105 protein-coding genes, 1 tRNA gene and 1 pseudogene (1 of these 107 only partly in view) are annotated in these 113,532 nt (G+C 71.2%); 72 read left to right on the top strand and 35 right to left on the bottom strand.

Translation table 11 applies throughout. The features are described 5' to 3' along the window. Both ABH926_RS04135 and ABH926_RS04130 read left to right on the top strand, forming a co-directional pair. Positions 1–693, top strand: partial view of a trans-aconitate 2-methyltransferase gene (locus ABH926_RS04135; protein WP_370363949.1) — the 3' portion only. 171 nt of this gene lie to the left of the window's left edge; 693 of the gene's 864 nt are visible here — the last part of the coding sequence; its start codon lies beyond the left edge, outside the window; it ends in the stop codon at positions 691–693. An 84-nt stretch (positions 694–777) separates the two neighbouring features. Continuing rightward, entirely contained in the window at positions 778–1,575 is a 798-nt protein-coding gene (locus ABH926_RS04130; RefSeq protein ID WP_370363948.1) for a thymidylate synthase, read from the top strand. Positions 1,576–1,632: 57 nt separating this feature from the next. On the opposite strand, the gene ABH926_RS04125 is transcribed toward ABH926_RS04130, so the two are convergent. Then, on the bottom strand, positions 1,633–2,244 hold the full coding sequence (locus tag ABH926_RS04125) for a TetR/AcrR family transcriptional regulator (protein WP_370363947.1): 612 nt from the start codon (positions 2,242–2,244) through the stop codon (positions 1,633–1,635). A gap of 92 nt (positions 2,245–2,336) precedes the next feature. Between ABH926_RS04125 and ABH926_RS04120 the strand changes: the two genes are divergently transcribed. Further along, on the top strand, positions 2,337–3,326 hold the full coding sequence (locus ABH926_RS04120) for an NADP-dependent oxidoreductase (protein ID WP_370363945.1): 990 nt from the start codon (positions 2,337–2,339) through the stop codon (positions 3,324–3,326). A gap of 63 nt (positions 3,327–3,389) precedes the next feature. Here the strand turns inward: ABH926_RS04120 and ABH926_RS04115 are convergent, their stop codons facing one another. The 4 genes from ABH926_RS04115 to ABH926_RS04100 all read right to left on the bottom strand — a co-directional run bounded on the left by ABH926_RS04115 (position 3,390) and on the right by ABH926_RS04100 (position 8,421). Further along, entirely contained in the window at positions 3,390–5,288 is a 1,899-nt protein-coding gene (locus ABH926_RS04115) for an ABC transporter ATP-binding protein (RefSeq protein WP_370363944.1), read from the bottom strand. Continuing rightward, positions 5,285–7,165 (bottom strand): ABC transporter ATP-binding protein, encoded by a 1,881-nt coding sequence (locus ABH926_RS04110; protein WP_370363942.1) that lies wholly within the window; start codon positions 7,163–7,165, stop codon positions 5,285–5,287. Before ABH926_RS04110 ends, ABH926_RS04115 begins: the two co-directional genes overlap by 4 nt. A 68-nt stretch (positions 7,166–7,233) precedes the next feature. Further along, positions 7,234–7,530 (bottom strand): hypothetical protein, encoded by a 297-nt coding sequence (locus ABH926_RS04105; RefSeq protein ID WP_370363941.1) that lies wholly within the window; start codon positions 7,528–7,530, stop codon positions 7,234–7,236. 9 nt (positions 7,531–7,539) lie between these two features. Beyond that, on the bottom strand, positions 7,540–8,421 hold the full coding sequence (locus ABH926_RS04100; protein ID WP_370363939.1) for an alpha/beta fold hydrolase: 882 nt from the start codon (positions 8,419–8,421) through the stop codon (positions 7,540–7,542). A gap of 61 nt (positions 8,422–8,482) precedes the next feature. Here ABH926_RS04100 and ABH926_RS04095 point away from each other — a divergent pair, with 61 nt between their 5' ends. The 4 genes from ABH926_RS04095 to ABH926_RS04080 all read left to right on the top strand — a co-directional run bounded on the left by ABH926_RS04095 (position 8,483) and on the right by ABH926_RS04080 (position 13,344). After that, entirely contained in the window at positions 8,483–9,241 is a 759-nt protein-coding gene (locus tag ABH926_RS04095) for a helix-turn-helix domain-containing protein (protein WP_370363938.1), read from the top strand. A gap of 230 nt (positions 9,242–9,471) precedes the next feature. Continuing rightward, the gene (locus tag ABH926_RS04090) at positions 9,472–9,777 is read left to right on the top strand and encodes a hypothetical protein (RefSeq protein ID WP_370363936.1); all 306 of its coding nucleotides are present in this window, start codon (positions 9,472–9,474) and stop codon (positions 9,775–9,777) included. Positions 9,778–9,970: 193 nt separating this feature from the next. After that, positions 9,971–12,967: a cell wall-binding repeat-containing protein gene (locus ABH926_RS04085; protein ID WP_370363935.1), complete on the top strand. Its 2,997-nt coding sequence runs from the start codon at positions 9,971–9,973 to the stop codon at positions 12,965–12,967. Between the two features lie 113 nt (positions 12,968–13,080). Next, the gene (locus ABH926_RS04080) at positions 13,081–13,344 is read left to right on the top strand and encodes a hypothetical protein (protein WP_370363933.1); all 264 of its coding nucleotides are present in this window, start codon (positions 13,081–13,083) and stop codon (positions 13,342–13,344) included. A 31-nt stretch (positions 13,345–13,375) separates the two neighbouring features. Here the strand turns inward: ABH926_RS04080 and ABH926_RS04075 are convergent, their stop codons facing one another. Then, positions 13,376–14,296: a tellurite resistance/C4-dicarboxylate transporter family protein gene (locus ABH926_RS04075; RefSeq protein ID WP_370363932.1), complete on the bottom strand. Its 921-nt coding sequence runs from the start codon at positions 14,294–14,296 to the stop codon at positions 13,376–13,378. Between ABH926_RS04075 and ABH926_RS04070 the strand changes: the two genes are divergently transcribed. Beyond that, positions 14,295–14,945 carry a hypothetical protein gene (locus tag ABH926_RS04070; protein ID WP_370363930.1) on the top strand — a complete coding sequence of 217 codons (651 nt, stop codon included), beginning with the start codon at positions 14,295–14,297 and terminating at the stop codon, positions 14,943–14,945. The two genes, ABH926_RS04075 and ABH926_RS04070, sit on opposite strands and share 2 nt — an antisense overlap. 49 nt (positions 14,946–14,994) lie before the next feature. Here the strand turns inward: ABH926_RS04070 and ABH926_RS04065 are convergent, their stop codons facing one another. Next, positions 14,995–15,396, bottom strand: a complete 402-nt coding sequence (locus tag ABH926_RS04065) for a nuclear transport factor 2 family protein (protein WP_370363929.1) — start codon at positions 15,394–15,396, stop codon at positions 14,995–14,997. A 52-nt stretch (positions 15,397–15,448) separates the two neighbouring features. On the opposite strand from ABH926_RS04065, the gene ABH926_RS04060 reads away from it, so the two are divergent. Beyond that, entirely contained in the window at positions 15,449–16,036 is a 588-nt protein-coding gene (locus ABH926_RS04060) for a TetR/AcrR family transcriptional regulator (protein ID WP_370363928.1), read from the top strand. 143 nt (positions 16,037–16,179) lie between these two features. Here the strand turns inward: ABH926_RS04060 and ABH926_RS04055 are convergent, their stop codons facing one another. From ABH926_RS04055 to ABH926_RS04040, 4 genes are all read right to left on the bottom strand, one after another. Further along, positions 16,180–17,409, bottom strand: coding sequence for a thioester domain-containing protein (locus ABH926_RS04055; RefSeq protein WP_370363926.1), 1,230 nt, complete (start codon positions 17,407–17,409; stop codon positions 16,180–16,182). Positions 17,410–17,479: 70 nt separating this feature from the next. After that, the gene (locus tag ABH926_RS04050) at positions 17,480–18,124 is read right to left on the bottom strand and encodes a hypothetical protein (RefSeq protein WP_370363925.1); all 645 of its coding nucleotides are present in this window, start codon (positions 18,122–18,124) and stop codon (positions 17,480–17,482) included. Positions 18,125–18,228: 104 nt separating this feature from the next. Continuing rightward, positions 18,229–19,002 carry a class I SAM-dependent methyltransferase gene (locus tag ABH926_RS04045; protein WP_370363924.1) on the bottom strand — a complete coding sequence of 258 codons (774 nt, stop codon included), beginning with the start codon at positions 19,000–19,002 and terminating at the stop codon, positions 18,229–18,231. A gap of 20 nt (positions 19,003–19,022) precedes the next feature. Then, on the bottom strand, positions 19,023–19,799 hold the full coding sequence (locus ABH926_RS04040; protein ID WP_370363923.1) for an IclR family transcriptional regulator: 777 nt from the start codon (positions 19,797–19,799) through the stop codon (positions 19,023–19,025). Between the two features lie 68 nt (positions 19,800–19,867). On the opposite strand from ABH926_RS04040, the gene ABH926_RS04035 reads away from it, so the two are divergent. The 7 genes from ABH926_RS04035 (at position 19,868) to ABH926_RS04005 (ending at position 26,006) form a co-directional block, all read left to right on the top strand. Further along, positions 19,868–21,319, top strand: a complete 1,452-nt coding sequence (locus ABH926_RS04035) for an MmgE/PrpD family protein (RefSeq protein WP_370363922.1) — start codon at positions 19,868–19,870, stop codon at positions 21,317–21,319. Next, positions 21,319–21,459 (top strand): hypothetical protein, encoded by a 141-nt coding sequence (locus ABH926_RS04030; protein WP_370363921.1) that lies wholly within the window; start codon positions 21,319–21,321, stop codon positions 21,457–21,459. The genes ABH926_RS04035 and ABH926_RS04030 overlap by 1 nt, the downstream gene beginning before the upstream one ends. Next, entirely contained in the window at positions 21,456–22,340 is an 885-nt protein-coding gene (locus ABH926_RS04025) for an oxaloacetate decarboxylase (protein WP_370363920.1), read from the top strand. Before ABH926_RS04030 ends, ABH926_RS04025 begins: the two co-directional genes overlap by 4 nt. Before the next feature lies 1 nt (position 22,341). Beyond that, positions 22,342–23,589 carry an aconitase/3-isopropylmalate dehydratase large subunit family protein gene (locus tag ABH926_RS04020; RefSeq protein WP_370363918.1) on the top strand — a complete coding sequence of 416 codons (1,248 nt, stop codon included), beginning with the start codon at positions 22,342–22,344 and terminating at the stop codon, positions 23,587–23,589. 17 nt (positions 23,590–23,606) lie between these two features. Next, positions 23,607–24,155, top strand: coding sequence for a 3-isopropylmalate dehydratase (locus ABH926_RS04015; RefSeq protein WP_370364556.1), 549 nt, complete (start codon positions 23,607–23,609; stop codon positions 24,153–24,155). Continuing rightward, on the top strand, positions 24,152–24,826 hold the full coding sequence (locus ABH926_RS04010; protein WP_370363917.1) for an MBL fold metallo-hydrolase: 675 nt from the start codon (positions 24,152–24,154) through the stop codon (positions 24,824–24,826). The genes ABH926_RS04015 and ABH926_RS04010 overlap by 4 nt, the downstream gene beginning before the upstream one ends. A 73-nt stretch (positions 24,827–24,899) precedes the next feature. After that, positions 24,900–26,006, top strand: coding sequence for a lipid II:glycine glycyltransferase FemX (locus ABH926_RS04005; protein WP_370363916.1), 1,107 nt, complete (start codon positions 24,900–24,902; stop codon positions 26,004–26,006). 34 nt (positions 26,007–26,040) lie between these two features. Here the strand turns inward: ABH926_RS04005 and murF are convergent, their stop codons facing one another. Further along, positions 26,041–27,393, bottom strand: a complete 1,353-nt coding sequence (gene murF, locus ABH926_RS04000; protein ID WP_370363914.1) for a UDP-N-acetylmuramoyl-tripeptide--D-alanyl-D-alanine ligase — start codon at positions 27,391–27,393, stop codon at positions 26,041–26,043. Between the two features lie 111 nt (positions 27,394–27,504). On the opposite strand from murF, the gene ABH926_RS03995 reads away from it, so the two are divergent. The 3 genes from ABH926_RS03995 to vanX are packed head-to-tail and all read left to right on the top strand — an operon-like array spanning position 27,505 to position 30,102. Next, the gene (locus ABH926_RS03995; protein WP_370363913.1) at positions 27,505–28,464 is read left to right on the top strand and encodes a D-isomer specific 2-hydroxyacid dehydrogenase family protein; all 960 of its coding nucleotides are present in this window, start codon (positions 27,505–27,507) and stop codon (positions 28,462–28,464) included. Further along, entirely contained in the window at positions 28,457–29,497 is a 1,041-nt protein-coding gene (gene vanA, locus ABH926_RS03990; RefSeq protein ID WP_370363912.1) for a D-alanine--(R)-lactate ligase, read from the top strand. The genes ABH926_RS03995 and vanA overlap by 8 nt, the downstream gene beginning before the upstream one ends. After that, on the top strand, positions 29,494–30,102 hold the full coding sequence (gene vanX / locus ABH926_RS03985) for a D-Ala-D-Ala dipeptidase VanX (RefSeq protein WP_370363911.1): 609 nt from the start codon (positions 29,494–29,496) through the stop codon (positions 30,100–30,102). The genes vanA and vanX overlap by 4 nt, the downstream gene beginning before the upstream one ends. On the opposite strand, the gene ABH926_RS03980 is transcribed toward vanX, so the two are convergent. Together ABH926_RS03980 and ABH926_RS03975 are read right to left on the bottom strand one after the other, a co-directional pair. Continuing rightward, the gene (locus ABH926_RS03980) at positions 30,095–31,291 is read right to left on the bottom strand and encodes a sensor histidine kinase (RefSeq protein ID WP_370363910.1); all 1,197 of its coding nucleotides are present in this window, start codon (positions 31,289–31,291) and stop codon (positions 30,095–30,097) included. The two genes, vanX and ABH926_RS03980, sit on opposite strands and share 8 nt — an antisense overlap. Continuing rightward, on the bottom strand, positions 31,284–31,979 hold the full coding sequence (locus ABH926_RS03975) for a response regulator transcription factor (protein WP_370363908.1): 696 nt from the start codon (positions 31,977–31,979) through the stop codon (positions 31,284–31,286). The genes ABH926_RS03980 and ABH926_RS03975 overlap by 8 nt, the downstream gene beginning before the upstream one ends. Before the next feature lie 519 nt (positions 31,980–32,498). Here ABH926_RS03975 and ABH926_RS03970 point away from each other — a divergent pair. The 4 genes from ABH926_RS03970 to ABH926_RS03955 all read left to right on the top strand — a co-directional run bounded on the left by ABH926_RS03970 (position 32,499) and on the right by ABH926_RS03955 (position 38,313). Further along, positions 32,499–34,433: an alkaline phosphatase family protein gene (locus ABH926_RS03970; RefSeq protein WP_370363906.1), complete on the top strand. Its 1,935-nt coding sequence runs from the start codon at positions 32,499–32,501 to the stop codon at positions 34,431–34,433. Positions 34,434–34,483: 50 nt separating this feature from the next. Beyond that, complete coding sequence (locus tag ABH926_RS03965; RefSeq protein ID WP_370363905.1) at positions 34,484–37,369, top strand: hypothetical protein; 2,886 nt, start codon at positions 34,484–34,486, stop codon at positions 37,367–37,369. Between the two features lie 30 nt (positions 37,370–37,399). Further along, positions 37,400–38,002 (top strand): muconolactone Delta-isomerase family protein, encoded by a 603-nt coding sequence (locus ABH926_RS03960; RefSeq protein ID WP_370363904.1) that lies wholly within the window; start codon positions 37,400–37,402, stop codon positions 38,000–38,002. A 74-nt stretch (positions 38,003–38,076) separates the two neighbouring features. Then, positions 38,077–38,313, top strand: a complete 237-nt coding sequence (locus ABH926_RS03955; protein WP_370363903.1) for an EF-hand domain-containing protein — start codon at positions 38,077–38,079, stop codon at positions 38,311–38,313. 99 nt (positions 38,314–38,412) lie between these two features. Here the strand turns inward: ABH926_RS03955 and ABH926_RS03950 are convergent, their stop codons facing one another. The 7 genes and pseudogenes from ABH926_RS03950 to ABH926_RS03920 all read right to left on the bottom strand — a co-directional run bounded on the left by ABH926_RS03950 (position 38,413) and on the right by ABH926_RS03920 (position 45,910). After that, positions 38,413–39,834, bottom strand: a complete 1,422-nt coding sequence (locus ABH926_RS03950; RefSeq protein ID WP_370363902.1) for a DUF4082 domain-containing protein — start codon at positions 39,832–39,834, stop codon at positions 38,413–38,415. Positions 39,835–39,947: 113 nt separating this feature from the next. Next, positions 39,948–41,015, bottom strand: a complete 1,068-nt coding sequence (locus ABH926_RS03945; RefSeq protein WP_370363901.1) for a hemolysin family protein — start codon at positions 41,013–41,015, stop codon at positions 39,948–39,950. Between the two features lie 236 nt (positions 41,016–41,251). Next, a pseudogene (locus ABH926_RS03940) lies at positions 41,252–42,589 on the bottom strand (hemolysin family protein); the annotation flags it as partial. Further along, positions 42,583–42,720, bottom strand: a complete 138-nt coding sequence (locus tag ABH926_RS03935; RefSeq protein WP_370363900.1) for a hypothetical protein — start codon at positions 42,718–42,720, stop codon at positions 42,583–42,585. The gene ABH926_RS03935 and the pseudogene ABH926_RS03940, both read right to left, overlap by 7 nt. 73 nt (positions 42,721–42,793) lie before the next feature. Beyond that, the gene (locus ABH926_RS03930; RefSeq protein ID WP_370363899.1) at positions 42,794–43,852 is read right to left on the bottom strand and encodes a hypothetical protein; all 1,059 of its coding nucleotides are present in this window, start codon (positions 43,850–43,852) and stop codon (positions 42,794–42,796) included. An 83-nt stretch (positions 43,853–43,935) separates the two neighbouring features. Then, a complete protein-coding gene (locus tag ABH926_RS03925; protein ID WP_370363898.1) occupies positions 43,936–44,913 on the bottom strand; it encodes a purine nucleoside permease in 978 nt (325 codons plus the stop codon). 43 nt (positions 44,914–44,956) lie between these two features. Continuing rightward, positions 44,957–45,910 (bottom strand): DUF4349 domain-containing protein, encoded by a 954-nt coding sequence (locus tag ABH926_RS03920; protein ID WP_370363897.1) that lies wholly within the window; start codon positions 45,908–45,910, stop codon positions 44,957–44,959. A 341-nt stretch (positions 45,911–46,251) separates the two neighbouring features. Here ABH926_RS03920 and ABH926_RS03915 point away from each other — a divergent pair, with 341 nt between their 5' ends. Further along, the gene (locus tag ABH926_RS03915; protein WP_370363896.1) at positions 46,252–47,616 is read left to right on the top strand and encodes a TIM44-like domain-containing protein; all 1,365 of its coding nucleotides are present in this window, start codon (positions 46,252–46,254) and stop codon (positions 47,614–47,616) included. Here the strand turns inward: ABH926_RS03915 and ABH926_RS03910 are convergent. Further along, entirely contained in the window at positions 47,613–48,614 is a 1,002-nt protein-coding gene (locus ABH926_RS03910) for an Lrp/AsnC family transcriptional regulator (RefSeq protein WP_370363894.1), read from the bottom strand. The two genes, ABH926_RS03915 and ABH926_RS03910, sit on opposite strands and share 4 nt — an antisense overlap. Positions 48,615–48,698: 84 nt before the next feature. Here ABH926_RS03910 and ABH926_RS03905 point away from each other — a divergent pair, with 84 nt between their 5' ends. Next, entirely contained in the window at positions 48,699–50,246 is a 1,548-nt protein-coding gene (locus ABH926_RS03905; RefSeq protein WP_370363893.1) for an FAD-dependent monooxygenase, read from the top strand. Between the two features lie 3 nt (positions 50,247–50,249). Here ABH926_RS03905 and ABH926_RS03900 read toward each other — a convergent pair whose 3' ends face one another. Beyond that, on the bottom strand, positions 50,250–51,035 hold the full coding sequence (locus ABH926_RS03900) for a GPP34 family phosphoprotein (protein ID WP_370363892.1): 786 nt from the start codon (positions 51,033–51,035) through the stop codon (positions 50,250–50,252). A 14-nt stretch (positions 51,036–51,049) separates the two neighbouring features. Further along, complete coding sequence (locus ABH926_RS03895) at positions 51,050–51,910, bottom strand: exodeoxyribonuclease III (protein WP_370363891.1); 861 nt, start codon at positions 51,908–51,910, stop codon at positions 51,050–51,052. A gap of 113 nt (positions 51,911–52,023) precedes the next feature. On the opposite strand from ABH926_RS03895, the gene ABH926_RS03890 reads away from it, so the two are divergent. From ABH926_RS03890 to ABH926_RS03880, 3 genes are all read left to right on the top strand, one after another. Continuing rightward, positions 52,024–53,004 carry a phosphotransferase family protein gene (locus ABH926_RS03890; RefSeq protein WP_370363890.1) on the top strand — a complete coding sequence of 327 codons (981 nt, stop codon included), beginning with the start codon at positions 52,024–52,026 and terminating at the stop codon, positions 53,002–53,004. Between the two features lie 62 nt (positions 53,005–53,066). After that, entirely contained in the window at positions 53,067–53,675 is a 609-nt protein-coding gene (locus tag ABH926_RS03885; protein WP_370363889.1) for a TetR/AcrR family transcriptional regulator, read from the top strand. 7 nt (positions 53,676–53,682) lie between these two features. Beyond that, complete coding sequence (locus ABH926_RS03880; protein ID WP_370363888.1) at positions 53,683–54,606, top strand: TauD/TfdA dioxygenase family protein; 924 nt, start codon at positions 53,683–53,685, stop codon at positions 54,604–54,606. On the opposite strand, the gene ABH926_RS03875 is transcribed toward ABH926_RS03880, so the two are convergent. Continuing rightward, entirely contained in the window at positions 54,539–55,795 is a 1,257-nt protein-coding gene (locus ABH926_RS03875; RefSeq protein ID WP_370363887.1) for an NYN domain-containing protein, read from the bottom strand. The genes ABH926_RS03880 and ABH926_RS03875 overlap by 68 nt on opposite strands. A 199-nt stretch (positions 55,796–55,994) precedes the next feature. Then, positions 55,995–56,126: a hypothetical protein gene (locus ABH926_RS03870; RefSeq protein ID WP_370363886.1), complete on the bottom strand. Its 132-nt coding sequence runs from the start codon at positions 56,124–56,126 to the stop codon at positions 55,995–55,997. Between ABH926_RS03870 and ABH926_RS03865 the strand changes: the two genes are divergently transcribed. Continuing rightward, positions 56,119–56,676 (top strand): hypothetical protein, encoded by a 558-nt coding sequence (locus tag ABH926_RS03865; protein ID WP_370363885.1) that lies wholly within the window; start codon positions 56,119–56,121, stop codon positions 56,674–56,676. The genes ABH926_RS03870 and ABH926_RS03865 overlap by 8 nt on opposite strands. Here the strand turns inward: ABH926_RS03865 and ABH926_RS03860 are convergent. Together ABH926_RS03860 and ileS are read right to left on the bottom strand one after the other, a co-directional pair. Beyond that, positions 56,669–57,238, bottom strand: a complete 570-nt coding sequence (locus tag ABH926_RS03860) for a DUF402 domain-containing protein (RefSeq protein WP_370363884.1) — start codon at positions 57,236–57,238, stop codon at positions 56,669–56,671. The genes ABH926_RS03865 and ABH926_RS03860 overlap by 8 nt on opposite strands. Positions 57,239–57,339: 101 nt before the next feature. Beyond that, a complete protein-coding gene (gene ileS / locus ABH926_RS03855; RefSeq protein ID WP_370363883.1) occupies positions 57,340–60,546 on the bottom strand; it encodes an isoleucine--tRNA ligase in 3,207 nt (1,068 codons plus the stop codon). A gap of 322 nt (positions 60,547–60,868) precedes the next feature. Between ileS and ABH926_RS03850 the strand changes: the two genes are divergently transcribed. Then, positions 60,869–61,147 carry a DUF167 domain-containing protein gene (locus tag ABH926_RS03850; RefSeq protein WP_370363882.1) on the top strand — a complete coding sequence of 93 codons (279 nt, stop codon included), beginning with the start codon at positions 60,869–60,871 and terminating at the stop codon, positions 61,145–61,147. A gap of 232 nt (positions 61,148–61,379) precedes the next feature. Here ABH926_RS03850 and ABH926_RS03845 read toward each other — a convergent pair whose 3' ends face one another. Then, positions 61,380–61,754 carry a hypothetical protein gene (locus ABH926_RS03845; protein WP_370363881.1) on the bottom strand — a complete coding sequence of 125 codons (375 nt, stop codon included), beginning with the start codon at positions 61,752–61,754 and terminating at the stop codon, positions 61,380–61,382. Here ABH926_RS03845 and ABH926_RS03840 point away from each other — a divergent pair. The 4 genes from ABH926_RS03840 (at position 61,744) to ABH926_RS03825 (ending at position 65,016) form a co-directional block, all read left to right on the top strand. Continuing rightward, the gene (locus ABH926_RS03840) at positions 61,744–62,178 is read left to right on the top strand and encodes a TraR/DksA family transcriptional regulator (protein WP_370363880.1); all 435 of its coding nucleotides are present in this window, start codon (positions 61,744–61,746) and stop codon (positions 62,176–62,178) included. The genes ABH926_RS03845 and ABH926_RS03840 overlap by 11 nt on opposite strands. Before the next feature lie 142 nt (positions 62,179–62,320). Continuing rightward, positions 62,321–63,055 carry a signal peptidase II gene (lspA, locus tag ABH926_RS03835; RefSeq protein WP_370363879.1) on the top strand — a complete coding sequence of 245 codons (735 nt, stop codon included), beginning with the start codon at positions 62,321–62,323 and terminating at the stop codon, positions 63,053–63,055. Next, positions 63,055–63,993, top strand: a complete 939-nt coding sequence (locus ABH926_RS03830; RefSeq protein WP_370363878.1) for an RluA family pseudouridine synthase — start codon at positions 63,055–63,057, stop codon at positions 63,991–63,993. Before lspA ends, ABH926_RS03830 begins: the two co-directional genes overlap by 1 nt. A 138-nt stretch (positions 63,994–64,131) precedes the next feature. Next, positions 64,132–65,016, top strand: a complete 885-nt coding sequence (locus ABH926_RS03825) for a DUF4436 family protein (protein WP_370363877.1) — start codon at positions 64,132–64,134, stop codon at positions 65,014–65,016. Between the two features lie 72 nt (positions 65,017–65,088). On the opposite strand, the gene ybaK is transcribed toward ABH926_RS03825, so the two are convergent. Next, entirely contained in the window at positions 65,089–65,586 is a 498-nt protein-coding gene (gene ybaK / locus ABH926_RS03820; protein ID WP_370363876.1) for a Cys-tRNA(Pro) deacylase, read from the bottom strand. A gap of 111 nt (positions 65,587–65,697) precedes the next feature. Between ybaK and ABH926_RS03815 the strand changes: the two genes are divergently transcribed. Then, a complete protein-coding gene (locus tag ABH926_RS03815) occupies positions 65,698–66,717 on the top strand; it encodes a hypothetical protein (protein WP_370363875.1) in 1,020 nt (339 codons plus the stop codon). 78 nt (positions 66,718–66,795) lie between these two features. On the opposite strand, the gene ABH926_RS03810 is transcribed toward ABH926_RS03815, so the two are convergent. Further along, complete coding sequence (locus tag ABH926_RS03810; protein WP_370363874.1) at positions 66,796–67,461, bottom strand: LON peptidase substrate-binding domain-containing protein; 666 nt, start codon at positions 67,459–67,461, stop codon at positions 66,796–66,798. Between the two features lie 102 nt (positions 67,462–67,563). On the opposite strand from ABH926_RS03810, the gene hisD reads away from it, so the two are divergent. From hisD to ABH926_RS03740, 14 genes are all read left to right on the top strand, one after another. Beyond that, entirely contained in the window at positions 67,564–68,898 is a 1,335-nt protein-coding gene (hisD, locus tag ABH926_RS03805; protein ID WP_370363872.1) for a histidinol dehydrogenase, read from the top strand. A gap of 2 nt (positions 68,899–68,900) precedes the next feature. Further along, positions 68,901–70,004, top strand: coding sequence for a histidinol-phosphate transaminase (locus ABH926_RS03800; RefSeq protein WP_370363871.1), 1,104 nt, complete (start codon positions 68,901–68,903; stop codon positions 70,002–70,004). Then, positions 70,001–70,591, top strand: a complete 591-nt coding sequence (hisB, locus tag ABH926_RS03795) for an imidazoleglycerol-phosphate dehydratase HisB (RefSeq protein ID WP_370363870.1) — start codon at positions 70,001–70,003, stop codon at positions 70,589–70,591. Before ABH926_RS03800 ends, hisB begins: the two co-directional genes overlap by 4 nt. 2 nt (positions 70,592–70,593) lie before the next feature. Continuing rightward, positions 70,594–70,764: a hypothetical protein gene (locus ABH926_RS03790; protein ID WP_370363869.1), complete on the top strand. Its 171-nt coding sequence runs from the start codon at positions 70,594–70,596 to the stop codon at positions 70,762–70,764. Further along, a complete protein-coding gene (gene hisH / locus ABH926_RS03785) occupies positions 70,761–71,399 on the top strand; it encodes an imidazole glycerol phosphate synthase subunit HisH (RefSeq protein ID WP_370363868.1) in 639 nt (212 codons plus the stop codon). The genes ABH926_RS03790 and hisH overlap by 4 nt, the downstream gene beginning before the upstream one ends. A 111-nt stretch (positions 71,400–71,510) precedes the next feature. Beyond that, positions 71,511–72,242, top strand: coding sequence for a bifunctional 1-(5-phosphoribosyl)-5-((5-phosphoribosylamino)methylideneamino)imidazole-4-carboxamide isomerase/phosphoribosylanthranilate isomerase PriA (gene priA, locus ABH926_RS03780; protein ID WP_370363867.1), 732 nt, complete (start codon positions 71,511–71,513; stop codon positions 72,240–72,242). A gap of 3 nt (positions 72,243–72,245) precedes the next feature. After that, entirely contained in the window at positions 72,246–72,650 is a 405-nt protein-coding gene (locus tag ABH926_RS03775; protein WP_370363865.1) for a RidA family protein, read from the top strand. A gap of 43 nt (positions 72,651–72,693) precedes the next feature. Further along, the gene (gene hisF / locus ABH926_RS03770) at positions 72,694–73,482 is read left to right on the top strand and encodes an imidazole glycerol phosphate synthase subunit HisF (protein WP_370363864.1); all 789 of its coding nucleotides are present in this window, start codon (positions 72,694–72,696) and stop codon (positions 73,480–73,482) included. 164 nt (positions 73,483–73,646) lie between these two features. Continuing rightward, complete coding sequence (locus ABH926_RS03765) at positions 73,647–74,582, top strand: ABC transporter ATP-binding protein (RefSeq protein WP_370363863.1); 936 nt, start codon at positions 73,647–73,649, stop codon at positions 74,580–74,582. Continuing rightward, positions 74,579–75,403, top strand: a complete 825-nt coding sequence (locus ABH926_RS03760; RefSeq protein ID WP_370363862.1) for an ABC transporter permease subunit — start codon at positions 74,579–74,581, stop codon at positions 75,401–75,403. Before ABH926_RS03765 ends, ABH926_RS03760 begins: the two co-directional genes overlap by 4 nt. Continuing rightward, positions 75,400–76,716 carry a sensor histidine kinase gene (locus ABH926_RS03755; protein ID WP_370363861.1) on the top strand — a complete coding sequence of 439 codons (1,317 nt, stop codon included), beginning with the start codon at positions 75,400–75,402 and terminating at the stop codon, positions 76,714–76,716. The genes ABH926_RS03760 and ABH926_RS03755 overlap by 4 nt, the downstream gene beginning before the upstream one ends. Continuing rightward, positions 76,713–77,384 carry a response regulator gene (locus tag ABH926_RS03750; RefSeq protein ID WP_370363860.1) on the top strand — a complete coding sequence of 224 codons (672 nt, stop codon included), beginning with the start codon at positions 76,713–76,715 and terminating at the stop codon, positions 77,382–77,384. Before ABH926_RS03755 ends, ABH926_RS03750 begins: the two co-directional genes overlap by 4 nt. A 202-nt stretch (positions 77,385–77,586) precedes the next feature. After that, positions 77,587–79,416 carry an ABC transporter ATP-binding protein gene (locus ABH926_RS03745; RefSeq protein ID WP_370363859.1) on the top strand — a complete coding sequence of 610 codons (1,830 nt, stop codon included), beginning with the start codon at positions 77,587–77,589 and terminating at the stop codon, positions 79,414–79,416. After that, a complete protein-coding gene (locus ABH926_RS03740) occupies positions 79,413–81,245 on the top strand; it encodes an ABC transporter ATP-binding protein (RefSeq protein ID WP_370363858.1) in 1,833 nt (610 codons plus the stop codon). Before ABH926_RS03745 ends, ABH926_RS03740 begins: the two co-directional genes overlap by 4 nt. A 50-nt stretch (positions 81,246–81,295) precedes the next feature. Here ABH926_RS03740 and ABH926_RS03735 read toward each other — a convergent pair whose 3' ends face one another. After that, complete coding sequence (locus tag ABH926_RS03735; RefSeq protein WP_370363857.1) at positions 81,296–81,901, bottom strand: DUF1707 domain-containing protein; 606 nt, start codon at positions 81,899–81,901, stop codon at positions 81,296–81,298. Positions 81,902–82,017: 116 nt separating this feature from the next. Between ABH926_RS03735 and hisI the strand changes: the two genes are divergently transcribed. The 13 genes from hisI (at position 82,018) to ABH926_RS03670 (ending at position 95,262) form a co-directional block, all read left to right on the top strand. Then, on the top strand, positions 82,018–82,446 hold the full coding sequence (gene hisI, locus ABH926_RS03730; RefSeq protein ID WP_370363856.1) for a phosphoribosyl-AMP cyclohydrolase: 429 nt from the start codon (positions 82,018–82,020) through the stop codon (positions 82,444–82,446). Next, the gene (locus ABH926_RS03725) at positions 82,443–83,993 is read left to right on the top strand and encodes an anthranilate synthase component I (RefSeq protein ID WP_370363855.1); all 1,551 of its coding nucleotides are present in this window, start codon (positions 82,443–82,445) and stop codon (positions 83,991–83,993) included. The genes hisI and ABH926_RS03725 overlap by 4 nt, the downstream gene beginning before the upstream one ends. Before the next feature lie 14 nt (positions 83,994–84,007). Next, complete coding sequence (locus ABH926_RS03720; protein WP_370363854.1) at positions 84,008–84,742, top strand: Trp biosynthesis-associated membrane protein; 735 nt, start codon at positions 84,008–84,010, stop codon at positions 84,740–84,742. A 54-nt stretch (positions 84,743–84,796) separates the two neighbouring features. Beyond that, complete coding sequence (locus ABH926_RS03715) at positions 84,797–85,003, top strand: HGxxPAAW family protein (protein ID WP_370363853.1); 207 nt, start codon at positions 84,797–84,799, stop codon at positions 85,001–85,003. Positions 85,004–85,217: 214 nt separating this feature from the next. Then, positions 85,218–86,042: an indole-3-glycerol phosphate synthase TrpC gene (gene trpC / locus ABH926_RS03710; RefSeq protein ID WP_370363852.1), complete on the top strand. Its 825-nt coding sequence runs from the start codon at positions 85,218–85,220 to the stop codon at positions 86,040–86,042. Between the two features lie 165 nt (positions 86,043–86,207). Further along, complete coding sequence (gene trpB, locus ABH926_RS03705) at positions 86,208–87,524, top strand: tryptophan synthase subunit beta (protein ID WP_370363851.1); 1,317 nt, start codon at positions 86,208–86,210, stop codon at positions 87,522–87,524. Continuing rightward, the gene (gene trpA, locus ABH926_RS03700) at positions 87,521–88,330 is read left to right on the top strand and encodes a tryptophan synthase subunit alpha (RefSeq protein WP_370363850.1); all 810 of its coding nucleotides are present in this window, start codon (positions 87,521–87,523) and stop codon (positions 88,328–88,330) included. Before trpB ends, trpA begins: the two co-directional genes overlap by 4 nt. Before the next feature lie 156 nt (positions 88,331–88,486). Beyond that, positions 88,487–89,017, top strand: coding sequence for a MauE/DoxX family redox-associated membrane protein (locus ABH926_RS03695; RefSeq protein ID WP_370363849.1), 531 nt, complete (start codon positions 88,487–88,489; stop codon positions 89,015–89,017). Positions 89,018–89,097: 80 nt separating this feature from the next. Beyond that, positions 89,098–89,946 carry a DsbA family protein gene (locus tag ABH926_RS03690; protein WP_370363848.1) on the top strand — a complete coding sequence of 283 codons (849 nt, stop codon included), beginning with the start codon at positions 89,098–89,100 and terminating at the stop codon, positions 89,944–89,946. 230 nt (positions 89,947–90,176) lie between these two features. Further along, on the top strand, positions 90,177–91,148 hold the full coding sequence (locus ABH926_RS03685; protein ID WP_370363847.1) for a thioredoxin domain-containing protein: 972 nt from the start codon (positions 90,177–90,179) through the stop codon (positions 91,146–91,148). Positions 91,149–91,221: 73 nt separating this feature from the next. Then, a complete protein-coding gene (lgt, locus tag ABH926_RS03680) occupies positions 91,222–92,346 on the top strand; it encodes a prolipoprotein diacylglyceryl transferase (RefSeq protein ID WP_370363846.1) in 1,125 nt (374 codons plus the stop codon). A 25-nt stretch (positions 92,347–92,371) separates the two neighbouring features. Then, positions 92,372–93,208 (top strand): VIT1/CCC1 transporter family protein, encoded by an 837-nt coding sequence (locus tag ABH926_RS03675; protein ID WP_370363845.1) that lies wholly within the window; start codon positions 92,372–92,374, stop codon positions 93,206–93,208. A 218-nt stretch (positions 93,209–93,426) separates the two neighbouring features. Next, entirely contained in the window at positions 93,427–95,262 is a 1,836-nt protein-coding gene (locus ABH926_RS03670) for a phosphodiester glycosidase family protein (RefSeq protein WP_370363844.1), read from the top strand. Here the strand turns inward: ABH926_RS03670 and ABH926_RS03665 are convergent. Next, positions 95,240–96,619 (bottom strand): MATE family efflux transporter, encoded by a 1,380-nt coding sequence (locus ABH926_RS03665; RefSeq protein WP_370363843.1) that lies wholly within the window; start codon positions 96,617–96,619, stop codon positions 95,240–95,242. The genes ABH926_RS03670 and ABH926_RS03665 overlap by 23 nt on opposite strands. A 154-nt stretch (positions 96,620–96,773) precedes the next feature. Between ABH926_RS03665 and ABH926_RS03660 the strand changes: the two genes are divergently transcribed. From ABH926_RS03660 to ABH926_RS03650, 3 genes are all read left to right on the top strand, one after another. Then, entirely contained in the window at positions 96,774–97,316 is a 543-nt protein-coding gene (locus tag ABH926_RS03660; RefSeq protein WP_370363842.1) for a PadR family transcriptional regulator, read from the top strand. Positions 97,317–97,654: 338 nt separating this feature from the next. After that, the gene (gene gltB, locus ABH926_RS03655) at positions 97,655–102,328 is read left to right on the top strand and encodes a glutamate synthase large subunit (protein ID WP_370363841.1); all 4,674 of its coding nucleotides are present in this window, start codon (positions 97,655–97,657) and stop codon (positions 102,326–102,328) included. Further along, positions 102,321–103,781 (top strand): glutamate synthase subunit beta, encoded by a 1,461-nt coding sequence (locus ABH926_RS03650; protein ID WP_370363840.1) that lies wholly within the window; start codon positions 102,321–102,323, stop codon positions 103,779–103,781. The genes gltB and ABH926_RS03650 overlap by 8 nt, the downstream gene beginning before the upstream one ends. 112 nt (positions 103,782–103,893) lie before the next feature. Here the strand turns inward: ABH926_RS03650 and ABH926_RS03645 are convergent, their stop codons facing one another. After that, entirely contained in the window at positions 103,894–104,469 is a 576-nt protein-coding gene (locus ABH926_RS03645) for a DUF4190 domain-containing protein (protein ID WP_370363839.1), read from the bottom strand. A 138-nt stretch (positions 104,470–104,607) separates the two neighbouring features. Between ABH926_RS03645 and pyk the strand changes: the two genes are divergently transcribed. After that, positions 104,608–106,089, top strand: a complete 1,482-nt coding sequence (gene pyk, locus ABH926_RS03640) for a pyruvate kinase (RefSeq protein ID WP_370363838.1) — start codon at positions 104,608–104,610, stop codon at positions 106,087–106,089. Positions 106,090–106,320: 231 nt separating this feature from the next. Here the strand turns inward: pyk and ABH926_RS03635 are convergent. After that, positions 106,321–106,394, bottom strand: a tRNA-Leu gene (locus ABH926_RS03635). Between the two features lie 143 nt (positions 106,395–106,537). Between ABH926_RS03635 and ABH926_RS03630 the strand changes: the two genes are divergently transcribed. The 6 genes from ABH926_RS03630 (at position 106,538) to ABH926_RS03605 (ending at position 113,394) form a co-directional block, all read left to right on the top strand. Continuing rightward, the gene (locus tag ABH926_RS03630; RefSeq protein WP_370363837.1) at positions 106,538–107,152 is read left to right on the top strand and encodes an ANTAR domain-containing response regulator; all 615 of its coding nucleotides are present in this window, start codon (positions 106,538–106,540) and stop codon (positions 107,150–107,152) included. A gap of 398 nt (positions 107,153–107,550) precedes the next feature. Continuing rightward, on the top strand, positions 107,551–108,780 hold the full coding sequence (locus ABH926_RS03625; RefSeq protein ID WP_370363836.1) for a branched-chain amino acid ABC transporter substrate-binding protein: 1,230 nt from the start codon (positions 107,551–107,553) through the stop codon (positions 108,778–108,780). Positions 108,781–108,990: 210 nt separating this feature from the next. Continuing rightward, on the top strand, positions 108,991–109,941 hold the full coding sequence (locus tag ABH926_RS03620; protein ID WP_370363835.1) for a branched-chain amino acid ABC transporter permease: 951 nt from the start codon (positions 108,991–108,993) through the stop codon (positions 109,939–109,941). Continuing rightward, on the top strand, positions 109,938–111,371 hold the full coding sequence (locus ABH926_RS03615) for a branched-chain amino acid ABC transporter permease (RefSeq protein WP_370363833.1): 1,434 nt from the start codon (positions 109,938–109,940) through the stop codon (positions 111,369–111,371). The genes ABH926_RS03620 and ABH926_RS03615 overlap by 4 nt, the downstream gene beginning before the upstream one ends. Next, positions 111,368–112,618, top strand: a complete 1,251-nt coding sequence (locus ABH926_RS03610) for an ABC transporter ATP-binding protein (protein ID WP_370363832.1) — start codon at positions 111,368–111,370, stop codon at positions 112,616–112,618. Before ABH926_RS03615 ends, ABH926_RS03610 begins: the two co-directional genes overlap by 4 nt. After that, entirely contained in the window at positions 112,615–113,394 is a 780-nt protein-coding gene (locus tag ABH926_RS03605; RefSeq protein ID WP_370363831.1) for an ABC transporter ATP-binding protein, read from the top strand. Before ABH926_RS03610 ends, ABH926_RS03605 begins: the two co-directional genes overlap by 4 nt. Positions 113,395–113,532: the final 138 nt, after the last annotated feature.

The following is a 113,532-nucleotide window of genomic DNA, read 5'->3' as shown; positions in this document are numbered from 1 at the left end:
GTGGCGCCCCGCACCATCCTCGACGTCGGCGCGGGCACCGGAACCGGCACCTGGGCCCTGGCAAGCCGCTTCGAGGCGGCCGAGGTGATCGCGATCGACCAGTCGCCGGTCATGCTCGACCGCCTCCAGGCCGCGGCCGCCGCGCGCGGCCTGACCGGCCGCCTGCGCACCGTCCGGGCCGACCTGGACGCCGGCTGGCCCCCGATCGGCACCGCCGACCTGGCCTGGGCCTCCTCCTCGCTGCACCACCTCGCCGACCCCGACCGGGTCCTGGCCGACCTGCACACCGCCCTGAACCCCGGCGGCCTGCTGGTGGTCGTCGAGATGGACGCCATGCCGCGCTTCCTGCCCGAGGACGTCCACCCGGGTCTGGAAGAACGCTGCCGCGCGGCCGGGGCCCGCAACGGCTGGAACGCCTGGCCGGACTGGACCGGCCACCTGGAGCGCGCCGGGTTCACCGTCGCCGAGGAGCGCGTCTTCGCCATCGACGTGCGTCCGGCCCCGCCGGCCGCCGGCCGCTACGCACACCGCGTCATGAGCGGCATGCGCGACCGCCTGGCCGAGCACCTGTCGGCCGCCGACCTCGCCGCCCTGGACCGCCTGCTGGATCCCGCCGACGAGGAGTTCGTGCTGCGGCGCGGTGATCTGGTGGTGCGCGGTGCGCGCACGGCCTGGGCGGCTCGCCGCGCGTAGCCGCGCGCGGACCGTGTCGAACCGGAACCGGCCCGCGGCCCTGTCGTGTGAGGTCCGGGCCCACTGAGGCGATACCGTGCCATCATGCCCGACACCCAGTACGAAGATCTGTTGCACCGCGTCCTGACCTCGGGGACGGCCAAAGCCGACCGGACCGGCGTCGGGACGCGGTCGCTGTTCGGACATCAGCTCCGCTACCGCCTGCAGGACGGCTTCCCGCTCATCACCACGAAGAAGGTCCACTTCAAGTCGGTCGCCTACGAGCTGCTGTGGTTCCTGCGCGGCGAGGGCAACGTGCGCTGGCTTCAGGAGCACGGCGTCTCGATCTGGGACGAGTGGGCCGCCGAGGACGGGGACCTCGGCCCGGTGTACGGCGTGCAGTGGCGCTCCTGGCCCACGCCCGACGGCCGGCACATCGACCAGATCGCCGAGGTGCTGCGCCTCCTGCGCGCCAACCCGGACTCGCGCCGGATCATCGTGTCCGCCTGGAACGTCGCGGAACTGGAGAACATGGCGCTGCCGCCGTGCCACGCCTTCTTCCAGTTCTACGTGGCCGACGGCGAACTGTCCTGCCAGCTCTACCAGCGAAGCGCGGACATGTTCCTGGGTGTGCCGTTCAACATCGCCTCCTACGCGCTGCTGACGCACATGATCGCGGCGCAGACCGGCCTGAAGGTCGGCGACCTGGTGTGGACCGGCGGCGACATCCACGTCTACGACAACCACGTCGAGCAGGCCCGGCTGCTGCTCACCCGCGAGGCGCGGCCGTTCCCGACGCTGGAGCTGAAGCCGGCGGACTCGCTGTTCGACTACACCTACGAGGACTTCGCAGTGCTCGGATACGACCCGCACCCGGCGATCAAGGCCCCGGTGGCAGTATGAGCGGTGTGAGCAGTGTGAGCGGTATGAGCGGCATGAGGCCTGTCTCCGGCCTCTGATTCACAACGTGGGAGCGGGCTGCGGCAGCGCGTGGGCGCCCTCCGGCCGCAGCCCGTCGAAGATGATCGCCAAATAGCGCCGCCACAGATCCGGCGACGCGTCCGGGACATAGCCGCTGACGTAGTTCGGCGCGCACATCAGCAGGAACACGTCGGTGCCGGTGACGTCGGCCCGGACCGCACCGTGCTCCCGGGCCCGGGCGACCAGGTCCTCCATGGCTTGGAACAGCGCCGCCTGGGCTTGCTGCACCTCGGGTTTCAGCTCCCCGGCGCCCATCAGGAACGACAGGTCGCGCTGCTGCCGCTGATGGCCGGCCGCGATCAGGAACTCCAGCAGCGCCGCGCCCGGATCCTCGGCGGCCAGCAGGCGCTCGCCGATCGCGCGCAGGTTCTCGACCCGGTCCAGGACGATCGCGGCGATGAGGTCGTCCTTGGTCGGGAAGTGCCGGAACACCGTGCCCTTGCCGATGCCGGCGCGGCGCGCGATGTCCGCGACCGAGGCCTCCAGGCCGTGCTCGGCGAACTCGTCGGCGGCCGCGGCGAGCAGCAGCGCGCGGTTGCGGGCCGCGTCGGCGCGCAGCGGGCGGCTCGGGCTCGTCGCAGGGGTGTCCACGGCCGCAGCCTAACAAGTTGACCGCCCGGTCCGCTTATCGCTAGCCTCCTGCCGGGCGGAAGATGACCGCCCGGTCCGTTTTTGGAGGGGCAGTGGACAACCAGCAGGATTCGATGAAAGCCGTCGTCGCCGCCGACTACGGCCCGCCGGAGCAGTACGCGGTCGCCGAAGTGCCCGTACCGCGACCCGGGCCCGGACAGATGCGGGTGCGGATCGCCGCCGCCTCCGTCAACCCGGCCGACGTGCGCCTGCCCGGAGGGGACTTCCGCACCGTCATCCAGGCACAGTTCCCTTACATCCCCGGCGTCGACTTCGCCGGGACGGTGACCGAGATCGGGGAGGGAGTCAGCGCCTACGCGGTCGGAGACGAGGTGTTCGGAACAGCGGTACCCCGGGTGCTGCGCGCCATGGCCGGGACGCGTCCCTCGGTGGGGACCGGCGCGATGGCCGAGTACACCGTCGTCGAGGCGGACACCCCGCTGATCGCACACCGCCCCGCGGGCCTGGCCGCCCCGGACGCCGCGGCGCTCGCCACCGCCGGCCAGGCCGCGCTGGCCGCGGCCCGTGCCGCAGACGTCCAGCCGGGGGAGCGGGTGCTGGTGATCGGGGCCACCGGGGGAGTGGGGACCGCTCTGCTTCCGGTGCTCGCCGCTGCGCAGGCGCAGGTGATCGTGACCGCGACCGACGCGGATGCCGATGTGGTGCGCGGGCTCGGTGCGACGCAGGTCATCGGGTATGAGCAGGCCGGCTATCCGGTCGGTGACGTGGACGTCGCGATCAACGTGGCCCTGTCGGGCGACCGCTTGTCCGGGGTGGCCGCGGCGCTGCGTCCCGGTGGCAGGCTGGTGACGATCACGTTCCCGGTCAGCACCCCGGAGATGATCGGGCGCGACGACGTCGAGCTGCGCAACATCCTCGACATGGACGGTGAACTGGCCTCGATGCGCGACGTCGGACAGGCCGGGGCACGCGGTGAACTGCGGGCCACGATCGCCCGCCGGTACCGCCTGGACGAGGGGCCGCAGGCATGCGTCGACTTCCTGCGGGGGCACACGCTGGGCAAACGGGTCGTGGTGCTCTAGCCAGGCGTTGCTCGAACCAGGTTTTGCTCTAGCCAGGTGTTGCTCTAGGAACTCCTCCCCGAGCTACATACCGTCGAGATAACCACGTGCCTGCAACGAATACAGCTGCGCGTAGTGCCCGTCGGCGGCCATGAGTTCGTCGTGGCTTCCGGTCTCGACGACGTGGCCGCCGTCCAGCACCACGATCAGATCCGCGGCGCGCACCGTGGAGAACCGGTGCGAGACGAACAGCGTGATCGCGCCCTGCTCGCGGCGTTCGGCGGCGATGCGGACGTGGCGGTCGAAGACGGCGGCCTCGGTCACCGCGTCCAGCGCGGCGGTGGGCTCGTCCAGCACGGTCAGCAGCGGCTGCTTGCGCATCTGGCCGCGGGCCAGCGCGATCCGCTGCCACTGGCCGCCGGACAGCTCGCGCCCGCCGGGGAAGGTGCGGCCCAGCTGGGTGTCCAGGCCGTCGGGGAGCTGCGCCACGACCGGGGCGGCCTGGGCGCGTTCCACGGCCGCGGCCAGCGCCGCCCCGTCGTCGATCCGGGGCAGGTCGCCCAGGCCCACGGCCTGGCGGGCCGGGGTCTGGAAGCGGACGAAGTCCTGGAAGGTGGCCGTGACCCGGCCGCGCCAGGAGGCCAGGTCCAGGTCGGCCAGGTCGGTGCCGTCGATCAGGACCCGGCCCGCGCTCGGCGCGTACATGCCGGTGAGCAGCTTGACCAGGGTGGTCTTGCCGGCGCCGTTCTCGCCGACCAGCGCGACCGTGGAGCCGGCCGGCAGGTCCAGCAGCAGGTCGTGCAGGACCTGCTTGGCCGAGCCGGGGTAGGCGAAGGCGGTCCCCTCCAGGCGGATGCCCTCGGCCAGGGTCCGCGGCGCCTCGACGGTGCCGGTCGGGATCTGGGTCTGGGCGTAGTCCTGCAGCCACAGCAGGCGTTTGGCGTTGCGGATGGAGGTCGCCAGGCTGCCGGCGGTGTCCGAGGCCGAGGACAGCTGGGTCTGCACCCGCCGCAGCAGGCTGACGACCATGACGATCTGCCCCGGCGACACCTGACCATGGGTGGCGCGCAGGACCAGCACGACGATCGCGGCGATGAAGAACGCGGCGTAGAACAGCCAGCCTGCGGCCTCCCACGCCGCCCCGCGCAGCGCCGCGCCGACCGAGGACTTGCGCACCGCGTCGCCGAGCCGGTGGTGCCGCTCGGCCACCTCGTCGGTGACACCGTAGGTGCGCAGCTCCTTCGCGGTGTCGGCGGAGGTGGTGATGACGAACAGGTCGCCGAGCAGCCGCCGGTCGTCGGCCAGCTCGGTCTCGTTCCGCTTGGCGATCTTCGAAGCCCGCCTGCTGGCCAGCGCGGGCGCGACCGCCGCCAGCGGTACCAACAGCACCGGCAAGTAGACGGTGGCCAGCAGCGCGGCGACGGTCCCGACCCGGATCGCGTTGGACACCATCCCGGTGATCTGCCGCGGCGCGGCGGCCAGCCCGCGCCGGCCGTCCCGCAGCTGCTCGACCTCCCGCAGTACTTCCGGATCCTCGTAGTGTTCCAGCCCCGGGATGTCGTTGAGCAGCGTGGCGATCCGCTCGCCGTGGTAGGCGTTCACGGTGTCGGTCAACGGCGAACTCTGCGCCACCGCGAGGTTCTGCAACACCCATCCGGCGCTGAAGAGCACCGCCACGACGCAGACCCCGACGACGACGCGGCCGGCATCGTGGCGCAGCGCGGCATCGACGATGACGCGGTAGCCGATGGGGAAGCTGACCGACGCCGCGGTACCCAGCAGGCTCATGAGCGTCGCGGCGATCATCATGCCCGGCGCCGCGCGGAAGCCGGAGCCGACCAGGACGCCGAACAGGCGGCGGCGGAGACGGCGCCGGGCGGGTTCGAAGGTGCGGGCGGGGGCGGGTTCTGCTTCTTCTTGTTCGGGCTTGGGATCGGAGGGTTCGGAGGGTGTGGAAACCGCCGCCGGGACCGTGCCGCTCATCGCTTCTTCCCTCCGCCGGTGAACGCCGCCGCCTGCGTGGCGAACAGGTCCGCGTAGGTGCCCGCGAGCGCCACAAGCTCGGTGTGGCTTCCCAGCTCGGTGATCCGTCCGCCGTCCAACACCGCGATGCGGTTCGCGCGCCGGACCGTGGAGAACCGGTGCGAGATCACGATGCTCGTCACGCCCTGCGTGATCTCCAGGAACCGGTCGTAGAACGCCGCCTCGGCGCGGACGTCGAGCTGCGCCGTCGGCTCGTCCATGATCAGGACCGTCGCGCCGCGGGCGATCGCGTACAAGGCGCGCGCCAGGGCGATGCGCTGCCACTGGCCGCCGGACAGGTCCGTGCCGCCTTCGTACTGCGGCGACAAAATAGTGCGCCAGCCGTTCGGCAGGCCTTCGACCAGGTCTGTCGCGCCCGCGCGGTCGGCGGCCTGGCGCAGCGCCTGTTCGTCGACCGGGCCGTCGAGCAGGTTCAGGGTGACGTTCTCCTCGGCGGTGAGCGGGTAGCGCGTGTAGTCCTGGTAGACGACGGCGATCTGCTTCTGCCAGTCGCGGACGCGCAGGTCCTCCACCGGGACGCCGTCCACCAGGATCCGGCCGCGCCCCGGGTCGCGCAGCCGCGCCAGCAGGGTGACCAGTGTCGTCTTGCCCGCGCCGTTGACCCCGACCAGGGCGGTGGATTCGCCGGCGCGCAGCGTCAGATTCAGGCCGCTGAAGACGTCCGCATCACCGCCGGGATAGCGGAAGCCGACGTTCTCGAAGACCACGTCGCGCGCCGGCATGCCGCAGGGGTCGACCGTGCCGCCTGCCGTTTCGGCGGACGGGACCAGCGCGTCGGTCAGCGCGTCCAGGTCGGGCACCGCGGTGAGCATCATCTCCAGCTGGAAGTCCGTCAGCGAGACCGTGCCCACCGACATCGACGACGGAAGCATCGTGAGCATGACGGCCAGCGTGCCCAGGCCGATCTCGCGGTGGTAGGCGCTCCAGCCCAGGGCGCCGGCGCCGAGGGCGAACACCGCGAACACCCCGATCGCGACCGTCGCCACCCGGCGGCCCTGGCGGCGCATCTCGTCCCAGGTCGGGGTCAGGCCCCTGACGTAGTGCGACCGGTGCTCCGCGGCGAGCCAGCCGCCCAGGCCGAAGACCCGCGCCTCCTTGGCCGGGCCCGGCCGGGTCGCCACCGCGAACAGGTACCAGGCCCGGCGCAGCGGCTCGCCGGCGGCACGGAAGCTGCTGACCCGGGTCCGCACCAGCTGCCCGACCGGACGGCGCACCGCGATCCACGCCGCGAACAGCGCCAGCCCCAGCCACCACCGGAACGTGCACAGCACCACGCAGGCCACCGTGCCCGACAGCCACCCGCCCAGCTGCGAGGCGATGGTCATCGGCGCGTCGGCGGGCGCGGCGTTCATCAGCTGCCCCTGCGCGTTGGCCAGCCGGTCGAGCGTCTCGGCGTCCTCCAGGTGCGCGATGCCCGCCGGCGCGCTGACCGCCGTCACCAGCCGGCGCTGCAACGCGACCACCATGCGCGCCCTGACGACCGAGGACAGCGCGTCCTGCGCCGGGCCGCGCAGCAGCGACAAGCCATAACAGACCCCTGCGACGGCCAGCGCCACGAGCAGCGAGTGGCCCGCGCGCGAGCCCAGCCCGTCCCGGGCCGCGGCCGGGATGCGGCCGGTGGCCCGGCCCATCGCGACCAGCGTCAGGTTCGGCAGGACGGCCTCGGCCACGACGAACGCGACGACGGTGGCCATCAGCGCCGGGCTGACAGAGACCAGCAGACGCAGCGCGCGGACGCGCCGCGAGGACTTCAGCGTCGTGACGGGGTGCGCCAAGCGTGACAGCGCGGGCCGGATCGGTGACGGTGGCTTCGGCACGGGGTCCACCGTGGCTGAGCGCCTTTCGACATCGCAACCGTGTTTTCCACGAGCGAACGGCGAACGCTCTACTCCAGCGAGTGGTACTCCTCGGGCGGCACAGTGAGCCCGGGATCGTCGGCCCAGTAGTGGTCACCCTTGATGGCCATCATCGCCCAGTGCCAGGCCTCGTCGTGGAAGACCAGACCCCGATACGGTTTCTCGGGCGGCTCGTAGTCATACCACTGCTCAGCGGCCTCCTCGGCCTGCGCCGCCGTCATCCCGCCGTACGTGCGCATCACCCACGCGTACCGTCGGCGCTCGCCGGCCAGGTACCGCGCGTACTCCTCCTCCGGCCACGGCGGCCAGTCCTGTTCCTCGCTCACCCGGCGATGCTAACCGCCGAGCTGCACCGCAGCCGCCGCGAATTCGAACAGCAGATCGCACGTCGTCTGCGGGTCCTCATACATAGGCGTGTGGCCGATCTCCGGCAGCACCATCACCCGCGCCCCGGGCACCGCGCGGTAGTCCTCGGCCGACGACGCGCGCCAGCGGGCGTCCTCGGCACCGAAGAACACCAGCAGCGGCTTGCCGATCTCGGTGAGCCGGTCCGGGAGTGTGCGTTCCCTGATGTAGGCCAGCGAACCGCGCGCGGTGGCGGCCAGCGCCTGGTGCGTCATGCCGCGCGAGTCCTCGACCAGCGTGTCCGGGATCGGCGCCGTCGGCCGGGCGAACGCGGTGCTCAGGCTCTTGCGCACGATGGCCTCGTTGAACGCCCGCCACAACAGCGCGCCGGGCACCCGCGCGAACAACAGCCGGCTCAGCGCTCCGCCGGAAGTGTCGACCTCGGTGTTGGGGCCGGTGCTGATCAGGGCCAGTGCCGAGACCGTGTCAGGATGCTGTCGCGCCAGGTCGGTGACCACGTAGCCGCCGGTGGAGTGGCCGACGGCGACCGCCACGCGCCTCACCTGCAACTGATCCAGGACGGCGCCGATGCGCTCGGCATGGCTCGGGATGCTGTACGTGGTGGGGCCGCCTGTGGCCGTCGACCGCCCGGTCGGCCGACTGTTCGATCGCCCAGTCGACCGCCCATGCCCCAGCAGATCGACGCGGATGACCCGGTAGGCGTCCGCCAGGCACGGCACCACCGGATTCCACCACGCCGTGGACCCGCCGAGCCCGTGCACCAGCAGCAGCACCGGCGCGTCGGCCGGTCCGTTGGTCGTCACGTGCAGCGCCGCGTCGCCGACGTCCACGTACTGCGTGTGCTGTTCCATAGTGATCCCCGCTCTCGATCCGACCTCGTCGGTGTCCTGCTCCTTCGGTTAGCGTGGCGGTATGGAGATCGGCGCGCTTCCACAAACGTGCGGCGGCCCGGAGGCGCCGGTGGCGTGGATACGTCCCGGGCAGGCCGGGTACGTCGGGCCGGATCTGGGCGTCGATCTGCACTCGGCGTCGGTCGGCGTCCTCACGGTGGGACTGGACGCGCCGTTCGTCGTGGAGACCCCCGAGTACGGCGTCATCCGCACCCGCAGCGTGTACGCGCCGGCGCGCGCACAGCACCGGGTGATCGCGCCGGAAGGCCGGATCCTGTTGCTGTTCACCGAAAACGGCTCGGCCACGGCGATGCGGCACCGGATCGGCCCCTACGGCCTCGGACACGTTCTGGAACGCGAACTGATCGCCGCCTGCCGTCACGGCGCGGACCCCAGTGTCCTGCGATACCTGGGCGATACCGCTTCCGGTTCCGGACCCGGGGCCACCGACCGCCGCATCCGCCGCATCGTCGAGGAGATCCGCGACGAGCCGGCCCGCATCCTCCGCGCCGAGCACAGCGCCCGGGACCTGGGGATGTCGACCCCTTATTTCCTGCGGATGTTCGCCCGGCACACCGGCACCACCTTCCGCCGCTACCAGCAGTGGAACCGCCTGCTGGAAGCCGCTCGGGGCATCGCCGGCGGCCACCCTCTGACCCGCTGCGCCGCGGACGCCGGCTTCGCCTCCCCGTCGCACCTGAGCGACACCTTCCACGAGACGCTCGGAACCACCGCCACGACCGTCCTCGGCTCGCGTGTCAGGTTCGAACTGGACGCCTGACCTGGCATGGCGAGAAAACCTCGCCGACCGCGACGAGTTTTCAGCGCGCCGAGTGTCTCCATATGTAGCGGGCGTGAACCGGGCCCGCGCTGGACCACGCGGAGGCCGCCGGACGCCCAGAGATCGTGCGCCGGGATCGTGGCGTTCCTGGACACCGGCCTGTCCCCGGCGTTCGGACTACCCACCATGCTGGATTCCGGTACTGACAACCAAAAGGAGAAAGAACAGCTATGAGTACGCACATCATCCGGTATGAGACAAAGCCGGACCAGGCCGAGGAGAACCAGCGCCTCACCGAGGCGGTCTTCGAGCAACTCAATGCCGAGAAACCCGAAGGCCTGCATTACGCGACATTTCGGATGGAGGACGGAGTGAGCTTCGTGCACATCGTCAGCTACGACGACGATGACGCCGACCCTCTGCGTCCCCTGACGGCCTTCAAGGCCTTCCAGCAGGACGCCGCCGAGCGGATGGTCGCCCCGCCGCAACGGGGCAGTGCCACCGTCGTCGGCTCGTACCGCTTCTTCGGGGAGTGACAAACCCCACATCCGAGCGTGGCTCCGCGATCCGCAGGACACGAACCGGTCACGGTCTCGTACCGGAACTTGTCCTGCGGGTTCCCCAGTGGATAAACATCACTTCGCCGTCCCTGAAGATTTCATGAAGCCGCAGTTTGGCCGCCTCTTCGGATACGACGGATGCCACCACAGGGGAAAGGGAAATCCATCCATGCCGAACGCCGCTAGCCGGCGGCGTGCACAGGCCGTGATGGCGGGGGTCTTCCCCGTCGCCGTCGCGCTTGTCGCCGCGTCCGCGTCCGCCTCGCCCGCCCAGGCCGACACGCAGCACCACAACACCACGAACAAGATCCTGACCGACGCGCACCCGGCATGGGCGACGGCCCAGGCGGACCGCGGGGCCCTGCCGGCCGCGCAGCAGATCAGCACCCGGGTGTACCTGACCGGTCAGGACTCGGCCGGGCTGGCCGCCCTGGCGCGCGCCGCGTCCGACCCGAACAGCCCGGACTACCAGCACTACCTGACCCCGGCCCAGATCCAGGCGCGCTTCGGCGCCACGCCGGCCCAGGTCGCGGCGGTGCAGAAGTGGCTGACCGGCTCGGGCCTGAAGGTCACCTCGGTGACCAGCGACTGGATCGACGCCTTCGGCGACGCCGGCGCCGTGCAGCGTGCCTTCGGCACCCAGATCAAGGACTACCAGGGCACCGACGGCACCGTGAAGTACGCCGCGTCCTCCGCGGCGGTCATCCCGGCCGAGGTCGCCGACTACGTCTACGGCGTCTCGGGCCTGTCGCAGGCCTCGGTGCGGGTGCACGCGGACTCCGCGAAGGTCAACGCGGCCAACGCCGCGAACCAGAACTGCTCGCCCTACTGGGGCGCGACCACCAGCACCGCGTGGCCGGCCGGCGCGAACCCCGGCCCGACGCCGCTGCTGCCGTGCTCGTACACGCCGCAGCAGCTGCGCGACGCCTATGGCGTGACCAAGTCCGGCATGACCGGCAAGGGCGCGACCATCGCGGTCGTGGACTGGTACGCCTCCCCGAACATGCTGAAGGACGCGAACCAGTACGCGACCACCCATGGTGACAAGGCTTTCGCCCCGGGCCAGTACACCGAGGTCGTCGACCAGTCGCAGTGGAACAACCAGGACGCCTGTCACGGCACCGCCGGCGTGGCCGGCGAAGAGGCGCTGGACATCGAGATGACGCACGGCCTGGCGCCGGACGCGAACATCGTCTACGTCGGCGCGAACTCCTGCACGGACGCGGACCTGATGGCCGCCGAGGAGAAGATCGTCGACCAGCACCTGGCGGACGTGGTCTCCAACTCCTGGGGCGAGATCATGCACACCACCGACGGCCAGGACATGGACCCGTCGGAGATAGCCGCCTACGACCGCATATTCCAGAAGGGCGCGGCCGAGGGCATCGGCTTCGACTTCTCCTCCGGCGACTGCGGCGACGACGACCCGGCCAACGGCGCCAACGGCGGCGCGAACTGCGCCACGGACTCGGCGCGCAAGCAGACCGAGTGGCCGACCTCCGACGCGTGGGTGACCTCGGTCGGCGGCACCACGCTGGCCACCGACTCGCAGGGGAACTACGCCTGGGAAGCGGCGATGGGCGACCACGTCGGCGCCGCCAAGCAGGGCGACCCGGCCTGGCGTCCGGTCAACGGCCAGACGGTTCCGTTCTCGTTCTACTTCGGGGGCGGCGGCGGTACCTCCGAGGACATCCCGCAGCCGTTCTACCAGGCCGGTGTGGTGCCGTCCGCGCTGGCGAACAACCTGCCCAGCGGCCACGGCACCACGCGCCCGATGCGCACCGTCCCGGACGTGGCGATGAACGGCGCGCTCGCCTCCTCGGTGCTGGTCGGCTACACCGGCATGGACTCGAACAACCCCACCCAGTACGCCGAGGGCGGCATGGGCGGCACCTCGGTCGCGGCTCCGGAGTTCTCCGCGCTGCAGGCCGACGCCAAGCAGGCCGCGGGCCACGCCCTGGGCTTCGCCAACCCGTCGCTGTACGCGCTCGGCGGGACCTCGGCGTTCCACGACGTCACCGCGCACCCGGCGGGCCAGCCGCAGGTGCTGGAGGGCATCCACGTTTCGACGAAGGACGCCACCATCGGCACGCTGTACCGGGCCGGCCAGGACTCCTCGCTGACCGCGGCGGCCGGCTACGACAACGCCACCGGCCTGGGCTCCCCGGCCGACGACTACCTGTCGAAGATCGCCGGTGTCGCCCCGCTGCAGCCGACCGCGCCGAACGCGCCGGTCGTGAAGCGGATCGCCGGCGGCGACCGCTACGGCACCGCGATCACCGTGTCGCAGACCTCGTTCCCGAAGGCCGGCTCGGCCTCCGCGGTGGTCCTGGCCACCGGCGAGACCTTCCCCGACGCGCTGGCCGGCGCCCCGCTGGCCAACGCGAAGGGCGGCCCGCTGCTGCTGACCCCGTCCAAGACCGCCGACCCGGCCGTGGTCGCCGAGATCCACCGGGTCCTGGCGCCCGGCGGCACGGTGTACGTCCTGGGCGGCGTGAACGCGGTCTCGAACAAGGTGGTCTCGGCGCTCGGCCTGCCGGCCGCGCAGATCACCCGGGTCTCCGGCGAGGACCGGTTCTCCACCTCGGTGGCGATCGCCAACCAGCTGAACAACCCGACCGGCAACGTGATCCTGGCGACCGGCGACAACTTCGCCGACGCCCTGACCGCGGCGCCGTACTCGTCGATCTACGGCGGCGGCACCGGCACGCCGGCGGCGATCCTGCTGACCGACAACCGCAAGCTGTCCCCGGCCGTGGCCGGCTTCGTGGCCGGCGCGCACTCGGTGGCGGCAGTCGGCGCCCAGGCCGTGGACGCGGCCAAGGGCCTGCCGAACCGGGACGCCGCGGCGCAGTTCGCCGGCTTCGACCGCTACCTGACCGCCTCGATGGTGGCCGGGCAGTTCCACGCGCCGCAGACCGTCGGCGTGGCCACCGGCGTGCAGTTCGCCGACGCCCTGACCGGCGCCGCGATGCTGGGCGCGGCGCACAGCCCGCTGCTGCTCACCGACCCGGTGAAGCTGCCGGACGGCACCGCCACGGCGCTGCACGGCTTCAGCGCGGCGCTGGCCGGCGGCTCGGTCGAGCTGTTCGGCGGCCCGGTCGCGGTCTCCAACGCGGTCGAGCAGCAGGTCGCCAAGGCGGTCGGCGGTCGCGTTCTGCGATAGTCGCTCGCCGGCATGCAGTAAGCGGGTAAAGGGATTCAGGGGCCGTCCGTACTTCGGGCGGCCCCTGAATGGTTGTCGCGTCCCGAGCGATGGACGTCACATTGCCGTCTCGCGTGCCGACATCGCCTTTGCCTCGCGTCCGGTCCCAAGACACCCCGAAAGACGCCGCGGCCAAGAGGCCGGGCCACACGATCGCCCACCTCGGGGACTTCCACGTCCCGCCGCAGGCGCCTTATGTGCTGAGCCCGCGTCAGCTGCTGCACGCGCGGCGGATCGACCACCACGAGGAATCGCAGCGCGAGCGGATGCTGGGGCGGCGGCGGGAGCGGGCGGAGGTCGTGGACCTGGTGGACGTCGACACGCACGTCGGTGGTTGAGCCGGCCTTACGCTGTCAGCTCCTTACCCTGTCATCTTGGGTCGCCGCCGTGGCGGACCTGCCTGGCTGCCTGCCTGAGGAAGCCGGCGAACGTCAGCAGCCAGGCCGTGGCGCCGACCCACACCAGCACGTGACCCGGATCGGTGAGCCACTTCCAGCCGGTGGACTTCGCGACCTCGATCGTGGCCACCGCCGTCATACCCATCGGGAAGACGGTGGCCCAGCGCCGCACGTCGTACCGAGGACGGGGCCACCGGACCTCGGCCACGACGAGCACCGCGTACCAGCACCAGGCCAGCGCGAGCAGGACGAGTGCGGTCACCCGCAGTATGTCGTGCACCGGCGCGGCCCAGATCCAGGCCCCGGCGCCCTTCCCGGACCCGCCCGCGAGCAGCTTCGCGCAGGCCAGCGCCGAAATAGCCAGCGCGCCGCCGGCGACCCAGTGGTCCCCAGCGCCATTCCGCACCGCGCCGAAGTCGAAGTGGCCCATAGCGTCGACGTACAGCACCAGCCCGAGCACGAACAACACCAGCGCGGGCACCAGAAGCCAGTGCGCGGGGAGCGCCGGCGCGAGCGTGGCAGCCAGCGTCACCAGCCCCTGAGTCGCGACGCAGACCAGGAACACGGCACCTTGCATATGTGGCCGCAGATGGCGCAGGACGAGCCACAGCAGCGGAGGCCACAGCACCGCCGCGAGAATCAGCAGCACCACGGCCGGCACCTGCCAGCCCTCCAAGCTCACACGGACGCCCAGCACCGTGGTCGCCGCGACCCCGGTCAGCGCCGGCGGAGTGTGCGACTCGGCGGTCCACCGCCCCCGCTGCCACCCCAGCCGACGGGCGAAGTCGCCACCCAGCGTCAGCCAGCCCACCGCGGCCAGGGCGAACGTCACCGCCGACAGAGTATGCGCCCCGACCGAGCGCAGACCGATCGAGACGATGCCGGTGGCCATGATCGCCGAGCCCGCAGCCGGCGGGAGGTCGCCGAACCAGGAGGCCAGGCGGCTGGGGGCGGCGGGGGTGGCTCCGCTGGTGTTAGTGCTGGTGTTAGTGCTGGTGTTAGTGCTGGTGTTAGAGCTAGAGCTAGACCTAGAGCTAGAGCTAGAGCTAGAGCCGGTGCCCGTGGCGGGGTGGGCGGCCGGGCTGTTCGCGGCAGCCGCGCCTGCACCGGTCGAGCGAGCCGGGCCGGATTTGCTAGCCGTGCCAGTGGCGGCAGCCGTGCGGGTGGCGCCAGCTGTGCCCGCGCCAGCCAGGCCTGTCGCGCCGGTCGAGCCAGTCGGGCCAGTCGGGCAGGGCTCGCCAACCGCGCTGCTAGTGGGGCTCGAGTCGGTCGCGCCGGTCGAGTTGGCCGAGTTGGCCGGGGCGGATGCGCCAGCAGTTGGGGTCGTGTTGGCCGGGCTGGTTGCGCTGGCCGGGCCGGGGTCGCCAACCGTGCCGGGAGTGCGGCTCGCGCTAGTCGCGCTGGTCGAGGTGGCCGGGCCGGGTGCGTCGGTCGCGGCCGCCGTGCCACCTGTGCCGGTCGCGTCGGCCACCGCGCGGGGCTGCCGGGGCTCGGAGGACCGTGGAGGCTCCATGATCACCGCCTTCCCCTGCGGATGCTAGCGACCCCGAGCCCGCTCGGCGCCGGCGGTGTGGCTGTTCGGGGGACGCCTCAGCCGCCCAGTGGGACCCGCCGTGCTCGCACGATCCGTTCGCTGATACGCCATCCCTCCTCCCGTCGTACCACCGTGTCGTCGTACGTCACGCTGCCGCACTTCCCGTCGGCCATGATGCCGATGCCCTTGGAGCGTGCCAGGACCCGGTCGGGGCCGTGCTCGGTCAGGATGATGTTCGTGACGTGGTGTCCGACCGGGTTGCGGTCGCCGAGGGCGAGTGCCGCGTCGCGGTTGCCCGTGAGGCCCCGTAGGACGCCGAAGCCGAAGTCGGTGACGTCGTAGGCGACGTCGGGGGTGAACACCTCGTCGAGGCGGTCGAGCTCGCCGGTGTCGCACAGGTGCCCGTGCAGGGCTATCAGTTCGTTGATGGCGACGTGGTCGTTCCAGGAGAGCGTCATGTGCGCTAGGCTAAGTGGGGACTTCCCCACTTAGCAACCGAGGACCTGACCGATGGTGGACCGACCCGCTGCCCCGCCCCCGCGCCGCCCTCTGCGCGCCGATGCCGCCAGGAATGTGCAAGCCCTGGTCACGGCGGCCAAGGAGCTGTTCGCCGAGCAGGGTTCCGACATACCGCTGGACGACGTGGCCCGCCGTGCCGGCGTCGGCAACGCCACCCTCTACCGCTACTTCCCGACCCGCGCCGACCTGATCGTGGCGGTCTACGCCGACGAGGTCGCAGACCTTTGCATGGACGGCGCCCTCCTGAGGGCGGCCGAAGCGCCGGGAGAAGCGTTGTTCGTCTGGCTGGACAAGTTCGTGGTCCACGTCGCCACCAAGCGTGCCCTCGCCCTGGCCGGCACCGAGAACAGCGGCGAGCGCCGCACCGAACTGTTCGACACCTGGCACAACGCGATGCGCACGGTCGCCACCGACCTGTACGACCAAGCCTGCCAGGCCGGCACGGTGACCCCGCAGGTGAGCGTCGAGGAACTGCTGGCGATGGCCTCCGCGGCCGCCCTGGCCGGCAACAGCGCTCAGCAGGCGCGGCGGTTGTTCACCATGATGTGGTTCGGGGTCGCGAGGGATGCCGCCACCTGATCAGCCCGGCGTATCGCGTTGCCCCTAGTGCTAACTCGGATGCCGAAAGCCCCGCGGCAGCCCGGAAAACCGGGCGCCGCAGGGCTCCGACAGCAATGGCAGTGCTGGCAGCGCCAGCACATGCCGCGCGATGGTTCACCGCATCACGAATGCGAGCCCTGCTTCCGCGTGCGCCGCGTGTACATCACCATGCCGCCGCCCGCGGCGACCAGCGCCACCGCGCCCCCGGCCAGCGGGACGGTGTTGCCGGCGCCGGTGTGCGCCAGGCCGCCGGTGGGGCTGGAGGGGGTGCCGCTCGGCGTGGTCGAGGCGGGGGTGCCCGGGGTGCTCGGGGTGGTGCTGGAGGGGTGTGAGCTCGGCGCTGTCGACGGCGAGCTGCTGGGCGTGGTGGCTGGCGCGGTGGCGGGGGCCCACTGGAGCGTGGCGGACGCGGAGACCGGGGTGCTCTGCGCCTGCGCGAGGATCAGGTTCTGCGACTTCTTGCCGTCGTGGCTCAGGAACACGCGGCCGGCTTCGATGCCGCTGACGGTGCTGGAGGCGGTCAGGCTGACCTCGCCGGTGGCGGGCGAGTTCGGCAGCTGGACGTAGACGACGTCGCCCGGCTTGAACACGGTGTGCGCCGTGACGGCCTTGCCGTCGGCGTCCACGAGCTTGGCGCCGCTCTTCTGGGCGTTCAGGCTCACCGAGATGGCCGCGTCGGGCGTGTTGCTGGTCAGCGTGAACGCGATCTTGGCGCCGGCCTGCGGCTTCGCGGTCGAGCTCTGGGTGATGCCGAGCGAGGCCTTCGGCTGTGCGGTGTCGTTCATGTGCCCGGTGGCCTGGGCTATCAGCCAGTTGTAGAGGGCGACGACCTTGGCGTCGGACTCGTGGTCCACATCGAGCCGGCTCTTGTGCTCGGGGTCTGCGAACGTCCAGATCGCGGCCTGCGTCCCCTCGACCGCTTCCTCAGCGCTCAGCGAACCGTCGACCCCGGCCTCCGTCCCCAGTTGGCCGAGGTCCCCTTGCTGCGGGAAGGAGTTGTTGAGGATCCACTTGATCCCCTCGAGGTGCTGGGTGTCGATCCCGGTCCGCTGCGCCTCCTCGGACCAGGCGTGCTCGTCGTAGGTCTCGTGCGGGTTGAGCGCGACGGTCTGCTGGATGCAGTACGTCCCCAGCGTGCTGTCGCTGCCCGGCACGTCCAGCCCGATGAGAGCGGTGGGCGCCGACGGGTCGTCGTTCATGACGACGGTGCCCTCGTACTGGTAGTGCGGGTCGACCGTCGCGCCGGTCACCCCGTCCGCGTGCGCCGTGCCGGCCACCATCGCGGTGGACGCCGCGCCGAGGAACATCGCGGCGGCGATTCTTCGTCCGTTGGAGGACGTCGGCTTCTGCATGGATCCCCATCCCTATACGTCGTTTTCGGCACCGTATGTGGCTCCTACCGGTGCTCAGAACACGCATACGCTAGTGGATGGACGGGCGTTGACGCTCCCTTACATTCCCACGGATTCCCTGCGCTGCCGGAACCACCTCAGCCCGATTTGAGCAGCGGGTGCAGTGCCGCCTGGAAGGCCTGCCGTCGGCGACCAGGCCGACGTGCGCGTCGTGCAGCGGCGTGATCATGGCGGGGAAGATGGTCCGGAGCTGTGCGTCGGTGGTGGTCGCGGCGACCTGCGGCCGGTAGGTGTCGTAGACGCGCTGCCAGTCGATGCCGCGCTGGGCGAAGAACGGATAGTTCTCCGCGAACGTCCGCCAGAACACGTCGAAGGTCTCGATCGGTGTCGCCGGGGTCTGCTGTGCGCAGGCCGCGGGCAGCGCCGGGAGGCGGATCAGGGTACGCGCGTTGACGTTGGCGTCGATGTGCCACAGCGTGCGATCCGGGCCCGGGCCCGGGGTGAAGGTCGAGACGCTGCCGTCGCCGTCGGAGGTCGTGTCGCGGATGCAGCTGATCGCGGTGGTGTCGTAGAGCTCGTAGGTGGTGCCGGTGATGCGCACGATGGTGCTGCAGCCGTCGGTGCGCCAGACCCCGTCGAGCGTACGGCTGGGGGTGTTGGCCGAGGCCGAGGCCGGAGCCGCCGCCACCGCGGCTGCGGCTGACGCTGCCAACACTGCTGCCATTGTCAGACTCGTGTGTTTCCTCACGCGCCAATGCTTGTCCCGGGCCTGGCCGGACGACACCGTGCTATGCCCCGTCTTGCCTACCGTGTTAGCACCTACCGTGCTACCACCAGGACCAGCGACCCGTTCAAGAACGGCTGCTCGCGCAGGTGCCCGTATCGCTCGTCCCAGGCCCCCGACTCCAGGTCGCGCCGCAGCCGCTCGGTGTACTGCTCGGCGACCGCCGCCTCGACGAAGCTCCAGGCCGAACACGACTGGCGGGCCGCGGGGTCCAGCAGCATCTCCGGACGGCCGTAGTACGCCTCGTTGAACCCGTCGGAGCAGTCCACCGGGATCGGTACCGGAATCACCTCGGTCTGCCCGCCGAGGGTCTCGGTGATGTCGCCGATGGCCGGGTAGCGCCGGGCCTCGGTGTCGAGTACCAACGGCGCGTAGTCGTACAACCAGAAGTCCCGTACGAGTTCCGGGTCGCACGTCAGTACGGCGACCGGCCCGCGCGTCACGCGCCGCATCTCGCGCAGCCCGGCTTTCAGGTCGCTCCACTGGTGCACGCTGAACGTGGTCATGGCGCCGTCGAAGGCGTCGTCGTCGAACGGCAGGCTCTCGGCGACGGCGTCGATCGGGGCCGGCAGGTGCGCGGGCCGCTGTGCGCGCATCGAGGCCGACGGCTCGACCGCGGTCACCTCGAACGCCGCCGACTCGTACGAGCCCGCGCCGGCGCCGACGTTCACCACCGTGCGCGCCCCGGCCAGCGCCTGCTCGATCAGGGCTCCGATACGCGGCTCGGGCTGCCGGTAGGTGGAGTAGCTGGTGCCTATCGCGCCGTAGTCGGCGTCCCCCGCACTGCCGTCGGTCGTTCGCTGTGTCATGCGATCGACCCTATAGCCCCTTACAAGTCCAGCGCCCGCACGGTTTCGCCGAGGTCCGGCCCGAGCAGTGAGGCCAGCCGGGGGCCCAGATCGCGGCACGCGGCCAGCAGCATCGGCAGCACCCGGGGAAAGTCGGCGTGCGAAAGCCGTTCCGCCGGCCCGGCGATGGTGATCGACCCGAGGGCTTCGCCTTCCTCGTCGGCGTCCTCCCGGTACGCCAACAACGGCGCCGACACGCCGTTGACGCCGGGATGGTTCTCGCCGAAGGACGTCTCGTAGCCGCGCTCGCGGATCGCCGCCAAATAGGCGGGACTCAGGCCCGCGAGGTCCAAGCCCGCCAACGTGCTCTCCGGCAGATACGCCAGGATGATGCGCCCGCTGGACCCCACCGCCAGCGGCGAGCGCTCGCCGAGCACGCCGGCCGGATCCAGGATCGGCCCGGACGGTGCCGGCACGCCGAGCACCAGGACCCGGGTCGCCCCGGAGCGCAGGTGCAGCACCACCGCCTCGCCGGTGAGGTGTGCCAGGCGTGCGATGACCGGCTGGATCGCCCGCAGCATCGCCGGACGCGGACCGATCAGCGCGGCCAGCGCCACCGAACGGCCGGCCAGCCGGTAGCCGCTGCGTCCCAGGTGGTCGAGGTAGCCGTCGAGCTCCAACTCCCGCAGGACGCGGAAGGTCTGGGACTGGGACAACCCGACGCGCTCGGCCACCGCGCGCAGCGAGGCCGGCTGGCGCATGCCGGCCAGCGCCTCCAACACCTGCAGGCCACGCAGCGCCGTGCTCGCCGTGCTCACGACGCCAATACTTGCATATTGTGCAAGTTAGGTAGTGGCGGTCGCGGAGCGCGTGCCCCAATGGGCCCATGAGCGCACCGTCCAACCCCGAGGGCGTCACCGGACGCCTGGTCACCTGGATCAACGACCTGACCTGGGACGACGTCCCCGGCCCCATCCGGGCGCGCGCCGCCCACCTGCTGCTCGACGGCCTCGGCTGCGCCCTGGTCGGCGCCCAGCTGCCTTGGTCCCGTGTTGCGACGGAGGCGGTGCTCGGCGTCGAGGGCGGTGGCGACGCGGTCGTCATCGGAAGCGGACGTACCACGACGCCCTCCGGCGCCGCGCTGCTGAACAGCACCTACATCCAGGGCTTCGAGCTGGACGACTTCCATCCGCTGGCCCCGCTGCACAGCGCTTCGCTGCTGGTGCCCTCGCTGCTGGCCACCGTCAGCCACACCGGCCGCCCGGCGAGCGGCCGCGACCTGCTGCTGGCCGCGATCGTCGGCTTCGAGGTGGGACCGCGGATCGGCGCTTCGATCGGCGGCACCGCGATGCTGGCGCGCGGCTGGCACTCCGGGCCGGTCTTCGGTGCCTCCTCGGCCGCGGCGGCCTGCGCGAAGCTGCGCGGCCTGGACCCGGCGCAGACCGAGGACGCGCTCGGCTTCGCCGCGACCCAGTCGGCGGGGCTGATGTCGGCGCAGTACGAGGCGATGGGCAAGCGGATGCAGCACGGCTTCGCCGCCCGCAACGGGTTCTACTCGGCGGCGCTGGCCGCCAGTGGCTACACCGGGATCGACCAGGTCTACGAGCGTGAATACGGCGGATACATCGCCGTGTACGGTGCCGGGCACCCGACCGATCCCGAGGCGGTCGTCAGGGGTCTGGGGGAGCACTGGGAGACCACGATGGCGATGGTGAAGTCCTGGGCCGTCATGGGTGGTCTGCACGGCGCGGTCCAGGGCGCGCAGGCGTTGCGGGCCAGGCTCGGGGGGCACAGCGGGCACACCGGGGGCAGCGGGCGCACAGTCGAGCAGATCGAGCGCGTGGACATCCGCGTCGGCGACGTGGTCTACCACCACGGCTGGTGGCCGCCGCGGCGTCCGCTGGAGGCGATCGGCGGCCAGATGAACATCGGCTACGCCACGGCCGTCACGCTGCTGGACGGTACGGCGCTGCCCGAGCAGTTCACTGCCGCGCGGCTCGACGCCGACGATGTCTGGCACCTGCTGGATCGCACCCACGTCACCCTCGACCGCTCGATCGACGACCTGCCGCCGACCGAACGCTTCCAGACTCACCTGACCCTCACCTTCGCCGACGGATCGACCGACACCGAGACCGTGGTCTCCCCGCACGGCAACCCCTTCGACCCGATCACCGACGACGAGGTGGTCGCCAAGTTCCACAGCCTCGCGGATCGAGTCATGGACCCGGACCGGGCCGCCGCGATCGTCGAGGCCGTACAGGCGCTGGCGGACGCGCCGTCGATCGCGCCGCTGGTCGGTTTGCTGGCGGCGCCGGTCGGAAGGGCTCTGGATTGATGGCCGGTCAGAAACCGGTGGCCGAGCAGACCCGGGAGCTCGCTGAGTTCGCCGCCGGTGCCACGCCTGCTGACGTGCCGCCGCTCGACCCGCGCACTTCGCCCACCCCGCCCACCCCGCCCACCCCGGAGGAGTCATGACCACACCCGCCCGCGCCCGCCTGCGCGAACTGCTCGACCGAAAGCAGCTCATCGTCGCCCCGGGCGTCTACGACGGCATCAGCGCCCACCTGGCGCGGCGGACCGGCCACGCCGCCGCCTACCTCACCGGCGCCGGTGTCGCGGCCTCCGGGTTCGGGCTGCCGGACATCGGGCTGGTCACCCAGACCGAGATGGTCGAGCGGGCCCGGATGGCGGTGCGCGCGCTCGGCGACGTGCCGTTGCTCGCCGATGCCGACACCGGGTACGGCGCGCCGATCAACGTCGTGCGGACCGTGCGCGAGTACGAGGACGCCGGGGTCGCCGCGATCCAGTTGGAGGACCAGGCGTTCCCCAAGAAGTGCGGTCACCTGCCCGACAAGGAGCTGGTCGGCGCCGATGACTTCGTCCGTACGCTCGGTGCCGCGCTCGAGGCGCGTGCCGACGACGCGATGTCGGTCATCGCTCGCACCGATGCCCGCGGACCGTTGGGGATCGAGGCGGCGATCGCGCGGGCCAACCGTTATGCGGCCGAGGGCGCGGACATCCTGTTCGTGGAGGCGCCGCAGAGTACTGAGGAGATCGAGCGGATCGCCGCCGAGGTGAAGGCGCCGCTGCTGCTGAATCTGGTCATCGGCGGTCTGACCCCCGAGCAGTCCGCCGAACGGCTCCAGCAGCTCGGGTTCGCCGTCGCGATCCATCCCTCCGCCGTGCTGGCGCACAGTGCGCTCGGCGCACTGACCGCGCTGTGCCAGCTGCGCGGGATCAGGCCGGACGAGTTCCTGCCGACCAGGCCCGAGGAGTTCTTCAACCTCGTCGGGATGGCCGAGTGGTTCGAGATCGGCGAGAAGTACCGGGCGCGGCCCGCTGAGCAAGGAGCCTGATATGGGCATGACGATGATCGAGCGCATCCTCGCTCGCAAAGCCGGCCTGGACTCCGTCGCGGTCGGTGACACCGTGACCGTGGACGTCGACCTGACCGTCCTGATCGATCTGCAGTTCGCCACGATGTGGCTGCCGCCGCTGCGGATCGCCGACCCCGACAAGGTGGCGATCGTGATGGACCACGCCGTCCCGGCACCCACGATCAAGGACGCCGCCGGCGGGCCGAACGCGCGGAAGTTCGCCGCCGACTTCGGCATCGAACGCTTCTTCGACGTCGGCCGGCACGGCATCTGCCACCAGGTCATCGCCGAGAACGGCCTGGCCCGCCCCGGCGAGGTCCTGGCCTGCACCGACAGCCACACCTGCGCCGACGGGGCGTACAACACCGCGGCGCGCGGGCTCGGGCCGGCCGAGGTCTACTCGATCCTGTGCACCGGGCGCACCTGGTTCCAGGTCGCGCCGACGATCCGCTACGAGCTGACCGGGCAGCTGCCCGCCGGGGTGAGTGGCAAGGACGTGTTCCTGCACATCGCCGACCACTTCGGCGACGCCACCAACCACAACCTGGAGTACGGCGGGCCCGGCCTGGCTTCGATCCCGCTGCACGATCGTCGAACCATAGCCACGCAGGGAGCCGAAATCTCTGCTGACTTCTCGACTTTCGCCTACGACGACGTTCTCGCCGAACACTTCGCAGCCCTCGGCGTCACCGGCTTCGAACCTGCGTTCGCTGATGTGGATGCGAACTACGTAGACTTCCGCGAGATCGACCTGTCCGCCCTGGTGCCCTACGTCGCACGCCCCGGGACCGTCTCGCGCAACGGCCTGCCGGTCACCGAGATCGAGCCCCGCAGGATCGACCAGGCCTTCATCGGCTCCTGCGCCAACGGCCAGCTCGACGACCTGCGTATCGCCGCCGAAATACTGCGCGGCAGGCAGGTGGCGCCCGGGGTGCGGCTGATCGTGACCCCGGCCAGCCAGCAGGTCTACCGCGATGCGATGCGGCTGGGGTACCTGCAGGACATCGCCGACGCCGGCGCGGTGGTCACCAACGCCACGTGCGGGGCCTGCTTCGGCTACCACATGGGGGTCGTCGGGCCCGGCGAGGTGTGCCTGACCTCCTCGACCCGCAACTTCACCGGCCGGATGGGCTCGCCGGAGGCGGAGATCTACATGGCCTCGCCCGCGACGGTCGCGGCGTCGGCCATCGCTGGTTACATCACCGATGCCCGAGGGGAGAGCCGCTGATGAGCGGGGAACTTAAAGTGACCGGCCGGGTCTGGGTCTTCGGCCACAGCCTGACCACCGACGACATGTACCCGCCGGACGCGATGAAACTCGACCTGCCCGAGGCCGCCAAACAGGTGTTCTACGCGGTGCGCCCCGGCTGGACCGGCCAGGTCCGGCCCGGCGACATCGTGGTCGCCGGACGTAACTTCGGGCTGGGCTCCTCACGGCCGGTCGCCGCGCTGTTCCGGCAGCTCGGCGTCGCGGCGCTGATCGCCGAGGAGTTCAACTCGCTGTTCTTCCGCAACGCGGTCAACGCCGGGCTGCCGGCCATGACGGTACCCGGCGTGACAGAGCTCTTCCACGACGGTGACACCGCCGCCATCGACCTGGCCACCGGCACCTGGGCGAATCAGAGCACGCAGACCTCCGGCACGGTGCCGGTGCTGCCCGCCCTGGTGCTGGAGATCATCGAAAGCGGTGGAGTCCTTCCGAGGCTCGCGCAACAGGGGTATCTGCCTGCGGAACTGGCCGAGATCCTGAGCTCGCCGTCGGTGGCGGCGGCCGGACAGGGGAGCGGCGCATGAGCCTGCTGGTTCCCGGGATCCTGCGCGTTCCCACCCGCGGTCACGGCGACAACTGCTTCCTGGTCACCGACGAGGACGGGCTGACCCTCGTCGACGTCGGGTGGAAGAGCGCCCCGGCGGCCATCCGGCAGGCCGTCGAAGCAAGCGGCCGTTCTCTGGCGGACGTCAAACGGATCGTCATCACCCACGCGCATCCCGATCACGTGCGCGGCCTGGCCGAACTCGTCGCCCGCACCGCGGCCGAGGTGCTCGTCCACGAACTCGACGCGCCGTGGCTCGCGGCCGGCCGCGTCCCGCGCGCGGGGCGGTCGGGGACGTTCGGACGGACGATCGACCGGCTGCCGCTGCTGCACTGGGATCCGGTGACGGCCACCAGGACCGTGGCCGACGGCGCGCGCATCGGACCCCTGCGCGTGATCCACACCCCCGGCCACAGCCCCGGGCACATCGTGCTGCTGCACGAACCCAGCCGGGCGCTACTGGTTGGGGACGCGGTGTTCAACCGGGGCGGACTCAGCAGCGGCCACGATGCTTTGGCCGCCGATCCCGGGGTGCGTGACGCGTCCTACGTACGCATCCCTCGCGACGTCGCCGCAGTGGGTTTCGCACACGGGGTGCCGCTCATCGGGGAGGAGTCGGCGGCCGGCTTGGCGGCCTGGCTGGACCGGTAGCGACGCGCGCCTATCGCCGGTGTATCGAAAAGCCCATACATGTCGGTAACGCGCAGCCGCCTTGACTGGGGCAATGACTTTGACCGTCGGGCCGATCACCGCCGCCGAGCATCTGGCGTTCGTGCGAGCCCAGCGATTCGTCAGCTTCCTGCAGATTCCGGCCTGGGCCGCGGTGAAGACCGAGTGGCGCAGCGAGGCGCTCGGCTGGTTCGACGGCCCGCGGCTGGTCGGCGCCGGACTGGTCCTGCACCGTCCGGTGCCGCGCTTGAAGCGGCGCACGCTGGCCTACCTGCCCGAGGGGCCGGTCATCGACTGGACCGGCGATCTGAGGGCGTGGCTCGATCCGTTGGTGGCACGGCTGAAGGCCGGCGGCGCCTTCGCGATCCGGCTCGGGCCGCCGGTGCGTACCGACACCTGGACCGCCGCTCAGGTCAAGGAAGGGTTCGCAGATCCGGGCGTCAGGCGGCTGACTGAACTGCCCGGTCAGCCAGACCTGGTCGGGGTGCGGCTGACCAACGCGCTCAGAGAGGCGGGCTGGCTGCCGCAGAACCCTAAGGAAGGTTTCGGCGCCGGGCATCCGCAGTTCAAGTACGAGATCCCGCTGGCCGGCCGCACCGAGGACGACGTGCTCCAGGGCATGAACCAGCTGTGGCGCCGGAACATCAGAAGGGCGGCCAGGGCGGGTGTCGAAGTCACCGTCGGCGAGGATTTGGAAGCCTTCCACGACCTGTATGTCCACACCGCCGCCCGCGACCACTTCACACCTCGCCCGCTGAGCTACTTCGCGACGATGGTCGCGGCGATGCGTGCCGAGGACCCCGAGCGCGTCAGGCTGTACTTCGCCCGGCACGAGGGCGACCTTGTCGCGGCGACGATTCTGGTGCGCGTCGGCACCCATGCCTGCTACGCCCACGGAGCATCGTCGACCGACAAGCGCGAGGTCCGCGGCTCGAACGCGTGTCAGTGGGCGATGATCCGCGACGCGCTGGCCGCCGGCTGCGAGGTCTACGACTTGCGTGGCATCACGCCGACCCTGGACGGTGGCGATCCGCACGCCGGGCTGATCCAGTTCAAGGCGGGGACCGGCGGACAGGCCGTGCGGTACGTGGGGGAGTGGGATCTGGTGCTGCGGCCGGCGCTGTATCGGGCGTTCCAGCTGTCCATGAAGCGGCGCGGGTGAGGGATCCCGGCCCGGGCGGACTCCGGCGGGCTCCCTAAACCAACCCCGCCGCCACCTCGTCCAGCCGCCCGCCGCGCGAAGCCTTCACCAGCACCACATCCCCGGCGGCGACGTGCTCGCGCAGCCAGGCGACCGCCGTGTCGTTGTCGGGCAGCGTCACCGCGCGCGCCCCGGCTGCGGCCGCGATCGGGCGGGCCGCGTCGCCGACGGCGACCACGATGTCGGCGCGGTCGGCGGCGTAGCGTCCGACCGCGCGGTGCTCGGCTTCGGCGGTCGGGCCCAGTTCGCGCATCTCGCCGAGGACGGCGATGCGGCGCGCGGCCTCGATCGCGGCCAGCGCGTCCAGGGCGGCGCGGGTGGAGTCGGGGTTGGCGTTGTAGGAGTCGTTGAGCAGGGTCGCGCCGCCGGCCAGGCCGCGCAGCTCCATGCGCCACTTCGACAGGGAAGCGGTGGCCAGTGCCTTCGTCGCGGCCTCCAGCGGCACGCCGGCCGCCAGGCCCGCCGCCACGGCCGCCGCCGCGTTGAGCGCCTGGTGCGCGCCCACGTGCGGCAGCGTGACCACGGCCTGGGCCTGGGCCGTCCGCAGCGTGAACGAGGGCCGGCCGAGCCGGTCCAGCACCAGGTAGAGCACCTGCACGTCGGCGTGCTCGGCGCGGCCGAAGGCGCGGACCGGGCCGTCGGTGAGGGCGCGCATCGCGGCCACGCGGGGGTCGTCGGCGTTCAGGACCGCGGTGCCGCCCGGTGCCAGGCCCCGTACCAGCTCGCCCTTGGTCCGGGCGATGGCCCCGCGGGTGCCGAACTCGCCGAGGTGGGCCCGGCCGACGTTCAGGACCACCGCGATGTCCGGCGCGACCAGGCCGGTGAGCGCGGCGATGTCGCCGACGTGCCGCGCCCCCATCTCCAGCACCAGGAACCGGGTGTCGGCGCCGGCCCGCAGCATGGTCAGCGGCACGCCGAGCTCGTTGTTGAGCGAGCCGGCCGTGGCGACCGTCGGCGCGGTGCCGGACAGCACCGCCGCGATCAGGTCCTTCGTTCCGGTCTTGCCCTGCGAGCCGGTCACTCCGACCACCGTCAGTCCGGTCAGTCCGGCCCGCAGCCGCCCCACGACGTACGCGGCGAGCACCTGCAACGCGGCCCGCGCGTCCGGGACGACGACCGTCGGCAACGCCGTGGGCCGCGAGCCGAGCACGGCCACCGCGCCGGCGCGCGCGGCCTGCTCGACGTAGTCGTGGCCGTCGGCGTGCTCGCCGGCGAAGGCGACGAACAGCCCGCCGGGCTCGGCCGAACGGCCGTCGATCACGGCCGGCGCGCTGACGGTCACGGCGTCGTCGCCGGCGACCGTGCCGCCGACGACGGCGGCGATCTCATCGAGACGGAGCGGGATCACGGGGCGGACTCGGTGTAGGTCATAGCGAACAGTCAAAGCACAGCGGCATATCGCCGGTGTATCGAAAACCTCATACATACCGGCAACCTCGCATTGCCTTGACTGGACGCCATGGGAATCACCATCTACGGATGCGGCCAGGACGAGGCGGTCTTGTTCCGAGAGCTGGCAACGGGGTTCGGCGTTGTCCCTACCATCACCGAGGAACCGGTGTCCGAGGCGAACGCCGCGCTGGCGTCGGGAAACCGTTGTGTGAGTGTCGGCCACAAGACGCACATCAGCAATGCCGCGCTTCAAGCGCTCAGCCGCGCTGGCGTCGCGTATATCTCCACGCGGAGCATCGGCTACAACCACCTCGATGTCGACTACGCACACAGCGTCGGCATCCGTGTGGAGAACGTCAACTATTCGCCCGACAGCGTCGCCGATTACACGGTGATGTTGATGCTGATGGCGGTACGCCACGCCAAATCCCTTATCCGCCGCACCGACGTCCACGACTACCGACTTCATGACGTCCGTGGCAGGGAGCTGCGAGATCTGACCGTCGGGGTGGTCGGGACGGGCCGAATCGGCGCCGCGGTCGTCGATCGGCTGCGGGGCTTCGGCTGCCGCGTGCTGGCTCACGACCGAAGCCCCAAAAGCTCGGCCGAATACGTGCCGTTCGACGGACTACTGCGGCACAGCGACATCGTCACGCTTCATACACCGCTGACCGCCGAGACCCATCATCTCTTGAACCATCAGCGGATCGGGACCATGAAGCCCGACGCGTTCGTCATCAACACCGGACGCGGCTCGCTTCTCGATACCGAGGCCCTTCTCCAAGCGCTGGAAAGCGGTCGGTTGGGCGGCGCCGCGCTGGATGTATTGGAGGGTGAAGAAGGGATCTTCTACGCCGACCGTCGCGACCATCCCATAGAAAGCAAAACGCTGCTGCGGTTGCAGGAACTGCCGAATGTGCTCGTCAGCCCGCACACCGCCTACTACACCGACCACGCCCTGAGCGACACCGTCGAGAACTCCCTCATCAACTGTCTGAAGTTCGAGAGCAGGAATCACCATGGATAAGCTGAAGATCGGCATCATGTTCGGGGGCTGTTCCGAGGAACATCCCGTCTCGGTCAAGTCCGCGCGGGAGGTCGCGAAGCACCTCGACACCGACAAGTACGAGCCCTTCTATATCGGGATCACGAAGAGCGGCGCGTGGAGACTGTGCCACGGCCCGGACGGGGACTGGGAGAACGGAAACAGCCGTCCGGCGGTGCTGTCGCCGGACCGGAACGTGCGCGGACTGCTCGTCCTGGACCAGGGACGCTACGAGACGGTCAGCCTGGAACTGGTCCTGCCGGTGCTGCACGGCAGGCTCGGCGAGGACGGCGCGATGCAGGGCCTGCTGGAGCTGGCCGGCATCCCGTACGTGGGCTGCGACGTCCAGACCTCCGCGCTGTGCATGGACAAGACACTCACCTACCTCGTCGTCCAGAACGTCGGCATCGCCACGCCCAGGTTCTGGACCGTCACGCCGCAGCAGAAGATCGAGCCCGACGAGCTGCCCTATCCGGTCTTCGTGAAGCCGGCGCGCTCGGGATCCTCGTTCGGCGTCAGCAAGGTGTCCGGCAGAGACCAGTTGTCCGCCGCGGTGGAGACGGCGCGGTTGTACGACGCGAAGGTGCTGATCGAGCAAGCCGTCGTCGCCGACGAGATCGGCTGCGCCGTCCTTGGCGCCGGCGACGATCTGCTGGTCGGCGAGGTGGACCGGGTCGCGCTCACCCACGGCTTCTTCAAGATCCACCAGGAGAGCGCGCCGGAGACCGGCTCGGAGAACGCGACGTTCGTCGTCCCCGCCGACATCCCGGCGCGGTCGCGGTCTCTGATTCAGGAGACTGCGAAGGTCGTGTACCGGGCGCTGGGCTGTCGGGGGCTCTCGCGCGTGGACTTCTTCCTGAAGGACGACGGCACCGTGGTCCTCAACGAGGTCAACACCTTCCCCGGCCTGACCTCCTACAGCCGCTACCCGAGGATGATGGCGGCCGCCGGGTTCCCGATGGCCGAGGTCATCGACCGGCTGGTGTCGGTGACGCTCACGGGGGCGCCGCGGTGACCGACGACTTCGTCTTCGTGGACCAACTCGTGTCCGGCGTCCGGTGGGACGCCAAGTATGCGACGTGGGACAACTTCACCGGCAAGCCGGTCGACGGCTACCTGGCGAACCGGATCGTCGGCACGACGGCGTTGTGCACCGCACTGGAGGAAGCGCAGAAACGCGCCGAATCCCTCGGCTTCGGGCTGGTGCTGTGGGACGGCTACCGTCCCCAGCGGGCGGTGGACTGCTTCCTGCGCTGGTCGCGTCAGCCCGAGGACGGCCGGACGAAACCGCGGCACTATCCGAACATCGACCGCGCCGGGATGTTCGAGAAGGGGTACGTGGCGGCCAAGTCCGGCCACAGCCGGGGCAGCACAGTCGATCTGACGCTGTATCACGTGGAAACCCGCGAGCTGGCCGCGATGGGAGGGGGCCATGACCTGATGGATCCGGTCTCGCATCACGGCGCCGGCGCGATAGCGCCGGCTGAGCAGGCGAACCGGCTGGCGTTGCGGTCCATCATGGAGGCCAGCGGCTTCCGTCCTTACGACTGCGAGTGGTGGCACTACACACTCAAGGACGAGCCATACCCGGACACGTACTTCGACTTCCCCATCACCTAGAGACCAGCAATGCGGTCGGCACGTAGCGGGCCTCGGCCGCGTCGGAGGCCGGAAAACGGCGCGCGCTCGGCAGCCGGACCGTCACGCGCAAGCCCCCGTCGGGCCGTGCGGCTAGAGCGAGGGTGCCGTCATGGGCTGCCGTGATGCTCTTGACGATCGCCAGCCCGAGGCCGACGCCGCCGTGGTCGTTCTGGACGCGTTCGGTACCGCGCTGGAACGGCTCGGTGAGCGTGGCGACCAGCGCCGGGGCGAGATGCCCGCCGGTGTTCTCCACGGTGAGCCCGACGCCGTCGGGGCCGGCTTCGGTGCTGACCCAGACGGTGCCCCGGCCCGGCAGGTTGTGGACGATCGCGTTGTGGACGAGGTTCGTCGCCAGTTGCAGGAGCAGCGCCGGGGAGCCGACCGCCGGTGCCACGCCCCCGGCGGTCTCTATGGCCAGGCCGCGCTTCTCGGCCAGGGGGAGCAGCGTCTCGGCGGCTTCCTCGGCCATCAGCGACAGGTCGACCTCCTCGCGGGCGAAAGAGCGCTGGTTGGCGCGGGTGAGCAGCAGCAGGGCCGCGGTGAGGTCGATCGCCCGGGTGTTGACGGCGTGCAGCCGCTCGATGAGCCGGGCGGTGTCGCGGTGCGGGTCGTCGCGGGCCGCGTCCAGCAGTGACTGGGTGACCGCCAGCGGGGTGCGCAGCTCGTGCGAGGCGTTGGCGGCGAACCTCCGCTGTTCGGCGACGTGCGCCTCGAGCTGCGCGAGCATGGCGTCGAAGGCGTCGGCGAGCTCGCGGAACTCGTCGTTGCTGCCCTCCAGCTCGATGCGGTGGGACAGCGAGCCGGTCGCGGCCTGGCGTGTGGCCTCGGTGATGCGGGTCAGCGGGGCGAGCATGCGGCCGGCCAGGAACCAGCCGCCGACCAGGCCCAGCACCAGCAGGGCGAGCACCGCCACGGCCGCGGCGGGGGCGAAGCCGCGCATCAGGTCCGAGCGGCTCGGGCCCAGGATGAGCACGATCGGGGTGGTGCCGCCGGTTCCGGGTGCGTCCGGGGCCATCGGCTTCGCCCCCTTCATGGGGGCGCTGTTCGGCAGCCAGCGCAGCGCGAAGACCCACGCCACGGTGATCAGCAGCGATCCGGCGAGCATGACCAGGCCCGCGTAGCTGAAGGTGAGCTTGAGGCGGGCGCTCAGGCCCTGAGGTCTAGTCACGGTTTCCGCCTTCGCGGGGAGCACCCGGGTCGGCGTCGATGCGATAGCCGACGCCCGGCACGGTCGCGATGACCCAGGGCTCGCCGAGCCGTTTGCGCAGGGCCGAGACGGTGATCCGGACGGCGTTGGTGAAGGGGTCGGCGTTCTCGTCCCAGGCCCGCTCCAGCAGCTGTTCGGCGCTGACGACCCCGCCCTCGGCCGCGATGAGCACCTCCAGGACGGCGAACTGCTTGCGCGTGAGGGCGACGTACCGCCCGTCGCGGAACACCTCGCGGCGGAACGGATCCAGGCGCAGCCCGGCGATCTCCCGGACCGGCGGCCGGCTGTGCGCGCGCCTGCGGTCCAGCGCGCGCAGCCGCAGCACCAGCTCACGCAGGGCGAAGGGCTTGGTCAGGTAGTCGTCGGCGCCGAGCTCGAAGCCGCTGGCCTTGTCGTCGAGCCGGTCCGCGGCGGTGAGCATGAGGATCGGCATCCCGGTGCCGGAGGCGATGATGCGCTTGGCGACCTCGTCGCCCGAGGGGCCGGGGATGTCGCGGTCGAGCACGGCGATGTCGTAGCTGTTGACGCCGAGCAGCTCCAGCGCGGTGTCGCCGTCGCCGGCGATGTCGGCGGCTATCGCGTCCAGGCGCAGGCCGTCACGGATGGCCTCGGCCATGTAGAGCTCGTCCTCAACCACCAACACACGCATGCCCACGATGGTACGAGGCGGGGTATATCGTCCACGTATCGAGAACGGCGCGCTACTGGTCGGCGATCCGGTCGACCAGCGCTTTCGCCGCCATCAGGCCCGCCGCGATCTGGTCCGTGCCCGGCACTCGGGTCGGTGTAGACGGTGCCGGCCATGGCCTGCGTCGCCGAGCTGGATGGGGGCGGCAAGGGAAACTCAGGGCCGGGTGCCGAGGCCGAAGCCGACTCACCATGCTTGTCGAACGCTGCCAGCGCCGCGTACGACACGACACCGGCCAGCACCGCGCCGACCAGGACAAGAGCCACGACGACGGCGGGACGCCTCGGTTCACTGAAAGCCACGCTCCCAGTCAAGGCAGCAGGCTGTTGCCGTCCCGTATCCGGTTTTCGGTATGTCCACGATATGCGCCGCCTGAGGGCCCAGGCTTACAAGTTGTCTATACAACATTTCACTGCCATGTCACACATGCTCTCCCGCGCTGAGGGCCGGACGTAACGGCCGCCGGACACTGTCCCAGCCATGTCTTCCAAGCCCCAGGGCACCTTCCGCAGAACCCTCCGCTCCGGCGCGATCATCACCGCCGCCGTCGCGGTGCTCGGCGCCGGCGCCGACGCCGCCTTCTCGATCGCGGCCCCCGCCGCGGCCGCGACCGGCGCCGCGACCGCCGCCGACGCCTCGACACTGACCCAGACCACCACCGGCGCCGTCCAGCAGGGCGCCCCGGTCACCTTCGCCTACAGCGTCCCGGCCGGGAGCGTGAGCGCGACGAACTGGATCGGCATCTACAAGCCCACCGACACCCCGGGCACTCAGGGCTCGACCAGCTGGCAGTACGTCACGGCCGCCGCCGGCACGGCCACTTTCGACACCCACGCGCTGGCCGCCGGGGACTGGAAGGTGTACCTGTTCGCCAACGACGGCTACACCGTGCTGGCCGGCCCGATCACCCTCACCGTGACGCCGGCCGCGCCGCCGGTGGTGGTCCCGCCGCAGCCGGACACCGGCACCGGCCCGAACCTCATCGTCAACGGCGGCGCCGAGCAGGGCGAGGGCACGACGGACGGCGTCGACACCAACACCATCCCCGGTTGGAAGGTCGACGGCCTGCTCAACTCCGTCGCCTACGGCGCCACCGGCGGCGAGGGCGTGTCCGGCTTCCCGAAGCTGACCTCGCCCGGGCCGGTGGACCGCGGCCAGAACCTGTTCGCCGGCGGCGGTGGCGGCGTCAGCACCGGGACCCAGGTCGCCGACGTCAAGGCCGCCGCGCGCCAGATCGACTCCGGCAAGGTCACTTACAACCTGACGGCCTGGCTCGGCGGCTCCGGCACCGTCGCCGACACCGCCGGCGTGGTCAGCACCTTCCTGGACGCGCACGGCAAGGCCCTCGGCACCGCCACGCTCGCCCCGGCCACCCCGGCCATGCGCGGCAACGCCACCGGCCTGATCCCCGAGCAGTCGCTGGGCAAGATCCCCGCCGGCACCCGCTCCATCCGCACCGTGCTGACGGTCACCGGCAACCAGCCCACCGACCGCACCGGCCACGGCCTGGGCTTCGCCGACGACCTCTCGCTGCGCGTCTCGGCCCCGATCGCCGCCCCGGCCGCGCCCAAGCCGCCGGTCGCCAAGGTCCCCGGGTACGACCACGTGTTCGTGGTGATGATGGAGAACCAGGACTACAAGGGCATCGTCGGCAACACCGGGCAGGCCCCGTACCTCAACAGCCTGATCCCCAAGGGCGCGAACCTCACCGGCGCCCTGGGCGAGACCCACCCCTCGGACCCGAACTACGTCGCCCTGGCCGGCGGCAGCCTGTTCGGCGTCACCGACAACACGCCCTTCACCAGCACCGTCAACGCCCAGCACATCGGCGACCTCGTCGACAACGCCGGCGGCAGCTGGCGCGGCTACATGGAGAACGCCGCGCAGCCCTGCGACACCACGGCCCACGGCGCCTACACCATCGACGACCTGCCGTTCTACTTCTTCAACGACGTCAAGAACAACCCGGTCAACTGCGCGGCCCACCTGCTGCCGCTGACCCAGATGAGCACCGACCTGAAGTCGACCGCGACCACCCCGACGTTCGCCTGGCTCAGCGCCGACGACTGCGACGACATGGAGGGCTGCGGCGTCAAGGCCGGCGACACCTGGCTGGCCAACACCCTGCCGGCCATCTTCAACTCCCCGGCCTGGAAGACCCAGCGCTCCCTGCTGATCATCACCTGGGACGAGGACGCCGCCGACGGCCAGCAGCACCTGCAGAACATTCCGACGCTGGTGCTGGGATCGCAGGGCACGGTGAAGGCCGGCTCGACGAGCAGCGACCGGTACACGCACTACAGCGTGCTGCGGACCATCGAGGCCGGGCTCGGACTGCCCAGCCTGACCAAGAACGACCTGTACGCCCCGGCCATCGAGGGCATCTGGGGCCGCCAGGACGGCGACGACCAGTAGCCCCATCAGAGGCCTGATCTCCTGTCAGGCACCGGCGATAGGCTTCGCCGGTGCCTGACGAACTCCCCGCAGACGAGCGGCTCGAAGCCTTCATAGCCGAGCTCGGCGCCAGCGATCCCCGGCGCGCCAAGGCGGTCGTGGCACGATGGGCGAAATCGGTGCCGGCCGGCGACGCCGTCGTCTTGATGGAGCAGGCGTGCCGGATACTGGCCGCCGGCAACGACTCCGAGGCGGCGGCGGTCTGCTTCAGCCACATCGGCGTCCTGGACCCCGCGGCCGACGAGGCCGGGCTCGGCCGGATGCACACCCGCCTGCTGGACTTCGCCCCGCTGGACGCGGTCGCGCCGAAGGACTACCGCGCCTATGCCAAAACCCTGACAGCCAACACCGGCCCCGCCACCGCCCACACCAGGTTCCGCGAGGTGGTCTGCGCGGCGCTCGACGCCGGCCTGGTCCCGTATGCCGCGGTCTTCCCCGACCTGCGCTCGCTGGCGCGCGCCGCCGGGATCAAGAAGGCCGTCGAGGAGGCGTTCCTCGCCGAGCGCATGATGCGGACCGGAGCCCTGGCCGGGGCTTCGCTGAAGGTCTGGCAGGCGGCGGTTCCGGCGCTGGAGCGTCTTGTAGCCGGCGACGAGGACCTGCTGAGGCTGCTGGTCGGATGCGAGCCCCGGGACGGCTCGGACGATCCGCAGGTCGTCGATCAGATCCGCCACCTGTGGTTCGGGCTCCTCGCCGGGGCCGGTGCCGGCCGGATGCTGGACGCCGACTGGTTCGCCGGGCCAGGGGCGCGGTGCCCGATGGGGTACCTGTTCACGCTGGTGGACCAGTCCGATGTGCCGGGATGGGAGCCCGAGGACGGCCAGGACCCCGACGACGGTCAGGATCCCGACGACGGCCCGCAGTTCTCCCTGGCCCGCGAGTTCGCGCAAGGTGATCCGGGGGACCAACGGTACCACTCGCCGCACTGGGACAGCTCGAACTCGGCGATCAAGACGTTCGCCGAACAAGTCCGCGACGGCGCCGCCGACCCGGCACTGCAGGCCCGGCAGGTCGAACAGATAAGCGGTTTCGTCGCCAGGTTCGGCTACTTCATGAACATCGACCCCCGAGAGCAGCTGGCGACCGTCTGGAACGCCGGCGACGCCGTGCGCGGCCTGCTGTGCGAGCAGGTGGACAGGTGGGTGGCCGACGCCGCCTCGACCGGGCTGCACGCGCTGGACGCGGCGCTGCTCCGGCTGTCACGGCTCGTCGACGCCGGATATCAGAATCTTGATTCGAGCATCGCCGGCCGGGTTTCGATCACCGACCCCGCGGTGGCGCTCATGACGGCACTGCGCAACGGACTGCCGGCCGAACTGGCGCTGCCCGGGGCGTTCGGCGACCCGACGGCCCGGCTGTATCCCACGATGCGCGCGGCCCTGAACGGCACGTGCCTGACCCTGTCCAGCGGCTGGGGCGCCCACATCCTCGAGCCCCGGCAGCAGCCGGTCCACATCCCCGGGACGATCCTGCCGAACGAGGCCTCCGTCTCGCAGTGGTACGACGGGACCGTGCTGCGCGTAGCGCGCCGCGTGGGCAGCCGGCGGCACAGCTTCTTCCTCAGCGGCGGCGACCGCGACTCGCGCCTGACCCTCGACCAGAACCCGGTGTGGCCGCAGGCCCCGACCGAGGCGCGGATCGTCTTCCCCGGCGCGCGTACGGCCACCCGGGTGTCCAGCGGCGACGGTTTCGCGTACGTCCACGCGCCCGACGGGGCGGTCGCGATCCGGATCCCGTTCGGCGGCCTGCAACACCTGGGCGTCAAACCACGGCTCGTCGCCCCGCCGGCGTGGTGGCCGCATCTCGAGGTCGCGGACGTGATCGGTTCGGCGGCGTTGCGCGCCGTCGACGAAGCCCGGGCACGCCGGCTGCTCGCAGCGGGTCACCACGGCCCGGCGACCGCCGCCGAAGCGGTGTCCGAGGTGCTGCCCGACGTGACCGATCCGCGGGTGCGCGCCGCGGTGGTCGAAGCGGCCGTCACCGCCGCGGCCTGCGTGGTGAACGCCGCACACCTGCGCCGGAGTCTGGGACTGCCGCAGCCGCAGTCCCTGCCGGAGTTCCTGAACTGCCGCCCCGATCTCCCCTTCTACGCCAGCAGCGGAACGGTCGCCGGCAGCCGGCTGTTGGACGAGGCCCTGCGCGCGGCGCTGGACGAGGAGCCCGGCCCGGACGGCACGCTGCGCCTGGTCCGGACCCTCGAGATACCGACAGGCGCCCTGGGCTTTTGGCACGACGGCAACCTGATCGGCGGCGCCGCCCTGCATCTGGCCTGGCCGTGGCTCCGGGCCGTGGAGCGGCCACGACGGCTGGAGCGGCTCCAGGCCATGGCGAACACGCCGCAGGCCGACGGGACGCGGCGGTGGCGGTACCGGGACCTCGAACTGGCACGCGGCATCGATCCCGGCCTCGAGGGACAGCTGTGGCGGACCCCGACGAGCGTCCTGGCCGTGATGGCCGATTCGCCGAGCAAGCAGGTCTTGATGGTCGAATACGCCCCGGACGGCGTCTTCGATCCCCGCCATCCGGACACCTGGACGACGGTCCGCGAATACATCCGCACGCCAGGCTGGGGCAGCCCCGACCAGATCGCGTCCCTTGTTCGGCTGCTGACTCAGACGAAGACGGCTCCCGTCCCCTTCGAGGCCGCACAAGCGATCGAGCTGGCGAAGACGGCCGGCATCAGCGAGGGGGACGCGGCCCGCGCCTGCTTCGGCGAGCGCGAGCAGGGCCAGCCGAAGGAGATCGGCGCGCTGTACGGCAGCCGGGACCTGAGCTATCGGCAGATCGACGGGCTCAGGGAACAGCTCATGCCCGAAGACCCGGCCGACCTGTGGCACACCGGCCTCGCCGTCGAGAATGCCGCCGCTTGGTGGAACGCGACGCGGCCCGATTGGTGACCGTACCCGTCCCGGGGCGATCATCGAGTCATGGAATACCTCGTCACGATGACCACCAAGGTGCCCGAAGGGACCTCCGCGCAGGACGTGGACGCCGTGCGGGCTCGCGAGGCAGAGCACACGCGCGAACTCGCGGCCCAGGGGCGGGTGCTCAGGCTGTGGCGCCCGCCGCTGGCGCCGGGGGAGTGGCGCACGATCGGGCTGTTCACCGCCGACGACGCCGAGGATCTGGAACGCACACTGGCCTCGATGCCTCTGCGGGTGTGGCGCACCGACGAGCCCGTCCCGCTCGGCCCTCACGGCAACGACCCGGGACGCGGCACCGTGGCCACGGCGGCCGGCGAGGACGAGTACCTGGTGACGTTCACCGTCCAGACACCGTTCGACGCCGACACCGCCGCCGTCGAACGGATGGACGCGCAGGAGGCCGGCCGAGCCCGAGAACTGGCCGGCCAGGGCAATCTGATCCGCTTGTGGACGCTGCCGGGAAAGGGACGGAACCTCGGCCTGTGGCAGGCCCCTGATGCCGACACGATGGACTCGGTGCTGCGGTCGCTGCCGATGACGGCGGCCGGCTGGCTCACCGTCGAGACCGTGCCGCTCACCCGGCATCCCAGCGACCCGGGCGCCTAAGTCCGGCCCCCTGTTCACCGAAGCCACCGTCCCCACGCGATATCGTGTCCGGACATCGACCCTGGGAAACGATCATGGGAGGCGGGGCAGTGGGACAGCACGGCAAGGCACCCGAAGACGTGGAGCAGCTCTTCCGGACCTTCGACCTGGACGGCGACGGCAGGATCACCGCCGAGGAGCTGAAGGCGGCCCTGGCCGAACTCGGCGAGGACGTCACCGTCGAGGACGCCGCCGAGCGTATCGGCACCGGCGACACCGACCACGACGGCACGATCAGCCTGGACGAGTTCCGGGCCTTGATGGCGGGCTGAAGGACGCTTCGGCAGCTTGCCTTAGTACGGAATCGGCGGCGTCTTTCGTGCCGGCGCGTGGTGCGCTGGCACGAAGGGCGCCGCCGCGGCTTTGCGGGGTCAGGACGCGGTGAAGACCACATCCACCCAGTAGTTCGTACCGGCACCTGAAGCACCCGGGAACGTCGGCGAACTCCCATACCCATACGTTCCGTTGCTGGCCGGCGCCGTCAGCGGGTAGTTCTGATGCGTGTAGCTGAAGTACCCGGTCGTGTAGGCGTACTTCCCGGCCGGTGCGTGATACGAGGCGACATAGGTGGTTCCGGCGGTGACGGCCACCGGCGTGCTGAACGTCATCGTCTGCCAGCCGTCGGCGGTCTCGTCGGTGAAGGTGCCGGTCGCCATGGCGGTCTCGGTGCTGCTGTTCCACAGCGTCCCGGTGTGGGTCCCGGTGTTCGACGCGCCTTTGTAGAACCGGATCCCGGTCACGGTGCCGTTGACCGCAGGTGCGAACCGCACCCCCAGCTCCACAGAGTTGGGATCGTTCGAGTCAGCGACCGCTGGTGTCGCTCCGCTGCCGAACAGCGAGCAGGGACACGCATAGGTCGGCGGCGCGTTGTTCGTGGTGAATGTCCAGGTATCCGGATCACCCATAGCGTTGCCCCACGCATCCGAAGCCTGGACCGAGGCAGTGAAGACAGTTCCTGACGGTAGTTGCGTGCCCGGCGTGAACGTCGCCGTGGTGGCATCCGCGTTGTAGCTCACCGTGCCGGGAACCTGTGTGCCGGACGCGTCAGTGAGGCTGAAACGCATAGTGCTCGCATCGACCGGCGCGGAGAACGTAGCGCTGACCGGGGCGGCGGCGGCCACGCCGGTGGCTCTGTCGGCCGGCGTCTCGCTGCTCACCGTCGGCGCAGAGGTGGGCACGTCGCCGTCGTCGTAGACCACGTCCACCCAGTAGTTGGCGGCGTTGTGGCTCAGGTTGGGGAAAGCCGAGGCGCCGTCGTACGTGTAGACGCCGTTCCCGCCGCTCACACCATCGGCCGGAGCGGTGATCGGCGCTTGGCCGGCAGGCCCGTTGAGGAAGTAGCCGACGTCGTACGAGTAGTGGCCCGCGGGCGCGTGGTACGAGGCGACGTACGTGACGCCGGCTCTGACCGGCACCGGATTCGCGAACAACAGCGTCTGCCACCCGCTCGCGGTCTCGTTGGTGAATGTGCCGGTGGCCAGCAGAGTCCCGTCAGAGGTCCACAGCGATCCGGTGTGTACACCGCTGTTGGCGCTCGTCTTATAGAACCGCACCCCATCGATGCGTCCATCCGACGAGGGAGTCACCTTGACGCCGACCACCACGCTGTACGGATCGCCGGAGTCAGCGGTCCCGGGCGTGGAGGACGACGGGAACAGGGAACAAGGACACTGTTCTGCTTGCGCCGCGCTGATCGACGTCATGGTCCCGCCGAGGGCCAACGCGGCCACGAGGGCGGCGATGCCGGCACGGGCGCGCAAGCTCCGGCGCGATGTGGATGCAGGTGCAGCCATCACAAACCCCCTGGAGAACCCGGTCCGGTCCGGCGGAGTCGGACATGCGAGCACATTAGGGGATCGTGCGACTGGTATGTAAGAGTTCTGATGTTGTGACGGATCCGCCTCGATCAGGGCTGGTCCGTCTCGTCCTGGAACTCCCCGATGAGCTCCTCCAGCAGATCCTCCAGCGCCACGATCCCCACGATGCGGCCGGCAGCTTCATTACCGTCCTCGCCCTCGCCTTGGCCCTCGCCCACCAGCGCCAGCTGCGACCGGTGACGGCGCATGACCGTGACCGCGTCGGCCCCGGTCTGGTCCGTGCGCAGGGTAAGGGCGTCGGCGGCCAGTTCGCTCACCTGCGGGTCGCGGCCGTCGGTGGTGGCACGGACTGCCTCGCGGACGTGGACCAGGCCCATAGGGCGGCCGTCGGGGCCGGTGACGGGGAAGCGGGAGTGGCCGGTGGCGCGGCTGCGTTCCTCGACGGTGCTCGCGGTGGCGTCGTGGGCGATGGTGACGGTGTCCGGCCAGGGGATCATGACCTCGGACAGCAGGGTGTTCTGCAGGTGCAGGACCCGGGCCAGCAGTCTTTGCTGGACCGGGGGGATCAGGCCGTGTTCGGCGGACTGCCGGACCAGCATGCGCAGGTCCTCCGGGCTGTGGGCCTCGGCCAGCTCGCTCTGCGGCTCGACCTTCAGCAGGCGCAGGATGCCGTTCGTCATCGCGTTCAGGGCGAGCAGGGGCTGGCGCACGAGTTGGGTGAAGGCCCGGAACGGCAGCGCGACCAGCGCGGCCGAACGTTCCGGATGGGTGATCGACCACGACTTCGGCGCCATCTCGCCGACCACCATGTGCAGGAACACGACCACGACCAGGCTGCCGGCGAAGGCGACGGCGTACGCCACGTCCTCGGGCAGGCCGATCGCCGCGAACACCGGGTCCAGCAGGTGCGCGACCGCCGGCTCGGCCAGGGCGCCCAGACCGAGGGTGCACAACGTGATGCCGAGCTGGGTGCCGGCCAGCATCAGCGACAGCTCGCGGGTGCCGGCCACCGCGACGCGCGCCGCCCGGCTGCCCTCGGCGGCGGCGGCTTCGAGCCGGTGGCGCTTGCTGGTGACGAGGGCGAACTCGGCGGCGACGAAGAAGGCGTTGCCGGCGAGGAGGAGGGCGGAGATGATCAGGGCCCAGAGGCTGTTCACGGGGCGGCCTGGCTTTCGGAGCCGGAACCAGAGCTAGAGCTAGAGCTAGTACCAGAACCAGAGCCAGCGCTAGAGCTAGAGCTAGAGCTAGAGCTAGAGCTAGAGCTAGAGCTAGAGCTAGAGCTAGAACCAGGGCCAGAGCCGGTGCCAGCGCTAGAACGAGGGCCGGAGCCGGAGCTAGAGCCGGAACCAGGGCCGGAACCATGGCCGGAACCACCGCCGGCAGCACCGTCCGCCCCCTCAGCCGCCCGCGCCGTGATCACCACCGTGGCCGGCACCTGCCGAACCACCGCCGCGATGTGGATCAGCACCGTCAGGGTGCTGGGCCCGTCCTCCGAGTACGGCGCGCGCACCGTCAGCTCCACCTCGTCGCCGATCCGGGCGGTCCGGCCGAGGCGGTGCAGGACCAGCCCGGACATCGTCGTGTAGTGCTCGCCGGCGGGCAGCGGGATTCCGGTGGTGTCGGCGACCTCGTCGATGCGCATGCGGGCCGGGACTGTCCAGCCGCCGTCGGGGCGGCGCTGGATCACGGCGCCGTCGAGGTCGTCCTCGTCCCAGATGTCGCCGACCAGTTCCTCGGTGACGTCCTCCAGGGTCACCACGCCGGCGAAGCCGCCGAACTCGTCGATCACGCAGGCCAGCTGCCGGTGCTCGGTGCGCAGGATTTCCAGCAGCTCCGGCAGCGGGAGGTGTTCGGGGACCATCGGCACCGGCGAGCACGCCTGGCGGACCGTCGTCGTGGCCCGGCGGGCCGCCGGTACCGCGAGGACCTCGGTCAGGCCGACCACGCCGAGCAGGTCGTCCAGGTCCTCGCCGGTCACCGGGAACCGTGCGTTGCCGGTGACCAGCATCTCCACCACCCGGGAGACCGGTGCGTCGGCGGGCACGGTGTGCACGTCCACCCGCGGCGTCATGGCCTGTCCGGCGGTCAGGCCGCGGAAGTCCAGCGCGCGGTCCAGCAGCTGCGACAGCTCGGTGTCCAGCAGTCCCTGGGTGTGCGACTCGTCGATGATGTGCTGCAGGTCCTCCTCGCTGGCCCCCTGCGGCAGCTCCTCCACCGGCTCGATGCCGGCCGCGCGGACCAGCCGGACGGCGGCGCCGTCGAACAGCCGCACGACCGGCCCGGCGATCCTCAGGTACAGCAGGGTGGAGCCGGCGAGCGCCCGGGCGGTGCCGATCGGCTCGGCGATGGCCAGGTTCTTGGGCAGCAGCTCGCCGAGCACCATCTGCACCACCGTGGCCACCGCCAGCGCCACCACGACCGACACCGACAGCCGCGCGGCGTGCGACCACCCGGTGAACCCCAGCAGGTCGGCCAGCCCCGAGCCGAGCAGCGGCTCGGCGACGTAGCCGACCAGCAGCGCGGTCACCGTGATCCCGAGCTGGGCCCCGGAGAGCATGAACGAGACCCGCCCGGTGACCTGGTACGCCCGCTCGGCCGCGGCGTCGCCGTCCTCGGCGAGCTGCCGCAGCCGGCCCCGGTCCGCCGCGATGAACGCGAACTCCTGCGCCACGAAGTAGCCGGTGGCCGCGGTGAGCACCGCGATCGCCAGCAGGCCGAGGAAAGTCAGCATGCTGAGCCGGTGGCCGCGGACAGGCGGCGGACCGCGGTGCTGAGGTCGCCGGCGTCGGCATCGGCGTCCATGTCCATGTCCATGTCAATGTCCGCGTCCGCGTCCGCGTCCGCGTCGTGGTCGGGGCGCATGATCAGGACCATATCGTGCAGGTCCGGTCAGTGCGCGGCACGTCGCGGGCGGCGCCCCGGCCGGCCGATGCGGCTAGCCGACCGGAGTGAGTTCGAACCCGAATGTCTGCCCGGAGGCGTTGGAGGCGGTCCCGACGATCACCCCGTCGTCGTCGATCCCGTCGGCGGTGTCCAAGGTGAAGCCGGAGCCGGCCGGGATCAGCGCGTTCAGGTCGGCGGCCTGGCCGTTCTGGTAGACGAACGCGTGGCCGTTGCCGCCCTGGCCGACGATCACGCCGCTGTCGTTGATCGCGTTCGCCGCGGCGTCGCCGCCCCCGGTCCCGGGGACGTCCAGATCGGTGGCGGTCCCGTTCGCGAACAGCACGGCGTGGGCGTCGGTGTCGGCCTGCTCGACGTCGGCGCCGACGGCCTGGCCGCTCGCGTTGACCGCCAGCGCCTCGGAGGTGACGCTCCCGGGCAGCTGGCCGAGCGTCCTGACGGCGCCGTTCTGCCAGGCGGCGGCCTGGAAGACCGACGTGCTGGTGTCGGCTTGCCCGACGATCAGGCCCGCGTCGTTGACCGCGATCGGTTCGACGTCGACGCCGCCGTTCGGCAGCGCCGCAAGCTTGGTGACCTTGCCGCCGCTGATCGTGAAGCCGACGTCGCCGTGGAAGGAGCCGAAGCCGGTGCTCAGGCCGTTGTCGTTGATCGAGGTCAGCGCAGGGGAGGCGACGAGGTTCTGGAGTCCGACGGCCGCCCCGATATCTGTCGGGACAGAGCCGTCGGCCCACTCGACCGCCGCCTCGTTTCCGGTGGCGAACGACGTGGCCGCCCCGACGACGGCGTCGTGATCGTTGATCGCCTCGGGGTTGGCGGCGGAGTCGGCGTTCGCCGCGTCGCCCGGCGAGCCGAGGAACACCATCCTCGTGGCGCCGGCGGGCAGCAGGAAACCCTCCTGGGTGATCGCGCCCTTCTCGATGGAGACGCCGAAGACGTCCCCGGTCTTGGTGATCCCGAACAGTTCCGTCCCCGCGCCCCCGACGACGGTCAGCTTGTAATGCGGCGTCGTCGCAGCCTGCGCAGGCGCTGCCGACGCCGGGCCGGCGATCAGGGCCGCCACGGCGAGAATCCGCCGCAGATGTGCACGAGTCATCGATCCACCCTTTCGTGGAAAGGCTGAGGCGTGTCAGGCGATCTGACACGGTTTCGACCTCGTGCTGTTAATAGGGCCCCGGGTTACGCGCGAGACCCGGGCCCGCCGGGCACACCCCGCTCCCAGGACTCCCAATCCCCGGTGATCGCATTGGCCAGCCGCGATCCCACCCGCCAGACATTCTCGGCGGCCAGCGTCCAGCCGATATCCTGCGTGAACGCCGACTCGGCGGCCTCGCCGGGCGCGGGCCGGTCGAAGTTCGCCCCGGCCCGCAGCACCGCCACGCGCGAGAAGTCGGCCAGCCCGGCCTGCGCTGCCCGATCGAGCGCCAGAAGGATCGCGTTGTCCTCCATCTGCGTCACCGCGTACCGGCCCCGGCGCTCGGTGTAGTCGCGCACCCAGGTTCTGGCCCGCTCGCCGAGCAGGTCCCCGGACCAGAACACGCTCTGCGTCAGCGTCGATCCGCCCAGCACCTCAGGGCCCTGACCGCCGGCGCCCGGGTAGCCGGCGCGCAGCGTGGCGACCGCCGGATCGTCGGCCAGCGGCACGCCCGCGCCGATCGCGGCCGCCGCCCGCCGCAGGCCGGCGTCCAGCTCGTACACCTCGCCGGGGACCCGCAGCTCCGGCGGCTTGCCCGGCGCGCTCGCGCCCAGCGCCACGAACCCGTGCGGCCAGGCCGCCGGGATCTCCCTGGCGTCCAGCTCGTGGGCGTAGCCGCCGTGCACGGCGAAGTCGGCGCACACCACTGACCCGACCGTGCCCACCGCCGGGTCGATCCCGGCGATCCCCGCGACGAGCACGTACGCCTTCGACAGGTCGAACAGCCCGGACAGCGCCAGCGCCGCCACCGAGGCCGCGGCGTTCGCCTCGCCCATCCCGGTGGTCAGCAGCCACAGTCCGTCGGCGCGGCCGTGCACCAGCGGGAACTCCGGGCCGAGCCCGGGAACGGGCACGGCGGTGTCCAGGCCCTCGCGCTCCCGCCAGCGGAACGCCTCGCCGTGCCCGTCCTCCGGCTCGGTGTCGAACATCGTCACCACCAGCACCCGCACCTGCCGGACCATCGCACGTCTCGCTTTCGCCTCGCCTGACACGCCAGGGAGACGATTATCCGGCCCGGCCCCCCGACAGCCGCGCACGCACGCGCGTGACAAGCCGCACCAGCCGCTTCACCGGCCACCACAACACCGCCACCAGCACCGCGAACGGCAGCAGCGTCCCGACGATCACGAGCAGGACCTTGAGGGTTCCGGTGAACGCCTGCCATCCGTCGTGCAGGCCCCGTTGCAGCGCGTTGCGGTGCTTGGCCGCCGCCGGCTTCGGCGCCGGCGCTTCCGGCACCAGGAACGTGACGGTGATCGTCGACAGCGACACCTGGTCGTTCAGCGTGGCCAGCTGCGCCTGCATCGACTCCAGGTCCGCTTCGCGCCGCGAGAGCTCGCCTTCGAGCGTCACCACGTCGGACATGTTCGCCGCGCTCTTCATCAGGTCGGTGAGCCGGCTGATGCTCGCCTGCTGCGCGGTGATGCGGCTGCTGGTGTCCACGACCTGGGACGTGACGTCCGTGGCCGAGCGGGTCTGGTCCTGCACCACGCCGCCGCTGCCCAGCTGCCCGATCACCTTGTCGAAGACCGCCGACGGCACGCGCAGCGTCACCGTGGACTGCGTCACCCCCTGCACGTCCGGCACGGTCCCGGACACGGACTTCTCGTCGCCGACGAAACCGCCGTTGGCCGCGGCCAACGACTCGGCGTTCGCGGTGGCGCCCGCGACGTCCTTCGTGCGCACCGTCATGGTGGCCGTGTAGACCAGGCTGCGCCCCGCCACCGGCGCCTTGGCCAGCGAGGTCTGCCCCGAGGGCGCCGGCGCCCCCGGAACCGGCGCCACGTTCCCGTTCATCCCGGGCCCGCCGGAGCCACCGCTCCCGCCGGCCGCCGCCGGGGCCGCGGCCGACGACGCCGTGCTGCGTTCGGTGCTGCTGCCGCACCCGGCGCTGAGTCCCACCGCCAAGATCGCGGCCAGCGCCGCCACGATCCGCCCCACCTGAGCACTGTGTCTCATCCGTTCGGCCCTCCCGAGGCCCCGGCTCCGCCCGGCCGTCCTCCGTGGGACGGCCTGTGACCGAGTTGCACTGCACTGGGACGGAAGGCCCGCGGCCGGTGGTTCCGCTCGCGGCCTCACGGTTCGGTCACAAGCCGGCATCGAACCGGCGGTGGGACCGGCGCTGGTACCGGCACTGGGACCGCTGACGGACCGCCGCCATGATCGCCGCCGGCCCCGCCACCGCTTAACGATCACCGTCATAGCAGGTCGCAGCCGTCCGGAACGGCTCGAGGCCTTGGCATCAGGCCTTCTTGCCGTACCTTGTTTTCAGGCGTTTCTGATTCTCAAGGGGGAGCCAAGTGCGTATCGGGCGGCGGATTCTCGTGCTGGCGGCAGTCGTCGCGCTGAGCAGTCCGGCAGTGGCGCAAGCCCGCGGTGGGGGCGGCGGCCACGGCTTCGGCGGCGGTGGCGGTGGCGGCGGCAGTCACGGCGGAGGCGGCGGGTTCGGCGGCATCCACGGCGTGGGCCTGGTCGGGGTCGGCGGCGGCGGGTCGGTCGCCGCGCTGCTGGTCATCGCGGTCATCGTGCTGGTCCTGTGGCTGGTGTTCAAGAACCGCGGCGGCGGTGGCAGCAAGAGCGGGCTGAACACGGGGTCGGACCGCGCGGCGCACCGTTCGGACGAGGCGGCCGCCCGGCGCGCCACCCAGATCGAGGCGCGGGTCGCGGCGGTCGCCGACACCGACCCGACGTTCGCGCCCGACGCGCTGAAGGCGCGCGCCGTCTGGCTCTACACGACCGCCCAGCGCGCCTGGACCGCCCGCGACCGCGCCACGCTGAAGCAGATCCTGTCCCCGGTGCTCTACATCAAGTGGGACGAGGAGCTGCGCGACTACCAGTCGCGGGGCGAGGTCAACATCGTCGAGATCGTCTCGGGGCCGACGGTCGAGATGGTGGACATCGCGAACCGCGCCGGCGAGACGAACGACACCATTACCTTCCGGATCACCGCGACGCTCAACGACCGGGTCCAGCGCGCCAACGGCTGGCAGGCGACGCGCAAGGACAACTCGACGCGCCCGGTCGAGTACTGGACGCTGCGCAAGGACGCCTCCGGCGCGTGGATCGTGGCCTCGATCGAGCAGGCGGCCGAGGGCGCGCACCACCTGACCGACGCCATCGAGACCGACGCCTGGGACCAGAAGGCGGTCGCCCGCGACGCCGTGCTCGAGGTGGCCCAGAACGTCTCGGTCCCCGGCGCCGGCGCCGAGATCCTGTTGCTGACCGGCATCTCCTGGAGCACCGACGCCGATGCCGCCGCCGGCGACCTGAGCGTCCTGGACGGCCGGTTCGACAAGGCGGTCCTGGAGGTCGCCGTCGAGCAGTTCCTCGAGGAATGGGCCATGAACGACGGCAGCCTCGACTTCACCCAGGTGCGCACCCCCAACCGCACCGTCATGCGTGACGCCGCCGTCGGATCGGTCGAGGTGCGCGCGCTGCTCTCGCGCGAACCGATCGTGGTGCGCGTCGTGGTCGAGGCGGAGGGCTTCTACTACGAGGTCGACCGCCGGACCGAAGAGGTGCTGCTCGGCGACGCGCACAAGCGGCGGCCGTTCACGTTCTCGTTCGACCTGCGGCTGGACGGTCCGACGGCGAAGGGTTGGACGGTCGTCGCGGCCGATACTTCGCTGCCCGGGCCGCACATCGCGGGGAAGCGCGCCAGTTAGAAATCGGACGCCGGGCCGTGGAGACCTGCGGCACCCTTGTAGGTCTCCAGCACCGGCGCGCTGTCGACGCTCCGCACCCCGCGCAGGGTGGCGATCCGAGTGCTCAGGTACGTGTACAGCGCCGGGATGTCGCGGGTCACCAGCGAGGCGTGCAGGTTGGCGGCCCCGCTGGTGGCGGCGACGAACGCGACCTCGGGATGCGCGGCGAGCGCCAGGCCCGCTGACTCCATCCGCGCGGGTTCGACGGAGAGCCACAGCAGCGTGCGCACGCCGAGGCCCAGCATCGGCCAGCGGACGTCGACGTGGAAGTAGAGCACGCCGGCGGCGCGCAGATCGGCGATGCGGCGCTGGACCGTCGAGCGGGAGGCGCCGGTCTGTGCGGCCAGCCAGGCGGTAGTGGCGCGGCCGTCGTCGCGCAGGAGGGCGATCAGGCGGTGGTCGAGGTCGTCGAGGTCTTTTTCCGAGGTGCGGTGCTCTGGTTCTGAGCTGCGGTTATCGGCATCCGCAGGCCGCACAAGCGCGATCTGCGCCGGTGTGAGCGCGGTGAGCTTGGCGGCGATTCCGGCCGGGCGTCCGGAGAAGATGTGCAGCAGGCAGTGGGCCGTGACGTCCAGGACGCGCGCGGTCTTCGGCAACTCGCGTAGCAGCAGGCTCTCGCCGGGAGTGGCCGCGGCGGTCGTGCAGACGAGTTCGGTGCCGCCTGACGTCCGGCTGATCCACGAGGTGTCGCTGCGCCGGGCCAGGGCTTGGGCGATCGCCTCCGCCGAGTCCGGGGTGCAGCGGATGCGGACCAGCCACTCCACGTGCCCCAGCTTGCTCCGGTCCACCAGACCCCACACGCGCAACGCGTTCGACGATCGCAGGCGGCTGTAGCGGCGCGCGACGGTCTGCTCCGACACACCGATGGCTTCGGCGACACGCGAATAGGGCACGCGGCCGTCGAGGTGGAGCGCGTGGAGGATCTGCTCGTCGATCGGGTCGAAGTCGGTGGTATTCATCAGGGAAACCTTCGTGATGCCGGATTCTCTCACCATACCCGCGCTGGATGGAGACACCTGGCCTCCCCGGCCGACGATCGGGTCATGACCGAGAAGACCACCGACCGCACGTCGGTCCTGATCGTGGGCGGCAGCATCGTGGGCGTCTCCGCCGCGCTCTTCCTCGCCGCACGCGGCATCACCCCGATCTTGCTGGAACAGCACGTCGGCATCTCGCCCCGGCTGCGCGCCAAGCTCTTCTATCCCCGCACGATGGAGGCCTATCGGGCGGTCGGGGCGTCTGCGGACATCTATGCGATCGAACACAGCCGCCCCCGCAGCGAGTACGCCGCCGTCGTCGAGTCGCTGGCCGGCGCCGAGATCCGGCGCTGGCGCCTGCCCGCCGCGGACGACTACAGCGCCGTGTCGCCGTGTCAGGGCGCGATGGTCAAGCAGGGGGACGCCGAGCGGGTGCTGCGGACGCGGGCGTCGGCCGCGGGTGCGGACCTGCGCTTCGGTCACCGCCTGGTCGGATGGGAGCAGACGGCGCGGGGGGTCGCGGCCGAGGTCTTGGACGCTCGCGGCGTCCGCTACGTGATAGAAGCCGACCACCTGCTCGCCGCCGACGGGAGCGCCAGCTCGGTGCGGGACGGCCTGGGGATAGCGCGAAGCGGGGATCAGGCCCTTGCGTCCTGCATGGAGGTGGGCTTCGACGCGGATCTGCGGCCGCTGCTAGACGGCCGCGCGCTGGCGCTGGCCTTCGCCGACCAGCCCGGCCGCCCGTTCCTGTCGTGGACCACGGACCAGGACGCGGGCGCGGTGTCCGTCACCTACGACCCGGCGACCACGGACCCGGACACCGAGTTCACACCGGAGCGCTGCCAGGCCATCGTCGCAGCAGCCCTGGGCCTGCCCGCCTCCGCCTTCCGGATCACCGGCGCGCGCCGGTGGCAGATGGCCGGCTGGGTCGCCGACACCTTCCGCGCCGACCGGGTGTTCCTCCTCGGCGACGCCGCCCATGTCTGCCCGCCGGTCGGCGGATTCGGCGCGAACACCGGCATCCAGGACGCCTGGAACCTCGCCGCCAAGCTGGTGTCCGTGCTGCGCGGCGACGCCGGAGCGCGGCTGCTCGACCGGTATGAGGCCGAACGCCGTCCGATCGCGCAGCTGACGGTGGAGCAGGCTGTGGCGCGCTTTGAGGACCGGCAGGTGCTCAGCGAAGCGGCTGTGACGCTCGGCTATCGGTACCCAGACATCACCGATGCTTCATCCGAGACCAAGCTGCCGCTCGCCGCCGAACCCAGTCACTGGCACGGCGAACCCGGCACCCGCCTGCCGCACATCCCGCTCGCCACGACGACCGGCGCGGCCTCGTCGACCCTCGATCTGGTGCGAGGTGGACGCTACGCGCTCCTGACCGGTTCCCACGGCCAGCCTTGGATGCAGGCAGCCCGAAGCCTCGACCCCCGCGGCGCCCTCCTGGATATCCCGCAGACGAACGTCGGGCCCGAGTGCGGCATCGGCGAGGACGGGGCGCTGCTCGTCCGGCCGGACGGCGTTGTGGGCTGGCGCGCCCGGCACCTCACCGACGTGCCCCGCACGGATCTGGACGCTGCGCTGCGGCAGGAGCTCATGCGGGACGACGAGTTCTAGCGTTCAGTGGTGGCCCGCGCCGCCGCCGCTGCTGTGGCCACTGTGGCTCGCGGAGGCGTCGATGGACGCGCTGACCGCGGCGTCGACCGAGGCCTGGATCGCGGCGGCGGTGGCGGCGTCGACGGACGCCTGGATCGCGGCGGCGGTCGCGGCATCGGTCGCAGCGTGGACGGCGGAATCGGTCGAGGCGCGGATGGCGCCCTCGACGGCCGAACGGATCGGGGCTGTGTCGCCCTTCTTCCTGGCGACCGTCTTCAGCCGGTCCTGTGCCGCCTTGCCGGCCCGGCCCGGATACAGGACCTTGTGCAAGCCAGCCGCGTACACCAGTCCGCCCAACGCAGCCTGCGCGGAATCGACCGGACCGGCGGAGTAGGCGATGGTGTCCAGCCGGGACCGCACGTCCGCCAGCCGCCCGACGTCCGCCACCGCCCAGCGCGTCACCGTGCCCAACCCGAGGAACCCCGGCCGGCGATCGGCGCGGACCACTCCGCGGGCCTCCGCCTGTTCCTGGTAGATCTTGATGATCCCGCGGCGAGGGGCCCCGACCCACGCCTTCGCCCCCGGCGGCCGGGACTTGGCCGCGATGCCGCTCAGCGCGACGTCCAGGTTCGGATCGCCGGTGGGCCTGGGGTCCAGCACGACGATCCGGTCCTTCACGACATCCACCCGCCGCCGCGACGCCAGCCGGACCAGTTCGGAGCCGGCCAGCGCGTACTGCAAGGATGTGCTGCCCAGTCTGCCGTCCGGCTTGATGGCCAGCAGCAGGAGGTCTTCCCCGAGTGTCTCCATGGCCACGACGATACTCAGCCCTCGACGGTGACGGCCTCCTCGACCGCAGTGCGCTGGCCCGGCACGGCCGCCGCGGCATCCCACTCATAAACACACGTCACCGGCGCATGATCGCTCCACCGCTCCGCATACGTGGCCGCCCGCTCCACCACCGCCGACGCGGCGACCTCGGCGAGGTTCGCCGAGGCCATCTGGTAGTCGATGCGCCAGCCGCTGTCGTTGTCGAACGCCTTGCCGCGGAAGCTCCACCAGGAGTACGGGCCCTCGACGCCGGGGTGCAAGGTGCGGACCACGTCCGCGTAGCCGGCGTCGGTCAGGACGCTGGTGAGCCACTGGCGTTCCTCGGGCAGGAAGCCGGAGTTCTTCTGGTTGGCCTTCCAGTTCTTGATGTCGGCTTCCTGGTGGGCGATGTTCCAGTCGCCGCAGACCAGGACGGCTCGGCCGGTGGCGGCCGCCTCGGTGGTGAGGGTGGTGAGGTGGGCGTGGAAGGCCTGCATGAAGCGTTCCTTCTCGGCCTGGCGTTCGGTGCCCACTTCGCCGGCCGGGAGGTACAGGCTGGCGACGGTCAGGGTGGGCAGGTGCATCTCGGCGTAGCGGCCGGCGGTGTCGAACTCGGGGGTGCCGAAGCCGATGCGGGTGCTGGTGGGGGCGATGCGACTGTAGAGGGCGACGCCGGCGCGGCCCTTGGTGGCGGCCGGGGCGATCAGCGTGTGCCAGCCTTCGGGGGCGCGCAGGTGGGCCGGGAACTGGTCGGGCTCGGCCCGGACCTCCTGCAGGCACACCACATCGGCCGGGGTGGCGTTCAGCCACTCCGTGAAGCCCTTGGTGGCGGCGGCTCGGATGCCGTTGACGTTGACGGTGGAGACGGTCAGCACGCGCACCAGCGTAACGGGCGCCGGGGACGGGCACCGCCATCGGCGGGGCGGTGACCGGCGCGTTCGAGGTAATCGGGATGACGGGGGCCCGGCATCACCGGCATCATTCCCGGATGACGAGTCGAACTGGCCCATCAGGCAGCCCGCTTCCCGCCGCCAGCGGTGTGCGCGCCCCGTGGACCGCCGTGCCCGAGCACCTGAGGGCCCGCGTCCTGGACATCCTGGGCGGGGGAGAGGTCGTCGAGGCGGTGTCGCAGACCGGCGGTTTCTCGCCGGGGCCGGCGGTGCGGCTGCGGACGTCGGCCGGGCGCCGGGCGTTCGTCAAGGCGGTCAGCGCGGAGACGAACCCTGATTCGCCCGTCATGCACCGCCGGGAGGCCGCCTACTCCGCCCAGATGCCCGAGTACGCGCCGGTGCCCAAGCTCCTGGGCGCCCTGGACGAGGACGGCTGGGTGGTCCTGGTCTTCGAGGAGATCGACGGCCGCAACCCGGGCCCGGACTGGGATCCGGATGAGCTGCGCAGGACCGTCGAGGCCCTCGGCGAGCTGTCGGCGCTGCTGACCCCCTCGCCGATCGACGCCCCGCCGGTCGCCGAGCGTCTGGTCGGCTTCACCGGCTGGCGCTCCCTGGCGACGGCGCACGCGGCCGGCGAGGACGACCTGGCCTGGCTCGACCCGTGGGCCGTCGGGCGCCTGGAGCGGCTGGCCGCGATCGAGGAGGGGATGGCCGCGCTGTGCGCCGGCGACACGCTCGTCAACCTCGACGTGCGCGCCGACAACATCCTGATCGCCGCCGACCGCGTCTACTTCGTGGACTGGCCGTGGGCCGCGCGGGGTGCGGCGTGGCTGGACCTGGCGCTGTTCGTGCCGAACGTCTGGATGTACGGCGGGCCGGAGCCGGCGCGCGTCGTCATGGAGCACCCGGTGCTCGCCGCCGCCGATCCCGAGGCCGTGCGGGCCTTCGCCGTCGGCCTGATCGGCATGATCACCTACGCGAGCCGCCAGCCCGACCCGCCCGGGCTGCCGACGCTGCGGCCCTTCCAGCAGGCGTTCAGCGCCGCCGGCCTGGAGTGGCTCCGGAGCCTGATGGACTGAGCGCCCGCGCTGTGCGAAATGAGCTCTTCCGCTTTTAACGCAATCGCGTTAACGTGCGCCGCGTGAGCGCACGTATCAGGATCCTGGAAGCGGCCGAGCGACGCTTCGCCGAGGACGGCATCGAAGCGGTGTCCCTGCGCCAGATCGCCGCCGAGTCCGGCCAGCGCAACACCTCGGCCGTGGCCTACCACTTCGGCACGAGGGCCGCGCTGGTCGGCGCTCTCTACGAGCACCGCATGGCGCCGATCAACGCGCGGCGCCTGGAGTTCCTGGCCGCGCATCCCGATGCCGGCGTGCCCACCTATGTCAGGGCTCTGGTGGAACCGCTCGCCGAGACGCTGACCGACGCCGAGAAGGCCGGCCGTCCCTCCTGGTACCTGCGCTTTCTCGCCGAGGCGATGCGCTACCCGGAGTACGACCCGGCCTCGGTGGCGATCGCCCTGGAACGCCCGGAGGCCTCAAGTCTCCGGGCCCTGATATCCGGTCTCCAAGCGGCGACCGGGCCTCTGCGGCTGCCGCCGGGTGTCTTCGCCGAGCGGATGCGCCTGCTGGCACTGCTGGTCATCACGTCCCTGGCCGACCGTGAACGGCACCCCGGGACCGGCGTCAGTACCGAGACGCTGGTCGCCGCCGGTGCCGCGATCCTGGCCGGCCCACCGCACAAGGAGTGAGTGAGCCATGGCCCCTTATCCCACCCTGCAAGCCCTGCTCTCCGGCCGCGGACTGGCCGCCGGTCCTCGCAGGGGTCTGCGACGCCTGCCCGAGGGCGAGGAATCCCAGCCGTACGAACGCATTACGGTCACGCCGTGCACTGCATTGATCGGCGCCCAGATTTCGGACATCGATCTCGCCGAACCCATCACCCCCGAGGTGTTCGCCGAACTCGATCGGGCGCTGCTGGAATTCAAGGTCCTGTTTTTCCGTGATCAAAGCCGGGTCACCGGTGCCCGGCACAGGGATTTCGCGGGAATGTGGGGCGAATTGGAGGTCCACCCCTTCCTTCCGCAAGGAGACGTCGCGGAGATCGTGCGATTCGAGAAGGGCGCCAGAGAAGCCGGAGTGGAGAACGTCTGGCACGCCGATGTCACCTGGCGCGAGAAGCCCGCGCTCGGCTCGGTGCTGCGGGCGATCGAGGTGCCCGAGGCCGGCGGAGACACCTGCTTCGCGGACATGGCCGCCGCCTACGACTTCCTGCCCGAGCACGTCAAGACGCAGATCCGGGGCCGGGTCGCGGTGCACGACTTCACGCTGCCGTTCGGCATCGGCATGGACCCGGACAAGCTCAAGGAGATGCAGGAGAAGTACCCGGCGGTCGAGCACCCGGTGGTCCGGATCCATCCCCGGACCGGCCGGCGCACGCTGTTCGTGAACGCGATCTTCACCACGCACATCGTCGGGCTGCCGGAGGAGGAGAGTGAGGAGCTGCTGAAACTGTTGTTCCAGCAGGCCTCGGTGCCCGAGTACCAGGTGCGGTTCAAGTGGGAGGCCGGTTCGATCGCGTTCTGGGACAACCGGGCCGTGCAGCACTACGCGGTCAGTGACTACTTTCCGCAGCGTCGGGTGATGGAGCGGGCTGCGATTCTGGGCGACCGGCCTCGGTAGGCGGATGGGGATGGGGAGGCTGATGCGGCGGGGCCTGGGGGGCGGGGACGGTCGGCGACGGGTCCGTGGGCGGGCCTTCCGGCGCGGTTTCGGGCGCTGAGGCCGGCGCGGGCGAGGGCGCCGGCACCGCCGCCGCCGTCCCGGCCTCGAACGCGGCCTCCCCGCCGTGCTGATCCCGCCACCTCTTCAGGCCGTCCAGGAACCCGGCGCGCAGCTCGTGCTTGATCGGCTCCAGCTCCGCCTCCCAGGTGTCGATCCCCAGGTCGTTGGCGAAGCGCAGCAGGTCCGGGTCCAGGTCGTGCGGCACCCAGGTCCAGGTCGCGGTCCAGTCGGTGAGCCGGCGGCGCTCGGCCTCGGTGGCCCGGGCCATCCAGCGCGCCACGTAGGCCCGGCCGACGTCGATGGGCTCGGCCCGGCCCATGCTCTTGTTCTCCTCGGCGTCAAGGAAGCGCTGGGTCGGGGAGGTGACCTGCCACAGCTTGGGGAAGCGGCTGTTGGCCAGCGCGGTCTTGGGCGCCTCGGTGGGGTGCAGGACGCGCTGCGGCATGTCCAGCGGCGAGGGGAAGGCCTTGTGCGCGGGCTTGGCGTGCTCGCCGTGGCCGCCGGGCTTGGCCGGTTCGCAGCCGCGGCCCTCGCCGGTGGCCGAGGGCTTCACCCAGACGTAGGGCTTGAGCCATTCCTCGGACAGCGTCATCGACTTGTCCACCGCGGCGACGAGCTCCAGCGACTGGTTGTAGTCCGAGGCCGCGCCCCACAGGTGGATGCGGGTGCCGTACTCCTGGGCCTCCTCGACGGCGTGCAGCAGGTCCTCGTCGCCGCTGACCAGGACCACGTCGGCGACCGCGCGCTTGCGGGCCAGGCCGGTGAGGTCGGCGTGCAGGAAGGTGTCGACGCCCTTCTGCTCGTACTTGCCGTCGTCGCGCCGGACCAGCTTGCCCAGCCGCAGCTTGACGCCGTCCAGGACGCGCAGCAGCCGCTGGTCGCGGGTCGGGCCGGTGGCCGGGGCGGCGTCGTACCAGTACACGCGCAGGACCGGCAGGCCGGTCTCGGCGGCGGCGCGCTCGGTCAGCGCGGTCACCAGCCCCGGGTAGTCGACGTCGATCCCGGGGCGGCCCGGATCGCCGCTCACCACGTTCGCGGCGGCGGCCAGCACATATCCAGCGTCGACCAGCACGGCACAGCGATCCATTGGCTAAAAGTGTCACATGGTCGCGGAGGGTGGCAACACGACAGACCGGCAGTCACACGGCTTTACCGAATAAGCCCGCTGACGGCAGAATCAGAACCATGGGGACTTCCGGGGGGATGATGACTGTGTTCTCGCCGCGCCGTCGGCAAATGCGGAATATGACAGGAATATGCGTTGCCGCGATCACGGCGGCGGCGCTTCAGGGCTGTGCGAGCAGCGGCACGGTCGCGGGGCCGGCGGGACCGACGGGTCCGACGGGAACGGCGAGCAGCAGCCCGACGGCTCCGCCGACCGGGACCGCGACGGCGCCGACCACCGGCGATGTGCTCACCGAGTCGCTCACGGCCACGGCTTCCGACACCAACGCCACGTCCGCGCCGCCGGCGCCCACCACGGCGCCGGCCACGGCGCCGGCCACCGGCGGCTGGACCCCGCAGGGCCAGCTGGCCGACGCCGAGCCGATCGACCAGGTGGTGAACCCCGACAAGTCGGTGACCGCCACCTGGCCGAAGGGCGCGGCGGCCGGGCACGCGCTGACCGTCAAGCTCAGGGCCGCGCGCAACAGCGGCAAGATCGTGATCCACCTGGACATCGCCAACGACAGCGGCCAGCAGGTGTCGATGAACGAGGGCGTGTTCACCGGCGGGGCGGTCCTGGACGCCTCGGGCAACGACCTGAACATGGACAACTTCGACTCGCTGTGGACCCTCGGCGCCGGCAGCTCCGACGGGAACATCGACCCGGGCCAGCCGCTGGTCGGCGACTTCGTGGTCGACGCCCCGGCCGCCGGCTCGACGCTGAACGCCTACTGGACGCAGGCGGTCGGGGTGAACGGGATCATGGCGGGGATCATCCTGATCCGGGATATCCCGATCAACTGAGGACCGGGGCGGGGTGGTCCGGGCCCCGGTCCGGACTCCACTCCGCCCACGCGGCCCACCACGCGGTACCGGCGTCCAAGAAGCCTGTCACCTCCGCGGCGGCCTCCAGGACCCGGCCGACCGTGGCGAGGTCGATGCGGCCCTCGGCGCGCTGCCAGTGCAGGTCCTGGACGTCCTTCCACGTGCGGCTGCCGTCGGGGTGGACGATCAGGTCCAGGCCGTGGTCATCGGTGTCGAACGCGTCCGGGTGCCGGACGATGGGCGCCTCGAAGTTGATGTACCAGTGCAGGAAGGTGCCGTCGGCCGCGAAGAACTTCCACACTCCGTATGCGGCGTCTGTCTTGTGGAGCTGCAGGACCACCGACGAGGCCCACGCGCTGTGCGAGCTCCATGGATGCGGACCGTGCGGATGATCGGGAAATGTGAACGGCGAGCCCGGATCGAGCCGGACGGCGAGCACGTCGCCGTCGTCGGAGACGACCGTGACAGGGTGCTCCATCCACAGCTCGCCGTGGAGTACTTCCCGGCGGCGTATGCGCGTGCCCGGGGCGAAGAGATGCATTCGCGGAAGTGTAGAAGCGCGCCGCCGGATCCCGCACGGGATCCGGCGGCGCGCGCCTTCGTAGCCTGCTTTCGTCAGCCTGCTTTCGTCAGCCTGCTCTGTCAGCCGGCCTTAGCGATCCGGAACTTCAGCCCCAGGTCCTCGTCCGCGGCGATCGCGGCCTGCAGCTTCGCCAGCTCGGCCGGGTCCTCGGCGGCCGGGACCGGGCCCTCGGCGAAGGCCAGGGCCAGGACCTCGTCGGCGATCATCGTCGCGTGCTCGCGCACGGCCTCGGCGGTCTCGGCGCCGGCCTCGGAGCCGTCCAGGACCTCCCAGACCAGGGTGATGCGGTCGGCGACGTCCAGGCCGGTGGCCTTGCGCGTCTCCTGCAGGAAGCGCACCACGTCGCGGGCCAGGCCGGCGCGGCGCAGCTCGGGGGTGACGTGCAGGTCCAGGGCGATGGTCTCGCCGCCGGAGGTGGCCACGGCCCAGCCCTCGCGGGGGGTCTCGGTGACGATGACCTCCTCGGGGGCCACCGTCACCTCCTCGCCCTCCACCACGACCGTCGCCGAGCCCTGCGAGCGCAGCGCGCCGGCCAGGACCGCGGCGTCGGCGGCGGCGATGGCCGCGGCGACCAGCGGCGTGCGCTTGGCGAAGCGGGCGCCGAGCGAGCGGAAGTTGCCCTTGGCGCTGTAATCGATCAGGTCCCCGCCGGCGTCGGCAAGCGGCGAGGTGGTGACCACGTTCAGCTCCTCCAGGAGCTGCGCGCGCAGCTCCTCGGGCAGCGCGCCCCAGCCCGGGGCCCCGACCAGGGCCCGGGACAGCGGCTGGCGGGTCTTCACGCCGGAGTCCGCGCGGGTGGCGCGGCCCAGCTCGACCAGGCGGCGGGTGAGCGCCATCTGCTCGGCCAGCTCCGGGTCGACCAGCGCCTCGTCCACGACCGGCCAGGCGGCCAGGTGCACCGACTCCGGCGCCTCCGGGGCGACCGGGCGGACCAGGTCCTGCCACACCCGCTCGGTGATGAACGGGACCATCGGGGCCATCAGCTTGGTCACGGCCTCCAGCGCCTCGTGCAGTGTGGCCAGGGCGGCCGGGTCGGCGTTCCAGAAGCGGCGGCGGGCGCGGCGGACGTACCAGTTGGACAGGTCGTCGACGAAGGCGGACAGGAGCTTGCCGACCTTGAGCGTGTCGAACTCGTCCATCGCCGCGGTGACGTCGCGGACCAGGACGTTGAGCTCGGACAGGACCCAGCGGTCCAGCGCCGGGCGCTCGGCCGGCTTCGGGTCCGACTCCGAGGGCGACCAGCCGGCGGTGCGGCCGTACAGCGCCTGGAAGGACACCGTGTTCCAGTAGGTCAGCAGGGTCTTGCGGACCACTTCCTGGATGGTCGCGTGCCCGACCCGGCGGGCCGACCACGGCGAGCCGCCGGCCAGCATGAACCAGCGCACGGCGTCCGCGCCGTGCTGGTCCATCAGCGGGATCGGCTCCAGGATGTTGCCCAGGTGCTTGGACATCTTGCGGCCGTCCTCGGCCAGGATGTGGCCCAGGCACAGGACGTTCTTGTACGAGGACTTGTCGAACACCAGGGTGCCGACCGCCAGCAGCGAGTAGAACCAGCCGCGGGTCTGGTCGATGGCCTCGGCGATGAAGTCGGCCGGGTAGGCGTTGTCGAACTTCTCCTTGGAGCCCTCGACGTAGGGGTAGCCGTGCTGCGCGAACGGCATCGAGCCGGAGTCGTACCAGCCGTCGATGACCTCGGGCACGCGGGTGGCCGTCTTGGGAGTCACAGCACACTGCGGGCAGGGCATCGTGACGTCGTCCACGAACGGCCGGTGCGGGTCCAGGTTCGACACGTCCTGGCCGGACAGCTCGCCCAGCTCCGCGAGCGAGCCGACGGCGGTCACATGGCCGTCCTCGCAGACCCACAGCGGCAGCGGCGTGCCCCAGTAGCGCTTGCGGGACAGCGACCAGTCGATGTTGTTGTTCAGCCAGTCGCCGAAGCGGCCGTACTTGACGTTGTCCGGGAACCAGTTGGCGGCGTCGTTCTCGCGCATCATCGCGTCCTTCAACGCGGTGGTGCGGATGTACCAGGCCGGCTGCGCGTAGTAGAGCAGCGCGGTGTGGCAGCGCCAGCAGTGCGGGTAGCTGTGCTCGTACTCCAGGTGCTTGAACAGCACGCCGCGCTCGCGCAGGTCCGAGGTCAGGACCTCGTCGGCCTTCTTGAAGAAGACGCCGCCGACCATCGGCACCGACTCCTCGAAGGTGCCGTCGCCGCGGATCGGGTTCACCACCGGCAGGTCGTACTTCTTGCAGGTGGCCAGGTCGTCGGCGCCGAAGGCCGGGGCCTGGTGGACCAGGCCGGTGCCGTCCTCGGTGGTGACGTAGTCGGCCAGCACGACGAAGTGCGCGTCCGGGACGTCGACGAGCTCGAACGGGCGCTGGTAGGTCCAGCGCTCCATCTGGGCGCCGGTGAACGACTCGCCGGTGCGCTCCCAGCCCTCGCCGAGCGCCGCGGCCAGCAGGGGCTCGGCGACGACCACGCGCTCGGCGCCGTCGGTGGCCACCACGTAGGTGACCTCCGGGTGCGCGGCGACCGCGGTGTTGGAGACCAGGGTCCAGGGCGTGGTCGTCCAGACCAGCAGCGAGGTGTTCCCGGCCAGCGGCCCGGAGGTCAGCGGGAAGCGGACGTAGACCGAGGGGTCCACGACGGTCTCATAGCCCTGCGCCAGCTCGTGGTCGGACAGGCCGGTGCCGCAGCGCGGGCAGTACGGCGCCACCCGGTGGTCCTGGACCAGCAGGCCCTTGTCGAAGATCTGCTTCAGGGACCACCACACCGACTCCACGTAGGACGGGTTCATCGTCCAGTACGCCTCGTCGGTGTTGACCCAGTAGCCCATGCGCTCGGTGAGCTTCTCGAAGGCGCTCACGTGGCGCTGCACCGACTCGCGGCACTTGGCGTTGAACTCGGCGATGCCGTAGGCCTCGATGTCCTGCTTGTTGGTGAAGCCCAGCTCGGCCTCCACGGCCAGCTCCACCGGCAGGCCGTGGCAGTCCCAGCCGGCCTTGCGGTCCACGCGGTGGCCCTGCATGGTCTTGAAGCGCGGGAAGACGTCCTTGAAGACGCGGGCCTCGACGTGGTGGGTGCCGGGGCGGCCGTTGGCGGTCGGCGGGCCCTCGTAGAAGGTCCAGCGGGGGGCGCCCTCGGTGGCCTCGAGGCTCTTGTCGAAGATCGCGGCGCCGCGCCAGAAGTCGATGATCTCGGCGTCCATCGCCGGGAGATCGAGCTGGGCGTTGACGGGGCGGTACAGCCTCGGATCGGGCGCAGTCATGACCGCGGTGCCTTCCTTCGTCGTAGGTCTCAAAACCGACGAAGGGACGACACTGGCACTCCCTATACAGAGCCGCTCTCTATATAAGGGGGCCGGTACCGCGGTACCACCCTCCTTGACACACCGTGGTCAACGGTATGTCCACTTCATTGGTATCCGGCCGGTTCTACTCGGGCTGGGGCCCTTTCTTCCGGCGGCTCGGGGGTGATTTTCGCGCGGCGTCCGCCTCCGGGCTCGCACCGTCCCCGGATCGCTGAGGCTTTCCCGCCGCGCTACTCGTCCCGTCGCTGCCTGCTCGGGTACTCGTGTCATTGTAAGCGGTATGGAGGAGCTCCGAATTCCAATTCGAGTGAAGCCCGGGAGCTCCCGCACGCGGGTCGGCGGACGGCACGGTGATCGGTCACTCATCGTGGCCGTCACGGCCAAGGCGGTCGACGGCGCGGCGACCGAGGCGGCGCTCCGGGCGGTCGCCGGAGCCCTGGGAATGCCCCGTCGCTCGGTCGTGTTGATCACCGGAGCCACCTCGCGCGACAAAGTCTTAGGTGTTTCTTCGGAAGACCCGGAAACCTTGCGCGAGCTGGTGCGGGACCTGCTCGGTTGAACCGGGCGGACGCCCGCGGAATACCCGCTGTGGCTGCTCGCGCCGAGTACTTAGCCCGAACGAGTGAATGTTTGGTGCGCATGTGTTCGACGGGAACTGGTGGGCGGGTTGGGACGTTTCTCCCCTCACGAAGCGTGATTAGCGGGGGCTCGGTGCGGGCACGCTACACGTCGCGTGTGAGTTGGGGGCGGACGGGTTGTGACACTCGGGAAGAGTGCGCTGCGCCGCCACGTCAGAGAGCGAGGATGACGGCCGTGACGACGAGTAGGACGAAGGCATCAGAGGCGGCCACGGGGGCCACGCACGCCGCGACGGCCGCGCCGGCGGTCTCGGTGAAGGGCAAGGCGGCCGGCAAGGCGGTGCCCACGCCGACTCGGGCCGCGACCGGCGCCACCGCGGCGCCGCCGACCCGCCGATCCGGCGCCGGTGAGGCGAGGCGGTCGGCGAGCGGGCCGGCCGCTTCGGTTTCGGGCCCGGTGGCGGGCAAGGTTTCGGGCAAGCCCGGATCGGCCAAAACGCCAGCTAAGACCTCAGCTGTGCAGACTTCAGTGAAGACCCCGGCGCCGGAAGCCGCCGCCGCGCAGAAGGAGACGCCCATGACGGTCACGCAGATCACCGAGACGATGGCCGGCGTCGGCGGGCTGCCGCCGTACCGGTCCGGTGAGGACCCGTGGACCACCGAGGAGGTCGGCGAGCTGCAGGCCGAGCTCGAGGGCGACGCCGCCCGCCTGCGCCGGGAGATCAGCATCGCCGAGACCGGCATCGCCGACCTGCTGCGGGACTCCGGCGAGGGGGCCGGCGACGACCAGGCCGACGCCGGGACCAAGAACTTCGAGCGCGAGCACGAGATGGCCATAGCGAACAACGCCCGGGAGATGCTCCAGCAGACCGAGCGGGCGCTGGCGCGGCTGGCCGCCGGGACCTACGGGGTGTGCGAGTCCTGCGGCGAGCCGGTCGGCAAGTACCGGCTGCAGGCGTTCCCGCGGGCCACGCTGTGCATGAGCTGCAAGCAGAAGCAGGAGCGGCGCTGAGCCGTAGGTGGCCCGTAGGCGTGGCCTGTAGGTAGGCCATAGGGCTGTGAGGACGTCCGTGTGCCCGGCGTGTGCCGGGCCCGGCCGCGATCTTCTCGGTGATCGAGCTTCCCCGGGTCTGCCGCGAAGGTAGGGTGTGCGCGTGGCTTCAGAAGTACGTGCGGATTCAGAGGTGGCCGAGGACGTGGCCGGGATCGTCGACGAGAGCGATGAGGGTGCCGGCACCTCGGGTGGCTCCGGGCCGGATTCCCCGGCCGAGAGCGCCGAGACCGAGAACGCCGAGACCGAGAACGCCCAGAGCGCCGAGGTCGCTGGGGCGGATGTGACCGCCGAGGCCCCGCGCCGCAAGCGCCGGATCGGCATCGTGCTGCTGTTCGCGGCGCTCGCCCTGATCATCGACGTGACCAGCAAGGCGATCGTGGTCGCGCAGATGCAGGACCGCGGCCCGGTCCACGTCCCCGGCGGCTTCCTGAACATCACCCTGATCCGCAACTCCGGCGCGGCCTTCTCCATCGGCGAGGGCCAGACCTGGGTGTTCACCATCATCGCCGCGGCGGTGGTGTTCGTGATCCTGCGGGTGTCGCGCAATCTGCGCTCGCTGCCGTGGGCCATCGCGCTCGGGCTGCTGCTCGGCGGCGCGCTGGGCAACCTGAGCGACCGGCTGTTCCGCTCGCCCGGCGTGGGCCGCGGCGACGTGGTGGACTTCCTGCAGTTCCCGACGTTCCCGCTGGTGCACTACGACTTCCCGGTGTTCAACCTCGCGGACAGCTCGATCGTGGTCGGCGGCTGCCTGATGGTGCTGCTGTCCTTCCTCGGCATGCAGCCGGACGGCACCCGGCACAAGGACGTCAAGGACGGGGACGACGCTGCCGGATAATGGTGGCCATGTCTGATCTCCGCAGCCTCCCCATCCCGGACGGCCTCGAGGGCGAGCGCCTCGACGCCGCGCTGGCCCGCATGTTCGGTCTGTCGCGCACCCGCGCCGCCGAACTGGCCGCGGACGGCCGGGTGCGGGTGGACGGCGCCGAGGCCGGCAAGTCCGACCGGGTGCGCGGCGGGTCGTGGCTGGAGATCGAGCTGCCGCCGGCCGTCGACCCGGTGGCGGTGAAGGCCGAGGCCGTCGAGGGCATGCGGATCGTGCACGACGACGAGGACATCGTCGTCGTCGACAAGCCGGTCGGCGTCGCGGCGCACCCGAGCCCGGGCTGGCTGGGGACCACGGTCGTCGGCGGGCTGGCCGCGGCCGGGTACCGGATCTCCACCTCCGGGGCCTCCGAGCGGCAGGGCGTCGTGCACCGGCTGGACGTCGGGACCAGCGGGCTGATGGTGGTGGCCAAGTCCGAGCGCGCGTACACGCTGCTCAAGCAGGCGTTCCGGGACCGGACCGTGGACAAGCGCTACCACACCCTGGTGCAGGGGCACCCGGACCCGATGCGCGGGACCGTGGACGCCCCGATCGGCCGGCACCCGCACCACGACTACAAGTTCGCGGTGGTCCGGGACGGCAAGGACAGCGTCACGCACTACGAGACGATCGAGGCCTACCGCGCGGCCACGCTGCTGGCCATCAAGCTGGAGACCGGCCGGACGCACCAGATCCGGGTGCACATGGCGGCGCTGCGGCACCCCTGCGTCGGCGACCTGCAGTACGGCGCCGACCCGAAGCTGGGGGAGCGGCTGGGGCTGGGCCGGCAGTGGCTGCACGCGGTGAGCCTGGGCTTCGAGCATCCCGGGACCGGGGACTGGGTGCAGTTCGAGAGCCGGTACCCGGATGATCTGCAGCACGCGCTGGATGTCATCGCCTCGGAGAGCTGATTCGGCGGTAGCCGCGGCGGTCGTCCCAGCGCTGCCGTGGGGCAGTGGGCTGATTCGGCGGTAGCCGCAGCGGGCTGATTCCAGGGCCCTGCGGCGTTGCTGCCGAGCGCCGGGCGATCACGGCGGTTGACTTGGTCCGTGGCGAAGAGGACGGACTGGTGGTGGCCGCCGGCCCACCCCCGCACCTGGGCGGCGATGGCCGGCGCGGTGCTGCTGGTGGCGCTGGCCACGCTGATCGGCGTGTACCTGTCGCACCTGGACCGCGGCGGCCGGCACAGCGGCTTCGAGGCCGGGGCGACCAGCACGCCGGACCGCGTGGACATCGTGGCCACCATCAACCACGTCACCGCCGCCCGCAACGACGCCGACCTGCGGGTGTTCGTCAGCGTCGCGGGCAAGTACGCCGAGGACGACAGCGGCGTGTACCCGAAGCAGGACGTGACCGTCAGCACCTCCTCGCTGTCCACCGGCGAGCTCACCTTCCCGGCCGGCAAGCGCATCGTGGCCCAGGACACGCTGCTGGACCTGGTCGGCGGCGACATCGCCGACTACCCCTTCGACCGCTACACGACCACCATCCGCTTCGCCGCCGACGTCGCCGGCCATCCGGTCCCCACCACGCTGGCGATCATCGACTCCGACCCGGGCTTCGTGACCCGCGAGAAGGCGAACGGCGACGTCTACGCCCCCGGCTTCGACGTCCAGCTGCGCCGCACCCGCGGCACGTTCGCGATGGTGTGGCTGATGTACGTGATCATGTGGTCCCTGGCCCTGGCGGTCCTGACCGGCGCCCTGGTGATGGGCCACCGCCGCCTGGGCATGGTGTGGCCGGGCCTGGGCTGGATGGCCGCGTCGCTGTTCGCGCTGGCCGGCTACCGGAACACGGCGCCGGGGCAGCCGCCGATCGGCTGCCTGCTGGACTACACCGTGTTCCTGTGGGCCGAGGCGATCGTGGCGTTCTCGGTGGTGTACGCCGTGCTGCGGGGGACCAGGGTGGAGGTGGCGGCGGAGGCAGGCGGCTGAGGCAGGCCGCTGAGGCACACGGCAGAGGGCTGACAGCTGAGCGGCTGAGGCCCGGCCCGCCGGGCTGCCCGCCTACCCCTCCCGCCCGATCTCCGCCACCACCGCGCCGGTCAGCCGCACCAGTTCCTCCGGCGCCAGCTCGATCTCCATCCCGCGCTTGCCGGCCGAGCAGAACACGGTGTCGAACAGCAGCGCGGTCTCGTCGACCACGGTCGGCAACTGCTTGCGCTGGCCCAGGGGCGAGACGCCGCCCAGGACGTAGCCGGTGGTGCGGGTCACGGCCGCCGGGTCGGCCATCGCGGCCTTCTTGCCGCCGACCGCGGTGGCCAGCGCCTTGAGGTCCAGCGAGCCCGAGACCGGGACCACGGCCACGGTCAGGTCGCCGTCGACGTCCGCGACCAGGGTCTTGAAGACGCGCTCGGGCTCGACGCCCATCACGTCCGCCGCCTCGCGGCCGTAGGAGGCCGCCGCCGGGTCGTGGTCGTAGGTGTGGACGCTGAACTCCACGCCTTCCTTGCTGAGCAGGGCGGTGGCCGGCGTGCCGGTCGCCTGACGGTTCTTCGCTGCCATGGGGCAATCGTGCCAGCAGTGCCCTCCGCCGCGGGCCCCGGCGGCCCACTTCGGCATCATCCGCCCCTCCCGGCTGCCAGGATGGGGCGCGGCATGAAAAGCTGATGGACGATGAACGACCAGACTTCGCCGACTGCCGATGGGCAGGGCCCGGGTTCCTCGCCGTGGCGGAACCCCTTTGAGGAACCGCAGAGCGCGCAAGGGCTGCCGGGTATGCCGCCGCCCCCGCCGGCGGCCGGCGCCGGCGGACCGGTGGGCAGGCCGGTGGGCGGACCGGTGGGCGGACCGGGAGGTCCGGCCGGGTACGGCGGCGCTCCAGCTCCAGCGGCACCGGGCCGGCCGCTGTCGCTGACGCTGCTCCAGTGGCTGCCGGACCTGCTGGTCGCGGGCGTCCTGGTGGTCGTCGGCGCGGTGCTGGGCGTGCTGTCCGGGCTGGCCTGGTACCGCTTCGCGCCGACGGTCTGGCTGACGCTGCCGGCCAACGCGGTCTCGCAGGTGACCTCCGGCGTCGACCAGTCCTCGCTGCTGGTGGAGCCCGAGGGCAAGGGCATCGCCAGCGTCGACGGGTACTACTTCGTCTTCACCGCGATCGTGGGCCTGCTGCTGGGCGTCCTCGGCTTCTTCCTGGCGCGCCGGGGTCTGCTCGGCGGGCGCGACGGCGAGGGCGAGCGGGACGGCGCGGCCGTCGGCGCCTGGGCCGGCGTGCTGCTCGGCGGGTTCGTGGCCGCGACGGTGGCCGCCGCGATCGGGCGCTGGGTGTCGATGCCGGACCCGCTGACCGTGCTGCACACCATCGCCGCCGGGCACAACTTCCACGCGCCGGTCGCCCTGCACGCGCAGGGGCTGTACCTGGCCGCGCCGCTGCTCGGACTGGTGCTGTTCCTGGCGCTGACCGCGGCCTTCACCAAGCCGGCGCCGCAGAACCACGGGCACCGGGGCTACTTCACGGCCGACGATCCCTACGGGTTCCGCGGGGGTGCGGCCCCCGGCGGCGTCCAGGACCAGGTGCCGCCGCCACAGCAGCTGCCGGGGACGAACGGCCGGCCCGACGCGCGCCCCGGCGGCGACGGACCCGACGGGACGCCCGGTGCGAACTCGGGTGCGCCGCAGGCGGACAACTCGATCGGCTGAGGGTTGAGGGCTCTGGGCTGAGGGTTCAGACGCTGAGATAGGAAATGCGCCGCAGCTCTATGAGCTGCGGCGCATTTCCTATCTGCTGCGCCGCCGCAGCAGATCCACCGCCGGCAGCGACGGCAGGTTCTTCAGGATCCCGGTCTCCCGGCGCAGGATCCGCGCCTCGGCGTGCAGCCGCTCCACGGTCGTGTCCGTGGTCAGCAGCTGCTGCTTCTCGTAGGTGTCCAGCACTGTGGCCGCACCGATCAGGTACGACAGCACCGTCGGGTCCTCCGGCAGTTCCGGTATCGCCCCGACCTGCACGCCCCGCAGCTCCGACAGCGCGCCCTGGTACTTGCGGAACAGCGCGGTCAGCCCGGGCGCCAGCACCTCGGCCTCGGGCCCGGCGACCTCGTCGAGCAGCTCCACCTCGCCGCGGGCGTAGGGGCCGTCGTCGTCGTAGGAGTCCAGGCGGAAACGGTGCACCCCGGTGGTGGTGATGTCGAAGCGGCCGTCCTCGTACTCCACGATCGAGTCGATCTCGGCGGTGCAGCCCACGTCGTACAGCGCCGTGACGTTGCCGCGCCCCACCTCGTGGCCGTCCTTGACGGCCAGCACGCCGAACCGCCGCGGGGCGCCCTCGGGCAGCGCGGACAGGTCGCGCACCAGCTGCCGGTAGCGGTGCTCGAAAATGTGCAGGGGGAGCACGACGCCCGGGAAGAGCACGCTTCCAAGGGGGAACAGCGGCAGCTCTGTCGTCACGGACCCAATCTAGTCGCTGCCCGCCCGGGAACCAGTCGGCTCGGCGTGCCCACTCTGCGGACGCGCCGGTCCGCCGCCGGTGACCGAACTAGAATCGGTCCCGTGATCACTCGAATCGACCTGCGCGGTCGCGCTCTGGACACGGCTCTGACCGATCCTCGCGCCCTGGTCCCCAGGGCCGAGCTGGACGTGGAGGCGGCTCTGGCCGTCGTCCGCCCGATCGTCGAGGACGTGCACCATCGCGGCGAGGCGGCGCTGATCGAGTACGCACGGAAGTTCGACGGCGTCGAGCTGGCGGCCGTCAAGGTGCCCGAGGCGGCGCCGGCCGAGGCCCTGGAGACGCTTGATCCGCAGGTCAGGGCCGCGCTGGAGGAATCGATCCGCCGGGCCCGCACGGTGCACCGGGACCAGCGCCGCGAGGCGAGGACCACGCAGGTGGTGCCGGGCGGCACGGTCACCGAGCGCTGGGTGCCGGTGGACCGCGTCGGGCTGTACGTGCCCGGCGGCCGGGCCGTGTATCCGTCCTCCGTTGTGATGAACGTGGTGCCCGCGCAGGAGGCCGGGGTCGGATCGCTGGCCGTGGCCTCGCCGCCGCAGAAGGAGTTCGGCGGCCTGCCGCACCCGACGATCCTGGCTGCGTGCGCGCTGCTCGGCGTGGACGAGGTCTACGCCGCCGGCGGCTCGCAGGCCGTCGCGATGTTCGCCTACGGCTACGGCGATGCGGAAGGGAACCTCGTCTGCCGCCGCGCCGACCTGGTCACCGGGCCCGGCAACATCTACGTCGCCGCGGCCAAGCGCCTGCTCAAGGGGGTCATCGGCATCGACGCCGAGGCCGGCCCGACCGAGATCATGGTGGTCGCCGACGACAGCGCCGACGCCGGCATCGTCGCCGCTGACCTGATCAGCCAGGCCGAGCACGACCCGCTGGCCGCCGCGGTGCTGGTCACCGACTCCGAGCAGCTGGCCGACGCGGTCGTGAAGGAGCTGGAGGTTCGCGTCGCGGCCACCAAGCACTCCGAGCGCATCAGCGAGTCGCTGGCCGGCCGCCAGTCGGCGATCGTGCTGGTCGACGACATCGAGGCCGCGCTGGTCGTGGCCAACGGCTACGCCGCCGAGCACCTGGAGATCCAGACCCGGAACCCCGCGGAGGACGCGGCCAAGGTCCGCAACGCCGGCGCGGTGTTCGTCGGCTCCTTCGCGCCGGTGAGCCTCGGCGACTACCTGGCCGGCTCCAACCACGTGCTGCCCACCGGCGGCTGCGCCTGCCACAGCTCGGGGCTGTCGGTGCAGAGCTTCCTGCGCGGCATCCACGTCGTGGACTACACCCGCGAGGCGCTGGCCGAGGCCTCGGAGCTGGTGGTGGCGCTGGCCAACGCCGAGGACCTGCCCGCGCACGGCGAGGCCGTGACGGCCCGCTTCGAAGAGCGGCAGGGCTGAGCGTGGACTACCTCGACCTGCCGATCCGGGACGATCTGCGGGAGCTGACGCCGTACGGCGCGCCCCAGATCGACGTGCCGTATCCGCTGAACACGAACGAGAACCCTTATGGTCCGCCGCCGGAGCTGGTGGCGGATCTGGCCAGGGCGGTCACCGAGGCGGCGACCACGCTGAACCGGTATCCCGACCGGGACGCCACTGACCTGCGCAAGGACCTGGCCGACTATCTCGGCCACGGCCTGACCGCGGAGAACCTCTGGGCCGCCAACGGATCCAACGAGGTCCTGCAGCAGATCCTCCAGGTCTTCGGAGGCCCCGGCCGCAGCGCCATCGGCTTCGAGCCCTCCTACTCGATGCACCGCCTGATCGCGCTGGCCACCGCGACCGAGTGGATCTCCGGCCTGCGCGAGGGCGACTACACGCTCGACGCCGCCAAGGCCGTCGCGGCGATCGAGCAGCACCGGCCGAACGTCGTCTTCCTGACCTCGCCGAACAACCCGACCGGGACGGCGATGGAGCTGGACGTGATCCGCGCCGTGCTCAAGGCGGCCGACGAGGTCGGGGCGATGGTGGTCGTGGACGAGGCGTACTTCGAGTTCGCGCGGCCGGGTACGCCGTCGGCGCTGACGCTGTTGCCCGAAAACGCCAGGCTGATCGTCACGCGCACCATGTCGAAGGCCTTCGCCATGGCCGGGGCGCGCGTCGGCTACCTCGCCGCCGATCCGGCGGTGGTCGATGCGCTGCTGCTGGTGCGGCTGCCGTATCACCTGTCGGCGCTCACGCAGGCCGCGGCGCGCACCGCGCTGAAGCACGTCGGCGCGCTGCTCGGGACGGTCGACGCGGTGAAGGCGCAGCGGGACCGGATCGTCGAGGAGCTTTCCGCGCTCGGTCTGCATGTGGTGCCGTCGGATGCGAACTTCGTGTTCTTCGGCGTCCCGGGCGGGGACCAGAAGGCGCTGTGGGCCAAGGTGCTGGAGCACGGCGTGCTGATCCGCGATGTGGGCATCCCCGGCATGCTGCGGGTCACCGCCGGGACCGAGTCTGAGACGACGGCGTTCCTGGACGCCTTGAAGGAGAGCCTCGCCGTGTTGGATGGAGAATCGTGAGCCGCGTGGGCAGGGTGGAGCGGACGACCGGCGAGACCGGCGTCCTGGTGGAGGTCGACCTCGACGGCAGCGGCGAGGCCGAGATCTCCACCGGCGTCGGCTTCTTCGACCACATGCTGCACCAGCTGGCCAAGCACGGCCTGTTCGACCTCACCGTGAAGACCGAGGGCGACCTGCACATCGACGGCCACCACACGGTCGAGGACACCGCGCTGGCCCTGGGCGCGGCCTTCCGCGAGGCGCTGGGGACCAAGGCGGGCCTGCGCCGGTTCGCCGACGCCCGGGTGCCGCTGGACGAGACCCTGGCCGAGGTGGTCGTGGACCTGTCCGGGCGGCCCTACCTGGTGCACGAGATGCCCGAGGGCCTGGCGCCGATGATCGGGGACTTCGACACCGAGCTGACCCGGCACATCTTCGAGTCGTTCGTGGCCCAGGCGCAGATCTGCCTGCACATCCGGGTGCCCTACGGCCGGATCGCGCACCACGTGGTCGAGGCCCAGTTCAAGGCCCTGGCCAGGGCGCTGCGGGAGGCCTGCTCGCCGGACCCTAGAGTGAGCGGTATTCCGAGCACGAAGGGTGTCCTTTAGAGATGACCGGCAGCTATGCGGCCGCGGGACTGGTGTTCCTCGGCCTCTTCCTCTTCGGCGGGGCCTTCTCCCTGTTCCGGCAGGCCTCCGGCAACAGCAACATGCGCGTGATGTCGATACTGCTGGTGCTGTGCGCCGGCATGGCGATCGCCGGCGGGGTGATGCGCTGGTGAGCAAACCCACCGTGGTGGTCCTGGACTACGGCTCCGGCAACATCCGCTCGGCCGAGCGCGCCTTGGAGCGGGCCGGCGCGCAGGTCAGCGTATCGGCGGACGTCAACGCCGCGCTGAACGCGGACGGGCTGTTCGTGCCCGGGGTGGGGGCGTACGCGGCGTGCATGGCCGGGCTCAAGGCGGTCAAGGGCGACCGGATCATCGGGCGGCGGCTGGCCGGCGGCCGGCCGGTGCTGGGGATCTGCGTCGGCATGCAGATCCTGTTCGAGCGCGGGGTGGAGCACGGCGTGGAGACCGCCGGGTGCGACGAGTGGCCCGGGACCGTGGAGCGGCTGGACGCGCCGATCATCCCGCACATGGGGTGGAACACGCTGGACGTCGCCGAGGGCTCGCGGCTGTTCGCCGGGCTCGACGCCGACGCGCGGTTCTACTTCGTTCACTCCTACGGGGTGCGCAAGTGGGAGCTGACCGACACCGGGCGCATGGCCGCGCCGTTGGTGACGTGGGCGACGCACGGGGAGCCGTTCGTCGCCGCGGTGGAGAACGGTCCGTTGTCGGCTACGCAGTTCCATCCGGAGAAGTCTGGTGATGCCGGTGCGCAGGTGCTTGAGAACTGGATCAAGCAGCTTTCGTGAGCTGCCGGGCTGGTGCGCCGCTGGGCCGCTGAGCTGCTGATCCGGCGTCCCGGACGCCAGTTTTCCTGTCTTTTTTCCTTTCCCCGCTCTTCGTCTGTGAGGACTCCAGCAATGCCCGGCTACCTCGAACTCCTGCCCGCCGTCGACGTCGCCGACGGCCAGGCCGTCCGCCTCGTGCAGGGCGCCGCCGGCTCCGAGACTTCCTACGGCGACCCGCTCGCCGCCGCGCTGGCCTGGCAGAGCGCGGGCGCGGAGTGGATCCATCTGGTGGACCTGGACGCCGCCTTCGGGCGCGGGACCAACGCCGACCTGCTGGCCGTCGTGATCGGCTCGGTGGACGTCAAGGTCGAGCTCTCCGGCGGTATCCGCGACAGCGTGTCGCTCAAGCGCGCGCTGGCCACCGGGTGCGCGCGCGTCAACCTCGGCACCGCCGCCCTGGAGCGCCCGGAGTGGGTGGCCGAGGTGATCGCGGAGCACGGCGACAAGATCGCGGTCGGCCTGGACGTGCGCGGCACCACCCTGTCGGCGCGCGGCTGGACCCAGGAGGGCGGCCAGCTGTTCGAGGTGCTGCAGCGCCTGGACGCCGACGGCTGCGCGCGGTACGTGGTCACCGACGTCAACCGCGACGGGACGCTGACCGGCCCGAACCTGGACCTGCTGCGCGATGTCTGCGCGGTCACCGACAGGCCGGTCGTGGCCTCAGGTGGGGTGTCTTCGCTGGCTGACTTGCAGGCGCTGGAGACGTTGGTGCCGATCGGCGTCGAGGGCGCTATCGTCGGCAAGGCGCTCTACGCGGGCGCCTTCACACTTGAAGAAGCCCTCGAACTCACCAGGAGCGCGTGAGACATGAGCAGCATCCAGCGGATCGGCTCCGACGGGCAGTGGGAGAACGAGTACGGGTACTCCCGTGTGGTCGTCGCCGGCCCCCACGCGTGGGTGGCGGGGTGCACCGCCACCGTCGACGGCATGGTGCAGGGCAACGGCGACCCGGCTGCGCAGATGAAGGTCGCGCTGGAGACTGCTCGCAAGGCGCTGGAGCAGGTCGGGTTCGGTCTGCACGATGTGGTGCGGACGCGTTGGTATGTGGTGCACGCCCGGGACATCGCCGAGGTGGGGCGGGCGCACGGCGAGGTGTTCGCCGAGTGCAGGCCGGCGGCTACGGCGCTGGTGGTGTCGGGGCTGATCGATCCCGGGATGCTGGTTGAGGTGGAGCTGGATGCTTATCGGGTTCAGTCCGGCCCGGCCGCGTAGTAACTGTTTTTACGCGTAGTAACTGTTTTAGAAGGAGCCGCAAGTGAGCGCCGCCGCCCTCGGCCAGCTGGCCGTTCGCGTGATCCCGTGCCTGGACGTCGACGCCGGCCGGGTGGTGAAGGGCGTGAACTTCGAGAACCTGCGCGACGCCGGGGACCCGGTGGAGCTGGCGCGCGCCTATGACGCGGCCGGCGCGGACGAGCTGACGTTCCTGGACGTCACCGCGTCCTCCGACGCTCGCGAGACGGTGTACGACGTGGTCGGCCGCACCGCGGATCAGGTGTTCATCCCGCTGACGGTCGGCGGCGGCGTGCGCACGGTGCAGGACGTGGACCGGCTGCTGCGCGCCGGGGCCGACAAGGTCGGCGTGAACACCGCGGCGGTGACCCGCCCGGAGCTGATCGCCGAGATCGCCGACCGGTTCGGGAACCAGGTGCTGGTGCTGTCGGTGGACGCGCGGCGGTGCCCGGAAGGCGTGAGCACGGAGTCAGGGTTCGAGGTCACCACGCACGGCGGACGGCAGTCCACCGGTATCGACGCGGTGCGGTGGGCGGCGCGGGCGGCGGAGCTCGGCGCGGGGGAGATCCTGCTGAACTCGATTGACGCCGACGGGATGAAGCAGGGCTTTGACCTGGAGATGCTGGCGGCGGTGCGGGCGGCGGTGACGGTGCCGCTGATCGCTTCGGGGGGTGCGGGGGCGACGGAGCATTTTGCGCCCGCGGTGGGGGCGGGGGCTGATGCGGTGTTGGCGGCTTCGGTTTTTCACTTTGGGGATGTGACGATCGGGGAGGTTAAGGAGTCGCTGCGGGGGGCGGGGTATCCGGTTCGCTGAAGCTGGCGGTTTGCCTTTTCACGACCGCGCATCAGCCCGAGTCACTGCGCACACTCGTGCATCCCGCTATGCACCGCGCCATACATCCCAGGATGCAGTGCCGCTTTTTAAGTTCGCCGTCTGGTCTGACGACTGGGTACCCCGTCGGGCCATAGCGTTGCCGCATGATCGAGGCACGCAGCCTGACTAAACGCTACGGCGACAAGACCGCCGTCTCCGACTTGTCCTTCACCGTGCGGCCTGGGGTGGTGACCGGCTTCCTCGGACCGAACGGGGCCGGGAAGTCCACCACCATGCGCATGATCCTGGGCCTGGACCGGCCGAGCTCCGGTTCGGTGACCGTCAATGGCAAGGCTTATGCCGAGCACGCCGCGCCGCTGCATGAGGTCGGTGCGCTGCTGGAGGCCAAGGCCATCCACACCGGGCGTACCGCCTACAACCACCTGCTCGCGCTGGCCGCGACCACCGGGATCGAGAGGTCGCGGGTCGACGAGGTGATCGACCTCGTGGGTCTGCGGGAGGTGGCCAAGAAGCGGGCCGGGGGGTTCTCGCTGGGTATGGGGCAGCGGCTGGGTATCGCCAGTGCGCTGTTGGGGGACCCGGACACGCTGATCCTGGACGAGCCGGTGAACGGGTTGGACCCCGAGGGCATCCTGTGGATCCGGAACCTGCTCAAGCACCTGGCGTCGGAGGACCGGACGATCTTCGTCTCCAGTCACCTGATGTCCGAGATGGCGCTCACTGCTGAGCACCTGATCGTGATCGGGCAGGGCAAGCTGATCGCTGACACGTCGGTGGCCGAGTTCATTTCGCGGGCTTCGACTGGCAGCGTCAAGGTGCGTACGCCTGATGCCGCCAAGTTGCGGGAGCTGCTGGCCGGGCCGGATGTCACCGTGTCGTCCTCGGACGAGGGCACGCTGCAGGTCCAGGGGCTGACCAGCGATCGGATCGGCACCATCGCGGCGGAGAACCGGATCACGCTGTTCGAGCTGGCGCCGCACGAGGCTTCGCTGGAGGAGGCGTTCATGGAGCTCACCGGGGACGCCGTCGAGTACCGGGCGCCGGCGCAGGCCAACACTGAGGTCGAGGTGAACGCATGACCGCCGTCACGCAGGCTCCGGTGCGCCGGGTGCACACCGGCAAGGTCACGCAGGGCCGGGTCATCAAGAGCGAGTGGATCAAGTTCCGCACGCTGCGCTCGTCGCGGTGGTCGCTGATCGCCGGGGTGGGGGCGATGATCGCCATCGCGCTGCTGTTCAGCCTGGCGATGAAGAGCCACTACCCGCACATGAGCGCGGCGCGGCAGAAGGAGGTCGACCCGGTCGCCGACCCGATGCGCGGGGTGTTCCTCGGGCAGTTGGCGGTCGGGGTGCTCGGGGTCATGATGATCACCGGTGAGTACACCACCGGGATGATCCGGGCCTCGCTGGCCGCCGCGCCCAAGCGGCTGCCGGTGCTGTGGGCCAAGGCGCTGGTGTTCACGGTCGTGGCCTGGACCGTCATGACCATCACCGCGTTCGTCTGCTTCTTCCTGGCGCAGTCGATCTTCTCCTCGATCCACCTGAACAAGTCCCTGTCCGACCCCGGCGTGCTGCGTGCGGTGTTCGGCGAGGGTCTGTACCTGACGGTGGTCGGTCTGCTCGGCGTGGCGCTGGGTGCGATCATCCGCAGCACCGCCGGCGCCATCGCGGCGCTGTTCGGGATCCTGCTGGTGCTGCCGGTGCTCGGCGAGGTCCTGAACCTCACCTCCTGGGGCGACCATGTGAACCCCTACCTGCCGAGCAACGCCGGGCAGCAGGTGATGGCGCTGACCACCACCTCGCCGGACATGAAGCCGTGGCCCGGGTTCCTGCTGTTCCTTGGTTACGCTGTGGTGGCGATGGCCGCGGCGGCCTTCCTGCTGAAGAAACGAGACGCGTGAGCTCAGCGACCGTTCCCGAGGACCCCGGCAGCCGCCGGGGCCTTCGGGCTGTCGTGGACGCGCCGACCACGGTGTCGGCGTGGCTGAGCTCGCCGGGGATGAAGCGCTTCCTGCAGGCCGCCGGGCTGGAGAACGCGGTGCGGCGGGGGCAGCGGTGGGGTGCGTCGCATCCGACGCTGATGGACGCGCTGTTCGTCGCGGCGATACTCGCGCCGCTCAGCGGTCGTCTGTACCTGCACCCGGCCCGTCACGCGGTCGCGAGCTGGGTTCTGTTGGTTGCTTTTTTCGTACCGCTGGCGTTGCGGCGGCGGTTCCCGTGCACGGTGTTCGCCGTGGTGGCCGCCGCCGCGTTCGGGCAGTGGGCCTGGGACGTGCTGCCGCCGCAGGTGGACTTCGCGCCGCTGATCGCCCTGTACTCGGTCGCCGCGCACGCCTCGATCCGGCGGACGCTGGCCGCGGTCGGCGTCATGGAGGTCGGCGCGGTGATGGTCGCGGAGTCGTGGTCGCATGAGAACGAGGCGCTGCGCATCTTCATGTTCGTCTCCGGCATGGTCACGGCGGCCACGGTGCTCGGCGTCAACACCCGCACCCGGCGGGCGTACTTCGCGACGCTGGAGGAACGTGCGCGCCGGCTGGAGTTCGAGCGCGACCAGCAGTCGCAGATCGCCGCCGCCGCCGAGCGCGCCTCGATCGCGCGGGAGGTGCACGACGTCGTCACGCACAGTCTGTCGGTGATGGTCGCCCTGACGGATGGTGCCTCCTATGCGGTGCACACCGCGCCGGACCGTGCGGCCGAGGCCGTCGCGAAGGCCTCCGAGGTCGGACGGCAGGCGATCACCGACATGCAGCGGGTGCTGGGAGTGCTGCGCGGCTCGGCCGGCGCCGCGATGGCCGAGCTGCATCCGCAGCCGGGGCTGGCGCAGCTGGACACCCTGCTCGCTGAGGTGCGGGTGGCCGGGCTGCCGGTGGAGCTGGTGGTCAGCGGGGCGCGTCCGGACCTGTCCTCGGGTGTGGAGCTGGCGGTGTTCCGGGTCGTGCAGGAGGCGCTGACCAATACCCGCAAGCATGCTGAGCCGGGGGCTTCGGCGCGGGTGCGGTTGGACTTCGCGGCGGACGCCGTGGAGGTGACGGTGCTCGACGACGGGGCGACGGCGGCCGTGAGGCCCGACGAGGTCGGCGGGCATGGCATCGCCGGGATGAAGGAGCGTATAGCGGCGTTCGGCGGGGAGCTGGATGCCGGGCCGCGCGGTATCGGGCGGGGGTGGCGGGTGCATGCCCGGGTGCCGGTCGATGCCGGGGCTGGAACCGCATGATCAGCGTTTTGCTGGTGGATGACGCCCCGCTGCTGCGCATGGGATTCCGCATGGTCCTCGAGGCGCAGCCGGACGTCGAGGTCGTCGGCGAGGCCGGGGACGGTGCCGAGGCCGTGGCGCTGGCCGCTGAGCTCAGGCCCGATGTGGTGCTGATGGACGTGCGCATGCCCGGGGTGGACGGCATCGAGGCGACGGCCCGGATCACCGGGGCGGCCCTGCCTTCCCGGGTACTGATCCTCACTACTTTCGACCTGGACGAGTACGCGTTCGCCGCGCTGCGTGTCGGCGCCGCCGGCTTCCTGCTCAAGAACGCGCACCCTGCTGATTTGATTGCCGGGATCCGGACCGTGGCCGCCGGCGACGGCGTGGTGGCACCGCGCATCACCCGCCAGCTCATCGAGGCCTTCGCGCGCCAGGAGCCGGCTACCGGTCCGCGTGCCGACGAGCGCCTGGAGCGCCTGACCGACCGGGAGCGCGAAGTGCTGGTGGAGATCGCGCGGGGTCAGTCCAACGCCGAGATCGCCGAGAATCTGCAGCTGTCCGAGGCCACGGTGAAGACGCATGTCAGCCGGATCCTGCCGAAGCTGGAACTGCGCGATCGGGTGCAGGCTGTGGTGTTCGCCTATGAGGTCGGGCTGGTCTCCGCCGGTTCGGGTGGCGAGAAGTAGCCTCAGGCCAGAAGCCGCACCAGTAGTGGGGCGACCGCCCAGGCGCCGAACAGCGTGAAGGCGGCGGGGCCGGAGCCGTCGCGCGCGCTCGGAGCCAAACCGGGAGTAATAGTCGCGCATCCGGAATGGGTTTTACCCGACCGGGTGTTGTCCGCCAGAGTGGATGCCGGGCAGGGTCTGGGCGTGACATGGGTGGGATGACGTGAGTACGGAGAGTTTACAAACGGCTGCGCGGACGAAGGATTCGATCCTCAAGCGCGGTCTGGGGCTGCTCGGCGTGGCGATCCGCACCGAGCCGCGGGTCTTCGCGGCCGCGGTCACCGGCAGCGCGGTGTACGGGATCATGACGGTCGGCGCGGCCTGGGCCGTGGGCTGGGCCACCGATCACGCGGTGCTGCCGGCGTTCCAGGCCGGGAAGGTTCCGGTCGGCGCGACGCTGACCGCCGGGCTGCTGATCCTGGGCGTGGCGCTGGCCAAGGTGATGGGCATCATCGGCCGGCGGCTGCTGGCCGGGGTGATGCAGTTCCGGTTGCAGTCCCGCTACCGGCGCGCCGTCTCCGACCGCTATCTGCAGCTGCCGCTGTCCTGGCACCGCCGGCACCCCACCGGCCAGCTGCTGTCCAACGCCGGCTCGGACGTGGACATGACCTGGCAGTTCATCGCCCCGCTGCCGATGTCGCTGGGGGTGCTGATCATGATGGTCGCGGCCCTGGTGTCGATGGTGCTCACCGACCCGGTGCTGGCGATCATCGGCTTCCTGCTGTTCCCGGCGATCATCGTGCTGAACACCGTCTACCAGCGCTATGCCGCGCCTCGGCTGGCCGCCGCGCAGGAGATGCGCGCCGGCGTCGCCGAGATCGCGCACGAGTCCTTCGACGGCGGCCTGGTCGTGAAGACCCTGGGCCGCGAGGACGAGGAGACCGCGCGCTTCGCCGCCGCCGCGGACCGCCTGCGCGACGCCAACATCTCCGCCGGCCGCGCCCGCGCCTTCTTCGATCCGGCGCTGGAGGCCGTGCCCAACCTCGGGGTGCTGGTCGCGCTGCTGGTCGGCACCTCCCGCGTGGCCTCCGGCGCGATCCAGGCCGGGCAGGTCGTGCAGGTCGCCTACCTGATCACGCTGCTGGCCTTCCCGCTGCGGGCCATCGGCTGGGTCCTGGGCGAGCTGCCGCGCTCGGTGGTCGGCTACAGCCGGGTCAAGGCTGTGCTCGACGCCCAGGGCGACATGGAGTACGGCACCGGCCGGGCACCCGCCGACGGCGCCGCCGAGGTCCGCATGGACCGGGTCCGCTTCGGCTACGACGGCCAGGAGATCCTGCGCGGGATCGACCTGGACCTGCGGCCCGGCTCGACCGTGGCCCTGGTCGGGCCGACCGGCTCCGGCAAGTCCACGCTCACCGGCCTGCTGGCCCGGCTGGCCGACCCCGACGGCGGCACGGTCCAGCTGGACGGCACCGACGTCCGCGACTTCGCCCGCGGCCAGGTCCCGGCGCAGGTCTCGCTGGTCCCGCAGCAGACCTTCCTGTTCGCCGACAGCATCCGCGACAACGTCCGGCTGGACCGGGACGCCGACGACGAGCAGATCTGGGCCGCGCTGCGGCTGGCGCAGGCCGAGCGGTTCGTCAAGCGCCTGCCCGAGGGCCTGGACACGGTCATCGGCGAGCGCGGCGCGACCCTGTCCGGCGGCCAGCGCCAGCGCCTGGCCCTGGCCAGGGCGCTGATCCGCGAGCCCCGGCTGCTGATCCTGGACGACTGCACCGCCAGCGTGGACCCGCAGGTCGAGGCCGCGATCCTGGGCGGGCTGCGGGACGCCGCCGGCGAGGGCCGGCTGGCCTCCACGGTCCTGGTGGTCGCCTACCGCAAGGCCACGATCGCGCTCGCCGACGAGGTGGTCTACCTGGAGCACGGCCGGGTCGTGGACCGGGGGCCGCACCTGGAGCTGGTGGAGCGCTGCGCGGGATACCGCGATCTGATCACCGCCTACGAGCGCGACCACGAAGAGCGCGACGGCGAACTGCAGGAGGTCGGGATATGAGCACCGCCGCCGCCGAACTCGACGACGCCGGGCAGGCACCGGCCGCTCCGGCCGGCTACCAGCTCCCCGAAGCCTCCGACGGCGGCTACGCCGTGCTGCGCCGCGGCGTCCGCCTGGCCCCGGCCTTCACCAAGGGCCTGGGCGTCACGCTCGCCCTCGCGGTGATCGCCACCGTCGGCCGGGTGGTGATCCCGCTGACCGTGCAGCAGACGCTGGACCACGGGATCCTCGCCGAGGGCGGCCCCGACTACGGCGAGGTGCGGACCATGGTCGCGCTCAGCGCCGTGGCCGTGCTGATCACCGCGGTGTCGGCGTACCTGATGAACTTCCGGCTCTACACCTCCAGCGAGCGCGGGCTGGCCGAGGTGCGCACCAAGGCCTTCCGCCACGTGCACGACCTGTCGCTGCTGCACCAGCAGGCCGAGCAGCGCGGCGCGCTGGTCAGCCGGGTCACCAGCGACATCGACACGGTCACGGTGTTCATCCAGCAGGGCGGCATGCAGCTGTTCGTCGCCGTCGCGCAGGTCGTGGTGGTCACGGCCGTGATGGCGGTGTTCTCCTGGCAGCTGACCCTCCTAGTCTGGGTCTGCTTCGTGCCGATGTTCCTGGTCATGCGCAAGATCCAGGGCCGGACCGGCCGGGCGTACCGCAAGGTGCGGCGGCGCTACGGCAAGATGCTCGGCGAGGTCTCCGAGGCGCTGGTCGGCGCGGACGTGCTGCGCGCCTACGGCATCGAGGACCGTACCGGGGCCCGGATCGGCGCCGCGGTGGAGGACACCCGCGACTCCCAGGTGCGGACCCAGCGGCTGATCGTCGTCACGTTCTCGATGGGAGAGCTGGTCGCCGGCCTGGTGAACTCCGCGATCGTGGTCGTCGGGGTGATGATCGGGGTCGGCGGCCACCTGTCGGCCGGCGACCTGACGGCGATGCTGTTCCTGGTGAACCTGTTCATCTCGCCGGTGCAGTTCGCCACTGAGCAGCTGAACGAGGCGCAGAACGCCATCGCCGGCTGGCGCCGCATCGTCGGCCTGCTGGAGGAGCCGCCGGACGTGGTGGACCCCGGCCAGGCCGGCGTGCGGCCGCCGGACGGGCCGCTGGGCGTCGGCTTCGAAGAGGTCGTGTTCGCCTACCCCGGCGGCGCCCGGGTGCTGCACTCGCTGACTACCCAGATCACCCCGCGCACCCGGGTGGCGGTGGTCGGGGAGACCGGCTCGGGCAAGACCACGTTCGCCAAGCTGCTGACCCGGCTGATGGATCCGAGCTCCGGCCGGATATTGATCAACGGGGTGCCGCTGAAGGACGTGGATTTCGAGACGCTGCGCTCGCGCATGGTGATGGTGCCGCAGGACGGCTTCCTGTTCGACATGACGGTCGGCGACAACGTCCGCTACGGCAAGCCCGGCGCCACCGACGCCGAGGTGCGGCGCGCGTTCGAGGACCTGAGCCTGACCGACTGGCTCGACGGCCTGCCCGAGGGCCTGGACACCCGGGTCGGGCAGCGCGGCGAGTCGCTGTCGGCGGGGGAGCGGCAGCTGGTGGCGCTGGCCCGGGCCTACATCGCCGACCCGGACCTGCTGGTGCTGGACGAGGCCACCTCGGCCGTCGACCCGGCGACCGAGGTGCGGATCACGCGCGCGCTGGACGGCCTGACGCGCGGGCGGACGTCGATCGCCATCGCGCACCGGCTGTCCACGGCCGAGGCCGCCGACGAGGTGTTCGTGTTCGACGCCGGGGAGATCGTGGAGCGCGGGCCGCACCGGGAGCTGGTCGGGGCCGGCGGGGTGTACTCGGGGCTGTATGAGAGCTGGGCTCGGCAGCAGTCCTCGTAGACAAGCAGTCGATCTTTATAGATTCGCGGACTTCTATAGATACGCGGAGATCAGGCGGGGCTGTCGTTCGACGGTCCCGCCTCGCCCGGCTTCTGCCAGCGCGCCACCACCGAGCCGTGCTTGTTCCGTCCGACCAGGCGGACGTGCAGGACCTCGGGCGTGGCGTCGTCGGGGTTGGTGATGTCCACGCCGCCGTGGCGCACCGACAGCTCGTTGGCGTCCACCGTCATGCCCGGGCCGAGCAGGAGCGTCACGCCGTTGCCGCGTCCGCGCATCTCGATGATCAGCTCGGGCCCGCTGCGCACGGCGCTGGTCAGGTCCAGCGTGATCGGGCACCACAGGGTACGCAGCAGCAGCCGGTGCGGCAGCTTCCACCGGCCCTCGCGGCGCACCGGACCGTGCTTCTCGCGGATCCTCACCACTTCTTCGGCCGAAGCCGCAGGCGCCGGGACCACGCTGGTTCCCGGTTCCAGGTCCGCGGTCAGCGGAGCCAGCGCCTCGAAGGTGCGCGCGGACAGCGCCGTCTCCACGCGTTCGTCGTACTCCGCGGGGTCGAGCCGGCCGTCGGAGACGGCGGTCCGCAGCGTGTCGATGACCTGGTCGCGGTCCGCGTCGGACGCGCGCAGCGCAGGTGACTTGGCCGGGTCGGTCGACATACGGGCTCCCCTGATTCAGTGGTGACGACCCTCACGTTATATCGCAATCGGGCCGGCCGGTCATAGGAAGTGAACCCGCGCGACGGGCCGCCGGGGCCGCGGGCGACAATGGGTGCATGACCGACGAAGTCCCCGCCCCCGTCCTGGCCCCCGCGATCGCCGCCCGGCTCAAGCGCGACGAGCACGGCCTGTTCGCCGCCATCGCGCAGCAGCACGACACCGGCGAGGTGCTGATGCTGGCGTGGATGGACGACGAGGCGCTGCGGCGCACGCTGACTAGCGGGCGGGTCACGTATTGGTCGCGCTCGCGCCGGGAGTACTGGACCAAGGGGGACACCTCGGGCAACGTCCAGGTGCTGAAATCGGCCGCGCTGGACTGCGACGGCGACGCGGTGCTGCTGAAGGTGGACCAGAGCGGCGGCGCGTGCCACACCGGGGACCGGACCTGCTTCGACGCCGGGGAGCTGCCGCTGGGCCCGGCCTCAAGCGCGAGCGCGGACTCGGCGCCGGCGGCGCGCGGGCCTCTGGGAGAATCGGCGGCATGACGGCCTTCCCCCCAGGGGTGGACACCCCGGACCTGCCGACTTTCCGCGAGCTGGCTGAGGACCGCCGGGTGATCCCGGTGGTGCGGCGGGTGCTGGCCGACGGCGAGACGCCGGTCGGGCTCTACCGCAAGCTCGCCGGGGAGCGGCCCGGCACCTTCCTGCTGGAGTCGGCCGAGCACGGCATCTGGTCGCGGTACTCCTTCGTCGGCGTCAGCACCGGAGCGGCGCTGAGCGAGAAGGACGGCGCGGCGCACTGGATCGGCGAGCCGCCGGTCGGGCTGCCCACCGGCGGCGACCCGATGGACGTGCTGCGCCAGACCCTGGAGCTGCTGCACACCCCGCATCTGCCGGGGCTGCCGCCGCTGACCGGCGGGCTGGTCGGGTACATGGGCTACGACGCCGTGCGCCGCCTGGAGCGGCTGCCGGAACTGGCCAAGGACGACCTGCGGATCCCGGAGCTGACCTTCCTGCTCAGCCTGGACCTGGCGGTGCTGGACCACGCCGACGGCTCGGTGTGGCTGATCGCCAACGTGGTGAACCACGACAACCTGCCCTCCGGCGTCGAGGCCGCCTACGCCCGGGCCGTGGAGCGGCTGGACGCGATGACCGCCGCGCTGAACGAGCCGGTGGTGAACACGCCGGTGGTGTACGACCCGGCGGTGGCGCCGGAGTTCAGCGCCAACCGCACCCCCGAGGACTACCGCGAGACGGTGCTGCGCTGCATCGAGGAGATCAAGTCCGGCGAGGCGTTCCAGATCGTGGTGAGCCAGCGCTTCGAGGCCCCCGTCGAGGCCTCGGCGCTGGACGTCTACCGGGTGCTGCGCGCGACGAACCCGAGCCCGTACATGTACCTGCTGCGCATCCCCGGCCCCGACGGCGGCGCCGAGGGCGGCTTCGACATCGTCGGCTCCTCGCCCGAGGCCCTGGTGAAGGTCACCGAGGGGCGCGCGATGCTGCACCCGATCGCCGGCACCCGCCCGCGCGGCGCCGACCCCGAGCAGGACGCGCAGCTGGCCGCCGACCTGCTGGCCGACCCCAAGGAGCGCGCCGAGCACCTGATGCTCGTCGACCTCGGCCGCAACGACCTGGGCCGGATCGCCGCGCCGGGCTCGGTGGAGGTCGTGGACTTCATGGCGGTCGAGCGCTACAGCCACGTGATGCACATCGTCTCCACGGTGATCGGCGACCTGGCCGAGGGCAGGACCGCCTTCGACGCGGTCGCCGCCACCTTCCCGGCCGGCACCCTGTCCGGCGCCCCGAAGCCGCGCGCCATGGAGATCATCGAGCAGAACGAGCCGACCCGCCGCGGCCTGTACGGCGGCATCGTCGGCTACCTGGACTTCGCCGGCGACGCCGACACCGCCATCGCGATCCGCACCGTGCTGATCCGCGACGGCGTGGCCTTCGTACAGGCCGGAGCCGGGATCGTGGCCGACTCGGACCCGGTCGCGGAGGACCAGGAGTGCCGGAACAAGGCGATGGCCGTGCTGAAGGCGGTCGCGGTCGCCGGCACGATGCGCTCGGCGGTCGGGGAGGTGGCGCGGTGAGTGCGGGAGCTGGGATGAGCGGAGCTGGAGCCGGCGGCGAGGCGGCGGCTGTCGAACCCGCGGCCGGAGCGGCCCGCACCACCACTCGCCGCACCACCACCCGCCGCGAGCTGACCCTCACCGTCCTGCTCGCCCTCCTCGGCGGGGTCCTCGCCTGGGCCGCGGCCGGCCGCCCCTGGGCCACCGCGACCGTCGGCCAGGCGCCGAACACGCTCAAGGTCGCGGCCAGCGGCAACGACCTGTCCGCCGGCGTCACCGCGCTCGGCCTCACCGCGCTGGCCGGCGGCCTGGCGCTGTTCGCGACCCAGCGGCTGGCGCGGCGCCTGGTCGGCGTGCTGCTGATCGCGGCCGGCGTCGGCGCGGCGGTCTACGCGTTCGGCGAGCGCGGGGCGAGTCATGCCTCACATGTGCTGGCCGGCAAGGCCGCCGCCAAGGGCTACGCCGTCGGGCACGTCGCGGCGCACACGGCCGCCTGGTGGCTGCTCGCGGCGGTCGGCGGGGTGCTGGTCGTGCTGGCCGGTGTGGCGACCGTGATACGCGGTGCGGCCTGGCCCGGGATGTCGTCGCGCTATGACAACGCCGCGACCGGGAAGGCCGCCGCGCGCGCCGTCGGCACCGGCAGCTCCAAGGACCTGTGGGACGCCCTGGACCGCGGCGAGGACCCCACCGGCGAACCCGCCGGTGACCCCGCCGGCGACCCCGCCGAGGCGTCCGCCGCGCTCAGCCCCACCCCGGGCACGGAGCATTAGGCCGAATCGGCGACAATGGATGCGCCTGAATCATCTGTAAGTGCTAGGAGCACCATGTCGTCATCCCACGGTGAGGACCACGGCAGCACCCCGGCTGCCTGGACCGCTGTCTTCCTCTGCATCATCGGCTTCCTGATCGGCGGCGCGGGCCTGGTGGCCGCCATCCCGGCGCTCGCCATCGTCGGCGGCGGGATCGCCGTGCTTTCCCCGATCGTCGGCAAGGCCATGTCCGCGATGGGTCTGGGCGCCGCCGCGAAGTAGCCGCTCCGGCCCGGAGAACGGGCCCGGACCTGCGGATCCGCAGTCTTGGGAGCCCGCCGCGCAGTGCCGCGGCGGGCTCCGGGTTCGTCCCACGAGAAGATCACTGGACTTCGGAGACCCTCCGGAGCCGCTAGAGTGAGACGTCGGACACGCCGCCCACACCGCGGACGGCGGTGTCCCACCTGGTGAGGCGATCGAGGGGAGCTGACGGCGGATGAACGTACTTGCCGAGATCATCGAAGGCGTCCGCCTCGACCTTGCCGAGCGCCAGGAGAAGATCAGCCTGGACGACCTCAAGGCCCGGGTGGCGCGCATGGACAGCGCCATCGACGGCGTCGAGGCGCTGCGCCGCGGCGGGGCCGGCGGCGACGGCGTGAAGGTGATCGCCGAGGTCAAGCGCTCCTCGCCGTCCAAGGGCGCGCTGGCCGCCATCGCGGACCCCGCGGGCCTGGCCGCCGACTACGAGGCCGGCGGCGCCACCGTCATCTCGGTGCTCACCGAGCAGCGCCGCTTCGGCGGCTCGCTGGCCGACCTGGACGACGTCCGCCAGAAGGTGGACATCGCGGTCCTGCGCAAGGACTTCATCGTCACCAGCTACCAGCTCTGGGAGGCCCGCGCGCACGGCGCAGACCTCGCGCTGCTGATCGTCGCCGCGCTCGAGCAGCCGGCCCTGGAGTCGCTGATCGAGCGGGCCGTGTCCATCGGCCTGACCCCGCTGGTCGAGGTGCACGACGAGGAAGAGGTGCGCCGCGCGCTGGACGCCGGTGCCCGCCTGGTCGGCGTCAACGCCCGCGACCTGAAGACGCTGGAGGTCCGGCGCGACACCTTCGCGCGGCTGGCCCCGATGATCCCGGACGGCGTCGTGCGCGTCGCCGAGTCCGGGGTGCGCGGCCCGCACGACCTGATCGCCTACGCCAACGCCGGCGCCGACGCGGTGCTGGTCGGCGAGTCGCTGGTGACCGGCAAGGACCCGCGCGCCTCGGTCGCCGACCTGGTCGCGGCCGGCGCGCATCCCGCGCTGCGGAACGGGCGCGCCTAAGCGTCCGCGGAGACGGTAGAGTCCAGGATCGTGATGTCGAGCAAGCCCAGGGCCGCCGCCCGCCGCCGCCCCTGGTGGCGGCACGCGCCGGCGGCGCGCCGATGGCAGGAAGCGTAACCACCGCTTCCGTCATAGCTGTTCACATCACTCATACGGGACATCTCCATGTCTGATCAGCCAGATCCGCATTCATCGTCAGACCCTCGCGCCGAGATCATCTCCGCGTACGCGGCCACGGCCGCGATGCCCGACGACGCCGGGCACTTCCCCACCGACGACGCCCTGTTCGGCGGCCGCTTCATGCCCGAGGCGCTGATGGCCGTCCTGAAGGAGGTCACCGAGGCCTACGAGACCTCGAAGACCGACCCGGAGTTCCACCGGGAGTTCGCCGACCTCCTGCTGTCCTACGCGAACCGCCCGAGCCTGCTCACCGAGGCCCGCAACCTCTCGGCGCGCGCCGGGGCCCGCATCCTGCTCAAGCGCGAGGACCTGAACCACACCGGCTCGCACAAGATCAACAACGTGCTGGGCCAGGCCCTGCTGGCCAAGCGCATGGGCAAGACCCGGCTCATCGCCGAGACCGGCGCCGGCCAGCACGGCGTGGCCACCGCGACCGCCGCGGCGCTGCTGGGCTTGGACTGCGTCGTCTACATGGGCGCCGAGGACACCAAGCGGCAGGCGCTGAACGTGGCGCGGATGCGCATGCTCGGCGCCGAGGTGGTGCCGGTCGCGATCGGCTCGCAGACCCTGAAGGACGCGATCAACGAGGCCCTGCGCGACTGGGTCGCCAGCGCCGACACCACCTACTACCTGCTCGGCACCGCCGCCGGTCCGCATCCGTTCCCGGCGATGGTCCGCGACTTCGCCCGGGTCATCGGCGTGGAGGCGCGCCGGCAGACCCTGGAGCTCACCGGCGCGCTGCCGGACGCGGTGTGCGCCTGTGTCGGCGGCGGCTCCAACGCGATCGGCGTGTTCCACGCCTTCGTGCCGGACGAGTCCGTGAAGCTGTACGGCTTCGAGGCCGGCGGCTCCGGCGTGGCCACCGGCCTGCACGCGGCCTCCATCACCGGCGGCTCGGTCGGCGTCCTGCACGGCACCCGCACCTACCTGCTCCAGGACGAGAACGGCCAGACCAAGGAGAGCCACAGCATCTCCGCGGGCCTGGACTACCCGGCCGTCGGGCCGGAGCACGCCTGGCTGCACGCCACCGGCCGCGCCGTCTACGAGCCCGTGGACGACGCCGAGGCGATGGACGCCTTCCGCGTCCTGTGCGAGACCGAGGGCATCATCCCGGCCATCGAGTCCGCGCACGCGCTGGCCGGCGCCCTGCGCATCGCGCCGCGGCTCGCGGAGGAGCTCGGGCGCGAACCGGTGATCGTGGTGAACCTCTCCGGCCGTGGCGACAAGGACATGCACACGGCGGCGGCGTACTTTGGTGTCGACTTTGACGACGATGGGCACAGCGAGGGGGGAGAGCTGTGAACCGGCTCCAGGACGTGCTCAAGAACGCGCGGGCGGAGAACCGCGCGGTCCTCATCGGCTACCTGCCGGCGGGCTACCCGTCGGTGGACGGCTCCATCGACGCCATGCGCGCCATGGTCGAGGGCGGCTGCGACATCATCGAGGTCGGCCTGCCGTACTCCGACCCGGCGATGGACGGCCCGGTCATCCAGGCCGCCGCCGACCAGGCGCTGGCCCGCGGCGTGCGCACCGCGGACGTCATCCGGGCCGCCGGGGCGGTCGCCGACACCGGCGCGGCCGCGCTGATCATGTCGTACTGGAACCCGATCGAGCACTACGGCGTCGACCGCTTCGCCGCGGAGCTGGCCGCGGTCGGCGGCAGCGGCGTCATCACCCCGGACCTGATCCCCGAGGAGGCCGGCCCCTGGATCACCGCGACCGACGCGCACGGCGTCAGCCGGGTGTTCCTGGTCGCGCCGAGCTCCACGCCCGAGCGCATCGCGCTCACCGCCGAGGCCTGCACCGGCTTCGTCTACGCCGGCGCGGTCATGGGCGTCACCGGGGCCCGCGACCAGGTCGGGCACGCGGCCCGAGCCCTGGTCGAGCGGACCCGGCAGGCCACCGACGCCCCGGTCTGCGTCGGGCTCGGCGTCTCCACCGGCGAGCAGGCCGCCGAGATCGCCGCCTACGCGGACGGCGTGATCGTCGGCTCGGCGTTCGTGCGGCGGCTGCTGGACAACCGCGACCCGCGCAAGGGCGTCGACGCCGTCCGGGAGCTGGCGGCCGAGCTCGCCGACGGCGTCCGGCGGGGGAGCAAGGCGCGCTAGCGGTCGCGCACGGTAGCTGAGAAAGCGCTAGGAAGTTCCCTCGCGGGGGTGGTGGTACTCCCGCGAGGGTCTTCTGTGCCTGTAATTTATGAAGCCCGCCCAGACTTGTGGCGCGCACGCGCCGACACCGTCCGAGGACAGAAGGTTATGACTTCTATGGCTTCCAAGGCCCCCGCCAAGGGCAAGGACGCGCCCACGTCCGGCGGCATCCGCGGCTTCATGGACACCTACCAGCAGTGGATCAGCCTCGGCATGCGGCTGCTGCTGGCGGCGATGTGGCTCTTCTACAGCCTGGGCAAGCTGGGCTCCCCGGAGAGCAACGCCCAGAGCGTGCGCGACTTCAAGATCCTGCCTGAGTCGCTGGTGACGCCCTTCGGCTACGCGCAGCCCTACTTCGAGATGGCCCTGGGCATCCTTCTCATCCTGGGCCTGGGCACCCGGCTGGTGGCGATCTTCTCCGCGCTGCTGCTGCTGGTGTACATCGGCGGGATCATCTCCCTGGGCGCCCGCGGCATCGCGATCAGCTGCGGCTGCGGCGGCAGCGGCGGCCTGGTGCCCAAGGGCCACACCCGCTACACCCTGGACGTGCTGCGAGACCTGCTCTACATGGTCCCGGCGGCGTGGCTGATCTGGAAGCCGACCTCCAAGCTCTCGCTGGAGCGCGCGCTGCTGGGCGACCCGATCTGACCCGACCGGACCCGAGCGGACCGTGACCCGATCCGCCCTGTCCGATTGTTCCGCAAATAGGACCCCTGCACGATGGGGTCATGACGACCTCTGGCGGCAGCGGCCCGCGACGCACCGGACGGGAGCGCGCCGCCGAGGCGCGCCGCCAGCAGGCCGCCGCCGAGCGGCGCCGCAAGCAGCTGGTCGTCGGCGGTGTGACGCTCGCGGTGATCGCGCTGGCCGTGCTGATCGGCGTGCTGGTGCAGAACAACAAGTCGGCCAACAGCAAGAACGCGCGCAACGCCTACGGAGCCGGCCAGCCCTTCGCCGCGCCCTCCGGCGTCGCCCCGAGCCCGGGGACCCCCGCGGACCCCGGCGCGATCGTCTTCGGCAAGCCCGACGCCAAGGTCACCGTCGAGGTGGACGAGGACGTCCGCTGCCCGTTCTGCAAAGAGGCCGAGTCGTTCTTCGGCGCCACCAACAAGGAGTACGCCGACGCCGGCAAGATCCAGGTCCACTACCGCCTGGTCGACCTCATCGACCGCAACGGCGGCGGGCAGGGCTCGCTGGTCGGCGGGGCGACGCTGGCCTGCGCCGCGGACGTCGGCCAGACCGAGTTCATCGCCTTCCACGACCTGATCTACAAGAACCAGCCCGACGAGACCACCGACACCTACGGCAGCGTCGACTACATGCTCAACCTCGCCAGCCAGGTCCCGAACCTGCGCAGCGCCACCTTCGACAAGTGCGCGACCAGCGGCAAGTACGCGCAGTGGATCAAGGACAACTACACCTGGCTGAACACCAAGCTGGGCGGCAACGTCGGCACCCCCGACATCTACATCGACGGAACGCCGTTCCCCCTCAAGGACCCCAACGCGGTCCCGGGTACCCAGCAGACCGCCGACTACAAGGCCGCGCTCGACGCCGCCGTAGCCAAGCAGGGCTGACCCGCCTGCGCGTTTGCCCGCGCACCGCCTCCGCTCCCGGCCGCCGACCCTCGATGCCCCTGGCACATCGCAGGGGTCGGCGGCCTAAAAGTTCCTGAAGGATTTGGCGCAACCCGCAGCACCTCCAGTGCGTTTTCAGGCAGTCACCGCATAGGATGCGGTGCGCGTGCCCGGGTCCGAGCCGAGGCGCGCCCTCCACCAGACGGAACCGGACAGGACTGTTAACGACGATGAGCCAGGCGAACCGGGTAGGGAAGCAGAACGCTCGCGAGCGGGTGTTGGCGGAGAAGATCGCCCGCCAAAAGGCTGAGCGCCGCCGCAAGCAGATGACCATCGGCGGGGTCGTCGTTCTGGTCGTCGCGGTGGCCGGCGGTGTCGGCATCGCCGTGTCGGCCGCCAAGCACAACAGCACGCCCTACCTCGCCCCGGCCGCCGCCGTGGTCGACCCGCAGGCCAAGTCCAGCAAGGCCACGGGCATCCACATCGGCTCCGACGACGCGCCGGTGAAGATGAACGTCTTCGAGGACTTCCGCTGCCCGGTCTGCCAGGAGGTCGAGACGGCCGTCGAGCCGACCTACCGGCAGTACGTCGAGGCCGGCAAGCTGCAGATCACCTACCACCCGGCGCGCGTCATCGACAGCCACAACAACGGCACCGGCTCGCTCAACGGCGCCAACGCCGCGGCCTGCGCGCAGGACCAGAGCCAGTTCATGCCGCTGCACGACCTGCTCTACGCGAACCAGCCGAACGAGCAGACCGACCCGTGGGCGGACAAGTCGGCCCTGCTGAAGATCGCCGACGAGATCCCGGCGCTGAAGAACAGCGCGGACTTCCAGGCCTGCGTGACCGGCGGTACGCACAACGGCTGGGTCCAGGCCAACGCCGACAACTTCAACAAGCTGGGCCTGCCGGGCACCCCCACGGTGTTCATCGACGGCCAGCAGCTGTCCTTCACCCAGACCAGCGCCGACGCGGTCCTGCAGTACTTCCAGGGCCAGCTGGACGCGGCGTTCAAGAAGGACGGCGGCAAGGCCGGCACCCCGACCACGATCCCGACCGCGCCGACCTCGGCGCCGTCCTCGGGCTCGTCCTCCGCGCCGTCCAGCGGGGCGAGCTCCTCCGGCGCGCCGGCCTCGACGCCGCCGTCGTCCTCGGGCAGCTCCTCCTCGTCCGCGCCCACCCCGACCTCGTCGAAGTCCTGACCCTCACCGTCTGATCCTTGCGTCGGGCCCGGGTTCCGGGCCCGACTCACACTCCCGAGGACGCCCGCCCCCGATGAGCCTCACCGTCGCCCACCAGGCCGCCACCTATCTCGCGGACATCCCGAGTCCGACCAAGGCCCAGTACCACCTGGGCCCGATCCCGATCCGGATGTACGCCATGTGCATCCTGGCGGGCATCCTCGTCGCCGTCTGGCTCGGCGACAAGCGCTGGCGCGCCCGCGGCGGCAAGCCGCAGGAGGTCGTCGACATCGCCATCTGGGCGGTGCCGTTCGGTCTGGTGGGCGGGCGTCTGTACCACGTGATCACGACCTCGGCGCCGTACTTCGGCAAGGACGGGGACCCGGTCAAGGCGTTCTACGTCTGGCAGGGGGGCCTGGGCATCTGGGGCGCCATCGCCCTGGGCGCGGTCGGCGCCTACATCGGCTGCCGCCGGCGCGGGGCGAGCCTGCGCACGTTCGCCGACGCCACGGCGCCGGGCATCGTGCTGGCCCAGGCGCTGGGCCGCTGGGGCAACTGGTTCAACAACGAGCTGTACGGCAGCCACACCAGCCTGCCGTGGGGTCTGAACGTCCACGTCATGGACACCACGACCCAGACCGCGGTGCTCGGCCCGGACGGCAAGGCCGAGCTGGTCGCCGGCGGGCCGTTCCACCCGACGTTCCTGTACGAGTCGATCTGGTGCGTGGGCGTGGCCGCGCTGTGCCTGTGGGCCGACCGGCGGTTCAAGCTCGGCCACGGCCGGGTGTTCGCGGTGTACGTCGCGGCCTACACCGTGGGCCGGTTCTGGATCGAGTCGCTGCGCATCGACGACGCGCACCACTTCCTGGGCATGCGCCTGAACGACTGGACCGCGATCATCGTGTTCCTCGGCGCGGTCGCGTACTTCGTGTGGTCCCGGCGGGCCCTGCCCGGGCGCGAGACGACGCCGTACCGCACGGTCGCGGTCGCCGAAGACGCAGGTGAGGAAGCCCTTACTGAGGGTGCCCTTGTTGGCGAACAGGCTGGCGAACCTGAAAAACTGGCTGAGGACTCCGAGCCGGCCGCCGAAGAAGAATCAGAAGAACCTGAAGAATCGGCAGAACGCGACGAATCAGCAGACCCCGAAGCATCGGAAGAACCCGGTGTCGCTGTGATTCCGGCGCAAGACGGCAAGGTGAGCGAGTCCTCGAACCCGTAACACCGCCTCTGCCTGGATCGAGTCGATGAATCACCCTGACGTCTCTGTTCTCACCACCGACCCGACAACCGATAGCACCGAGGACGCCGCCACCGGATCCGGGGACTCCGGATCCGGGGACTCCGGATCCGGCCCGGCCGACCGTTCCCACCCGGCCTACCAGGGCCCGTCGATCCCCAAGAACCACCACCGCGACGTCAACGGCGGTTGGCTGCGGCCGGCCGTCTTCGGCGTCACCGACGGCCTGGTGTCCAACTTCTCGCTGATCGCCGGCATGGCCGGCGGCGACGCGGCGCACAAGACCATCGTCCTGACCGGGCTGGCCGGCCTGGTGGCCGGCGCCTGCTCGATGGCGGCCGGCGAGTTCATCTCGGTGGCCAGCCAGACCGAGGTCACCCAGGCCGAGATCGAGATGGAGCGGCTGGAGCTGGCCCGGCGCCCGGCCGCGGAGATGAGGGAGCTCGCCGAGTTCCTCACCGAGCGCGGCCTGGACCCCGACCTGGCCCTGGAGGCGGCGCGGCAGATCCACCGCGACCCGGACCAGGCGCTGATCGTGCACGTGCAGGAGGAGCTCGGGGTGGACCCGACCGACCTGCCGAGCCCGGTGGTGGCCGCGGTGTCCAGCTTCGGGTCGTTCGCGATCGGCGCGGTGCTGCCGCTGCTGCCGTACCTGCTGGGGATGAGCCGGCTGTGGGTGGCGATGCTGCTGGCCTTCGGCGGACTGTTCGCGTGCGGGGCGATAGTCTCGCGCGTGTCCTCCCGCTCGTGGTGGTTCTCCGGGCTGCGCCAGCTGCTGTTCGGCGCGGTCGCCGCCGTGGTGACCTTCGGACTTGGCGCGCTGATCGGCGGACATCTGGGTTGACGGACATCCGGGCTGAGTTCAATGGTGTAAAAATCACATCAATCGGGCTAATCGGTGTTCGATCGGCGTCCGCCGGTGGGAGATGACTCGCGAGATCAGGTTTCGAAGCAACCAGTGATGCCCGCCTCGCGTCGAAGACGTAGAGCGTATGGGCAGACGCGGGGCCGCTGACGGGGATTCGACGCGGCCCCGGATCATGGCGAGGAGAGGTGCGGCTGGTGTCCGCGAAGAGCGAGGAGCTGGAAGGCCTGCGGAACGGTGAGCCGGCCGACGGCGACGCCCGCACGGCCCATGGGGACGGGGCGGGCGCCGGCCCGGCCGAGGGTGCCGAGGGTGCCGAGGGTGCCGAGCGTGGCCAGGGTGTCGAGCGTGCCGAGTCGCGCGACGACGCCGAGTCGCACGACGACGCCGGGCCGCGCGACGACGCCGGGCCGCGCGACGACGAGGCCGCGCACCGCGAGGCCGAGGATCTGTCCGCGACCGTTTCGCTCCCGGCGGCGGGGCATCCCCCGGCGACGGGGCAGCTCCCGGGCGACGCGCTGTCCGAGACCATCTCGTTGCCCGGGGCCGGCCGCGCCGAACAGGCATTGGGTGCAGGCCAGGCATGGGGTTCAGGCCAGTCGTCGGGCACAGACCAGGTGTGGGACCGTCCGCAGCCCGGCCCCGACTCCTCCGGGGTGGCGCAGGACGTCGCCGAGGAGACGGCCCGCGCTGTCGCCGAAGCCGGCTCTGTCGTGCAGGATGTCGTCGTGGAGACCGCCCCCGTGCAGGACGAGGCCGCCGAGGCCCCGTTCCCGGCACGGCGCCGGCGGCACACCCCGTTGTACGGCCGCGGTGTCAGGGTCCTGCCTTGGAAGCACAAGGCGCGGCTGAACCCCGGGCAGCGCCGCCGCCGCAAGATCGTGGTGCGGTCGCTGTGGGGCGCCGTGCTGCTGTTCTCCGGCACCGTCGCCTGGTCCGTGGCCGGGGCCCTGACCGCCCCGGGTACCGACACCGTGCAGGCGCGCCTGGCCGAGTGGGGCCGGGACCACGGCATGGGCGGCGCGGTGGCGCAGCTGGAGCAGTGGCAGTACGACCTGAACCCGCCGTCCAAGGGCGGGACGGTGGACGCCAAGCAGTTCACCGACCTGGGCCCGACGACCGCGCCGAGTTCGGCCAAGCCGTCCAAGGGCGGCAGCGTCCCGGGCAAGGGCGGCGCGAGCACTCCGGCCGCGGACGTGATCCCGATGCAGCCGCGCCTGCCGGCCCCGCCCGGGCTGACCCTGGAGTCCGGCGAGGGCGAGTTCCAGGTCGCGGTGGCCACGCCCAGCGGCCAGCCGGTGGTGCAGGTGGCGCGCATCCGTCCGGACGCGGTGTACACCAGCGTGACCGCCGACGTCGCGGTGATAGACACCAAGCACAGCAGCTTCGTGCTGCACCCGGGCCACGAGGGCGGGCTGAACTCGATCATCACCGCCGTCCCGAACCAGATCGACGCGAACGCCCGGCCGAACCTGATGGCGCTGTTCAACGGCGGCTTCAAGATCAGCGAGTCCCACGGCGGCTACTACGACCACGGCATCACCGCCGCGCCCCTGGTCGACGGCGCGGCCAGCGAGGTCATCTTCAAGGACGGCCACATGGCGGTCGGCATGTGGGGCCGCGACTACAGCTTCCAGAAGAATCCGGACATCGTCAGCGTCCGCCAGAACCTGAAGCTGATGGTCGACGGCGGCCAGGTCGTCCCCTACATCGACGACAGCTCCGTCTGGGGCCGCGCCGACCACGGCTCGGCGGCGGTCTGGCGCTCCGGGGTGGGCGTCAAGGCCGACGGCGACATCGTCTGGGTCGGCGGCAACGACCTGACCGCCCCCTCCCTGGCCCGCCTGCTGAAGGACGCCGGCGCGGTCAGCGCGATGCAGCTGGACATCAACCTGCGCTGGGCGGACTTCCAGTACTTCCCGGGCCGCGACGGCAACCCCGACAACTCCAAGCTCTACGAGGACTTCCTCCAGGGCCCGAACAAGTTCTTCGTGAACTCCACGAAGGACTTCATGGCCGTCTACCTGCGCTGACCCGCATCAGGACGAGCAGCGCGGCGCACTGCAGCGCCGCGCTGCCGACCATCGCGGCCCACACCCCCGGCAGCCCGAACGGCCCGGCCAGCCCGTGCGCGAGCAGCACCAGCACCGCGGTCCCGACCGCCGTCACGGCTGGCAGCCGGTTCCCGCCCCGCCCCGCGGCCAGCGCCCCGGACACGCTGATCACCACCGACATCGGCACCAGGTAGAGCGCCAACCACCGCAGGAACACCACCCCGACCGAGACCACCTCGGCCCGCCCGGTGAACGCCGCCATGATCCATGGCGCCGCCCCGGCGTACACCACCGCGGCGACCGCACCCACCGAGGCCCCGACCCCGATCACCGCCGCCCCGATCCGCCGGCCGGACTCCGGCGCGCTGCGCGCGGAGTGGATGGTCGCGGCCTGCCGCACGGCGTAGAACGCCATCGACGCGAAGTACATGGCCTTGGTCCCGATGCCGTACGCCGCCACCGCCGCGACCCCGAACCCGGCCACGACCGCGGCCAACGCGGTCGCCCCGGCCATGCGCACGACGAAGTCGGTGCCCAGCGGCGCCCCGGCCCGGGCGACGTCGAGAGCCGAGGCGGCGAGGGCGCGGGCGGTGATGCGGCGGGGGAGTGCGGTGGCGACAGCCGGGACTTGGAGCACCGCAACGGCACTTGCCGAAGCGACAGGCGCCGGCGCGGCGGTGAGTATTTCGGCGGGACGGTCCTGGCCGACCCACCGTCGCACCACCACCCCCGCGATCGCCAGCATCGCCGCGCGCCCGGTCACCGTCGCGATCGCCGCGCCCCGCACCCCGAGCCCGAGTCCGTAGATGAGCGTCGGGTCGAGCACCAGGATCAGCGCGTTGGCCCCCATCGCCAGCCGCATCGGGGTGCGCGTGTCGCCGAGGCCCTTGAAGACCGAGTCCACCATGAACTGGCCGAAGTACACCGCGAGCCCCGGCACGGAGATCGCCAGGTAGCCCAGCGCGTCCCGCCGTGCGTCGCCGGGGCCGAAGAACATTCCGGCCACCGGCCCGCGGAACGCCAGGCCGCCGCCGACCACCGCCGCGGTGATCACCGCGGACAGTGCCGCCCCGCCCCGGACCGCCTCCCGCCGCCCTTCGGCCGTCGGCCGGGCCGCGATGAGCACCGTCGTGCCCGCGCCGGCGATCAGCACCAGGCCCAGGACCAGGTTCTCCAGGTTCGTGGCCAGCGCGACCGCGGCCGTCGGCGCCGGACCCAGGTGCGCGACCCAGGCCACATCGATGATCCCGGCCACGACCCCGGCCAGCAGTTCCACGTACACCGGCCACGCCAGCGCCACGATCGCGCGCCGGTGCCCCGCAGTGGCGACGCCCATCCGACCCACCCCTCCCAAACCTCGTTTCGCTGTACCTCGAATCGAGGTAACGCGAAAAGAGGTAACATGAGGCGCGCCGCCGCCGCAACCGGAAACCGCCGACTCGCCCGCCGCTCCGCCGCCCCGCCGCCCCCATCCCGGAGACACAGACCCGATGCTCCCGCTGGCCATCCTCGGCTTCCTCGCCGAAGGCCCCCTGCACGGCTACCAGCTCAAAGACCGCATCACCGGCCTCACCGGCCACGTCAAACCGGTCAGCGACGGTGCCCTCTACCCGGCCATCGCCCGCCTGGAGGCCAAGGGCCACCTCGAGCGCTGGACCGAGCCGGGCACCGGCGCCGCCCCGCGCCAGGTCCTGGGCCTCACCGAGGCCGGCCGGGCCGAGCTGGCCCGGCGCCTGCGCGAGCCCAGCGAGGTGGAGATCACCGACCGGAACCGCTACTTCACGATCCTGGCGTTCCTGCACCGGCTCGAGGACCCGGCCGCGCAGGCCGCGGTACTGCGCCGGCGGCTGGCGTTCCTCGACGCGGCCGGGGCCGGCTTCTTCTTCGACGCCGACGGCAGGCCGGTCAAGGCCGAGGACGCCCCGACGCTCTTTCAGCGCGGCATGACGCAGATCGCGCGGGCCACCGCGCGGGCCGAACGTGAGTGGTTGCACACCGCCATCGCGGAGTTGGATGGCGCAGTGGGGGAATAGGAAACGGGACAAGTCTTATGCGCGAGCCGTCGTCGTCTCGGGCCGGGCTGTCACCACCCTCTTCACCGGGGTTCGGACACGACCGAAGGCGCGCCCTCGCGAACGTTCCGGACCACCGTCACCGACCGGGGGCGGAACCGGTGCTGCCCAAGATCCACAACAAATCGGCGCGTCTCGACATCCGGAACACATCTCGGGACCGCGCGTCCCGCACTGTGAGATAGTCCACTCCCCACCCGCCCCACCATGTTGTAACCTCTGCTTACACCTGATCGGATTGCGCAAGGGCCAAAGACGTCCCGCCGTGCCAGACTGACACGACGGAAGGACAGCCCCCCATGGCATTCCCAGCCATACCGACCGGTCGCGCCGGATCCTCCCGCCCCGATGACCACGCGGCGGCCGAGCCCGCCACGTCCACCGCGCCCGCCACCCCCAGCGCCGCCCCGCTGTTCTCGGCGCTGCCGCCGGCGCAGGGCCTGTACGACCCGCGCGCGGAGAAGGACTCCTGCGGCGTCGCCTTCGTGGCCACGCTCACCGGCGTCCCCAGCCACGCGATCGTCGAGCAGGCGCTGCAGGCCCTGGTCAACATGGAGCACCGCGGCGCCTCCGGCGCCGAGCCCTCGACCGGCGACGGCGCCGGCATCCTGGTGCAGGTCCCGGACGCCTTCCTGCGCGCCGTCCTGGCCACGGACGCGAACCCGAACGCGCGTTTCGACCTCCCGCCCGCCGGGCACTATGCCGTCGGAGTGGCCTTCCTCCCCACCGACGACGACGCCGCCCGGGAGGCCGAGGCCCGCGTCGAGGCCATCGCCACCGAGGAGCACCTGGCCGTGCTCGGCTGGCGCGACCTGCCCACCGACCCCGAGGGTCTGGGCAACGGCGCGCTGTCGGTGATGCCCCGTTTCCGCCAGCTGTTCGTCACCGGCACCGGCGGCCAGTCCGGCATCGAGCTGGACCGCCTGGCCTTCGCCCTGCGCAAGCGCGCCGAGCGCGACACCGAGGTGTACTTCCCCTCGCTGAGCGCGCGCACCCTGGTCTACAAGGGCATGCTCACCACCGGCCAGCTGGAGACCTTCTTCCCGGACCTGCTCGACGAGCGCTTCGCCAGCGCCATCGGCCTGGTCCACTCCCGGTTCAGCACCAACACCTTCCCGGCCTGGCCGCTGGCCCACCCCTACCGGTTCGTCGCGCACAACGGCGAGATCAACACCGTGATCGGGAACCGGAACTGGATGCGGGCCCGCGAGTCCGACCTGGCCACCGACCTCATCGGCGGCGACCTGGACCGGCTGTTCCCGATCTGCACCCCCGGCGCCTCGGACTCCGCGTCCTTCGACGAGGCTCTGGAGCTGCTGCACCTGGCCGGCCGCAGCCTGCCGCACGCCGTGCTGATGATGATCCCGGAGGCCTGGGAGAACCACGGCGAGATGGACGCCGCCCGGCGCGCCTTCTACCAGTACCACTCCTCCTTCATGGAGCCCTGGGACGGCCCGGCCGACATGGTCTTCTCCGACGGCACCGTGATCGGCGCCGTCCTGGACCGCAACGGCCTGCGCCCCTCGCGCTACTGGGTCACCGACGACGGCCTGGTGGTCCTGGCCAGCGAGTTCGGCGTGCTGGACATCGACCCGGCGACCGTGGTCCGCAAGGGCCGCCTGCAGCCCGGCCGGATGTTCCTGGTGGACACCGCCGCCGGCCGGATCGTCGAGGACGAGGAGATCAAGGCCGCCCTGGCCGCCGCCGAGCCGTACACCGAATGGCTGCACGCCGGCCGGATCAAGCTCGACAAGCTCCCCGAGCGCGAGCACATCGTGCACACCCGCGCCTCGGTCACCCGCCGCCAGCAGACCTTCGGCTACACCGAGGAGGAGCTGCGGGTCCTGCTGGCCCCGATGGCCCGCACGGGCGGGGAGCCGCTGGGCTCCATGGGCTCGGACTCCCCGGTCGCGGTGCTCTCCGAGAAGCCGCGCCTGGTCTTCGACTACTTCACCCAGCTGTTCGCGCAGGTCACCAACCCGCCGCTGGACGCCATCCGGGAGGAGCTGGTCACGAGCCTTGCCACCACCATCGGCCCGGAGACCAACCTGCTGGAGCCCACCGCCGCGGCCTGCCGCCAGGTCGAGGTGGCCTTCCCGGTCATCGACAACGACGAGCTGGCCAAGCTCATCCACATCAATGCCGACGGCGACCTGCCGGGCCTGCGCGCGGTCACCGTCTCCGGTCTGTACCGGGTCGCCGGCGGAGGCATCGCCCTCCGAGCGCGATTGGAAGAGATCCGCGAAGAGGTCTCCAAGGCCATCGCCGGTGGCGCGCGCATCATCGTGCTCTCCGACCGGCACTCCGACGCCGAGCACGCCCCGATCCCCTCGCTGCTGCTCACCTCCGCGGTGCACCACCACCTGATCCGGGAGAAGACCCGGACCCACGTGGGCCTGGTCATCGAGGCCGGGGACGTGCGCGAGGTGCACCACGTCGCGCTGCTGATCGGCTACGGCGCCGCCGTCGTCAACCCCTACCTGGCCATGGAGTCGGTCGAGGAGATGGCGGGCTCGGGCCACCTGGGCCTGATCGAGCCCGAGCAGGCCATCCGGAACCTGATCAAGGCGCTGGGCAAGGGCGTGCTGAAGGTGATGTCCAAGATGGGCATCTCCACGGTCGCCTCCTACCGCGGTGCGCAGATCTTCGAGGCCATCGGCCTGGCGCAGGACGTCGTCGACGAGTACTTCACCGGCACCTTCAGCAAGATCGCCGGCGTCGGCCTGGACACCCTGGCCGAGGAGACCGCGCGCCGCCACGCCCGCGCCTACCCCAAGCAGTCCGGCACCTCCCGCCTGGCGCACCGCCGGCTGGACATCGGCGGGGAGTACCAGTGGCGCCGCGAGGGCGAGCCGCACCTGTTCGACCCCGACACGGTCTTCCGGCTGCAGCACGCCACCCGCGAGAAGCGCTACGACATCTTCAAGCAGTACACCTCGCGCGTCGACGAGCAGTCCGAGCGCCTGATGACGCTGCGCGGACTGTTCAAGATCAAGGACGGCGAGCGCAAGCCGATCCCGATCGAGGACGTCGAACCGGTCTCGGAGATCGTCAAGCGCTTCTCCACCGGCGCCATGTCCTACGGCTCCATCTCCTACGAGGCGCACCAGACGCTGGCCATCGCCATGAACCAGCTCGGCGCCAAGTCCAACACCGGCGAGGGCGGCGAGGACGTCGAGCGCCTGCGCGACCCCGAGCGCCGCAGCGCGATCAAGCAGGTCGCCTCCGGCCGGTTCGGCGTGACCGCCGAGTACCTGGCCGAGGCCGACGACATCCAGATCAAGATGGCCCAGGGCGCCAAGCCCGGCGAGGGCGGCCAGCTGCCCGGCCACAAGGTGTACCCGTGGGTGGCCAAGACCCGGCACTCCACGCCGGGCGTCGGCCTGATCTCCCCGCCGCCGCACCACGACATCTACTCGATCGAGGACCTGGCGCAGCTGATCCACGACCTGAAGAACGCCAACCGCGACGCGCGCGTGCACGTCAAGCTGGTCGCCGAGGTCGGCGTCGGCACGGTGGCGGCCGGGGTGTCCAAGGCGCACGCCGACGTGGTCCTGATCTCCGGGCACGACGGCGGTACCGGCGCCAGCCCCCTGACCTCGCTCAAGCACGCCGGCGCGCCCTGGGAGCTCGGCCTTGCCGAGACCCAGCAGACGCTGCTGCTCAACGGTCTGCGCGACCGGATCGTGGTGCAGACCGACGGCCAGCTCAAGACCGGCCGCGACGTGCTGATCGCGGCGCTGCTCGGCGCCGAGGAGTACGGCTTCGCCACCGCGCCGCTGGTCGTCTCCGGCTGCGTCATGATGCGGGTCTGCCACCTGGACACCTGTCCGGTGGGCGTGGCGACGCAGAACCCGGAGCTGCGCTCCCGGTTCAGCGGCCGGCCCGAGTTCGTGGTCACCTTCTTCGAGTACCTGGCCGAGGAGGTGCGCGAGCACCTGGCCGCGCTCGGTTTCCGCACGCTGCAGGAGGCCATCGGCCACGCCGAGCTGCTGGACACCGAGGGCGCGGTGGCGCACTGGAAGGCCTCCGGGCTCGACCTGGCCCCGCTGCTGCACGTCCCGGCGCTGCCGGAGGGCACCGCGCGGTACCAGACCCGGGAGCAGGACCACGGCCTGGACAAGGCCCTGGACCACCAGCTCATCGCGGTGGCGCAGCCGGCGATCGCCAGGGGCGAGCCGGTGCGCGCGCAGTTCGAGATCCGCAACGTCAACCGCACCGTCGGCACGATGCTCTCGCACGAGGTGGTGAAGGTGCACCGCGGCGAGGGCCTGGCCGAGGGCACCATCGACCTGACGTTCGTGGGCTCGGCCGGCAACTCCTTCGGCGCCTTCCTGGCCCCGGGCATCACCCTGCGGCTGGAGGGTGACGCCAACGACTACGTCGGCAAGGGCCTGTCCGGCGGGCGGATCGTGGTCCGGCCGCACCGCGACGCCGACGCCATCAACGTCGCGGCCGAGCGCAATGTGATCGCCGGCAACGTGATCGCCTACGGCGCCACCAGCGGCCGCGTGCACCTGCGCGGCACGGTCGGCGAGCGGTTCTGCGTCCGCAACTCCGGGGCCACCGCGGTAGTGGAGGGCGTGGGCGACCACGCCTGCGAGTACATGACCGGCGGCACCGTGGTCATCCTCGGCGAGCACGGGCGCAACCTGGCCGCCGGCATGAGCGGCGGCACCGCGTACGTCCTGGACCTGAAGGTCTCCCGCGTCAACTCCGAGATGGTCAACGTCGAGGCGCTGGACGCCGAGGACCGCGCCCTGCTGCACACCCTGGTCCAGGAGCACCAGGAGGAGACCGGCTCCACCGTCGCCGAGACGCTGCTCGCCGACTGGGGCGGATGCGTCGGCCGGTTCGCGAAGATCATGCCGGTCGACTACAAGCGGGTGCTCACCGCCCGCGCCGCGGCCCAGGCCGCCGGCCTTTCCGAAGAGCAGACCCTCGACAAGATCATGGAGGCCACCCGTGGCTGACCCCCGTGGTTTCCTGACCACCCCGCAGGAGCACCCCGAGCGCCGCCCGGTCGCCGAGCGCGTCCAGGACTGGAAAGAGGTCTACAAGCCCGGGGGCCTGCTGCCGATCATCAACAAGCAGGCCGGCCGCTGCATGGACTGCGGCATCCCGTTCTGCCACAACGGCTGCCCGCTCGGGAACATCATCCCGGAGTGGAACGACCTGGTGTGGAAGGGCGACTGGGAGGGTGCCTCGGACCGGCTGCACGCGACCAACAACTTCCCGGAGTTCACCGGGCGGCTGTGCCCGGCGCCGTGTGAGACCGCGTGCGTGCTGGGCATCAACCAGCCGCCGGTGACCATCAAGAACGTCGAGGTCTCGATCATCGACCGGGCGTGGGAGGACGGGACCGTCAGGCCCCTGCCGCCGGAGCGCCTGTCCGGCCGCACGGTCGCGGTCATCGGCTCGGGCCCCTCGGGGCTGGCCGCCGCGCAGCAGCTGACCCGGGCCGGCCACACCGTCGCCGTCTACGAGCGCGCCGACCGGATCGGCGGCCTGCTGCGCTACGGCATCCCCGAGTTCAAGATGGAGAAGCGCCACCTGAACCGGCGCATCGAGCAGATGCGCGCCGAGGGCACCAAGTTCCGTCCCGGGATGCACATCGGCGTGGACCTCACCGGCGACGCGCTGCTGGCCCGGTACGACGCCATCGTGCTCGCGGTCGGCGCGACCAAGGCCCGCGAGCTGGACGTGCCCGGCCGCGACCTGGCCGGCGTGCACCAGGCGATGGACTACCTGCCGTACGCGAACAAGACGTGCGAGGGCGACTACCTGACCGCGCCGATCGACGCGTTCGGCAAGCACGTGGTGGTCATCGGCGGCGGCGACACCGGGGCGGACTGCCTGGGCACCGCCACCCGGCAGGGTGCGGAGTCGGTGACGCAGCTGGAGATCATGCCGCAGCCCGGCCAGGACCGTCCGGCCAACCAGCCGTGGCCGACCTACCCGGTGATCTTCCGTGTCTCCTCGGCGCACGAGGAGAACGGCGAGCGGGTCTACGCGGTGTCCACCACCGAGTTCGTGGGCGACGACAACGGCCGGGTCAAGGCCCTGCGCCTGGTCGAGGTCCGCTTCGAGGGCGGGCGTCCGGTCCCGGTGGCGGGCACCGAGCGGGAGATCCCGGCCGACCTGGTGCTGCTGGCCATGGGCTTCGTCGGCCCCGAGCGCGGCAACGGCCTGATCGACCAGCTGGGTCTGGCCCTGGACGAGCGCGGCAACATCGCCCGGGACAACGACTACGCCACCAACGTGCCCGGCGTGTTCGTGGCCGGGGACGCCGGCCGCGGGCAGTCGCTGATCGTGTGGGCGATCGCCGAGGGCCGCTCGGCGGCCAGTTCGGTGGACGCCTACCTGTCGGGGTCGAGCACGCTGCCCAAGCCGATCCCGCCGACGGCGCGGCCGGTGACGGTGTGAGCGCCGGCGCGGCGGCTCCGGACGGTTCGCCGTCCGGAGCCGCCGCGCCGTTTCGGTCCGCCGGGGCGTACCGGGGGGCGTACCGGCCCGGCCGGGCAACCGGCGAGATGCCTCAGTGCTGGTTGGCGACCAGGATGAGACCGAGGATCCACAGCGCCAGCGTGACGATCCCGAGCACGAACCCGGCCTGCGCCACGCCGCGGTTGGTGGCCTCGCCGCGGGCCACGCGGGTCAGCCCGATCCGGCCGAAGATGATCGCCAGGATGCTGGCCGGGCCGATCAGGAACCCGACGATGCCCAGCGTCAGCGCGGCCGTGCCCATGCCGTTGCGGCGGCGGACCGGGGGAGCGCCGTACCCGCCGTAGTCGTAGCCCTGGCCGCCGCTGTAGGTCGGGTAGGCCTCCGGGGGCAGCGGCGGCGGGGGCGGGTACTGCTGGTCCGGCCCCGGGTACTGCTGATCGGGTCCCGGGTGGCGCGGTACCTCGCCCGGCTCCTGCTCGGGACGCGGGCCGGGGCCCGGGGTCACCGCCGAGGCGGGAGGCTCGATGATCGGAGAGGAAGGAGGCTGAACCGGCTCCTCCTCCGGCGACCGGTCCGCGGGCTTGTCCGAGCCCTGCGACACGTGCGGGGGCTCCGAAGGCTCCGGGGACTCCGAGGAATCCGGCGGTTCCGGGGGAGTTGTCGTCATGGAGGCCAATTGTCTCCATGACACCCGGTTCAATCCATACAGACACACGGTGAACGGCGGCCGAAAGTTGTGTTCGGAGCCGTGGGAACTTGTCAGACCGGAAAAAGCTACTAACGAGTAGGACATAAGGTAGTAGGCATGCGCCGCGCGAAAATCGTTTGTACCCTGGGCCCGTCGGCCGGAACCCTAGAGCAGCTCACCGCCCTGGTGGAAGCCGGCATGAATGTGGCCCGCCTGAATCTCTCCCACGGTTCCTATGAGGACCACGAGGAGCGATATCGCAACGTCCGGCAGGTCGCCACGACCAGCGGCCAGGCCATAGGCATCCTGGTCGACCTGCAGGGCCCCAAGATCCGTCTGGGCACCTTCGCCAACGGCAAGGAGGTCCTGGCCAACGGCGCGCGGTTCACCATCACCACGCGCGACGTCGCCGGGGACGCCACCGTCTGCAGCACCACCTACAAGGGGCTGCCCGGCGACTGCAAGCCCGGCGACAAGATCCTGGTCGACGACGGCAAGCTCGCCCTGGAAGTGGAGAGCGTCAGCGACACCGACGTGGTGACCCGGGTCCTGGAAGGCGGCCCGATCTCCAACAGCAAGGGCATCAACCTGCCCGGCGTGGCCGTCTCGGTCCCGGCGCTGTCCGAGAAGGACGAGCTGGACCTGCGCTGGGCCCTGGGCAAGCCGGAGCCCGGCCACGGCAACCCCGGCGTGCGCGCCGACATGATCGCGCTGTCCTTCGTGCGCGACGCCTCCGACATCGAGCGCGTCCACGAGATCATGGACGAGGTCGGCCACCGGGTCCCGGTGATCGCCAAGATCGAGAAGCCGCAGGCGGTGGCCAACCTGGACGCCATCGTCGACGCCTTCGACGCGATCATGGTGGCCCGCGGCGACCTGGGCGTGGAGCTGCCGCTGGAGCAGGTCCCGATGGTGCAGAAGCGCTGCATCACGCTGTCCCGCCGCAACGCCAAGCCGGTCATCGTGGCCACCCAGATGCTGGACTCGATGATCACCAACTCCCGCCCCACCCGCGCCGAGGTCTCCGACGTGGCCAACGCGGTCCTGGACGGCACCGACGCGGTGATGCTCTCGGCCGAGACCTCGGTCGGCGCCTACGCGGTGCAGACCGTGGAGACCATGGCCAAGATCATCACCGCGGCCGAGGAGGAGACCCTGGCGGCCGGCCTGAAGCCGGCGCTGAGCAAGCCGCGCACCAAGGGCGGCGCCGTCGCCCGCGCGGCGGCCGAGCTCGGCGAGAACCTGTACGCCAAGTACCTGATCGCCTTCACCGAGAGCGGCGACACCGCCCGCCGGCTGTCGCGCTACCGTCCGCCGACGCCGCTGATCGCCTTCACCCCGCACAACGAGATCCGCAACCAGCTCGCGCTGAGCTGGGGCATCCGTACCTTCTGCAGCCCCGAGGTCGAGCACACCGACGACATGGTGCGCCAGGTCGACACCGAGCTGCTGCAGCTGGAGCTGAGCAAGGCCGGTGACACGGTGGTCATCATCGCGGGCTCCCCGCCCGGGATCCCCGGTTCCACCAACGCGGTGCGGGTGCACCGGGTGGGCGACGCCATCAGCGGTGTCGCGCCGGCCTACCGCGAGGAGCGGTAAGGGCCGGGCACGGCCGAGCCCGGCGGTCTCACGAGGAGTGCCCGGGTGAGATGATTTTCGCGCTGCGGCGCTGTCCTGGAATCCGGGGCGGCGCCGTTCTCGCTTTCACCGGCGGGGGCCGGCCGGTGGCGGCGGCTGCCGGCCGGCGGCGGCGGCCCGGACCGTCGGCGGGGAAAGGAAAAAGCCCGTCCATCGTGACCGATGAACAGGCTTCGGGCGTTCCGCCATATGTGCTCCGGGTGGGACTCGAACCCACACTGAATGGTGTTTGAGACCATCTTCTCTGCCGATTGGAATACCGGAGCAGCATTCTTGTGCGAGCCGGACCATTTCGCGTCGGTCCTGCTCGTGCTCAGCATACCGAACCGCAGACCCACCCCCGCAACCGACTTCCCCGCAGGTAGGCTCGTACTGAAAAGAACAGCCGGCCCCGCCCAGTGAGGACCCCATGGCCACCGAGTCCACCCCTGCCCGTCGAGTGATCATCGCCGAGGACGAGGCGCTCATCCGCTTGGACCTGAAGGAGATGCTCCAGGAGGAGGGTTACGAGGTCGTCGCCGAGGCCGCCGACGGGGCCGCGGCGGTGCGGTTGGCCGAGGAGCACCGGCCGGATCTGTGCATCTTCGATGTGAAGATGCCGGTGCTGGACGGGATCACCGCCGCCGAGCAGGTGATCGAGGCGCGGATAGCGCCGGTGTTGATCCTCACCGCGTTCTCCCAGCGGGAGTTGGTCGAGCGGGCGGCCGAGGCCGGGGTGATGAACTACTTGGTGAAGCCGTTCACCAAGGAGAAACTGGTGCCGGCGATCGAGATCGCGGTCTCGCGGCACACGCAGTTGACCGCGCTGGAGGGCGAGGTCGCGGATCTGGCCAGCCGGCTGGAGACCCGCAAGCTGGTGGACCGGGCCAAGGGCGTGCTGCAGACGGCGCACGGGATGACCGAGCCCGAGGCGTTCCGGTGGATCCAGAAGACCTCGATGGACCGGCGGATGACCATGAAGGAAGTCGCCGAGGTGGTCATCAGCGGGTCGACCGCGGTGGGCTCGCCGGCCAAGGCCGAGTGAGGCCGCATAACGATCTTGTGATCCGGCCGGTGGCGGTGACGTGCGTCACGCCGCCGGCCGGTGGCGTGTCCGGGGTCGCGGCCGGCGGCACGGGTAAGACGCCAGCCGGTAGGGCACTGATTACCGTGCCGCGGTGACCCCGATCCCGCGCACCGTGAAGATCAACGCACCTCAAATCCGGGCCCTGTCGGGATCCGGGCCACTTGCGGGGTTTTGGCTCTGGTGGGGGCCTCGGCCTGATTGGTAACGAGAGCATCACGCGATCTCCGACCCCCTCCCCACGCGTGACGTTGGGCACTAGCCTTCCCATCACCCATAGGGCGACCGCGTGAATTCGGACGAGTACCAAATGCCCAATCGGCGCCGGTGCCCGTTCGACGATCAGGGAGGATCTGGAAGTGCGGACCATCAACCGAGTGCGGGCCGGCGCTTTGATTGCCGCGGGCGTGTTCGCGCTTTCGGCTTGTGCGGGCAGCTCGACGAAGTCGGGCAGCTCTTCGTCAAGTTCCAACGGGAGCGGCAGCTCCACTTCGGCCGCCAACAACGGCAAGCCCACGCTGGAGATAGGCGTGCAGGGCCCGTTGTCGGGCCAGAACCAGGCGCTGGGCCTGAACATCGACTGGGGCGTCAAGCTCGCCGTGCAGCAGGAGAACGCCAAGGGCGACCTGCCGTTCAACCTGGCCGTCAAGGAGTCCGACGACCAGGGCGACCAGTCCCACGGCGCGACCGCCGCGCAGCTGCTGATCGGGGACCCGAAGGTGGTCGGCGTCGTCGGTCCGGCCTTCTCCGGTCCGACCGCCGCCGCCGGCGCGCTGTACTCCAGCGCCAGCCTCGTGGCCGTCAGCCCCTCGGCGACCCGTCCGTCGCTGACCAGCTCCGGCTACAAGACCTTCTACCGCGTCGTGGCCAACGACAGCGTGCAGGGTCCGGCGGCGGCCGACTACATGGCCAAGGTGCTCAAGGCGACCAACGTCTACGTGGTCGACGACAAGACCCAGTACGGCCAGGGTCTGTCCACCGCGATCGTCGGTGAGCTGAAGAAGGACGGCGCGACGGTCGAGACCGACAGCGCGCCGCAGGGCACCCAGGACTACTCGCAACTGGCCTCCAAGGTCGCCTCCTCGGGCGCCAAGGCCATGTACTACGCGGGCTACTACGCTGACGGCGGCGTGTTCGCCAAGGCGCTGAAGGCTGCCGGCTACGCCGGCACGATGCTCTCCGGCGACGGGTCGAAGGACCCGAACTTCATCACCACCGCCGGTAAGGACGCCGCCGAGGGCTGGCAGTTCACCTGCCCCTGCCTGGACGCCGGCAGCGACCCGAAGTACGCCGCGTTCGTGACGGCGTACAAGTCTTTGTCCAACGCCGCCCCGGGTACCTACTCGATCGAGGGCTACGACGCGGCGAACGTCATCATCAGCGTTCTGAAGAGCCTGAACACCGCCAACCCGACCCGGGCCGCGGTGGCCGCGGGTGTGGCGACGGTGGACTACCAGGGTCTGTCCAAGGAGATCAAGTTCACCTCCACCGGTGACATCTCGGGAACCGCGATCTACGCCTACCAGATCAAGAACGGCGTGATCTCGCTGATCGGCGACATCTCCAAGATGCCGGGTATCGGCAGCTGATCTGAGGCCGGGCCGGTGCCTGTCTGTGACAGGCGGGCACCGGTGCGGTTCCTGCCTCACTGGGCGCCCGGGTCAGCCAGGCCCGACAGCGTCGCAAAGACGAGACCCTCCCGCGAGCCGTGGCCCGCTTGGTTCCACAGCGGGCCACGGCTTTCGTGTGGCATCGGGCCACCCCCGCAACCCTGACGCCTCCTGCACAGGAAGCCCTTTATGTACATCACCCAACACTTTTGGGAGCTACTGTTCCAAGGGATCAGGCTCGGCTCCCTCTACGCCCTGATCGCCATCGGCTACACCATGGTCTACGGCGTGCTCCAACTGATCAACTTCGCTCACAGCGAGGTGTTCATGTCCGGCGCCCTGGGCGGCGTGTTCATGCTCACCGCGCTGGTCGGCACCAACGGCGACATCCCCAGTGGGTTCTCCGCCTTCGAGTACACGGCCCTGGCCCTGCTGGCCGGCGCGGCGGTGGGCGCGGCGATCGCGTTCTCGCTGGAGCGCGTGGCCTACCGGCCGCTGAGAAAGCGCCATGCGCCAAAACTGGTGTACCTGATCACCGCGATCGGCGCCTCGATCTTCCTGTACAACCTGGCCGGCAAGCTGTTCGGCCGGAACAACCTGCAGGTCCCGGAGTCCTTCCACTCCGGAAAGGTTTTCGTCCTGCCCGGTAGCGGGGCTCCCGGGCCGCGCACGGTCAAGACCCTGGACGTGCTGATCATCGTCACCGCCGTGGTCATGATGATCGCGCTCGACACCCTGATCTCGCGCACCAAACTGGGCGCCGGCATCCGGGCCGTGGCGCAGGACGCCGAGACCGCGCAGCTCATGGGCGTGGACGTCAGCAAGGTGATATCCCGGACGTTCATCATCGGCGGTCTGCTGGCCGGCGTCGGCGGCGTGCTGTACGCCATGTTCCACGCGGTGACCTACACGATGGGCTTCGTCCCGGGTATCAAGGCGTTCACCGCCGCGGTGCTCGGCGGCATCGGCAACGTCCGCGGCGCCATGCTCGGCGGCCTGCTGTTGGGCATCGTGGAGAGCTTCAGCCAGGGCATCTTCTCCCTGGAGTGGGTGGACGTGGTCTCCTTCGTAGTGCTGGTGGCGGTCCTGCTGATCCGCCCGACCGGCATCCTGGGCGAGCGGACGGGGAGGGCGGCGTGACGACCTCGATCTCCGAACTGTCGGCACAGGTCCGACAGCTGCGCACTCACGAAACGTGGTGGAAGGACCCGCGCTGGGCCCGGCTGTTCTCCATCTTCGCGCTGTTCATGGTGCTCAGCATCCTGACGAACCAGGTGCAGGGCTCCTCCACCGACTACACGCTGCTGTTCAAGAACAGCTGGTTCTCCGCGCGCGGGGCCGAGTTCCTGATCGGCTCCGTGATCGTCTGGGTCATCGCCGAGGTGTGGCGGGCCCGGGGCCTGAGCCGGATCGCCGCGCAGGCCACGAAACCGGTCCGGCAGGCCAAGGACATCGCGGCCCTGAAGAACCCGTGGGTCAAGCGGGGCTCGCTGCTGGTGCTGGTGGTCGTGGCGGTGCTGCTGCCGTACATCGGCCTGTTCTCCACGTCGTACTTCCAGTCCGTGCTGTCCGACCAGGTCGGCGTGTTCGTGCTGGCCGCGGTCGGGCTGAACGTGGTGGTCGGCTGGGCCGGCCTGCTGGACCTGGGGTACATCGCGTTCTTCGCGATCGGCGCGTACACCACTGCCATCTTGTCCGGCAGGCTCCCGATCGGTGCCGACGGCAACCCCGAGGCACATCCGCCGATCCACCTGAACCTGTTCTTCGCCTTCCCGATCGCGGTTCTGCTGACCATGGCCGCGGGCCTGATCCTGGGCGCCCCGACGCTGCGGCTGCGCGGCGACTACCTGGCGATCGTGACGCTCGGCTTCCACGAGATCGTGCTGAACATCGCCTCGAACAACCCGAAGAACATCACCGGCGGCGCCCTGGGCGCGACCGACATCTCGACGTTCCGGTTCAACCTGTTCGGCGTCCATTACGACTGGCACACCAATGATGCCAAACCGTACTGGTTCCTGGCGATCGGCCTGATCATCGCCGTGGTGTTCGCCTTCCGGCGGCTGGAGCACTCCAAGGTCGGCCGGACCTGGACGGCGATCCGCGAGGACGAGGTGGCTGCGGCCGCCTCGGGCGTGCCGACGGTGAAGTACAAGCTGATGGCCTTCGCGATCGGCGCCTCCACCTCCGGCTTCGCCGGTGTGCTGGCAACGGCGAAGACCACCGCGATCACCCCGCAGAACTTCCCGCTGCCGTTGTCCGTGACCGTGCTCGCTTACGTCATCTTCGGCGGCATGGGCTCGCTGACCGGCGTGATCGTCGGCGCCTCGCTGATGACCTTCCTGCCGTACTTCCTTCAGGGTCCGCCCTCGTGGTTCAACGGCGGCCAGCCGGTGGTGGACCCCAAGGACGTCCCGATGTGGATCGGCGCGGTCCTGCTGACCATGATGATCTTCCGGCCCCAGGGCCTGATCCCGTCCAAGCGCCGAGCGCAGGAGCTGGCGCAGGCCGAGCACGGCCTCGGCGACGCCGACGCGATGACCGAGCCCGCGGAAGGAGTGGCCCCGTGAGTACGAGCACTGAGACGGTGCCCCAGCCGCGCGCCGAACAGGGCCGGGCGGTGCTGCGGGCCGAGGGCGTCACGCTCCGGTTCGGCGGCCTGACCAGCCTGGACCACGTCGGCCTGACCCTGCACAGCGGGGAGGTCCTGGCGGTCATCGGCCCCAACGGCGCCGGCAAGACCTCGCTGTTCAACAGCCTGACCGGGGTCTACCTGCCCCAGGAGGGCTCGATCGAGTTCATCCCGGACGGCGGCTCGCCGGTCGCGCTGGTCCGCAACGGCCTGTTCAACCGCCGCAGCAGCCGCAAGCCGCACCTGGTGAACCGCGCGGGCATCTCGCGCACGTTCCAGAACATCCGGCTGTTCAACGCCCTGACGGTCCTGGAGAACGTCCAGATCGCCGCCGAGACCCGCAGCTCCTCCGGCCCGGTCGGCGTCATGCTGGGCCTGCCCCGCAACCGCCGGAACGAGCGGGCCGCGCGGCAGCACTCGCGCGACATGCTCGAGTTCGTCGGCCTGCGCGGCAAGGAGAGCGACATCGCCGGCTCGCTGTCCTACGGCGACCAGCGGCGTCTGGAGATCGCCCGCGCGCTGGCCAGCGACCCGAAGGTGCTGCTGCTCGACGAGCCGGCGGCCGGCACCAACCCCTCGGAGAAGCTGGGCCTGGCCCAGCTGATCACCCGCATCAACACCGAGCTGGGCATCAGCATCCTGCTGATCGAGCACGACATGCGCCTGGTGATGTCGGTCGCGCACCGCATCACGGTGCTGAACTTCGGGAAGGTGATCGCCTCCGGCGCGCCCTCCGAGGTGCAGCAGAACCCGGCGGTGATCGAGGCCTACCTCGGCAGCGAGGCGGCCGAGGAGGCGGTGGCCGAGGCCGAGGCCGCGGCGGCTGTCGAACCGGCGGCCGAGGCTCCGGTGGTCGACGCCGCGCATGCCGAGGCTGAGGCTGAGTCCGGTACCGAGGCCGAAGCCGCCGCGCCGGTGGTCGAGGCCGCGGCCGAGGAGACTCCGGCTGCTGAGGAACCGGCTGAGGAACCGGCAACCGAGGAACCCGCAGCCGAACCCGCGGCTGAGCAGTCCCCGGCCGCCGCGGAATCCGCCGCCGAGACCCAGGCCGAGGAGCAGGCGGCTTCGGCCACCGAGTCTGCCGAGACCACCGAGTCCGCCGAGGCCGCCGAGGAACCCGCCGCGGAATCCGGATCCGAGGCCGAATCCCCGGCCCGCGACACCAACGAGGAGGGGTCCGCATGAGCGAGGCGACCACCATCCCCGGTCCGCGCACCGAGCCGTCCTCCGCCGAAGGCACTCCGCTCCTGGAGCTCCGCTCGGTCGAGGTCGCCTACGGCGGCATCGTCGCCCTGAAGGGCATCGACCTGGAGGTCCGCCAGGGCGAGATCGTGGCCCTGCTCGGGGCCAACGGCGCGGGCAAGACCACGACCCTGCGCACCATCTCCGGGCTCCTCAATCCGCGCTCCGGCGAGGTCCGGTACGCCGGCGAGGCCATGACCGGCATCCCGGCGCACAAGATCGTGCAGCTGGGCATCGGCCACTCCCCGGAGGGCCGGCGCATCTTCCCCCGGATGACCGTCCTGGAGAACCTCCAGATGGGCGCCTACCGCTTCAAGTTGGTGTCCCAGAAGGACCTGGACCAGGTCTTCGAGCTCTTCCCGCGGCTGCACGAGCGCCGCACGCAGCTCGGCGGCAACCTGTCCGGCGGCGAGCAGCAGATGCTCGCCATCGGCCGGGCCATGATGGGCCAGCCCTCCCTGCTGCTGCTCGACGAGCCCTCGATGGGTCTGGCGCCGCTGATCGTGGCCCAGATCTTCGAGATCATCGAGCGCATCAACTCCCTGGGCACCACCATCCTGCTGGTCGAGCAGAACGCGGCGCAGGCGCTGAAACTGGCGAACCGCGGCTACGTCCTGGAGACCGGCGAAGTCCGGATGAGCGCTCCGGCCTCGGAGCTGCTGAACGACCCGCGCGTCCGCGAGGCCTACCTCGGCGAGACGGCGGAAAGCGCGGAGTAGCGCAGCACCACAGCGCGCACATCAGCGGCCGTGGCCCCATCGCCCTCCAAGGCATGGGGCCACGGCCGTGTTGGTGATGGGGCCCCAGCCCAGTTTGCATCCCGGGCCCCAGCCCGATGGGACGCGCGGCAGCGCCGC

The organism is Catenulispora sp. GP43 (genome assembly GCF_041260665.1).
In the GTDB taxonomy this organism is placed as follows: domain Bacteria; phylum Actinomycetota; class Actinomycetes; order Streptomycetales; family Catenulisporaceae; genus Catenulispora.
Note: the sequence above shows the minus strand (reverse complement) of the source record. Positions and strands in the feature narration are given on the sequence as shown.

What these genes read in the sequence shown, in the direction of transcription:
- ABH926_RS03750 (WP_370363860.1), top strand. Translation starts at nt 76,713, where the DNA reads ATGATCAGCGTTTTGCTGGTGGATGACGCCCCGCTGCTGCGCATGGGA.
- ABH926_RS03850 (WP_370363882.1), top strand. Translation starts at nt 60,869, where the DNA reads ATGGAGGAGCTCCGAATTCCAATTCGAGTGAAGCCCGGGAGCTCCCGC.
- ABH926_RS03740 (WP_370363858.1), top strand. Translation starts at nt 79,413, where the DNA reads ATGAGCACCGCCGCCGCCGAACTCGACGACGCCGGGCAGGCACCGGCC.
- ABH926_RS04100 (WP_370363939.1), bottom strand. Translation starts at nt 8,421, where the DNA reads ATGGAACAGCACACGCAGTACGTGGACGTCGGCGACGCGGCGCTGCAC.
- ABH926_RS04010 (WP_370363917.1), top strand. Translation starts at nt 24,152, where the DNA reads ATGAGCCTGCTGGTTCCCGGGATCCTGCGCGTTCCCACCCGCGGTCAC.
- ABH926_RS04075 (WP_370363932.1), bottom strand. Translation starts at nt 14,296, where the DNA reads ATGGCCACCGGCATCGTCTCGATCGGTCTGCGCTCGGTCGGGGCGCAT.
- ABH926_RS03675 (WP_370363845.1), top strand. Translation starts at nt 92,372, where the DNA reads ATGAATCACCCTGACGTCTCTGTTCTCACCACCGACCCGACAACCGAT.
- ABH926_RS03975 (WP_370363908.1), bottom strand. Translation starts at nt 31,979, where the DNA reads ATGCGTGTGTTGGTGGTTGAGGACGAGCTCTACATGGCCGAGGCCATC.
- ABH926_RS03775 (WP_370363865.1), top strand. Translation starts at nt 72,246, where the DNA reads ATGAGCAGCATCCAGCGGATCGGCTCCGACGGGCAGTGGGAGAACGAG.
- gltB (WP_370363841.1), top strand. Translation starts at nt 97,655, where the DNA reads ATGGCATTCCCAGCCATACCGACCGGTCGCGCCGGATCCTCCCGCCCC.
- ABH926_RS04070 (WP_370363930.1), top strand. Translation starts at nt 14,295, where the DNA reads ATGATCGCCGAGCCCGCAGCCGGCGGGAGGTCGCCGAACCAGGAGGCC.
- ABH926_RS04020 (WP_370363918.1), top strand. Translation starts at nt 22,342, where the DNA reads ATGGGCATGACGATGATCGAGCGCATCCTCGCTCGCAAAGCCGGCCTG.
- ABH926_RS03930 (WP_370363899.1), bottom strand. Translation starts at nt 43,852, where the DNA reads ATGACTCGTGCACATCTGCGGCGGATTCTCGCCGTGGCGGCCCTGATC.
- ABH926_RS03645 (WP_370363839.1), bottom strand. Translation starts at nt 104,469, where the DNA reads ATGACGACAACTCCCCCGGAACCGCCGGATTCCTCGGAGTCCCCGGAG.
- ABH926_RS03920 (WP_370363897.1), bottom strand. Translation starts at nt 45,910, where the DNA reads ATGAGACACAGTGCTCAGGTGGGGCGGATCGTGGCGGCGCTGGCCGCG.
- ABH926_RS03840 (WP_370363880.1), top strand. Translation starts at nt 61,744, where the DNA reads ATGACGGTCACGCAGATCACCGAGACGATGGCCGGCGTCGGCGGGCTG.
- ABH926_RS03715 (WP_370363853.1), top strand. Translation starts at nt 84,797, where the DNA reads ATGTCGTCATCCCACGGTGAGGACCACGGCAGCACCCCGGCTGCCTGG.
- trpB (WP_370363851.1), top strand. Translation starts at nt 86,208, where the DNA reads ATGTCTGATCAGCCAGATCCGCATTCATCGTCAGACCCTCGCGCCGAG.
- ABH926_RS03725 (WP_370363855.1), top strand. Translation starts at nt 82,443, where the DNA reads ATGACGGCCTTCCCCCCAGGGGTGGACACCCCGGACCTGCCGACTTTC.
- ABH926_RS03630 (WP_370363837.1), top strand. Translation starts at nt 106,538, where the DNA reads ATGGCCACCGAGTCCACCCCTGCCCGTCGAGTGATCATCGCCGAGGAC.
- ABH926_RS03765 (WP_370363863.1), top strand. Translation starts at nt 73,647, where the DNA reads ATGATCGAGGCACGCAGCCTGACTAAACGCTACGGCGACAAGACCGCC.
- ABH926_RS03970 (WP_370363906.1), top strand. Translation starts at nt 32,499, where the DNA reads ATGTCTTCCAAGCCCCAGGGCACCTTCCGCAGAACCCTCCGCTCCGGC.
- ABH926_RS04065 (WP_370363929.1), bottom strand. Translation starts at nt 15,396, where the DNA reads ATGACGCTCTCCTGGAACGACCACGTCGCCATCAACGAACTGATAGCC.
- ABH926_RS03925 (WP_370363898.1), bottom strand. Translation starts at nt 44,913, where the DNA reads ATGGTCCGGCAGGTGCGGGTGCTGGTGGTGACGATGTTCGACACCGAG.
- lgt (WP_370363846.1), top strand. Translation starts at nt 91,222, where the DNA reads ATGAGCCTCACCGTCGCCCACCAGGCCGCCACCTATCTCGCGGACATC.
- vanA (WP_370363912.1), top strand. Translation starts at nt 28,457, where the DNA reads ATGGATAAGCTGAAGATCGGCATCATGTTCGGGGGCTGTTCCGAGGAA.
- ABH926_RS03695 (WP_370363849.1), top strand. Translation starts at nt 88,487, where the DNA reads ATGGCTTCCAAGGCCCCCGCCAAGGGCAAGGACGCGCCCACGTCCGGC.
- priA (WP_370363867.1), top strand. Translation starts at nt 71,511, where the DNA reads ATGCCCGGCTACCTCGAACTCCTGCCCGCCGTCGACGTCGCCGACGGC.
- ABH926_RS03735 (WP_370363857.1), bottom strand. Translation starts at nt 81,901, where the DNA reads ATGTCGACCGACCCGGCCAAGTCACCTGCGCTGCGCGCGTCCGACGCG.
- ABH926_RS04045 (WP_370363924.1), bottom strand. Translation starts at nt 19,002, where the DNA reads ATGACACAGCGAACGACCGACGGCAGTGCGGGGGACGCCGACTACGGC.
- ybaK (WP_370363876.1), bottom strand. Translation starts at nt 65,586, where the DNA reads ATGGCAGCGAAGAACCGTCAGGCGACCGGCACGCCGGCCACCGCCCTG.
- ABH926_RS03830 (WP_370363878.1), top strand. Translation starts at nt 63,055, where the DNA reads ATGGTGGCCATGTCTGATCTCCGCAGCCTCCCCATCCCGGACGGCCTC.
- ABH926_RS04060 (WP_370363928.1), top strand. Translation starts at nt 15,449, where the DNA reads ATGGTGGACCGACCCGCTGCCCCGCCCCCGCGCCGCCCTCTGCGCGCC.
- ABH926_RS03900 (WP_370363892.1), bottom strand. Translation starts at nt 51,035, where the DNA reads ATGGAGACACTCGGGGAAGACCTCCTGCTGCTGGCCATCAAGCCGGAC.
- ABH926_RS04130 (WP_370363948.1), top strand. Translation starts at nt 778, where the DNA reads ATGCCCGACACCCAGTACGAAGATCTGTTGCACCGCGTCCTGACCTCG.
- ABH926_RS03605 (WP_370363831.1), top strand. Translation starts at nt 112,615, where the DNA reads ATGAGCGAGGCGACCACCATCCCCGGTCCGCGCACCGAGCCGTCCTCC.
- ABH926_RS03760 (WP_370363862.1), top strand. Translation starts at nt 74,579, where the DNA reads ATGACCGCCGTCACGCAGGCTCCGGTGCGCCGGGTGCACACCGGCAAG.
- ABH926_RS03880 (WP_370363888.1), top strand. Translation starts at nt 53,683, where the DNA reads ATGGCCCCTTATCCCACCCTGCAAGCCCTGCTCTCCGGCCGCGGACTG.
- ABH926_RS03935 (WP_370363900.1), bottom strand. Translation starts at nt 42,720, where the DNA reads ATGCGCCCCGACCACGACGCGGACGCGGACGCGGACGCGGACATTGAC.
- ABH926_RS04055 (WP_370363926.1), bottom strand. Translation starts at nt 17,409, where the DNA reads ATGCAGAAGCCGACGTCCTCCAACGGACGAAGAATCGCCGCCGCGATG.
- ABH926_RS03905 (WP_370363893.1), top strand. Translation starts at nt 48,699, where the DNA reads ATGACCGAGAAGACCACCGACCGCACGTCGGTCCTGATCGTGGGCGGC.
- ABH926_RS03660 (WP_370363842.1), top strand. Translation starts at nt 96,774, where the DNA reads ATGCTCCCGCTGGCCATCCTCGGCTTCCTCGCCGAAGGCCCCCTGCAC.
- ABH926_RS04025 (WP_370363920.1), top strand. Translation starts at nt 21,456, where the DNA reads ATGACCACACCCGCCCGCGCCCGCCTGCGCGAACTGCTCGACCGAAAG.
- ABH926_RS03815 (WP_370363875.1), top strand. Translation starts at nt 65,698, where the DNA reads ATGAACGACCAGACTTCGCCGACTGCCGATGGGCAGGGCCCGGGTTCC.
- ABH926_RS03790 (WP_370363869.1), top strand. Translation starts at nt 70,594, where the DNA reads ATGACCGGCAGCTATGCGGCCGCGGGACTGGTGTTCCTCGGCCTCTTC.
- pyk (WP_370363838.1), top strand. Translation starts at nt 104,608, where the DNA reads ATGCGCCGCGCGAAAATCGTTTGTACCCTGGGCCCGTCGGCCGGAACC.
- ABH926_RS03685 (WP_370363847.1), top strand. Translation starts at nt 90,177, where the DNA reads ATGAGCCAGGCGAACCGGGTAGGGAAGCAGAACGCTCGCGAGCGGGTG.
- ABH926_RS04005 (WP_370363916.1), top strand. Translation starts at nt 24,900, where the DNA reads ATGACTTTGACCGTCGGGCCGATCACCGCCGCCGAGCATCTGGCGTTC.
- ABH926_RS03960 (WP_370363904.1), top strand. Translation starts at nt 37,400, where the DNA reads ATGGAATACCTCGTCACGATGACCACCAAGGTGCCCGAAGGGACCTCC.
- ABH926_RS03720 (WP_370363854.1), top strand. Translation starts at nt 84,008, where the DNA reads ATGAGCGGAGCTGGAGCCGGCGGCGAGGCGGCGGCTGTCGAACCCGCG.
- ABH926_RS03690 (WP_370363848.1), top strand. Translation starts at nt 89,098, where the DNA reads ATGACGACCTCTGGCGGCAGCGGCCCGCGACGCACCGGACGGGAGCGC.
- ABH926_RS03860 (WP_370363884.1), bottom strand. Translation starts at nt 57,238, where the DNA reads ATGCATCTCTTCGCCCCGGGCACGCGCATACGCCGCCGGGAAGTACTC.
- ABH926_RS03620 (WP_370363835.1), top strand. Translation starts at nt 108,991, where the DNA reads ATGTACATCACCCAACACTTTTGGGAGCTACTGTTCCAAGGGATCAGG.
- ABH926_RS04090 (WP_370363936.1), top strand. Translation starts at nt 9,472, where the DNA reads ATGAGTACGCACATCATCCGGTATGAGACAAAGCCGGACCAGGCCGAG.
- ABH926_RS04030 (WP_370363921.1), top strand. Translation starts at nt 21,319, where the DNA reads ATGGCCGGTCAGAAACCGGTGGCCGAGCAGACCCGGGAGCTCGCTGAG.
- ABH926_RS03910 (WP_370363894.1), bottom strand. Translation starts at nt 48,614, where the DNA reads ATGAATACCACCGACTTCGACCCGATCGACGAGCAGATCCTCCACGCG.
- ABH926_RS03890 (WP_370363890.1), top strand. Translation starts at nt 52,024, where the DNA reads ATGACGAGTCGAACTGGCCCATCAGGCAGCCCGCTTCCCGCCGCCAGC.
- hisI (WP_370363856.1), top strand. Translation starts at nt 82,018, where the DNA reads ATGACCGACGAAGTCCCCGCCCCCGTCCTGGCCCCCGCGATCGCCGCC.
- ABH926_RS03875 (WP_370363887.1), bottom strand. Translation starts at nt 55,795, where the DNA reads ATGGATCGCTGTGCCGTGCTGGTCGACGCTGGATATGTGCTGGCCGCC.
- ABH926_RS03665 (WP_370363843.1), bottom strand. Translation starts at nt 96,619, where the DNA reads ATGGGCGTCGCCACTGCGGGGCACCGGCGCGCGATCGTGGCGCTGGCG.
- ABH926_RS03950 (WP_370363902.1), bottom strand. Translation starts at nt 39,834, where the DNA reads ATGGCTGCACCTGCATCCACATCGCGCCGGAGCTTGCGCGCCCGTGCC.
- ABH926_RS04115 (WP_370363944.1), bottom strand. Translation starts at nt 5,288, where the DNA reads ATGAGCGGCACGGTCCCGGCGGCGGTTTCCACACCCTCCGAACCCTCC.
- ABH926_RS04095 (WP_370363938.1), top strand. Translation starts at nt 8,483, where the DNA reads ATGGAGATCGGCGCGCTTCCACAAACGTGCGGCGGCCCGGAGGCGCCG.
- ABH926_RS03955 (WP_370363903.1), top strand. Translation starts at nt 38,077, where the DNA reads ATGGGAGGCGGGGCAGTGGGACAGCACGGCAAGGCACCCGAAGACGTG.
- ABH926_RS03995 (WP_370363913.1), top strand. Translation starts at nt 27,505, where the DNA reads ATGGGAATCACCATCTACGGATGCGGCCAGGACGAGGCGGTCTTGTTC.
- ABH926_RS04035 (WP_370363922.1), top strand. Translation starts at nt 19,868, where the DNA reads ATGAGCGCACCGTCCAACCCCGAGGGCGTCACCGGACGCCTGGTCACC.
- ileS (WP_370363883.1), bottom strand. Translation starts at nt 60,546, where the DNA reads ATGACTGCGCCCGATCCGAGGCTGTACCGCCCCGTCAACGCCCAGCTC.
- ABH926_RS04085 (WP_370363935.1), top strand. Translation starts at nt 9,971, where the DNA reads ATGCCGAACGCCGCTAGCCGGCGGCGTGCACAGGCCGTGATGGCGGGG.
- trpC (WP_370363852.1), top strand. Translation starts at nt 85,218, where the DNA reads ATGAACGTACTTGCCGAGATCATCGAAGGCGTCCGCCTCGACCTTGCC.